This is a genomic window from Endozoicomonas sp. PH6C, from assembly GCF_059322965.1.
This window is the reverse complement of record NZ_CP185342.1, coordinates 1-115,343: the sequence shown is the minus strand read 5'-3', so window position 1 is coordinate 115,343 and position 115,343 is coordinate 1. Positions and strand designations below refer to the sequence as shown.

83 protein-coding genes, 3 tRNA genes, 3 rRNA genes and 1 pseudogene (1 of these 90 running past the window's edge) are annotated in these 115,343 nt (G+C 49.2%); 38 read left to right on the top strand and 52 right to left on the bottom strand.

Annotated features, from left to right (window positions below; translation table 11 throughout):
* The 16 genes from ACOMG9_RS00450 to ACOMG9_RS00375 all read right to left on the bottom strand — a co-directional run.
* Positions 1-807: the 5' portion of a C2H2-type zinc finger protein gene (locus tag ACOMG9_RS00450; protein WP_448215343.1), read on the bottom strand. It extends 573 nt beyond the left edge of the window; only the first 807 of its 1,380 coding nucleotides appear in the window; its start codon is at positions 805-807; the stop codon falls past the left edge of the window.
* A gap of 391 nt (positions 808-1,198) precedes the next feature.
* Positions 1,199-2,650: a C2H2-type zinc finger protein gene (locus tag ACOMG9_RS00445; RefSeq protein WP_448215342.1), complete on the bottom strand. Its 1,452-nt coding sequence runs from the start codon at positions 2,648-2,650 to the stop codon at positions 1,199-1,201.
* Between the two features lie 392 nt (positions 2,651-3,042).
* The gene (locus ACOMG9_RS00440) at positions 3,043-4,581 is read right to left on the bottom strand and encodes a C2H2-type zinc finger protein (protein WP_448215341.1); all 1,539 of its coding nucleotides are present in this window, start codon (positions 4,579-4,581) and stop codon (positions 3,043-3,045) included.
* Between the two features lie 389 nt (positions 4,582-4,970).
* Positions 4,971-6,590 carry a C2H2-type zinc finger protein gene (locus tag ACOMG9_RS00435; RefSeq protein ID WP_448215340.1) on the bottom strand — a complete coding sequence of 540 codons (1,620 nt, stop codon included), beginning with the start codon at positions 6,588-6,590 and terminating at the stop codon, positions 4,971-4,973.
* 751 nt (positions 6,591-7,341) lie between these two features.
* A complete protein-coding gene (locus ACOMG9_RS00430) occupies positions 7,342-8,712 on the bottom strand; it encodes a C2H2-type zinc finger protein (RefSeq protein ID WP_448215339.1) in 1,371 nt (456 codons plus the stop codon).
* Positions 8,713-9,037: 325 nt separating this feature from the next.
* On the bottom strand, positions 9,038-10,333 hold the full coding sequence (locus ACOMG9_RS00425) for a C2H2-type zinc finger protein (RefSeq protein ID WP_448215338.1): 1,296 nt from the start codon (positions 10,331-10,333) through the stop codon (positions 9,038-9,040).
* A 289-nt stretch (positions 10,334-10,622) separates the two neighbouring features.
* Positions 10,623-12,407, bottom strand: coding sequence for a C2H2-type zinc finger protein (locus ACOMG9_RS00420; protein ID WP_448215337.1), 1,785 nt, complete (start codon positions 12,405-12,407; stop codon positions 10,623-10,625).
* A 324-nt stretch (positions 12,408-12,731) separates the two neighbouring features.
* On the bottom strand, positions 12,732-14,450 hold the full coding sequence (locus ACOMG9_RS00415; RefSeq protein ID WP_448215336.1) for a C2H2-type zinc finger protein: 1,719 nt from the start codon (positions 14,448-14,450) through the stop codon (positions 12,732-12,734).
* 281 nt (positions 14,451-14,731) lie between these two features.
* Positions 14,732-15,037, bottom strand: coding sequence for a C2H2-type zinc finger protein (locus tag ACOMG9_RS00410; RefSeq protein WP_494529626.1), 306 nt, complete (start codon positions 15,035-15,037; stop codon positions 14,732-14,734).
* Positions 14,998-15,567: a hypothetical protein gene (locus tag ACOMG9_RS00405; RefSeq protein WP_494529625.1), complete on the bottom strand. Its 570-nt coding sequence runs from the start codon at positions 15,565-15,567 to the stop codon at positions 14,998-15,000. The genes ACOMG9_RS00410 and ACOMG9_RS00405 overlap by 40 nt, the downstream gene beginning before the upstream one ends.
* Before the next feature lie 286 nt (positions 15,568-15,853).
* Positions 15,854-16,108, bottom strand: a complete 255-nt coding sequence (locus ACOMG9_RS00400) for a hypothetical protein (RefSeq protein ID WP_494529624.1) — start codon at positions 16,106-16,108, stop codon at positions 15,854-15,856.
* Between the two features lie 299 nt (positions 16,109-16,407).
* Positions 16,408-18,270 (bottom strand): C2H2-type zinc finger protein, encoded by a 1,863-nt coding sequence (locus ACOMG9_RS00395; RefSeq protein WP_494529623.1) that lies wholly within the window; start codon positions 18,268-18,270, stop codon positions 16,408-16,410.
* A gap of 299 nt (positions 18,271-18,569) precedes the next feature.
* Complete coding sequence (locus ACOMG9_RS00390; protein ID WP_494529622.1) at positions 18,570-20,837, bottom strand: C2H2-type zinc finger protein; 2,268 nt, start codon at positions 20,835-20,837, stop codon at positions 18,570-18,572.
* A gap of 299 nt (positions 20,838-21,136) precedes the next feature.
* A complete protein-coding gene (locus tag ACOMG9_RS00385) occupies positions 21,137-22,999 on the bottom strand; it encodes a C2H2-type zinc finger protein (RefSeq protein WP_494529621.1) in 1,863 nt (620 codons plus the stop codon).
* 299 nt (positions 23,000-23,298) lie between these two features.
* Positions 23,299-24,999, bottom strand: coding sequence for a C2H2-type zinc finger protein (locus tag ACOMG9_RS00380; RefSeq protein ID WP_494529620.1), 1,701 nt, complete (start codon positions 24,997-24,999; stop codon positions 23,299-23,301).
* A 451-nt stretch (positions 25,000-25,450) separates the two neighbouring features.
* Positions 25,451-26,797, bottom strand: a complete 1,347-nt coding sequence (locus tag ACOMG9_RS00375) for an NCS2 family permease (protein ID WP_448215333.1) — start codon at positions 26,795-26,797, stop codon at positions 25,451-25,453.
* Positions 26,798-27,150: 353 nt separating this feature from the next.
* On the opposite strand from ACOMG9_RS00375, the gene xdhA reads away from it, so the two are divergent.
* From xdhA to xdhC, 3 genes are read left to right on the top strand one after another with little or no spacing between them, the layout of a single operon-like run.
* Positions 27,151-28,581, top strand: coding sequence for a xanthine dehydrogenase small subunit (xdhA, locus tag ACOMG9_RS00370; protein ID WP_494529619.1), 1,431 nt, complete (start codon positions 27,151-27,153; stop codon positions 28,579-28,581).
* A complete protein-coding gene (gene xdhB / locus ACOMG9_RS00365) occupies positions 28,574-30,934 on the top strand; it encodes a xanthine dehydrogenase molybdopterin binding subunit (protein ID WP_448215331.1) in 2,361 nt (786 codons plus the stop codon). The genes xdhA and xdhB overlap by 8 nt, the downstream gene beginning before the upstream one ends.
* Positions 30,921-31,763, top strand: coding sequence for a xanthine dehydrogenase accessory protein XdhC (xdhC, locus tag ACOMG9_RS00360; RefSeq protein ID WP_448215330.1), 843 nt, complete (start codon positions 30,921-30,923; stop codon positions 31,761-31,763). Before xdhB ends, xdhC begins: the two co-directional genes overlap by 14 nt.
* Positions 31,764-31,779: 16 nt before the next feature.
* Here the strand turns inward: xdhC and ACOMG9_RS00355 are convergent, their stop codons facing one another.
* The 5 genes from ACOMG9_RS00355 to ACOMG9_RS00335 all read right to left on the bottom strand — a co-directional run bounded on the left by ACOMG9_RS00355 (position 31,780) and on the right by ACOMG9_RS00335 (position 35,546).
* Positions 31,780-32,823 (bottom strand): hypothetical protein, encoded by a 1,044-nt coding sequence (locus ACOMG9_RS00355; protein WP_494529618.1) that lies wholly within the window; start codon positions 32,821-32,823, stop codon positions 31,780-31,782.
* 6 nt (positions 32,824-32,829) lie between these two features.
* Complete coding sequence (gene tnpC, locus ACOMG9_RS00350; protein ID WP_494530382.1) at positions 32,830-34,461, bottom strand: IS66 family transposase; 1,632 nt, start codon at positions 34,459-34,461, stop codon at positions 32,830-32,832.
* Between the two features lie 120 nt (positions 34,462-34,581).
* Positions 34,582-34,950, bottom strand: a complete 369-nt coding sequence (tnpB, locus tag ACOMG9_RS00345) for an IS66 family insertion sequence element accessory protein TnpB (RefSeq protein ID WP_448215654.1) — start codon at positions 34,948-34,950, stop codon at positions 34,582-34,584.
* Entirely contained in the window at positions 34,947-35,273 is a 327-nt protein-coding gene (gene tnpA, locus ACOMG9_RS00340; protein WP_448215653.1) for an IS66 family insertion sequence element accessory protein TnpA, read from the bottom strand. The genes tnpB (ACOMG9_RS00345) and tnpA (ACOMG9_RS00340) overlap by 4 nt, the downstream gene beginning before the upstream one ends.
* 27 nt (positions 35,274-35,300) lie before the next feature.
* On the bottom strand, positions 35,301-35,546 hold the full coding sequence (locus tag ACOMG9_RS00335) for a hypothetical protein (RefSeq protein WP_494529617.1): 246 nt from the start codon (positions 35,544-35,546) through the stop codon (positions 35,301-35,303).
* A 348-nt stretch (positions 35,547-35,894) separates the two neighbouring features.
* Between ACOMG9_RS00335 and ACOMG9_RS00330 the strand changes: the two genes are divergently transcribed.
* From ACOMG9_RS00330 to ACOMG9_RS00320, 3 genes are all read left to right on the top strand, one after another.
* On the top strand, positions 35,895-36,662 hold the full coding sequence (locus tag ACOMG9_RS00330; RefSeq protein ID WP_494529616.1) for a TlyA family RNA methyltransferase: 768 nt from the start codon (positions 35,895-35,897) through the stop codon (positions 36,660-36,662).
* A 389-nt stretch (positions 36,663-37,051) separates the two neighbouring features.
* Positions 37,052-37,903, top strand: a complete 852-nt coding sequence (locus ACOMG9_RS00325) for a hypothetical protein (protein ID WP_448215327.1) — start codon at positions 37,052-37,054, stop codon at positions 37,901-37,903.
* A 128-nt stretch (positions 37,904-38,031) separates the two neighbouring features.
* Positions 38,032-38,202, top strand: coding sequence for a hypothetical protein (locus ACOMG9_RS00320; protein WP_448215326.1), 171 nt, complete (start codon positions 38,032-38,034; stop codon positions 38,200-38,202).
* Positions 38,203-38,206: 4 nt separating this feature from the next.
* On the opposite strand, the gene ACOMG9_RS00315 is transcribed toward ACOMG9_RS00320, so the two are convergent.
* The 3 genes from ACOMG9_RS00315 to ACOMG9_RS00305 all read right to left on the bottom strand — a co-directional run bounded on the left by ACOMG9_RS00315 (position 38,207) and on the right by ACOMG9_RS00305 (position 41,640).
* On the bottom strand, positions 38,207-38,857 hold the full coding sequence (locus ACOMG9_RS00315; protein ID WP_448215325.1) for a class I SAM-dependent methyltransferase: 651 nt from the start codon (positions 38,855-38,857) through the stop codon (positions 38,207-38,209).
* 239 nt (positions 38,858-39,096) lie between these two features.
* Positions 39,097-39,933, bottom strand: coding sequence for a hypothetical protein (locus tag ACOMG9_RS00310; protein ID WP_448215324.1), 837 nt, complete (start codon positions 39,931-39,933; stop codon positions 39,097-39,099).
* 243 nt (positions 39,934-40,176) lie between these two features.
* Complete coding sequence (locus tag ACOMG9_RS00305) at positions 40,177-41,640, bottom strand: hypothetical protein (RefSeq protein ID WP_448215323.1); 1,464 nt, start codon at positions 41,638-41,640, stop codon at positions 40,177-40,179.
* Between the two features lie 288 nt (positions 41,641-41,928).
* On the opposite strand from ACOMG9_RS00305, the gene ACOMG9_RS00300 reads away from it, so the two are divergent.
* Both ACOMG9_RS00300 and ACOMG9_RS00295 read left to right on the top strand, forming a co-directional pair.
* Complete coding sequence (locus ACOMG9_RS00300; RefSeq protein WP_448215322.1) at positions 41,929-42,192, top strand: hypothetical protein; 264 nt, start codon at positions 41,929-41,931, stop codon at positions 42,190-42,192.
* Positions 42,189-42,722, top strand: coding sequence for a helix-turn-helix transcriptional regulator (locus ACOMG9_RS00295; protein WP_422410844.1), 534 nt, complete (start codon positions 42,189-42,191; stop codon positions 42,720-42,722). Before ACOMG9_RS00300 ends, ACOMG9_RS00295 begins: the two co-directional genes overlap by 4 nt.
* A gap of 116 nt (positions 42,723-42,838) precedes the next feature.
* Here ACOMG9_RS00295 and puuE read toward each other — a convergent pair whose 3' ends face one another.
* Complete coding sequence (gene puuE, locus ACOMG9_RS00290; protein ID WP_448215321.1) at positions 42,839-43,771, bottom strand: allantoinase PuuE; 933 nt, start codon at positions 43,769-43,771, stop codon at positions 42,839-42,841.
* Positions 43,772-43,977: 206 nt separating this feature from the next.
* Between puuE and alc the strand changes: the two genes are divergently transcribed.
* The 8 genes from alc (at position 43,978) to ACOMG9_RS00250 (ending at position 49,766) form a co-directional block, all read left to right on the top strand.
* Positions 43,978-45,006: an allantoicase gene (alc, locus tag ACOMG9_RS00285; RefSeq protein ID WP_494529615.1), complete on the top strand. Its 1,029-nt coding sequence runs from the start codon at positions 43,978-43,980 to the stop codon at positions 45,004-45,006.
* Positions 45,003-45,536 (top strand): 2-oxo-4-hydroxy-4-carboxy-5-ureidoimidazoline decarboxylase, encoded by a 534-nt coding sequence (uraD, locus tag ACOMG9_RS00280; protein ID WP_448215319.1) that lies wholly within the window; start codon positions 45,003-45,005, stop codon positions 45,534-45,536. The genes alc and uraD overlap by 4 nt, the downstream gene beginning before the upstream one ends.
* Entirely contained in the window at positions 45,536-45,874 is a 339-nt protein-coding gene (uraH, locus tag ACOMG9_RS00275) for a hydroxyisourate hydrolase (protein ID WP_422139551.1), read from the top strand. The genes uraD and uraH overlap by 1 nt, the downstream gene beginning before the upstream one ends.
* A 119-nt stretch (positions 45,875-45,993) precedes the next feature.
* Positions 45,994-46,512 (top strand): ureidoglycolate lyase, encoded by a 519-nt coding sequence (locus tag ACOMG9_RS00270; RefSeq protein ID WP_422136350.1) that lies wholly within the window; start codon positions 45,994-45,996, stop codon positions 46,510-46,512.
* A complete protein-coding gene (guaD, locus tag ACOMG9_RS00265) occupies positions 46,509-47,819 on the top strand; it encodes a guanine deaminase (protein ID WP_422136349.1) in 1,311 nt (436 codons plus the stop codon). The genes ACOMG9_RS00270 and guaD overlap by 4 nt, the downstream gene beginning before the upstream one ends.
* Positions 47,820-47,821: 2 nt before the next feature.
* Positions 47,822-49,018, top strand: coding sequence for a urate hydroxylase PuuD (locus tag ACOMG9_RS00260; RefSeq protein ID WP_448215318.1), 1,197 nt, complete (start codon positions 47,822-47,824; stop codon positions 49,016-49,018).
* A 173-nt stretch (positions 49,019-49,191) separates the two neighbouring features.
* On the top strand, positions 49,192-49,359 hold the full coding sequence (locus ACOMG9_RS00255; RefSeq protein ID WP_422136347.1) for a rubredoxin: 168 nt from the start codon (positions 49,192-49,194) through the stop codon (positions 49,357-49,359).
* A 131-nt stretch (positions 49,360-49,490) separates the two neighbouring features.
* Complete coding sequence (locus ACOMG9_RS00250) at positions 49,491-49,766, top strand: HU family DNA-binding protein (protein WP_422136346.1); 276 nt, start codon at positions 49,491-49,493, stop codon at positions 49,764-49,766.
* Positions 49,767-49,803: 37 nt separating this feature from the next.
* On the opposite strand, the gene ACOMG9_RS00245 is transcribed toward ACOMG9_RS00250, so the two are convergent.
* Positions 49,804-50,865 (bottom strand): hypothetical protein, encoded by a 1,062-nt coding sequence (locus tag ACOMG9_RS00245; RefSeq protein WP_448215317.1) that lies wholly within the window; start codon positions 50,863-50,865, stop codon positions 49,804-49,806.
* Positions 50,866-51,149: 284 nt separating this feature from the next.
* Between ACOMG9_RS00245 and ACOMG9_RS00240 the strand changes: the two genes are divergently transcribed.
* Both ACOMG9_RS00240 and ACOMG9_RS00235 read left to right on the top strand, forming a co-directional pair.
* Positions 51,150-51,236, top strand: a tRNA-Leu gene (locus ACOMG9_RS00240).
* Positions 51,237-51,288: 52 nt separating this feature from the next.
* Positions 51,289-51,375: transfer RNA gene (locus tag ACOMG9_RS00235), tRNA-Leu, on the top strand.
* 299 nt (positions 51,376-51,674) lie between these two features.
* On the opposite strand, the gene ACOMG9_RS00230 is transcribed toward ACOMG9_RS00235, so the two are convergent.
* From ACOMG9_RS00230 to ACOMG9_RS00220, 3 genes are read right to left on the bottom strand one after another with little or no spacing between them, the layout of a single operon-like run.
* Positions 51,675-52,136 (bottom strand): hypothetical protein, encoded by a 462-nt coding sequence (locus ACOMG9_RS00230; RefSeq protein ID WP_448215316.1) that lies wholly within the window; start codon positions 52,134-52,136, stop codon positions 51,675-51,677.
* Positions 52,133-52,804: a class I SAM-dependent methyltransferase gene (locus tag ACOMG9_RS00225; protein ID WP_448215315.1), complete on the bottom strand. Its 672-nt coding sequence runs from the start codon at positions 52,802-52,804 to the stop codon at positions 52,133-52,135. Before ACOMG9_RS00225 ends, ACOMG9_RS00230 begins: the two co-directional genes overlap by 4 nt.
* 9 nt (positions 52,805-52,813) lie before the next feature.
* Positions 52,814-53,386 carry a hypothetical protein gene (locus ACOMG9_RS00220; protein ID WP_448215314.1) on the bottom strand — a complete coding sequence of 191 codons (573 nt, stop codon included), beginning with the start codon at positions 53,384-53,386 and terminating at the stop codon, positions 52,814-52,816.
* 197 nt (positions 53,387-53,583) lie between these two features.
* Here ACOMG9_RS00220 and rhtB point away from each other — a divergent pair, with 197 nt between their 5' ends.
* The 6 genes and pseudogenes from rhtB to ACOMG9_RS00190 all read left to right on the top strand — a co-directional run bounded on the left by rhtB (position 53,584) and on the right by ACOMG9_RS00190 (position 59,364).
* Positions 53,584-54,195, top strand: a complete 612-nt coding sequence (gene rhtB / locus ACOMG9_RS00215) for a homoserine/homoserine lactone efflux protein (protein ID WP_422136325.1) — start codon at positions 53,584-53,586, stop codon at positions 54,193-54,195.
* A 415-nt stretch (positions 54,196-54,610) separates the two neighbouring features.
* A tRNA-Thr gene (locus tag ACOMG9_RS00210) sits at positions 54,611-54,686 on the top strand.
* A gap of 524 nt (positions 54,687-55,210) precedes the next feature.
* A pseudogene (gene hsdR / locus ACOMG9_RS00205) lies at positions 55,211-57,424 on the top strand (EcoAI/FtnUII family type I restriction enzme subunit R); the annotation flags it as partial.
* A 4-nt stretch (positions 57,425-57,428) separates the two neighbouring features.
* Entirely contained in the window at positions 57,429-58,106 is a 678-nt protein-coding gene (locus ACOMG9_RS00200) for a restriction endonuclease subunit S (protein ID WP_448215271.1), read from the top strand.
* A gap of 2 nt (positions 58,107-58,108) precedes the next feature.
* Complete coding sequence (locus ACOMG9_RS00195) at positions 58,109-58,288, top strand: hypothetical protein (protein ID WP_448215270.1); 180 nt, start codon at positions 58,109-58,111, stop codon at positions 58,286-58,288.
* Between the two features lie 131 nt (positions 58,289-58,419).
* Positions 58,420-59,364: an Abi family protein gene (locus ACOMG9_RS00190; protein WP_494529614.1), complete on the top strand. Its 945-nt coding sequence runs from the start codon at positions 58,420-58,422 to the stop codon at positions 59,362-59,364.
* Between the two features lie 521 nt (positions 59,365-59,885).
* On the opposite strand, the gene ACOMG9_RS00185 is transcribed toward ACOMG9_RS00190, so the two are convergent.
* Together ACOMG9_RS00185 and ACOMG9_RS00180 are read right to left on the bottom strand one after the other, a co-directional pair.
* Positions 59,886-61,166 carry an HlyD family type I secretion periplasmic adaptor subunit gene (locus ACOMG9_RS00185; RefSeq protein ID WP_422136313.1) on the bottom strand — a complete coding sequence of 427 codons (1,281 nt, stop codon included), beginning with the start codon at positions 61,164-61,166 and terminating at the stop codon, positions 59,886-59,888.
* Complete coding sequence (locus tag ACOMG9_RS00180; RefSeq protein ID WP_448215268.1) at positions 61,166-61,771, bottom strand: hypothetical protein; 606 nt, start codon at positions 61,769-61,771, stop codon at positions 61,166-61,168. Before ACOMG9_RS00180 ends, ACOMG9_RS00185 begins: the two co-directional genes overlap by 1 nt.
* Positions 61,772-61,988: 217 nt before the next feature.
* Here ACOMG9_RS00180 and ACOMG9_RS00175 point away from each other — a divergent pair, with 217 nt between their 5' ends.
* From ACOMG9_RS00175 to ACOMG9_RS00165, 3 genes are read left to right on the top strand one after another with little or no spacing between them, the layout of a single operon-like run.
* Complete coding sequence (locus ACOMG9_RS00175; protein WP_448215267.1) at positions 61,989-63,260, top strand: TolC family protein; 1,272 nt, start codon at positions 61,989-61,991, stop codon at positions 63,258-63,260.
* A gap of 60 nt (positions 63,261-63,320) precedes the next feature.
* Positions 63,321-64,772 (top strand): hypothetical protein, encoded by a 1,452-nt coding sequence (locus ACOMG9_RS00170; protein WP_448215266.1) that lies wholly within the window; start codon positions 63,321-63,323, stop codon positions 64,770-64,772.
* Positions 64,773-64,775: 3 nt separating this feature from the next.
* Positions 64,776-65,786 (top strand): M23 family metallopeptidase, encoded by a 1,011-nt coding sequence (locus ACOMG9_RS00165; protein WP_448215265.1) that lies wholly within the window; start codon positions 64,776-64,778, stop codon positions 65,784-65,786.
* Here the strand turns inward: ACOMG9_RS00165 and ACOMG9_RS00160 are convergent.
* The 3 genes from ACOMG9_RS00160 to ACOMG9_RS00150 form a co-directional block, all read right to left on the bottom strand.
* Positions 65,750-67,855: a peptidase domain-containing ABC transporter gene (locus tag ACOMG9_RS00160; RefSeq protein ID WP_448215264.1), complete on the bottom strand. Its 2,106-nt coding sequence runs from the start codon at positions 67,853-67,855 to the stop codon at positions 65,750-65,752. The genes ACOMG9_RS00165 and ACOMG9_RS00160 overlap by 37 nt on opposite strands.
* Positions 67,856-67,910: 55 nt before the next feature.
* Positions 67,911-86,963, bottom strand: coding sequence for a hypothetical protein (locus tag ACOMG9_RS00155; RefSeq protein ID WP_494529613.1), 19,053 nt, complete (start codon positions 86,961-86,963; stop codon positions 67,911-67,913).
* Positions 86,964-87,481: 518 nt separating this feature from the next.
* Positions 87,482-88,690: a hypothetical protein gene (locus ACOMG9_RS00150; RefSeq protein WP_448215262.1), complete on the bottom strand. Its 1,209-nt coding sequence runs from the start codon at positions 88,688-88,690 to the stop codon at positions 87,482-87,484.
* A gap of 386 nt (positions 88,691-89,076) precedes the next feature.
* On the opposite strand from ACOMG9_RS00150, the gene ACOMG9_RS00145 reads away from it, so the two are divergent.
* Positions 89,077-90,186, top strand: a complete 1,110-nt coding sequence (locus ACOMG9_RS00145; RefSeq protein WP_448215261.1) for a 2OG-Fe(II) oxygenase family protein — start codon at positions 89,077-89,079, stop codon at positions 90,184-90,186.
* A gap of 108 nt (positions 90,187-90,294) precedes the next feature.
* On the opposite strand, the gene ACOMG9_RS00140 is transcribed toward ACOMG9_RS00145, so the two are convergent.
* Positions 90,295-90,633: a hypothetical protein gene (locus ACOMG9_RS00140; protein WP_494529612.1), complete on the bottom strand. Its 339-nt coding sequence runs from the start codon at positions 90,631-90,633 to the stop codon at positions 90,295-90,297.
* Between the two features lie 326 nt (positions 90,634-90,959).
* On the opposite strand from ACOMG9_RS00140, the gene ACOMG9_RS00135 reads away from it, so the two are divergent.
* From ACOMG9_RS00135 to ACOMG9_RS00120, 4 genes are all read left to right on the top strand, one after another.
* The gene (locus ACOMG9_RS00135; RefSeq protein ID WP_317144082.1) at positions 90,960-91,181 is read left to right on the top strand and encodes a type II toxin-antitoxin system CcdA family antitoxin; all 222 of its coding nucleotides are present in this window, start codon (positions 90,960-90,962) and stop codon (positions 91,179-91,181) included.
* Positions 91,182-91,493, top strand: coding sequence for a CcdB family protein (locus tag ACOMG9_RS00130; RefSeq protein ID WP_317144083.1), 312 nt, complete (start codon positions 91,182-91,184; stop codon positions 91,491-91,493).
* Positions 91,494-91,705: 212 nt separating this feature from the next.
* The gene (locus ACOMG9_RS00125; RefSeq protein WP_422136303.1) at positions 91,706-91,945 is read left to right on the top strand and encodes an AbrB/MazE/SpoVT family DNA-binding domain-containing protein; all 240 of its coding nucleotides are present in this window, start codon (positions 91,706-91,708) and stop codon (positions 91,943-91,945) included.
* Between the two features lies 1 nt (position 91,946).
* A complete protein-coding gene (locus ACOMG9_RS00120) occupies positions 91,947-92,342 on the top strand; it encodes a type II toxin-antitoxin system VapC family toxin (protein WP_494529611.1) in 396 nt (131 codons plus the stop codon).
* Between the two features lie 24 nt (positions 92,343-92,366).
* Here the strand turns inward: ACOMG9_RS00120 and ACOMG9_RS00115 are convergent, their stop codons facing one another.
* Positions 92,367-93,392, bottom strand: a complete 1,026-nt coding sequence (locus ACOMG9_RS00115; protein WP_494529610.1) for a S66 family peptidase — start codon at positions 93,390-93,392, stop codon at positions 92,367-92,369.
* Positions 93,393-93,495: 103 nt separating this feature from the next.
* Here ACOMG9_RS00115 and ACOMG9_RS00110 point away from each other — a divergent pair, with 103 nt between their 5' ends.
* Positions 93,496-93,957 (top strand): MEKHLA domain-containing protein, encoded by a 462-nt coding sequence (locus ACOMG9_RS00110; RefSeq protein WP_494529609.1) that lies wholly within the window; start codon positions 93,496-93,498, stop codon positions 93,955-93,957.
* An 87-nt stretch (positions 93,958-94,044) separates the two neighbouring features.
* Entirely contained in the window at positions 94,045-94,416 is a 372-nt protein-coding gene (locus ACOMG9_RS00105) for a NirD/YgiW/YdeI family stress tolerance protein (protein WP_448215258.1), read from the top strand.
* 189 nt (positions 94,417-94,605) lie between these two features.
* On the opposite strand, the gene ACOMG9_RS00100 is transcribed toward ACOMG9_RS00105, so the two are convergent.
* The 3 genes from ACOMG9_RS00100 to nudE form a co-directional block, all read right to left on the bottom strand.
* The gene (locus tag ACOMG9_RS00100; protein ID WP_448215257.1) at positions 94,606-95,709 is read right to left on the bottom strand and encodes a Fic family protein; all 1,104 of its coding nucleotides are present in this window, start codon (positions 95,707-95,709) and stop codon (positions 94,606-94,608) included.
* Positions 95,710-96,059: 350 nt separating this feature from the next.
* Positions 96,060-96,908 carry a 3'(2'),5'-bisphosphate nucleotidase CysQ gene (gene cysQ / locus ACOMG9_RS00095; RefSeq protein WP_448215256.1) on the bottom strand — a complete coding sequence of 283 codons (849 nt, stop codon included), beginning with the start codon at positions 96,906-96,908 and terminating at the stop codon, positions 96,060-96,062.
* Entirely contained in the window at positions 96,901-97,473 is a 573-nt protein-coding gene (nudE, locus tag ACOMG9_RS00090) for an ADP compounds hydrolase NudE (protein WP_448215255.1), read from the bottom strand. The genes cysQ and nudE overlap by 8 nt, the downstream gene beginning before the upstream one ends.
* A gap of 162 nt (positions 97,474-97,635) precedes the next feature.
* Between nudE and yrfG the strand changes: the two genes are divergently transcribed.
* Both yrfG and hslR read left to right on the top strand, forming a co-directional pair.
* On the top strand, positions 97,636-98,289 hold the full coding sequence (gene yrfG / locus ACOMG9_RS00085; RefSeq protein ID WP_448215254.1) for a GMP/IMP nucleotidase: 654 nt from the start codon (positions 97,636-97,638) through the stop codon (positions 98,287-98,289).
* 42 nt (positions 98,290-98,331) lie between these two features.
* Positions 98,332-98,754 (top strand): ribosome-associated heat shock protein Hsp15, encoded by a 423-nt coding sequence (hslR, locus tag ACOMG9_RS00080; protein ID WP_448215253.1) that lies wholly within the window; start codon positions 98,332-98,334, stop codon positions 98,752-98,754.
* A 2-nt stretch (positions 98,755-98,756) separates the two neighbouring features.
* On the opposite strand, the gene ACOMG9_RS00075 is transcribed toward hslR, so the two are convergent.
* The 3 genes from ACOMG9_RS00075 to ACOMG9_RS00065 all read right to left on the bottom strand — a co-directional run bounded on the left by ACOMG9_RS00075 (position 98,757) and on the right by ACOMG9_RS00065 (position 101,304).
* Complete coding sequence (locus tag ACOMG9_RS00075) at positions 98,757-99,071, bottom strand: Rieske (2Fe-2S) protein (RefSeq protein WP_448215252.1); 315 nt, start codon at positions 99,069-99,071, stop codon at positions 98,757-98,759.
* 141 nt (positions 99,072-99,212) lie between these two features.
* Positions 99,213-100,226 carry an autotransporter outer membrane beta-barrel domain-containing protein gene (locus ACOMG9_RS00070; RefSeq protein ID WP_448215251.1) on the bottom strand — a complete coding sequence of 338 codons (1,014 nt, stop codon included), beginning with the start codon at positions 100,224-100,226 and terminating at the stop codon, positions 99,213-99,215.
* Between the two features lie 166 nt (positions 100,227-100,392).
* Complete coding sequence (locus ACOMG9_RS00065; RefSeq protein WP_494529608.1) at positions 100,393-101,304, bottom strand: proline iminopeptidase-family hydrolase; 912 nt, start codon at positions 101,302-101,304, stop codon at positions 100,393-100,395.
* An 839-nt stretch (positions 101,305-102,143) separates the two neighbouring features.
* Here ACOMG9_RS00065 and ACOMG9_RS00060 point away from each other — a divergent pair.
* Positions 102,144-102,956 (top strand): hypothetical protein, encoded by an 813-nt coding sequence (locus ACOMG9_RS00060; protein WP_448215249.1) that lies wholly within the window; start codon positions 102,144-102,146, stop codon positions 102,954-102,956.
* Here the strand turns inward: ACOMG9_RS00060 and ACOMG9_RS00055 are convergent.
* Together ACOMG9_RS00055 and ACOMG9_RS00050 are read right to left on the bottom strand one after the other, a co-directional pair.
* Positions 102,953-103,429: a DUF29 domain-containing protein gene (locus ACOMG9_RS00055; protein ID WP_448215248.1), complete on the bottom strand. Its 477-nt coding sequence runs from the start codon at positions 103,427-103,429 to the stop codon at positions 102,953-102,955. The genes ACOMG9_RS00060 and ACOMG9_RS00055 overlap by 4 nt on opposite strands.
* A 39-nt stretch (positions 103,430-103,468) precedes the next feature.
* Positions 103,469-103,648 carry a type II toxin-antitoxin system RelB/DinJ family antitoxin gene (locus ACOMG9_RS00050; protein ID WP_422136286.1) on the bottom strand — a complete coding sequence of 60 codons (180 nt, stop codon included), beginning with the start codon at positions 103,646-103,648 and terminating at the stop codon, positions 103,469-103,471.
* A gap of 233 nt (positions 103,649-103,881) precedes the next feature.
* Between ACOMG9_RS00050 and ispG the strand changes: the two genes are divergently transcribed.
* Entirely contained in the window at positions 103,882-105,117 is a 1,236-nt protein-coding gene (ispG, locus tag ACOMG9_RS00045; protein ID WP_448215247.1) for a flavodoxin-dependent (E)-4-hydroxy-3-methylbut-2-enyl-diphosphate synthase, read from the top strand.
* Between the two features lie 60 nt (positions 105,118-105,177).
* On the opposite strand, the gene ylqF is transcribed toward ispG, so the two are convergent.
* The 8 genes from ylqF to ACOMG9_RS00005 all read right to left on the bottom strand — a co-directional run bounded on the left by ylqF (position 105,178) and on the right by ACOMG9_RS00005 (position 115,343).
* Positions 105,178-106,041 (bottom strand): ribosome biogenesis GTPase YlqF, encoded by an 864-nt coding sequence (ylqF, locus tag ACOMG9_RS00040; protein ID WP_448215246.1) that lies wholly within the window; start codon positions 106,039-106,041, stop codon positions 105,178-105,180.
* A gap of 51 nt (positions 106,042-106,092) precedes the next feature.
* Complete coding sequence (locus tag ACOMG9_RS00035; RefSeq protein ID WP_422473279.1) at positions 106,093-107,019, bottom strand: 2-hydroxyacid dehydrogenase; 927 nt, start codon at positions 107,017-107,019, stop codon at positions 106,093-106,095.
* 441 nt (positions 107,020-107,460) lie between these two features.
* Entirely contained in the window at positions 107,461-109,176 is a 1,716-nt protein-coding gene (tnpC, locus tag ACOMG9_RS00030) for an IS66 family transposase (RefSeq protein WP_448215655.1), read from the bottom strand.
* Between the two features lie 36 nt (positions 109,177-109,212).
* Positions 109,213-109,581, bottom strand: a complete 369-nt coding sequence (gene tnpB, locus ACOMG9_RS00025; protein WP_448215654.1) for an IS66 family insertion sequence element accessory protein TnpB — start codon at positions 109,579-109,581, stop codon at positions 109,213-109,215.
* Positions 109,578-109,904, bottom strand: a complete 327-nt coding sequence (gene tnpA, locus ACOMG9_RS00020; protein WP_448215653.1) for an IS66 family insertion sequence element accessory protein TnpA — start codon at positions 109,902-109,904, stop codon at positions 109,578-109,580. The genes tnpB (ACOMG9_RS00025) and tnpA (ACOMG9_RS00020) overlap by 4 nt, the downstream gene beginning before the upstream one ends.
* A 563-nt stretch (positions 109,905-110,467) precedes the next feature.
* Positions 110,468-110,583 (bottom strand): 5S ribosomal RNA (gene rrf, locus ACOMG9_RS00015).
* Between the two features lie 210 nt (positions 110,584-110,793).
* Positions 110,794-113,886 (bottom strand): 23S ribosomal RNA (locus tag ACOMG9_RS00010).
* Positions 113,887-114,260: 374 nt separating this feature from the next.
* Positions 114,261-115,343: ribosomal RNA gene (locus ACOMG9_RS00005) — 16S ribosomal RNA — on the bottom strand.
* Together the 16S, 23S and 5S rRNA genes form the textbook arrangement of a ribosomal RNA operon.

Genomic DNA, 115,343 nt, shown 5'->3' with positions numbered 1-115,343 from the left:
CTGGCACTCAGGGCAGGTTTGTTCTCCGGTGTGTTCTTTTCTTTTGTGAGTTGACAGAGCTTGAGCGCTTGGCAGGGTCTTCTGGCATTCAGGGCAGGTTTTCTCTCCGGTGTGATATTGACTCATGTGAGCCGACAGGGCTTGAGCGTTTGGCAGGGGCTTCTGGCACTCAGGGCAGGTTTGCTCTCCGCTGTGATCTTTTCTTTTGTGAACCGTCAGGGCATAAGCGTTTGGCAGGGGCTTCTGGCAATCAGGGCAGGTTCGTTCTCCGGTGTGATATTGACTTTTGTGATTGTTCAACGAGGCTTGAGAGCTAAATGATTTTTCACAGCCGGGGTGATCACATCGGTATTGTTTGAAGCCTGCCTTCTTTTGTTTTTTCGCAGGTGGTGGTTTTAATTTTAATGACGCACCGGTTGTGCTGTCAGCTCCTGAGACAACTATCGGTGCTTCAGCAGGATGGCTTACCGGGCCAGATTCCTGATCGCCTGTTTGCAAATAGACACCGCAAGCGAAAGAGTCATCTGAGGTTGAACGACACCGGGTACTTTTGGAAGGAGCATAGATACAGACTCTCTGTTGATTACAACAGGGCTGTTCATGGCAATTCTTGTCAAAGCTATGTCGGGAGTCAGTGGGCCGACCCGAATTTTCATCATTATTGTCGTTGTCGTATAAATAGTGTGATTTTTCTGAATGTCTATTGAATGACTGACCATGATCCTCTGACTCTGTTGTCCGGGAGTAGTTACCCCCGCCCGTTCCTTTCATCAAAGTGATGATCATGTGTGATGGTTCGTTTTGCATCAGCCTCTCATCAGCCATTGGCATTGCAGTGAATAGGCCTGGCTCAGTTTTTATAGAAAAACTCTGGCTTGTCGAAGCCTGATTCTGATCAACCTCAACGATAAAACGATAAGTCTGTGGCACAACCGGGCAGACGAAAGGCAAAAAGACCAATACGTGCGAGAGTAGACTGTTAATGGTTCTATCCTTTTTTTTCCGGGGATAGGAGCAGTGAGGATAGACGATAGAAGTTTGGGAGCTTTTCAATGTTGGCAAGCTCTAGTGCCTTCCATGTCTTTTTGTCGTTGGTTAACCACCGCTGGTGATAGACAGGTAGACCTGCGCATTGCACTTCAGATCATACCCAAACGTGTGCAGTGCCCTTCCCTCCTGAGACTGTGACAAGCAGAAATCAATCACTTGACTTTGCTCCATCAAGCTTTCGTTTCCGGTGTTGCCTTTTGTGATTCGACAGGGCTAGAGCGTTTGGCAGGGTCTTCTGGCACTCAGGGCAGGTTTGCTCTCCAGTGTGATCTTTTCTCCTGTGACCCGAAAGGGCTTTCGCGTTTGGCAGAGTCTTCTGACACTCAAGGCAGGTTTGTTCTCCGGTGTGATATTGACTTTTGTGAACCGACAGGGAATTGGCATTTGACAGGGTCTTCTGGCACTCAGGGCAAGTTTGCTCTCCGGTGTGTTCTTTTCTTTTGTGCTCCGACAGAGCTTGAGGGTCTGGCAGGAGCCTCTGGCACTCAGGGCAAGTTTGCCCTCCGATGTGTTCTTTTCTTTTGTGAGCCGACAGAACTTTCGCGTTTGGCAGGGTCTTCTGGCAGTCAAGGCAGGTTTGTTCTCCGGTGTGATATAGACTTCTGTGAACCGATAGGGCTTGAGCGTTTGGCAGGGTCTTCTGGCACCCAGGGCAGGTTTGCTTTCCGGTGTGATCTTTTCTTTTGTGAACCCACAGGGCTTGAGCGTTTGGCAGAGTCTCCAGGCATTCAGGGCAGGTTTGCTTTCCGGTGTGATCTTTTTTTTTGTGAACCCACAGGGCTTGAGCGTTTGGCAGAGGCCTCTGGCATTCAGTGCAGGTTTTCTCTCCGGTGTGATATTGACTTTTGTGATTCGACAGGGCTTGAGCGTTTGGCAGGGTCTTCTGGCACTCAGGGCAGGTTTGCTCTCCGGTGTGATCTTTTCTTTTGTGAGCCCTCAGGGCATAAGCGTTTGGCAGGGGCTTCTGGCACTCAGGACAGGTTCGTTCTCCGGTGTGATATTGACTTTTGTGATTGTACAATGAGGTTTGAGAGCCAAGTGATTTTTCACAGCCGGGGCGCTCACATCGGTATTTTTTGGAGTCTGCCTCCCTTTGTTTTTTCGCAGGTGGTGGATTTAATTTTAATGACGCACCGGTGGTGCTGTCAGCTCCTGAGACAACTGTCGGACCTTCAGCAAGATGGCTGACCGGACCGGATTCCTGATCGCCTTTTTGCAAATAGACATCGCAAGCGAAAGAGTCATCTGAGGTTGAACGACACCGGGTAATCGTGGAAGGAGCGAAGATACAGACTCCTTGTTGATTACAACAGGGCTGTTCATGACAATTTTTGTCAAAGCTATGTCGGGAGTCAGTGGGCTGACCCGAATTTTCATCATTATGGTCGTTGTCGTATAAATAATGTAATTTTTCTGAATGTCTATTGAATGACTGACCATGATCCTCTGACCCTGTTGTCCCGGAATAGTTACCGCTGCCCGTTCCGTACATCAAAGTGATGATCTGAAGTTTATTTCGCCTGGAAGGCTTGTCATCGGGTAGCATGCCTAACCCCGAATATCCGTTTGTGCTGATCATGTGTGATGGTTCGTTTTGCATCAGCCTTCCATCAGTTATTGGCATTGCAGTTAATAGGCCCGGCTCAGTTTTTATAGAAAAACTCTGGCTTGTCAAAGCCTCATTCTGATCAACCTCAACGATAAAGCGATAAGTCTGTGGCTCACCCGGGCAGACGAAAGGCAAAAAGACCAATACATGCGAGAGGAGACTTTTAATGGTTCTATCCTTTTTTTACCGGGGATAGGAGCAGTGAGGATAGACGATAGGAAGTTTGGGAGTTTTTCAATGTTGGCAAGCTCTATTGCCTTTCATGTCTTTATGTCGTCGGTTAACCGCCGCTGCTGATAGACAGATAGACCTGAGCATTGTACTTCAGATCATGCCCAAACGTGTGCAGTGCTCTTCCCTCCTGAGACTGTGACAAGCAGAAATCAATCACTTGACTCTGTACCATCAAGCTTTCGTTTCCGGTGTAGCCTTCTGTGATTCAATAGGGCTTGAGCGTGTGGCAGGGTCTTCAGGCACTCAGGGCAGGTTTTCTCTCCGGTGTGATATTGACTTTTGTGAACCGACAGGGCATGAGCGTGTGCCAGGGTCGTCTGGCACTCAGGGCAGGTTTGCCCCCCGCTGTGATCTTTTCTTTTGTGAGCCGACAGGGCTTGAGCGTGTGGCAGGGTCTTCAGGCACTCAGGGCAGGTTTTCTCTCCGGTGTGATATTGACTTTTGTGAACCGACAGGGCATGAGCGTGTGCCAGGGTCATCTGGCACTCAGGGCAGGTTTGCCCCCCGCTGTGATCTTTTCTTTTGTGAGCCGACAGGGCTTGAGCGTGTGCCAGGGTCGTCTGGCACTCAGGGCAGGTTTTCTCTCCTGTGTGATATTGACTTTTGTGAACCGACAGAGCATGAGCGTGTGCCAGGGTCGCCTGGCACTCAGGGCAGGTTTGTTCTCCGGTGTGATATCGACTTTTGTGATCCGACAGGGCTTGAGCGTGTAGCAGGCTCGTCTGGCACTCAGGGCAGGTTTGCTCGCCAGTGTGATATCGACTTTTGTGAGCCGACAGGGCATTCGCATTTGGCAGGGTCTTCTGGCACACAGGGCAGGTTTTCTCTCCGGTGTGATCTTTTCTTTTGTGAAACGCCAGCGCTTGAGCGTTTCGCTGGGGCTTCTGGCACTCAGGACAGGTTTTCTCTCCGGTGTGATATTGACTTTTGTGAGTCAACAGGGATTGAATGTTTGCAAAGGTCTTCTGGCACTCAGGGCAGGTTTGCTCTCCGGTGTGATCTTTTCTTTTGTGGACCACCAGGGCTTGAGCGTTTGGCAGGGGTTTCTGGCACTCTGGACAGGTTCGTTTTCCGGTGTGATATTGACTTTTGTGATTGTACAACGAGGTTCGAGAGCCAAGTGATTTTTCACAGCCGGGGTAATCACATCGGTATTTTTTGGAGCCTGCCTTCCTTTGTTTTTTCGCAGGTGGTGGATTTAATTTTAATAATGAACCGGTTATGCTGTCAGCTCCTGAGACAACTGTCAGACCTTCAGCAGGATGGCTTACCGGGCCAGATTCCTGATCGCCTGTTCGCAAATAGACATCTGTTGTGCAAGTGAAAGAGTCATCTGAGGCTGAACGACATCGGGTAATTGTGGAAGGAGCGAAGATACAGACTCCTTGTTGATTACAACAGGGCTGTTCATGGCAATTTTTGTCAAGGCTATGCCGGGAGTCGGTGGGCCGACCCGAATTTTCATCATTATGGTCGTTGTCGTATAGATAATGCGGTTTTTCTGAATGTCTATTGGATGACTGACCATGATCCTCTGGCCCCGTTTTCCGGGAATAGTTACCGCCGCCCGTTCCGTACATCAAAGTGATGATCTGAAGTTTGTTTCGCCGACAGGGTTTGTCATCGGGTAGCATACCTGACCCCGAATATCCGTTTGTGCTGATCATGAGTGATGGTTCGTTTTGCATCAGCCTCCCATCAGTCATTGGCATTGCAGTTAATAGGCCCGGCTCAGTTTCTATAGAAAAACTCTGGCTTGTCGAAGCCTCATTCTGATCAACCTCAACGATAAAACCATAAGTCTGTGGATCAACCGGGCAGACGAAAGGCAAAAAGACCAATACGTATGAGAGTAGACTTTTAATGTTTCTATCCTTTTTTTCCGGGGATAGGAGCAGTGAGGATAGACGATAGGAAGTTTGGAAGCTTTTCAATGTTGGCAAGCTCTATTGCCTTCCTGTCTTTTTGTCATCGGTTAACCGCCGCTGGTGATAGACGATAGACGTGAGTATTGCACTTCAAATCATGCCCAAACGTTTGCAGTGCCTTTACCTCCTGACCCTGAAACAAGCAGAAATCAATCACTTGGCTTTGCATCATCAAGCTTTCGTTTCCGGTGTTGCCTTCTGTGATTCGATAGGGCTTGAGCGTGTGGCACTGTCGTCTGGCACTCTGGGCAGGTTTTCTCTCCGGTGTGATATTGGCTCTTGTGAACCGACAGGGCTTGAACGTGTGGCAGGGTCTTCTGGCACTCAGGGCAGGTTTTCTCTCCGGTGTGATATTGACTTTTGTGAACCGACAGGGCTTGAGCATATGGCAGGGTCGTCTGGCACTCAGGGCAGGTTTTCTCTCCGGTGTGATATTGGCTTTTGTGAACCGACAGGGCTTGAACGTGTGGCAGGGTTTTCTGGCACTCAGGGCAGGTTTGCTTTCCGGTGTGATCTTTTCTTTTGTGAACCCACAGGGCTTGAACGTTTGCCAAGGTCTTCTGGCACTCAGGGCAGGTTTGCTTTCCGGTGTGAGCATTTCTTTTGTGAATCACAAGGGCTTGAGCGTTTGGCAGAGTCTCCAGGCACTCAGGGCAGGTTTGCTTTCCGGTGTGATCTTTTCTTTTGTGATTCGCCAGGGCTTGAGGGTTTGGCAGGGGCTTCTGGCACTCAGGGCAGGTTTGCTCTCCGGTGTGATCTTTTCTTCTGTGAGCCGAAAGGGCTTTTGCGTTTGGCAAGGTCTTCTGGCACTCAGAGCAGGTTTGCTCTCCGGTGTGATATTGACTTTTGTGAACCGACAGGGCATTCGCATTTGACAGGGTCTTCTGGCACTCACGGCAGGTTTGCTCTCCGGCGTGATCTTTTCTTTTGTGAACCGCCAGGGCATGAGCGTTTGGCAGGGGTTTTTGGCACTCAGGACAGGTTTTCTCTCCGGTGTGATACAGACTTTTGTGAACAGACAGGGTTTGAGCGTTTGGCAAGGTCTTATGGCACTCTGGACAGATTTGCACTCCGGTGTGATCTTTTCTTTTGTGAGCCGACAGGGCTTGTGCGCTTGGTAGAGACTTCTGGCACGAAGGGCAGCTTTGCTTTCCAGTGTGATATTGCCTTTTGTGAGTGTTCAATGAGGCTTGAGAACCAAGTGATTTTTCACAGCCGGGTTGATCACATAGGTATTTTTTGGCACCCGCCTTCCTTTGTTTCTTCGCAGATGGTGGATTAAATTTTAATGATGAATCGATTGTGCTTTCAGCTCCTGAGACAACTGTCGGACCTTCAGCAGGATGGCTCACCGGGCCAGATTCCTGATCGCCTGTTTGCAAATAGACATCTGTTGTGCAAGCGAAAGAGTCATCTGAGTTTAAACGACATCGGGTACTTGTTGAAGGAGCGAAGATACAGACTCTTTGTTGATTACAACAAGGCTGCTCATGGCAATTTTTGTCAAAGCTATGTCGGGAGTCTGTGGGTCGGCCCGAACTTTCATCATTATGGTTGTTATCGTATAGATAGTGCGATTTTTCTGAATGTCTATTGACTGACTGACCATGATCCTCTGACCCCGTTTTCCGCGAATAGTTACCGCCGCCTGTTCCGTACATCAAAGTGATGATCTGAAGTTTGTTTCGCCTTGAGGGTTTGTCATCCGGTAGCATGCCCGGCCCCGAATATCCGTTTGTACTGATCATGTGTGATGGTTCGTTTTGCATCAGCCTCCCATCAATCATTGGCATTGCAGTTAATAGGCCCGGCTCAGTTTTTATAGAAAAACTCTGGCCTGTCGAAGCCCCATTCTGATTAACCTCAACGACTAAACGGTAAGTCTGCGACTCAAACAGGCAGACGAAAGGTACAAAGAGCAATACGGGCGAGAGTAGACTTTTAATGGTTCTATCCTCTGATTTCTATGGATAGGAGCAGTGAGGATAGACGAGAAGAAGTTTGGCAGTTTTTCAGTGCTTGCAAGCTCTATAGGAGTTACAAAGCGTAGATAGATAACCAACTGGCTTATCGAATTAGCTTAAAACCCCGTACTTTGAGGACGGGGATGTAAGCTCGGCTTGCAAAGCAAGCCCCTTGTGCTACTTTGCTATCCGTCAGGTGTTTTTTGCGGTTACGCTACCTGACAGGAAAAGTAAAATACCTTCCGCTTTCTGCCCGTGTTTGTTAACGGGGTCGCCTAGACAATCCGAAAGGTAGAGCAGATTATCGAATAAGGTGTATGCCGCTACTGGGTAAGGTATACACTGCGGTCGGGCATGACCGTCTAGCAGTAGGAATCCCCGTCGTTCACGGCGGGGAGGATGTCAAAAAATAAGGTTTAAGTACTGCTTGGTGAAGAAAATTTCTTCCCATGTCTTTTTGTTATCAGTCAACCCGCGATGGACGTGAACATTGCACTTAAGATCATGCTCAAACGTGCTCAGTGCCCTTGCGTCCTGAGCCTGTGACAAGTCGAAATCATTCACTTGACTTTGCATCATCAAGTTTTCGTTTTCGGTGTTGTCTTTTGTGATTCGACAGGGCTTGGACGTTTGGCAGGTGCTTCTGGCACTCAGGGCAGGTTTGCTCTCCGGTGTGTTCTTTCCTTTTGTGAACCGACAGCGCTTTCGCATTTCGCAGGATGTTCTGGCACTCAGGGCAGGTTCGCTCTCCGGTGTGATATTGACTTTTGTGAGCTGACAGGGCTTGAGCGTTTGGCAGGGGCTTCTGGCACTCAGAGCAGGTTTGCTCTCCGGTGTGATCTTTTCTTTTGTGAACTGACAGGGCCTGAAGGTTTGCAAAGGTCTTCTGGCACTCAGGACAGGTTTGCTCTCCCGTGTGATATCGACTTTTGTGAACTGACAGGGCTTTTGCGTTTGGCAAGGTCTTCTGGCACTCAGGGCAGGTTTTCTCTCCGCTGTGATCTTTTCTTTTGTGATCCGAAAGGGCTGGACCGTTTGGCAGGGTCTTATGGCACTCAGGGCAAGTTTGCTCTCCGGTGTGTTCTTTTCTTTTGTGAGCCGACAGGGCTTGAGCGCTTGGCAGGGTCTTCTGACACTCAGGGCAGGTTCGCTCTACCGTGTGATAATTTCTTTTATGATCCGACAGGGCTTGAGCGTTTGGCAGGGTCTTCTGGCACTCAGGGCAGTTTTGCTCTCCAGTATGTTCTTTTCTTTTGTGAACCGACAGCACTTTCGCGTTTCGCAGGATTTTCTGGCACCGAGGGCAGCTTTGCTTTCCAGTGTGATATTGCCTTTTGTGAGTGTTCAATGAGGCTTGAGAGCCAAGTGATTTTTCACAGCCGGGTTGATCACATAGGTATTTTTTGAAGCCTGCCTTCTTTTGTTTTTTCGCAGGTGGTGGATTTAGTTTTAATGACGCACCGGTTGTGCTGTCAGCTCCTGAGACAACTATAGAACCTTCAGCAGGATGGCTTATCGGGCCAGATTCCTGATCGCCTGTTTGCAAATAGACATCGCAAGCGAAAGAGTCATCTGAGGTTGAACGACACCGGGTACTTTTGGAAGGAGCGTAGATACAGACTCTCTGTTGATTACAACAGGGCTGTTCATGGCAATTCTTGTCAAAGCTATGTCGTGAGTCAGTGGGCCGACCCGAATTTTCATCATTATGGTCGTTGTCGTATAAATAATGTGATTTTTCTCTATGTCTATTGAATGACTGACCATGATCCTCTGACTCTGTTGTCCGGGAATAGTTACCGCCGCCCGTTCCGTATATCAAAGTGATGATCTGAAGTTTGTTTCTCCTGGAGGGTTTGTCATCGGGTAGCATGCTTGACCCTGAATATCCTTTTGTGCTGACCATATGTGATGGTTCGTTTTGCATCAGCCTCCCATCAGTCATTGGCGTTGCAGTTAATAGGCCCGGCTCAGTTTTTATAGAAAAACTCTGGCCTGTCAAAGCCCCATTCTGATCAACCTCTACGATAAAACCACAAGTCTGCGGCTCAACCGGGCAGACGAAAGGCAAAAAGACCAATACATGCGATAGTAGACTTTTAATGACTCTATCCTTTGTTTTCCGGGGATAGGAGCAGTGAGGATAGACGATACCCCCGCAGGTGATAGACAGATAGACGTGAGCATTGCACTTCAGATCATACCTCAAACTGTGCAGTGCCTTTCCCTCCTCGGCCTGTGACAAGCAGAAATCAATCACTTGACTTTGCATCATCAAGCTTTCGTTTACGGTGTTGCCTTTTGTGATTCGACAGGGCTTGGGCGTTTAGAAAGGTCTTTTGGCACTCAGGACAGGTTCTTTCTCCGGTGTGATATTGACTTTTGTGAACAGAGAGCGTTTGAGCGTTTGGTAGGGTCTTCTGGCACTCAGGGCAGGTTTGCTCTCCGGTGTGTTCTTTTCTTTTGTGAATCCACAGGGCTTGAGCGTTTGACAGGGTCTTCTGGCACTTAGGGCAGGTTTGCTCTCCGCTGTGATATTGACTTTTGTGAGCCGACAGGGCTTGAAGGTTTGCAAAGGTCCTCTGGCACTCAAGACAGGTTTGCTCTCCGGTGTGATCTTTTCTTTTGTGAGTCGACAGGGCTTGTGCGTCCGGCAGGATCTTCTGGCACTCAGGGCAGGTTTGTTCTCCGGTGTGATATTTTCTTTTGTGATCCCACAGGACTTGCGCGTTTGGCACGGTCTTCTCGCAATCAGGGCAGGTTTTCTCTCCGGTGTGATATTGAGTTTTGTGAGTCGACAGGGCCTTTTTGTTTGGCAAAGTTTTCTGGCACTCGGGGCAGGTTTGCGCTCCGGAGTGATCTTTTCTTTTGTGAACTGCCAGAGCATGAGCGTTTGGCAGGGGCTTCTGGCACTTGAGACAGGTTCGTTCTCCGGTGTGATATTGACTTTTGTGATTGTAAAACGAGGTTTGAGAGCTAAGTGATTTTTCACAGCCGAGGTGATCACATCGGTATTTTTTGGTGCCTGCCTTCTTTTGTTTTTTCACAGGAGGTGGATTTAATTTTAATGATGAACCGGTTGTGCTTTCAGCTTCTGAGATAACTGTCGAACTTTCAGCAGGATGGTGTACCGGGCCAGATTCCTGACCGCCTGTTTGCAAATAGACATCTGTTGTGTAAGCGAAAGAGTCATCTGAGGCTGAAGGACACCGGGTACTTGTGGAAGGAGCGAAGATACAGACTCTTTGTTGATTACAACAGGGCTGTTCATGGCAATTTTTGTCAAGGCTATGTCGGGAGTCAGTGGGTCGGCCCGAACTTTCATCATTATGGTCGTTGTCGTAGAGATAATGCGATTTTTCTGAATGTCTATTGAATGACTGACCATGATCCTCTGACGCTGTTGTCTGGGAATAGTTACCGCCGCCCGTTCCATACATCAAAGTGATGATCTGAAGTTTGTTTCGCCGACAGGATTTGCCATCGGGTAGCATGCCTGACCCTGAATATCCGTTTGTGCTGGTCATGTGTGATGCTTCGTTTTGCATCAGCCTCCAGTCGGTCATTGGCATTACAGTTAATATGCCCGGCTCAGTTTTTATAGAAAAACTCTGGCTTATCGAAGCTCCATTCTGATTAACCTCAACGATAAAACGGCAAGTCTGAGGCTCAAACGGGCAGACGAAAGGCACAAAGAGCAATATGTGCGAGAGTAGACTTTTAATGGTTCTATCCTTTGTTTTCCAGAGATAGGAGCAGTGAGGATAGACGATAGAAAGTTTGGAAGGTTTTCAATATTGGCAAGCTCTAAAGACTTAAATCTTCAGCGCAATAAAATCAATCACTTGACTTTGCTTCACCAAGCTTTCGTTTCCGGTGTTTCCTTTTGTGATTCGACAGGGCTAGGGCGTTTGGCAGGGGCTTCTGGCACTCAGGGCAGGTTTGCTCACCGGTGTGATATTGCCTTTTGTGATTCGAAAGGGCTAGAGCGTTTGGCAGGGGCTTCTGGCAGTTGAGACAGGTTCGTTCTCCGGTGTGATATTGGCTTTTGTGAGCCGACAGGGCCTGACTGTTTGCCAAGGTCTTCTGGCACTCAGGGCAGGTTTGCTCTCCGGTGTGTTCTTTTCTTTTGTGATTCCACAGGGCTAAAGCGTTTGACAGGGTCTTCTGGCACTCAGGGCAGGTTTGCTCTCCGCTGTGTTCTTTTCTTTTGTGATTCCACAGGGCTAGAGCGTTTGACAGGGTCTTCTGGCACTCAGGGCAGGTTTGCTCTCCGCTGTGATATTTACTTTTGTGATTCGACAGGTCTTGAGCGCTTGGTAGGATCTTCTGGCACTCAGGGCAGGTTTGCTCTCCGGTGTGTTCTTTTCTTTTGTGATTCGACAGGGCATGAATGTTTCGCAGGGTTTTCTGGCACTCAGGGCAGGTTTGCTCTCCTCTGTGATAATGACTTTTGTGATCCGACAGGGCGTGAGCGTTTGGCAGGGTCGTCTGGCACTCAGGGCAGTGTTGCTCTCCAGTGTGTTCTTTTCTTTTGTGAGTCCACAGGGCTTGAGCGTTTGACAGGGTCTTCTGGCACTCAGGGCAGGTTTGCTCTCCACTGTGATATTGACTTTTGTGAGCCGACAGGGCTTGCGCGTTTGGCAGGGGTTTCTGGCACTCAGGGCAGGTTTGTTCTCCGGTGTGACATTTTCTTTTGTGATCCGACAGGGCTTGCGCGTGTGGCAGTGTCGTCTGGCACTCAGGGCAGGTTTTTTCTCCGGTGTGACATTTTCTTTTGTGATCCGACAGGGCTTGCGCGTGTGGCAGTGTCGTCTGGCACTCAGGGCAGGTTTGCTCTCCGGTGTGATATCGACTTTTGTGAACCGACAGGGCTTGCGCGTTTGGCACGGACTTCTGGCAGTCAGGGCAGGTTTGCTCTCCGGTATGGCATTTTCTTTTGTGATCCGACAGGGCTCGAGCGTTTGCCAGGCTCTTCCGGCACTCGGGGCAGGTTTGCTCTCCGGTGTGATATTTTCTTTTGTGAACCGACAGGGCATAAGCGTTTGGCAGGGGCTTCTGGCACTCAGGACAGGTTCGTTCTCCGGTGTGATATTGACTTTTGTGATTGTACAATGAGTTTTGAGAGCTAAGTAATTTTTCACAGCCGGGGTGATGACATCGGTATTTGTTGGAGCCTGCCTTCCTTTGTTTTTTCGCAGGTGGTGGATTTAATTTTAATGATGCACCGGTTGTGCTGTCATCTTCTGAGACAACTTTTGTACCTTCAGCAGGATGGCTTACCGGGCCAGATTCCCGGTCGCCTGTTTGCCAATAGACATCGCAAGCGAAAGAGTCATCTGAGGTTGAACGACACCGGGTACTTGTGGAAGGAGCGAGGATACAGACTCCTTGTTGATTACAACAGGGCTGTTCATGGCAATTTTTGTCAAGGCTATGTCGGGAGTCGGTGGGCTGACCCGAATTTTCATCATTGTTGTCGTTGTCGTATAAATAATGTGATTTTTCTGAATGTCTATTGAGCGACTGACCATGATCCTCTGACTCTGTTATCCGTGAATAGTTACCACCGCCCGTTCCGTACATCAAAGTGATGATCATGTGTGATGGTTCGTTTTGCATCAGCCTCCAATCAGTCATTGGCATTGCAGTTAATAGGCCCGGCTCAGTTTTTATAGACAAACTCTGGCTTGTCGAAGCCCCATTCTGACCAACCTCAACGATAAAACCATAAGTCTGCGGCTCAACCGGGCAGACGAAAGGCAAAAAGACCAATACGTGCGAGAGTAGACTGTTAATGGCTCTATCCTTTGTTTTCCCGGGATAGGAGCAGTGAGGATAGACGATACCCCCGCAGGTGATAGACAGATGGAAGTGAGCATTGCACTTCAGATCATGCGCAAACGTGTGCAGTGCTTTCCCTCCTGAGCCTGTAACAAGCAGAAGTCAATCACTTGACTTTACATCACCAAGCTTTCGTTTTCGGTGTTGCCTTCTGTGATCCGACAGGGCTTTCGTGTTTGACAGGGTCTTCTGGCACTCAGGGCAAGTTTGCTCTCCGCTGTGATGTCGAGTTTTGTGAGCCGACAGAGCCTGAGCATTTGGCAGGGTCGTCTGGCACTCTGGGCAGGTTTGCTCTCCTGTGTGATATTTTCTTTTGTGAGCCCACAGGGCTTGGTTGTTCGGCAGGGTCTTCTGGCACTCAGGGCAGGTTTGCTCTCCTGTGTGATATTTTCTTTTGTGATTCAACAGGGCTTGAGCGCTTGGCAGAGTCTGCTGGCATTCAGGGCAGGCTTGCTCTCCGGAGTGATATTGACTTTTGTGAGCCGACAGGGACTGAGCGTTTGCCAGGGTTCTCTGGCACTCAGGGCAGGTTTGCTTTCCCGTGTGATATTTTCTTTTATGATACGACAGGTCTATCGCGTTCGGCAGGGTCGTCTGGCAATCAGGGCAGTTTTGCTCTTCGCTGTGATCTTTTCTTTTGTGAGCCCACAGGGCTAAAGTGTTCGGCAGGTTCTTCTGGCACTCAGGGCAGGTTTGCTCTCCCGTGTGATGTTTTCTTTTATGATACGACAGGGCTTTCGCGTTCGGCAGGGGCTTCTGGCACTCAGGGCAGGTATGCTCTCCCGTGTGATAGTTTCTTTTGTGGTCTGACAGGGCTTGAGCGTTTGACAGGGACTTCTGGCACTCAGGGCAGGTTTGCTCTCCGCTGTGTTTTTTTCTTTTGTGATCCGACAGGGCTTGAGCGTTTGGCACGATCTTCTTGCACTCAGGGCAGGTTTGCTTTCCTGTGTGATCTTTTCTTTTGTGTGCCGACAGGCATTGAGCGCTTGGTAGGGGCTTCTGGCACTCAGGGCAGGTTTGCTCTCCCGTGTGATATTTTCTTTTATGATCCGACAGGGCTTTCGCATTTGGCACGCTCTTCTGGCAATCAGGGCAAGTTTGCTCTCCGGTGTGATCTTTTCTTTTGTGAACCGTCAGGGCATAAGCGTTTGGCAAGGGCTTCCGGCACTCGAGGCAGGTTCGTTCTCCGGTGTGATATTGACTTTTGTGATTGTACATTGAGGCTTGAGAGCTAAATGATTTTTCACAGCCGGGGTGATCACATCGGTATTTTTTGGAGTCCGCCTTCTTTTGTTTTTTCGCAGTAGGTGGATTTAGTTTTAATGATGAACCGGTCGTGCTGTCAGCTCCTGAGACAACTCTCGGTGCTTTGGCAGGATAGCTTACCGGGCCAGATTCCTGATCGCCTGTCTGCAGATAGACATCTGTTATGCAAGCGAAAGAGTCATCTGAAGTTGAACGACACTGGGTACTTGTGGAAGGAGCGAAGATACAAACCCCTTGTTGATTGCAACAGGGCTGTTCATGGCAATTTTTGTCAAGGCTATGTCGGGAGTCAGTGGGCCGACCCGAATTTTCATCATTATGGTCTTTGTCGTAGAGATAATGCGATTTTTCTGAATGTCTATTGAATGACCGACCATGATCCTCTGGCCCCGTTGTCCGGGAATAGTTACCGCCGCCCGTTCCGTACATCAAAGTGATGATCTGAAGTTTGTTTCGCCGACAGGGTTTGTCATCGATTGGTATGCCTGACCGGGAATATTCGTTTGTGCTGCTAATCTGTGGTGGTTCGTTTTGCCTCGGCCTCCAATCGGTCATTAGCATTGCAGGTAATATGCCCGGCTCAGTTTTTATAGAAAAACTCTGGCTTGTCGAGGCCCTATTCTGATCAACCTCAACGATAGAACCATAAGTCTGCGGCTCAACCGGGCAAACGAAAGGCAAAAAGACCAATACGTGCGAGAGTAGACTTTTAATAATTCTATCCTTTGTTTTCTTGGGATAGGAGCAGTGAGGATAGACGATAGTGAGCATTGCACTTCAGATCATGCCCAAACGTGTGCAGTGCCTTTCCCTCCTGGGCCTGTGACAAGCAGAAATCAATGACTTGACTCTACATCATCGAGCTTTCGTTTCCGGTGTTTTCTTCTGTGATTCGACAGGACTTTCGCGTTTGGCAGGGTCTTCCGGCACTCTGGGCAGGTTTGCTCTCCGCTGTGTTCTTTTCTTTTGTGATCCCACAGGGCTTGAGCCTTTGGCAGGGTCTTCTGGCACTCTGGGCAGGTTCGCTCTCCGGTGTGATATCGTTTTTTGTGATCTGACAGGGCTTGATTGTGTGACAGGGTCGTCTGGCATTCAGGGCAGGTTAGCTCTCCGCTGTGATATCGACTTTTGTGAGCCGACAAGGCATTCGCATTTGGCAGGATCTTCTGGCACTCAGGGCAGGTTTGCTCTCCGCTGTGTTCTTTTCTTTTGTGAACCGCCAGGGCTCGTGCGTTTGGCAGGGTCTTCTGGCACTCAGGGCAGGTTTGCTCTCCGCTGTGATATTGACTTTTGTGAACCGAAAGGACGTGCGCGTTTGACAGGGTCTTCTGGCACTCAGGGCAGCTTTGCTCTCCGGTGTGATATCGACTTTTGTGAGCCGACAGGGCATTCGCATTTGGCAGGGTCTTCTGGCACTCAGGGCAGCTTTGCTCTCCAGTGTGTTCTTTTCTTTTGTGAAACGCCAGGGCTTGAGCGTTTGGCAGGAGCTTCTGGCACTCGAGACAGGTTCGTTCTCCTGTGTGATATTGACTTTTGTGAACCGCCAGGGCTTTCGCGTTTGGCAGGGGCTTCTGGCACTCAGGGCAAGTTCGTTCTCCGGTGTGATATAGACTTTTGTGAGTGTGTAACGAGGTTTGAGAGCTAAGTGATTTTTCACAGCCGGGGTGATCACATCGGTACTTTTTGGAGCCTGCTTTCCTTTGTTTTTTCGCAGGAGGTGGATTTAATTTTAATGATGGATCGGTTGTACTTCCAGCTTCTGAGACAACTGTAGGACCTTCAGCAGGATGACTTACCGGGCCAGATTCCTGATCGCCTATTTGCCGATAGACATCTGTTGTGCAAAAGGAACTGTCATCTGAGGTTGAACGACACCGGGTACTTGCCGAAGGAGCGAGAATACATACTCCTTGTTGATTACAACAGGGCTGTTCATGACAATTTTTGTCAAGGCTATGTTAGGAGTCGGTGGGTCGGCCCGAATTTTCATCATTATGGTCGTTGTCGTATAAATAATGCGATTTTTCTGAATGTCTATTGAATGACTGATCATGATCCTCTGACCCTGTTGTCCCGGCATCGTTACCGCCGCCCGTTCCGTACATCAAAGTGATGATCTGAAGTTTATTTCGCCTGGAGGGTTTGTGATCGGGTAGCATGCCTGACCCTGAATATCCGTTTGTGCTGATCGTGTGTGATGGTTCGTTTTGCATTAGCCTCCAATCGGTCATTGGCATTGCAGTTAATACATCCGGCTCAGTTTTTATAGAAAAACTCTGGCTTGTCGAAGCCTCATTCTGATTAACCTCGACGATAAAACGATAAGTCTGCGGCTCAACCGGGCAAACGAAAGGCAAAAAGACCAATACGTGCGAGAGTAGACTTTTAATAATTCTACCCTTTGTTTTCTTGGGATAGGAGCAGTGAGGATAGACGATAGTGAGCATTGCACTTCAGATCATGCCCAAACGTGTGCAGTGCCTTTCCCTCCTGGGCCTGTGACAAGCAGAAATCAATGACTTGACTCTACATCATCGAGCTTTCGTTTCCGGTGTTTTCTTCTGTGATTCGACAGGACTTTCGCGTTTGGCAGGGTCTTCCGGCACTCTGGGCAGGTTTGCTCTCCGCTGTGTTCTTTTCTTCTGTGAGCCCAGAGGGCTGGAGGGTTTGGCAGGGTCTTCTGGCACTCAGGGCAGGTTTGCTCTCCGCAGTGATAACGAATTTTGTGAGCCGATAGGGCTTGAGTGCTTGGTAGGGCCTTCTGACACTCAGGGCAGGTTTGTTCTCCGGTGTGATATTTTTTTTTGTGAGTCGACAGGGCTTGAGCGTTTCGCAGGGGCTCCTTGCAATCAGGGCAGACTTGCTCTCCGGTGTGCTCTTTTCTTTTGTGATACGCCAGGGTTTGATAGTTCGGCAGGGTTTTCTGGCACTCTGGGCAGGTTTGTTCTCCGGTGTGATATTTTTTTTTGTGAGCCCACAGGGCTTTCGCGTTTGGCAGGGGCTTCTGGCACTCTGGGCAGGTTTTCTCTCTAGCGTGATATCGACTTTTATGAACCGACAGGGCTTGAGCGTTTGGCAAGGTCTTCAGGCACTCTGGGCAGGTTCGCTCTCCGGTGTGATATCGTTTTTTGTGATCTGACAGGGCTTGATTGTGTGACAGGGTCGTCTGGCACTCAGGACAGGTTTGCTCTCCTCTGTGATATCGACTTTTGTGAGCCGACAAGGCATTCGCATTTGGCAGGATCTTCTGGCACTCAGGGCAGGTTTGCTCTCCGGTGTGATATCGACTTTTGTGAGCCGACAAGGCATTCGCATTTGGCAGGATCTTCTGGCACTCAGGGCAGGTTTTCTCTCCGGTGTGATATCGACTTTTGTGAACCGACAGGGCTTCAGCGTTTGGCAAGGGCTTCTGGCACTCAGGGCAGGTTTTCTCTCCGGTGTGATATCGACTTTTGTGATCTGACAGGGCTTGAGCGCTTGCCAGGGTCTTCTGGCACTCAGGGCAGGTTTGCTCTCCGGTGTGATATCGACTTTTGTGAGCCGACAGGGCATTCGCATTTGGCAGGGTCTTCTGGCACTCAGGGCAGCTTTGCTCTCCAGTGTGTTCTTTTCTTTTGTGAAACGCCAGGGCTTGAGCGTTTGGCAGGAGCTTCTGGCACTCGAGACAGGTTCGTTCTCCTGTGTGATATTGACTTTTGTGAACCGCCAGGGCTTTCGCGTTTGGCAGGGGCTTCTGGCACTCAGGGCAAGTTCGTTCTCCGGTGTGATATAGACTTTTGTGAGTGTGTAACGAGGTTTGAGAGCTAAGTGATTTTTCACAGCCGGGGTGATCACATCGGTACTTTTTGGAGCCTGCTTTCCTTTGTTTTTTCGCAGGAGGTGGATTTAATTTTAATGATGGATCGGTTGTACTTCCAGCTTCTGAGACAACTGTAGGACCTTCAGCAGGATGACTTACCGGGCCAGATTCCTGATCGCCTATTTGCCAATAGACATCTGTTGTGCAAAAGGAACTGTCATCTGAGGTTGAACGACACCGGGTACTTGCCGAAGGAGCGAGAATACATACTCCTTGTTGATTACAACAGGGCTGTTCATGACAATTTTTGTCAAGGCTATGTTGGGAGTCGGTGGGTCGGCCCGAATTTTCATCATTATGGTCGTTGTCGTATAAATAATGCGATTTTTCTGAATGTCTATTGAATGACTGATCATGATCCTCTGACCCTGTTGTCCCGGCATCGTTACCGCCGCCCGTTCCGTACATCAAAGTGATGATCTGAAGTTTATTTCGCCTGGAGGGTTTGTGATCGGGTAGCATGCCTGACCCTGAATATCCGTTTGTGCTGATCGTGTGTGATGGTTCGTTTTGCATTAGCCTCCAATCGGTCATTGGCATTGCAGTTAATACATCCGGCTCAGTTTTTATAGAAAAACTCTGGCTTGTCGAAGCCTCATTCTGATTAACCTCGACGATAAAACGATAAGTCTGCGGCTCAACCGGGCAAACGAAAGGCAAAAAGACCAATACGTGCGAGAGTAGACTTTTAATAATTCTACCCTTTGTTTTCTTGGGATAGGAGCAGTGAGGATAGACGATAGTGAGCATTGCACTTCAGATCATGCCCAAACGTGTGCAGTGCCTTTCCCTCCTGGGCCTGTGACAAGCAGAAATCAATGACTTGACTCTACATCATCGAGCTTTCGTTTCCGGTGTTTTCTTCTGTGATTCGACAGGGCTTTCGCGTTTGGCAGGGTCTTCCGGCACTCTGGGCAGGTTTGCTCTCCGCTGTGTTCTTTTCTTTTGTGATCCCACAGGGCTTGAGCGTTTGGCAGGGTCTTCTGGCACTCTGGGCAGGTTTGCTCTCCGGTGTGATATTGACTTTTGTGAGTCGACAGGGCTTTCGCGTTTGGAAGGGCCTTCTGGCAATCAGGGCAGGTTTGCTCTCCGCTGTGTTCTTTTCTTCTGTGAGCCCACAGGGCTGGAGGGTTTGGCAGGGTCTTCTGGCACTCAGGGCAGGTTTGCTCTCCGCAGTGATAACGAATTTTGTGAGCCGATAGGGCTTGAGTGCTTGGTAGGGCCTTCTGGCACTCAGGGCAGGTTTGTTCTCCGGTGTGATATTTTCTTCTGTGATTCGACAGGGCTTTCGCGTTTGGCAGGGTCTTCCGGCACTCTGGGCAGGTTTGCTCTCCGCTGTGTTCTTTTCTTTTGTGATCCCACAGGGCTTGAGCGTTTGGCAGGGTCTTCTGGCACTCTGGGCAGGTTTGCTCTCCGGTGTGATATTGACTTTTGTGAGTCGACAGGGCTTTCGCGTTTGGAAGGGCCTTCTGGCAATCAGGGCAGGTTTGCTCTCCGCTGTGTTCTTTTCTTCTGTGAGCCCAGAGGGCTGGAGGGTTTGGCAGGGTCTTCTGGCACTCAGGGCAGGTTTGCTCTCCGCAGTGATAACGAATTTTGTGAGCCGATAGGGCTTGAGTGCTTGGTAGGGCCTTCTGACACTCAGGGCAGGTTTGTTCTCCGGTGTGATATTTTTTTTTGTGAGTCGACAGGGCTTGAGCGTTTCGCAGGGGCTCCTTGCAATCAGGGCAGACTTGCTCTCCGGTGTGCTCTTTTCTTTTGTGATACGCCATGGTTTGATAGTTCGGCAGGGTTTTCTGGCACTCTGGGCAGGTTTGTTCTCCGGTGTGATATTTTTTTTTGTGAGCCCACAGGGCTTTCGCGTTTGGCAGGGGCTTCTGGCACTCTGGGCAGGTTTTCTCTCTAGCGTGATATCGACTTTTATGAACCGACAGGGCTTGAGCGTTTGGCAAGGTCTTCAGGCACTCTGGGCAGGTTCGCTCTCCGGTGTGATATCGTTTTTTGTGATCTGACAGGGCTTGATTGTGTGACAGGGTCGTCTGGCACTCAGGACAGGTTTGCTCTCCTCTGTGATATCGACTTTTGTGAGCCGACAAGGCATTCGCATTTGGCAGGATCTTCTGGCACTCAGGGCAGGTTTGCTCTCCGGTGTGTTCTTTTCTTTTGTGAGTCCACAGGGCTTCAGCGTTTGGCAGGGTCTTCTGGCACTCAGGGCAGGTTTGCTCTCCGGTGTGATATCGATTTTTGTGATCTGACAGGGCTTGAGTGTGTGACAGGGTCGTCTGGCACTCAGGGCAGGTTTGCTCTCCGGTGTGATATCGACTTTTGTGAGCCGACAGGGCATTCGCATTTGGCAGGGTCTTCTGGCACTCAGGGCAGGTTTGCTTTCCGGTGTGAGCATTTCTTTTGTGAAACGCCAGGGCTTGAGCGTTTGGCAGGGGCTTCTGGCACTCAGGGCAAGTTCGTTCTCCGGTGTGATATAGACTTTTGTGAGTGTGTAACGAGGTTTGAGAGCTAAGTGATTTTTCACAGTCGGGGTGATCACATCGGTACTTTTTGGAGCCTGCTTTCCTTTGTTTTTTCGCAGGAGGTGGATTTAATTTTAATGATGGATCGGTTGTACTTCCAGCTTCTGAGACAACTGTAGGACCTTCAGCAGGATGACTTACCGGGCCAGATTCCTGATCGCCTATTTGCCAATAGACATCTGTTGTGCAAAAGGAACTGTCATCTGAGGTTGAACGACATTGGGTACTTGCCGAAGGAGCGAGGATACATACTCCTTGTTGATTACAACAGGGCTGTTCATGACAATTTTTGTCAAGGCTATGTTGGGAGTCGGTGGGTCGGCCCGAATTTTCATCATTATGGTCGTTGTCGTATAAATAATGCGATTTTTCTGAATGTCTATTGAATGACTGATCATGATCCTCTGACCCTGTTGTCCCGGCATCGTTACCGCCGCCCTTTCCGTACATCAAAGTGATGATCTGAAGTTTATTTCGCCTGGAGGGTTTGTGATCGGGTAGCATGCCTGACCCTGAATATCCGTTTGTGCTGATCGTGTGTGATGGTTCGTTTTGCATTAGCCTCCAATCGGTCATTGGCATTGCAGTTAATACATCCGGCTCAGTTTTTATAGAAAAACTCTGGCTTGTCGAAGCCTCATTCTGATTAACCTCGACGATAAAACGATAAGTCTGCGGCTCAACCGGGCAGACGAAAGACACAAAGACCAATACGTGCGAGAGTAGACTTTTAATAATTCTACCCTTTGTTTTCTTGGGATAGGAGCAGTGAGGATAGACGATAGTGAGCATTGCACTTCAGATCATGCCCAAACGTGTGCAGTGCCTTTCCCTCCTGGGCCTGTGACAAGCAGAAATCAATGACTTGACTCTACATCATCGAGCTTTCGTTTCCGGTGTTTTCTTCTGTGATTCGACAGGACTTTCGCGTTTGGCAGGGTCTTCCGGCACTCTGGGCAGGTTTGCTCTCCGCTGTGTTCTTTTCTTCTGTGAGCCCAGAGGGCTGGAGGGTTTGGCAGGGTCTTCTGGCACTCAGGGCAGGTTTGCTCTCCGCAGTGATAACGAATTTTGTGAGCCGATAGGGCTTGAGTGCTTGGTAGGGCCTTCTGACACTCAGGGCAGGTTTGTTCTCCGGTGTGATATTTTTTTTTGTGAGTCGACAGGGCTTGAGCGTTTCGCAGGGGCTCCTTGCAATCAGGGCAGACTTGCTCTCCGGTGTGCTCTTTTCTTTTGTGATACGCCATGGTTTGATAGTTCGGCAGGGTTTTCTGGCACTCTGGGCAGGTTTGTTCTCCGGTGTGATATTTTTTTTTGTGAGCCCACAGGGCTTTCGCGTTTGGCAGGGGCTTCTGGCACTCTGGGCAGGTTTTCTCTCTAGCGTGATATCGACTTTTATGAACCGACAGGGCTTGAGCGTTTGGCAAGGTCTTCAGGCACTCTGGGCAGGTTCGCTCTCCGGTGTGATATCGTTTTTTGTGATCTGACAGGGCTTGATTGTGTGACAGGGTCGTCTGGCACTCAGGACAGGTTTGCTCTCCTCTGTGATATCGACTTTTGTGAGCCGACAAGGCATTCGCATTTGGCAGGATCTTCTGGCACTCAGGGCAGGTTTGCTCTCCGGTGTGATATCGACTTTTGTGAGCCGACAAGGCATTCGCATTTGGCAGGATCTTCTGGCACTCAGGGCAGGTTTTCTCTCCGGTGTGATATCGACTTTTGTGAACCGACAGGGCTTCAGCGTTTGGCAAGGGCTTCTGGCACTCAGGGCAGGTTTTCTCTCCGGTGTGATATCGACTTTTGTGATCTGACAGGGCTTGAGCGCTTGCCAGGGTCTTCTGGCACTCAGGGCAGGTTTGCTCTCCGGTGTGATATCGACTTTTGTGAGCCGACAGGGCATTCGCATTTGGCAGGGTCTTCTGGCACTCAGGGCAGCTTTGCTCTCCAGTGTGTTCTTTTCTTTTGTGAAACGCCAGGGCTTGAGCGTTTGGCAGGAGCTTCTGGCACTCGAGACAGGTTCGTTCTCCTGTGTGATATTGACTTTTGTGAACCGCCAGGGCTTTCGCGTTTGGCAGGGGCTTCTGGCACTCAGGGCAAGTTCGTTCTCCGGTGTGATATAGACTTTTGTGAGTGTGTAACGAGGTTTGAGAGCTAAGTGATTTTTCACAGCCGGGGTGATCACATCGGTACTTTTTGGAGCCTGCTTTCCTTTGTTTTTTCGCAGGAGGTGGATTTAATTTTAATGATGGATCGGTTGTACTTCCAGCTTCTGAGACAACTGTAGGACCTTCAGCAGGATGACTTACCGGGCCAGATTCCTGATCGCCTATTTGCCGATAGACATCTGTTGTGCAAAAGGAACTGTCATCTGAGGTTGAACGACACCGGGTACTTGCCGAAGGAGCGAGAATACATACTCCTTGTTGATTACAACAGGGCTGTTCATGACAATTTTTGTCAAGGCTATGTTGGGAGTCGGTGGGTCGGCCCGAATTTTCATCATTATGGTCGTTGTCGTATAAATAATGCGATTTTTCTGAATGTCTATTGAATGACTGATCATGATCCTCTGACCCTGTTGTCCCGGCATCGTTACCGCCGCCCGTTCCGTACATCAAAGTGATGATCTGAAGTTTATTTCGCCTGGAGGGTTTGTGATCGGGTAGCATGCCTGACCCTGAATATCCGTTTGTGCTGATCGTGTGTGATGGTTCGTTTTGCATTAGCCTCCAATCGGTCATTGGCATTGCAGTTAATACATCCGGCTCAGTTTTTATAGAAAAACTCTGGCTTGTCGAAGCCTCATTCTGATTAACCTCGACGATAAAACGATAAGTCTGCGGCTCAACCGGGCAAACGAAAGACACAAAGACCAATACGTACGAGAGTAGACTTTTAATAATTCTATCCTTTGTTTTCTTGGGATAGGAGCAGTGAGGATAGACGATAGTGAGCATTGCACTTCAGATCATGCCCAAACGTGTGCAGTGCCTTTCCCTCCCGGGCCTGTGACAAGCAGAAATCAATGACTTGACTCTACATCATCGAGCTTTCGTTTCCGGTGTTTTCTTCTGTGATTCGACAGGACTTTCGCGTTTGGCAGGGTCTTCCGGCACTCTGGGCAGGTTTTCTCTCCAGTGTGATATCGACTTTTATGAACCGACAGGGCTTTAGCGTTTGGCAGGGTCTTCAGGCACTCTGGGCAGGTTTGCTCTCCGCTGTGATAGTGTCTTTTGTGATCCGACAGGGCTTGAGCGTTTGACAGGATCTTCTGGCACTCAGGGCAGGTTTGCTCTCCGCTGTGATATCGACTTTTGTGAGCCGACAAGGCATTCGCATTTGGCAGGATCTTCTGGCACTCAGGGCAGGTTTTCTCTCCGGTATGATATCGAGTTTTGTGAGCCGACAGAGCTTGAGCATTTGGTAGGGTCTGCTGGCACTCAGGGCAGCTTTGCTCTCCGGTGTGATCTTTTCTTCTATGAGTCGACAGGGCTTGAGCGTTTGGCAAGGTCTGCTGGCACTCAGGGCAGGTTTGTTCTCCGGTGTGATCTTTTCTTCTGTGAGTCGACAGGGCTTGAGCGTTTGGCAGGGTCTGCTGGCATTCTGGGCAGGTTTGCTCTCCGCTGTGATATCGACTTTTGTGAGCCGACAGGGACTGAGCGTTTGCCAAGGTTCTCTGGCACTCAGTGCAGGTTTGCTTTCCGCTGTGAACTTTTCTTTTGTGAGCCAACAGGGCTTGAGCGTTTGGCATGGTCGTCCGGCACTCAAGGCAGGTTTGCTTTCCTCTGTGATATAAACTTTTATGAACCGACAGGACTTGAGCGTTTGGCATGGGCTTCTGGCACTCAGAGCAGGTTTGCTCTCCCGTGTGATATTTTCTTTTGTGATCCGACAGGACTTTCGTGTTTGGCAGGGTCTTCTGGCACTCAGGGCAGGTTTGCTCTCCGCTGTGATATTTACTTTTGTGATTCGACAGGTCTTGAGCGCTTGGTAGGATCTTCTGGCACTCAGGGCAGGTTTGCTCTCCGCTGTGATCTTTTCTTATGTGAGTCGAAAGGGTTTGAGCGTTTGGCAGGGTCTTCTGGCACTCAGGGCAGGTCCGTTCTCCGGAATGATATTGACTTTTGTGATTGCGCAATGAGGCTTGTGAGCCAAGTAATTTGTCACAGCCGGGGTGATCACATCGGTATTTTTTGGAGTCCGTCTTCTTTTGTTTTTTCGCAGGAGGTGGATTTAGTTTTAATGATGAACCGGTCGTGCTGTCAGCTCCTGAGACAACTCTCGGTGCTTTGGCAGGATGGCTTACCGGGTCAGATTCCTGATCTCCTGTCTGCAAATAGACATCTGTTGTGCTAGCGAAAGAGTCATCTGAGGTTGAACGACAGTGGGTACTTTTGTAAGGAGCGAAGATACAGACTCCTTGTTGATTACAACAGGGCTGTTCATGGCAATTTTTGTCAAGGCTATGTCGGGAGTCGGTGGGCTGACCCGAATTTTCATCATTGTTGTCGTTGTCGTATAAATAATGTGATTTTTCTGAATGTCTACTGAATGACTGTCCATGATCCTCTGACCCCGTTGTCCGGGAATAGTTACCGCCGCCCGTTCCGTACATCAAGGTGATGATCTGAAGTTGGTTTCGCCGACTGGGTTTGTCATCGGGTAGCATGCCTGACCCTGAATATCCGTCTGTGCTGGTCATGTGTGATGGTTCGTTTTGCATTAGCCTCCAATCGGTCATTGGCATTGCAGTTAATAGGTCCGGCTCAGTTTTTATAGAAAAACTCTGGCTTGTCGAAGCCTCATTCTGATCAACCTCAACGATAAAACAATAAGTCTGTGGCTCAACCGGGCAGACGAAAGGCAAAAAGACCAATATGTGGGAGAGTAGGCTGTTAATGGTTCTATCCTTTGTTTTCCAGGGATAGGAGCGGTGAGGATAGACGAGAAGATGAGGGGCACGAAACTAAAACATAGTGGTTCCTGGATTCTCTCACCCATGACAAAGGTTATGGAATTTTACTGAAACGCCGATGTTTTATATCTGATGACTGTCGTAAAGCCCGGTTTGATAAAAGCAATGAACTCAGCGACGATCACAGAGCTGAAGCCATAATCTACACAGATTGAAAGTGAACAGGCTTGCTCACCAGAAATGAGCAAGCCAGAGAAGCTTAAACGCCAAAGAACACAAACTTGAGGACAAAGAGCACAGCCAATACCCAGACACTGATACTGACATCGCTGGAACGTCCGGCCAGAACTTTAATCACCGGATAAGCGATGAATCCCAGAGCAATACCATTAGCAATAGAGAAGCTCAGTGGCATCATGATAGCGGTCATCATGACCGGTCCGGCTTCAGTCAGATCGTTCCAGTCGATATTAGCAAGGCTGCCCACCATCAGAACGGCAACATAAATCAGCGCTCCCGCAGTTGCATAAGCAGGTACCATCCCGGCCAGGGGAGAGAAGAAAGCACAGAGCAAAAACAGCAAACCAATGGTAACCGCTGTCAGACCGGTGCGACCTCCTGCGGCCACACCTGAAGCACTTTCAACGTAGGAAGTGACCGTCGGTGTACCCACCAGTGCACCCGCCCATGAAGCTGTACCGTCAGTGATCATGGCTCTGTTCATGTTGTGCATTTTGCCGTCTTTGTCAGCCAGACCGGCCTTGTCGCCCACAGCAATCAGGGTACCTGTCGTATCAAACAGATTGACGAACATGAAGGCAATAATGACACCCAGCATTTCAGGGTTGAGAGCGCCCATAATGTCCAGTCCACCAACGATAGGCATCATGCTGGGTGGTGCTGAAGCCACACCACTAAAGGTAACGTCACCGGCCAACAGGGCAATAGAGGTAACAACGGCAATAGCGATCAGCACAGCGGCTTTAAGGCCACGGAATGCCAGACCCAGAATAAGAAACAAACTGAGACAGGCCATCATGGGGCCAAACTGGGTGATGTCCCCCAACGTCACTATGGTGCCCGGGCTGGCCACCACAATGCCGGCATTTTTGAGACCAATCAGTGCCAGGAAGAGGCCAATACCGCTGGTGATTCCGACTCTGAGACCCACAGGAATGCTGTCTACAATCCATGCCCTGACTTTGAACAGGCTCAACAACATAAAGCCTACGCCGCCCCAAAATACAGCACCCATGGCTTCTTGCCAGGTGTAACCCATGCCCAGCACCACCGCGTAGGCAAAGAAGGCGTTCAACCCCATACCCGGAGCCAGTCCCACAGGCCAATTAGCGAAAAGACCTATAGCAATGGTACTGAGACCCGCAACCAGGCAGGTGGCAGTGAACAGGGCTCCTTTATCCATCCCGGCATCACCGAGCATGCCCGGAATGACAAACACCACATAACACATGGTAATAAAGGTCGTCAGACCTGCCATCACTTCAGTTTTTACTGTCGTGTTTTTGGCACTGAGTTTGAAGAGACGATCGAGCAGTGGTGCACTCTTATCCCCACCCATAACGGGTGACATTTCAGCGTTATCCATTCCAGACTCCATATAATTGTTGTTCTTATCGATGCAATGATCCAAGCAACTGATCAAAACTGATAATACTGAATTTACCCCGGGTCAATAAAAAACGATCCAAAGGTATACGAGGCTTTTTTGATGGCATTATTCGTTCCAGGACAGCTGAGTCTGCTGCCTGCCTCTTTAATACCAGCCTGTTTTTAATACCAGCATTTTGCTGATTTCGCTTGCTATTTTCCCGACCAAATAGTCAAATTACAAGTCGCAGATATGAGCTAAGAAAAATATTCTACGTAAATCAAAAACAAAAAAACGACCATGCAGAATATTTTTCCCTATAGAGAATTAGAATAAAGGAGTCAGTCGTCGTGATTCGATTTCTGCTCAACGAGACTCTGGTTGAACTTAGAGACACTCCCTCCGATACCACCGTACTGGACTACCTCCGGGGTAATCACAGCCACAATCCGGATAGAAAAACCGGCACCAAGGAGGGCTGTTGTTCAGGCGACTGCGGTGCCTGCACTGTGGTGGTTGCGGAGCCGGAGAACGACCGTCTGAACTATCAGACCATCAACGCCTGTATTGCTTTGCTACCGGCACTTAACGGCAAGCAACTGATCACCGTTGAAGATCTTGCTGAAGATGAAAAACTGCACCCTGTTCAACAGGCCATGGTGGATCACCATGGCTCTCAGTGCGGTTTCTGTACGCCCGGCATTATCATGTCCCTGTTTGCCTTCCATCATGAAGCCCCCGCTAACAGACCTGACATTACTGAAGCTCTGGGTGGCAACCTTTGCCGTTGTACCGGCTACCAATCTATCGTTGATGCTGCTGATGAAATCGCCAGCTTGACACCTTCTGACCGCTTCAAGCATCAGGAACAGGAGACCATTGAGAAACTCAACGCACTGCAAGCCCGGCTCGATAACACCGCCAATGGTGTGTTCATGCCCGATTCCGAGCAGGCGCTGGCTGATTATCTGTTGCAACATCCACAAGCCAGATTACTGGCCGGTGGCACCGACCTTGGGCTGGAAGTGACTCAACAGATGAAGGATTTACCGTCGCTGGTCACTCTGACCTCAGTCAATGAGTTAAAAGAGATCAGCTGTAGCGACCGGGAAATGATCATTGGCTCTGCGGCCAGCTTCCGTCAGCTGGAACCTCTGCTGGCCAGACACTTTCCTGAGTTTGCAGAAATGCTTTCACGTCTGGGCTCACAACAGATTCGAAATGTGGGCACTCTGGGCGGCAATATCGGTAATGCCTCGCCCATAGGCGACACGCCTCCTGTGTTACTGGCACTGGATGCAAAGGTTGAGCTGCGTAAAGGCAACACCATCAGATCCCTGCCTCTGGAAGATTTTTTCCTGGGCTACAAAAAGACCCTGCTCGAAGAAAGTGAATTTATTGCCCGCATTCGCATTCCGCTCAAGCCGCATCAACTCAGGGTTTACAAGCTGAGCAAACGTTATGGTGATGATATATCTGCCGTTCTGGCCGCCATCAATCTGGAATTGAACGACAACGGAATCATTACCCGTGCCAGAGTCGCATTTGGAGGTATGGCAGCTATACCCAAACGGGCTTTGGCCTGCGAAAAAGCCCTGACAGGAAAAGAGGCCAGCGCCACTACTCTGCAAGAGGCGCAGAAAGCCATTCGTTCAGAATTCACACCACTGTCCGATGTCAGGGGCAGCAGCGACTATCGATTGCAGGCAGCCTGCAACCTGCTGGAAAGATACTTTCTGGAAATGTCCGGACAAACTGCGAGGATCATTGCTCATGCGTAAGTTACCGGATATCAGCAAAACCCGGTCTTCCCCGAAGACAGCCAAACACGACAGTGCCCATCTGCATGTCAGCGGCAAAGCCACTTATATCGATGATCGACCCGAAATGGCCGGTCAGTTACACGCCGGATTTGGCCTGTCTACCCAGGCCCATGCTGAAATCATCAGCATGGATCTTGAGGCAGTCAAAAACAGTCCCGGTGTGGTCATGGTCGTCACCGCTGACGACATTCCCGGACACAAAGACATTGGCCCGGTTTACCCTGGTGATATGTTGCTGGCTGATGGCAAGGTCGACTATATCGGTCAGCCGGTCTTTGCGGTAGCGGCCAGGTCTCATCTGGCTGCCAAAAAAGCGGCCAGAAAAGCAAACATTGAATATAAGGCGTTAGAGCCTGTGCTGGGCATTGATCAGGCCATGCAGGAAGAATCCTTTCTCAGACCTGAACATGTGATGCATAAAGGCGACGCCCATCGTGCCATTGCCGAAGCACCCAGACGACTCGAAGGTGCCATGAGCAACGGTGCCCAGGAACACTTTTATCTGGAAGGACAGATTGCCAGCGTCGTCCCTCTGGAAGATAACCAATACCATATTTACACCTCCAGCCAGCACCCTTCTGAAGTGCAGAAGCTGGTTGCAGAAGTTCTGGGCATTCCTTTGCACAAAGTCGTGGCGGACGTTCGACGCATGGGGGGAGGCTTTGGCGGTAAAGAAACCCAGGCTGCTGGTCCGGCCTGTATTGCAGCACTTCTGGCCAGTAAAACCGGACAACCCGTAAAATTTCGGGTCGACCGCTCACAGGACATGATGTCCACCGGCAAGCGCCACCCTTTCAGACACCGTTATCGGGCAGGCTTTGACAGTAAAGGAGTTATCAAGGGGATAGATATAGAGGTCGCAGGTGATGGCGGTTATTCCCCCGACCTGACAGACGCTATTGTCGACAGGGCCATGTTTCATTCCGACAATGCTTACTATCTCGATAATGCCATAGTCACTGGTCACCGCTGCAAAACCAACATTGCTTCCAACACCGCATTCAGAGGCTTTGGCGGGCCTCAGGGCATGTTGATAATAGAGCGGGCAATGGACGACATTGCTCGTGCTACCGGTCTTGACCCACTGGATGTTCGCCTGAATAACCTGTACGGCATTGGCGAACGAAATGTCACTCATTACCACCAGACCTTTGAACACAATGTTCTGCCGGAGCTGATGGCAAAACTGGAAGAGAGTTCTGAATACCGAAAGCGCAGGCAGGAGATTACAGCGTTCAACCGGAACAGCCCGGTATTAAAGAAAGGCTTGTCCATGACCCCGCTGAAGTTTGGTATCTCTTTCACGGCCAAACATCTCAATCAGGCTGGCGCTCTGGTCCATGTCTACACAGACGGCAGTATTCAGGTAAATCATGGCGGTACCGAGATGGGACAGGGGCTTTACGTTAAAGTGGCCCAGGTGGTTGCTCATGAATTTGGGGTTGGCCTGGATCAGGTACAAGTGACCTCCACCCGAACCGACAAGGTACCCAACACCTCTCCGACGGCGGCTTCCAGCGGCAGTGACCTGAACGGCAAGGCCGCACAGGATGCCTGTCAAAAAATTCGTGATCGCCTGATAACATTCGCTGCCGAACATTATCAGGAACAACCTGAAGATATTCAGTTCGCTGATGGTCATGTCCACATGAAAGAGCGGACCATTCCTTTTGTTGAACTGATTCAGGCCGCTTACTTCAATCGGGTTTCACTCTCCAGCTCAGGCTTTTACAGCACTCCCGAGATTCACTATGACCGGGAAACAGCCAGTGGCCGCCCTTTTTATTATTTCGCCTGCGGTGCTTCGGTATCCGAAGTGGTGGTGGATACCCTGACCGGTGAATACCGGGTGGAGCGGGTTGATATATTGCACGACGTTGGCAGATCACTGAACCCCGCCATTGACCGTGGCCAAATTGAAGGAGGGTTTATCCAGGGTATGGGCTGGATGACCACTGAAGAAGTGGTCTGGGATGAGCAGGGAAGATTGCTTAGTAACAACCCGGCGACTTACAAGATTCCTACGATTGAAGATCTACCGGCTATCTTTAACGTTGAGTTGTTCGAGCAGGATAATCCGGAGCATACGATTTATCATTCCAAAGCCACCGGCGAACCTCCCCTGATGCTCAGCATCTCGGTGTGGTCGGCAATACGTGATGCCGTTTCGAGCCTTTCAGACTACACCGTCAGCCCGGACATTGATGTTCCCGCGACTCCGGAAAGAGTGCTGAAAGCCATCTCGAAAATTAAAGAGCGGCCCCACACAGAACCTCTAAAAAAAGAGGAGGCCGCCTATGGAGTGGATTGACGCACTGTCAAAGCTCAAGCGTTCTGGTCTGCCTGGCGTTCTGGTGACCATCTTGGGATCAGCCGGTTCTGCGCCCAGAAAATCAGGCAGTAAAATGCTGGTCACAGAAGAAAAAAGCTTTGACACTGTGGGTGGCGGGCATCTTGAGTTTCTCCTGATTGAGAGAGCCAGGGAGCTGATGGCTTCAGATCAGCATGAGCCTGTTATGGAGCACTTCCCACTGGGTCCCCGGTTAGGTCAGTGCTGCGGTGGCAGTGTCAGCGTGATGCTGGAGCCCATTGCAGGCTGTCACTTCCATATCGCTCTGTTTGGGGCCGGGCATATTGGCAAAGCGCTTATTCATGTTCTTACGCCTCTGAATTGCCGTATTACCTGGATTGATAATCGGGCAGAACTTTTCCCCCGGAATACCCCTGAAAATGTCACCTGTATTCTCAGTGAACAGCCTGATGAAGAAGTGGCAGATCTGCCCGAAAACGCCTTTATTCTGGTGGTCACCCACAATCACCAGCTGGATTATGCGATTGCTGAACAGGCATTAAAACGATCAGACACTGGCTGGTTGGGCGTCATAGGCTCCGAGACTAAAGCCAGCAGATTCCATAAGCGTCTTGAGCATAAGGGCTTCAACCCGAAACGGATTGAGCAGATGAGATGTCCGGTCGGACTCAATGAAGTGGGAGGCAGAGAGCCCGCAGAGATCGCCATTGCCATTGCTGCAGAGATACTGGCTGTCAGAAATGGCTCTCGTGACAGCCTTGTCCGAAAAAGGGAGGGTATTCCCTGGCAGACACTCAAGAAATTAATAAACGACCACCACCAAGCCTGAAGGCTTGGAAGTGGGTTTATACCGCGCTTGAACCAGCCGCCCCAGAGGTCTGAGATTGGCTATCTGCACTAGCGGAAACACCTGCACGAGATGCCTCTCTATCTTCCTTTTTCGTCGTCATGCCCTCGCCCCGAGCCATAAAAATCCGTTGCTTGCTGACAAGAGCTTTAATAAGTTCCACCTGTTTTTCTATAAAGTCATGCTGCAATTTACTGAAATTGCTATTAGCTGCGAGATATTTTTTTTGAGCTTCAAATGTCATCTGAAGCTTGGAATTCTCAGACAAACTATTTGCTAACTCATCCAACTGCCGGGCATGCCCAGCTAAATCCTGAACTACCGGGTTGGCCTTTGCGCTGTCCAGTAATGCCTGTACGCGATCGAACGCCGCCTCTTCGGCGTCCAGAACAAGAGCTGTTCGCAGAAATTTCAGCTTAACATCCCTACCTTCGGTCATTTTCTCTTCTAAACTGTGAAGCTTTACTTTAAGAGCCTGAATGTCTGAGGCCTGTTTTTGCAGTACCTTCTCATAAAACTGGATATCCGTCGGCATCGTCAATTCAACACATTCATTCAATGTACGTTCGAAAAAATTACGCACACTTGCATCATTTATAAAAATCTTCAAAGGTGCCAGTCGACGACAATTATTCAACGCATTCAACCGCTCAAGCCGTGCTTCCAGCATTTGCTCCTTTAACTCGGAACACTCCTTCTCGAGGCGTGTTATTGTTTCTGTCAGATTATCTTCAGGTGTCTTCTGGTAGATTTCAGAAGCAGCCTTAAGCCTGCCGTAAAAGCCTCCGGCTGCGCCAATAGCAATATAGAGTGCCAAGGTTTTTTTCAGGCCCAGGTATTTGAAAGAAAGCAAAGGAAGAACAGGAAGACGCCGTGAGGTAAAGGGTATTGGGTTCAAAATCGCCTTACTCAGAGCGGATACACAACCATCCATGGTGCCAACAATAGAGGCCAGAGGGTGATGCATTGCATCTGCGGCGGTTACGCTGTGCTCTTCCAACGTAAGCGCCAAATAAACCAGCGTACTGGCTGCCGCCCCCAAGATTTCTTATTCTTTGCCTGTCTTAACATTCCAGGGGAGAAGCTGTTCCAGTTTCTCAACGGTATCGGCGTAAGGCAGCTCTTTTAAAATATGGTTCAGGTAATTGAAAGGCTCCAGACCATTCACCTTTGCGCTTTCAATCAGGCTGTATAAAAGGGCACTGGCTTGCGCCCCTTTTGGCGTGTCTGCAAACATCCAGTTCTTGCGGCCAATAGCGAAGGGGCGGATGGTGTTTTCCGCTGCGGCATTACTGATATCCAGGTGGCCGTTGTCACAGTAAACGACCAGTTTTGGCCATTGGTTCAATGCATAGCTCATGGCTTGGTGCGACAGGCTGCCCGGGTCTAGCCTGGTTATGTTTTTCTCCAGCCATACATGAAAGTCGTCCAGTAGTGGCTTACTCTTTTGCTGACGCAGGATGGCTTTTTCTGATGGAGGAAGATCTCCTATTTCTTTCTCAATGGCGTAAAGCTTACCGATTTTGCCTAAAGCGACATTCGCCTTGCTAACGCGGGTGTTTTTCACCTTTTTGCCCGGTTTGGCTTCGCCCTTCCTGGCATCCAGAAATTTCCTGCGAACGTGGTCGAAGCAACCCGCCTGGGTGATGCCTTCTTGTTTGCATACAGCGTCGTAACTGGCATACCCGTCAGTTTGCAGGTAACCGCTGAACCCTTCGAACAGACGCAGGGGAACCTCCTTGCCTCTTGAGGGATCGTATTCAAACACCACCGATGTTTGTCCGGGTGGCCCACCAAGGCTGACCCACATATATTTGTCAGAGTTGATGGACTTGCTGGTTTCCTTGATCACCTGAATTCGGGTTTCGTCAGCATGGATCACCGAACCGGTCTTTTGATGATCTCTCATCAAATTGATGAGTGGCCGCAGTTCTGTAGACAGCCGAATCAAAGAGTTGGCCATCGTCGTCCGGGTGACAGAGCCACCGTATCGCTTGAGGATATTCTCTTGCCTGTACAAAGGCAGTGCGTCGCAGTACTTGGAGACAATGATCCAGGCCAGTGTGCAAACAGAGAGTGAAGATTTGGGCAGTGGGTGTTTTGGCAGCTCTGCAACTTTAATGACCCGCTTCTCCTGTCCATGCTCATCGACTTCTGGAAAGACTGCTTTCTCTTGCAGAATTTCTTTCACCTGAACCTTGGTCGGAACGATATCAAGCTCTTCACGGACTTTGACAAAGAAGGTATCAATGGCTCCGGCTTTTTCTTCTTCACTGAGTTCAGAGCGTTCCTGCACTCTGGGCAGAGACTCTGAAAATGACTTGCGCCCTGTTTTCTTTTTGCGTGGTTTTGGAGGCTCTTGCTCTGGCTGACCTTCAGCTTCGTCTTGCTCTCCGGTGCAGCCTTCCAGCTCCACCTCGTTGAAAATGTCGACCTGGCTGTTGTTTTTTTCAGTGCTTCTTCCGTACAGGCGGGATCGGGAGAGCCTCAGGTACTCTTCCAGTTGCGCAATGCGTTTTTTTTGAGAATCGATGACCTCTGACTTCTTTTGAATAATGTCGTCTTTTTCAAGAAGGGCATTTTCTTTTTCAAGAAGGGCATTTTCTTTTTCAAGAAGGGCATTTTCTTTTTCAAGAATGACACTTTCCTGCGAATGGATCGCCTCAAACAAGGCGACCATTTCAGGGTTAGTCTCAGCCTGATGAAAGGGCAAATCCAGTGCGGATTTCGGCTGAAAAATCAGAGTGTCGGCGGTCGATTTCATGGTCGCTATTTTACCATAAAACCCTGAAAAACAGGACTAAAAACAGCTCTCATAATGCCTTTTTTTATGGGGTTGCATGGCATTGAGATTGTAGCCGTCCAGCAGCCAGTTTAATTGTTTCCCGGTTAATGTAACCAGCTCTTCGTCCGGTTTGGGCCAGTGGAATTTGTCCTCAGACAGGCTCTTGTAATAAAGCACAAAACCATTATCTTCCCAGAACAGGCACTTGATTTTATTACGCTGCCGGTTGGTAAACGCATATAAATAGCCGTCAAAGGGGTTGTGCCCCAGCTCTTGTTCAACCAACACAGCAAGCCCACGAAATGACTTGCGAAAGTCAATCGGCTCCCGGTAGAGAAACACCTTTGGTAATACCTCTGACGGTCGCATAACCGGGGTGTTCATAGCATATCCCTCACCAGTTGCTCACAAAGCGACAGGTTACTTTCATCAATACCGGACACTGTTACACCACTGGGTAGGGTGATGGAGAGTGGTGTTATCCGAGAAGGCGCACCAGGTTCTGGTTGGGGTGTTACCTGGACAAAGCCAGAGTTGTTCGGGGTCGGTTTTACGCTGGGGGTTGTGTCGAGTTTACGCTTCCAGTATCCGAATTTGGATACCCTTATACCATGCTGTTGGCACCACGCACTCTGAGTCAAACCTGAATCCCGCCACGACTGAACACGCTCTAGCCATTCACTGTCTGCGGGTAATTTCTTTGACATATTGGCCTCCTTATATCGGGAGGCTAATCATTTCAAATGGGGTTTTGATTCTGAAGGGCGTGGGTTTATTTGGCGTTTACCTTCCAACGCTTTTTTAAACTGACTCAGGTTACCTTCCGTTAAAGGAATCTGCTTGGCAACTTCAGGTGTAGCGAGAGTTGCAATCTGTTTAGACAGATCATCCTGCTTTTGAGCAGGATCATTCGCTGAAGCCTCAATGTTAGCGAAATCAGTGAAACTCGGCGGCGGTGAGGGGATGGGCTTTATATTCATAAGAAACTCCTGTTCATTGATTGACTGACTTCCGTTGTCAGATGGTTGCCTTCTCTTAATTTGGACATTCAACTCAGGAAATGGTTCCCCTGACCCTTTAAAAGGTCAGCACAGAATGAGTAAGAAAATATGATTTTGTACGAACAGGTACTTATACTTTATGCCAGTCTTGCTTTCTAACTCCAGTGATGAAGCGTGTCGCAAAACTCTGGTTCCCATGCTTTCAGGCTCTTTGGGTCCCAGCGTGGGAACGAGTTGTTGGAGTTTTGCGACACCCTCAAATCTTCAGCGCAACAAGGAGTTAGAAAGTTCGATTGGTATAATCTGTTTCCCAATACGGTTATTAGAATGGAAAGAGTGGATCGTCTGCTGGTAGACAACGGCCTTGCTGCCTCCCGCACCCAGGCACAGAAGTTTATTGCTGAAGGAAAGGTGCAAGTGTTGCATTCCTGCAAATGGCAAACCGTAAAAAAGCCCAGCGAGAAACTGACCGGAGAGGCAGAGCTGAAAGTCACTCTGGATGAGTCGGATAGATTTGTTTCCCGTGGCGGACTCAAGCTGGCAAGTGCTCTGGAGAAAGCCGGCCTGGATATTACGGGAATGACCGTGATTGATGTGGGTCAGTCAACGGGCGGTTTTACTGACTGTGCCCTGCAGTCAGGCGCGACGAAAGTAGTCGGTATTGAAGTAGGGCATGAGCAACTGGTAGAGAAACTGCGGCAAGATCAGCGGGTAGTTTGTCTGGAAGGTATTAATGCACGTGAGCTTGGCCCGGAGCTGTTAGAGCATACTGAAAACGGAGCCGGGTTTGATCTGGCGGTGATGGATGTTTCTTTTATTTCCCAGACCAAAATTATACCTTCGCTGGCACCGCTGATTAAAAAGGGAGGTTTTCTGGTCAGCCTGGTCAAACCGCAATTTGAAGTGGGAAAAGCAGGTCTGGGCAAAGGAGGTATTGTTCGGGATGAGGGTCTCTATCCTGAAGTAGAATCATCCATTCGAAGCTGTCTCGAAGAGCAGGGTCTGAAAACCACCGATTATTTTGACAGTCCGATCAAAGGGGGTGATGGAAACCGGGAGTTTCTCATTATTGCCAGAAAGGCGTCATCACCCTGAGAATTTACCACTGAGCCGTCCCGGAGACTTCAGACCTGACAGGGACCCGCCAAGGTTAGAATTCCTGACCAGAACGTCAGTGTTTCTGCCTGTCATGTTTACAAAAAATGCCCTAAATTTATTACGTCCAGACTTTACAGGATACCAACACTGAGTCAGCTTCCAGCAAAGTAAAAAGCAGGTATGGGCGATAAAGCAAATTTCTGAGGGATTACCCTGTAATCTCTTGTCAGTAAGGCAACCATCTCATGTTTCATCATCGGGGATGGTTGAAATTACCAGTTTATACGCTTTTTTTGCTGAACTATTCTGCTTTGGACACTCCAGAATCGTTGAATGATGTTTGGTTAGTCCTGTAATTGAATAATTAATAGATCAAAGGAGTGATAATGATGTTGTCTAATAATATTTCTTCCCGCCCAACGATGCAGGTTTTTTCAGATGCCACCTCGGCATATTCTGTTGAAACGCAGGCCAAAGGCATAAAATTTGGCGATACATTCAGAAGAGTCTCCTCAGTGTTTTCTGAAAGTGTTTTAAAAGAGGCCAATCGCAAAATAGATGACGACAAAAGTTATTTCAATTCGGCTTTTGTCAAACATCTGCTGAATGAAAGAATGGTAGGAAAAGTTATAGAATCAAGCACAATATTTGACGATCTGAAATTTGGGTTAAATCATGAAAATCCCGTTTTCATGGCCGAATTATGCTATGAAGAGCGAATTCAGTTTGATAAAAATGGTCATTTGATTAAAGAGTCTTTCCGAAAGGACTGCTTGGCTACTTCATCGGATGAAATCCGGGCTCTATGCTCAGAGGCATTGGAAAAAATGGCCGATGAATTTCAATGGCGGGATCGTTCGGTAGAAGTTTCTAATCTTGTCCTGATTCGTTACCCATTAATTCCCTCAAGGGGAATTAAAGATTTGCCCTGGCATAAGGATCCCGGCAAAAAAAGCATGGTCGTCCAATTGAATGACAATACCAACGCAACTGGAACGGGTGTAAAGTATTCAGGAGGCGGGCTTGATATTGGCAAAAATTCATCGCGTATTAATTCAGCAGAAATATTCCTTGATAAAGGCACTGAGGAGTCATTTTCATATGATGGCCAAAATAACGGGCTTATATTTTCCAATGAACATTCCCTGATTCATCGGGCTGGGAATATCGTATACCTCAGCGAAAATGATGATGATCTGGAAGAAAAACGCATCATAGTGGTAGTAGTTGATGATTAATACCCATCGTGTTTTCTAACTCCCATGGTGAGCATACAGAATGGAAAGAGCGGATCGTCTGCTGGTAGACAACGGCCTTGCTGCCTCAGGCACCCAGACACAGAAGTATTGCTAAAGGAAAGGTGCAAGTGTTGCATTCCTGCAACTGGCAGACTATCTATCCTGAAGTAGAATCATCCATTCGAAGCTGTCTCGAAGAGCAGGGTCTGAAAACCAACGATTGTTTTGACAGTCCGATCAAAGGGGGTGATGGAAACCGGGAGTTTCTCATTATTGCCAGAAAGGCGTCATCACCCTGAACGGCTAGCGCTTGCGAGCGATCATCAATCCGTCGCTTACCGGCAGTAATACCATATCAACCCTGTCATCCTGTTGAATAAAGCGGTTGCATTCGTCAATGGCTCTGGTTTCTGCATCCTGAGGATTCACCACCGAGCCACCCCAGAGACTGTTGTCCACTAACACCAGTCCGCCGGGCTTCACTAACTCAACACCGCGCCGGTAGTAATTCAGATAATTCTCTTTATCGGCATCGATGAACACCCAGTCGAACAAACCCTCCTGACCTTGCATTTGAGCCAGGCTGTCCAGAGCAGGCTGAATTTTCAGGGTTATTTTCTCCGACACCCCCGCTTTCTGCCAGTGCTCTATGGCAATGTTCGTCCATTCCTCGGAAACATCCAGGCAAGTCAGGTGTCCATCTTCTGGCATGGCCAATACGGTTGCCAAAGCACTGTAGCCAGTGAATGTGCCGATCTCTATTCCCTTTCTTGCACCACTCATCTTCACCAGCATTTGCATGAAAGCCCCCTGCTCCGGCGAAACCTGCATGTAGCCCTCAGGAAAGTCTGCCATCCGGGCTCGCAGCTCACTCAATACAGGATGATCGCGCATGCCTGCATGAGTGAGATAAGTGGCAATTGTAGGTGTTATGGTCAGAGTTGTTCTGGACATGACATTGCTCTTCTATTCAATCAGTTAGCAGGTATGGAAAGGGGTCGCCTGTAATCATGGATGAAGAATGCAAAAATTTAAATGATAGAAATGAATTTTACCCACTATGAATGATCAGAAATCAACCAAAAAGTAGCACCCACAAATGCGTGGGCTGAATTTTAATCAAAAAATTTTGACTGTTGCCTGCTGAACCGGATTATTTATGGGTTTTCGGGCAGGCTCTATTTACCATACGGCTACTGTAAAGTTTTTATATTTGCAATCGCTAAACTCAAAGGAGTTTCATAATACTCCTGGTAATGACTTAATATATCTTCAACAGTATGAAAATAAATACCACTACCTCCCATTTTACCTACACAAACATTATCTCCAATATGAATGAATGTATGAACAAGTTTGTTATTGTTTAAAATTGCAAGAGCAATGAAATGATCCTCTATGTCTGAGTTTTCTAAAGCTGTAAGTTGAAGGTAAAGTTCGTCATGGTATGATTGTGAATTAACCTCCATTAAGTTCACAAACTGAAAGCAGGTTGTTGGCGTTTTTCCACCTTTATAAAAATCGCTAAAAGTTTTATTTCCTGGTAAACGATTTCCAAACTCTGGGGGGAAATCATCAAAAATATTTTGTAAGCCTTGATTTATACATTTTATGAATCGTTCCTGCCATGAATTTGAAGGCTTGTAGTTGCGATTGCCATCATCTGTTTTAATGTTAAAAGATATAACCTTTCCCGGCGTATTGTCACCAATTTTCTGTGCTAAATCATTATCCCTTTCATTCCCGTTGATGCAGTTAAAAAGTTCATATTCTATTTCAAATGGAAGGTACTTTAATACTGTTCTCTTCTCCAAACCGTCTTGAAGCAAACCAGTAAAAGTCTCGTCTCTTTTTTTAGATCTATCAATATTTATACATACTAACGCCTCTTCAGTTTCGACGGACATCTGATGACACCTTGCCTCAGTTTTTTGTAAAGCTGAAGCGTTTTGTTCAAGACAGCCATCGGGTTGAGCAAAAATTTTAGAGGTAACCGCCAGAAGTAATAGAGCTGCAAGTTTAGTAATCATTTCAATATTCAGTTTTAAATGCTATGTGCTGGATCGATAGTATAGGAGGGTGTCGCAAAACTCCAACAACTCGTTCCCACGCTGGAGAGAGTTTTGCAACACGCTCTTAATGGCCTGGAAGAGGCAATGGGCCATCTTGCAGGATAACGAAGCACCTTACGAAATGAAAAGACATTGGCCCTCACAGCAGGAGGGTAATCTTTTTAGGTGATTATCTCCAAACAGTAACGCCTCACTGAATGTTTATTTATCGTAGAGCCTGTTTAATTCTTTCATTAGTTCGTCAGAACTTTGCTGCTTATCAGGGTGAATCATTCTCGCCATATTTCTATAGTCTTTAGCCCGATCTGTTGTCAGCTTGTAACCAATTTTTTCAGCAAAACTTTCAATTGTGTGCATTCCGTATTCTTTTTCAAAAACAAATGCACCATAAAGTGCTTTTATCTTTTGTGCCTGTTCAGTCTCTTCCCTGAGTATACATATTCTCAGTGCTGTGTTGACCAGGGCCGAGTTGATAATTTCATGGCGGAAAACAATATGTGTAAAGGCCATGATATCGCGGTATACGGGATCGGACATATTCTCAAACTCAGTCAGCGCGTTTTGCAGCAGCCCCGTCAGCATATCAAGGACAATAGTTTGAGCAGCTTCGTCAGGCATTACCAGACTCAATAGGATATCGATCCGGTTAGTATCCGATTTCAAATCCATCTGCTGCAGAACTTTCTGGAAAGTAGTAACCCCTAGTTGTGCCCTGTGCTCAGTTTTGAATTTTAGTGCAGACTCAAGTTCACCTCTGAGAACACAGATCTCCAGGGCCATATTCGCCAGCTCAATATTACCCAAGTGATGACTAAGAATAAGATCGGTAAATTCCTTGATTCCGCTGTACTTGAGCCAGCTCATATTAACGGCTTGCGGCAGCGCGTTTTGCAGAAAATGCGTCAGGATATCCTGGGCAATGGTTTGAGTGGCTGCATCAGGCGTTACCAGATCCAATAGAATATCGGTTTTTCCTTTTTGTAGACAAATCCCCTCTTCCAATTCTTGGACTATTTGCCTCAGAACTGTCTGGAAATGGGTAGCCTCAAGTTGTGCCCGGTACTTTGTTTTGAATTCTTGTGCAGACTCAAGATCATCTTTGAGAACACAGATATACAGGGCAATATTCGCCAGCTCATTGTTAACGATGTCATGGTTGAAAAAAAGCCGGGTAAATTCCACGGTATTGCGGTGCATGTGAAGACTTGTAGTAGCCTTGGCGCTTGCTAGAGCTTTTTGCAGTACACCATCCAATACCGTTCGGGCAACCGCCTGAGTGGCCGGTTCGGACGATGAAAGTTCAAATAAGCTCCTGGCCTGTTGGACATTGAGGGTTTTTGCGGCACTTTCCAGGCCCACTTTCAGAATATCTGCGGTCAGAATAGCGCCATGGTCATTGACCAGCCGATGTGCCAGAGAGAAGTCCCCGTCGCGAATTGCTGCCTCCAGTGTCACCTGGGTGGCAGAGGTAATTTTCCGAACTCCAATGCACTTATCACATTGACGCTGATCAGAATTAAATGCATACCCGTAGCTATCTACAACGATTTTCTTATCGAATTCCACCTGACAGATGACACATACGCTTTTATCGTCATTGCTTATGTCGGCCGTGTCAGACGATGAAGTCGTAGCCTTCCATGATGTACCGCTGATAGCCTGCATAATAATTCTCCTTAAATATTTACACTTTGCAAGTTTGACAACAATGGGAGCGAAAAGTTTCAGAAACTGCCTGTTAAAGTGTCGTTACAGACTTTTTTGACGTGAAAGCAGGTGTTGAGCCTGTAGAAAAAACTCAAAGCAATGACAGAGCAGATAAATAACATTCACTCCCTTGAATGGCGAAAGTGAGATTTTATACCAGACTGTTCGGTTTGCCTCTGAACAAATACTTTCAGGTTGTCAATTGACAACCTGAAGAATCATCGCTAAGTTTATCAGGATCAAACCATGCCAAGAAAAAAGCATCCGAACAAAGAAATTGAAGCAGCATTGAAATATGCAGAAAGCAAAGGCTGGCGTATTGAAGTTGGTTGCTCGCATGCTTGGGGCAGGCTCTACTGTCCGTTTAATAATGCCGAGTGTCGGCTTGGTGAATTCTGCATTTCCAGTATTTACAGTACACCCAGAGATACGACGAAACATGCGCGCCAAATTCGCAGGATCGTAGATCACTGCATTCTGACCATACCAATGCACCAGGAGCGATTATGAAATCCTATGAATTTATCCTTCGTTTCAGCATCAAAGAGTGCGCTCAGGACGTTGATGATATTATCGAAGCGCTGGGCGAGGCGGGTTGCAATGACATGTTGATTGGTATTGGTCAGGCAGGGCGAATGGCCATGATGTTCGACCGGGATGGCACCAGTGCTGCTGATGCCGTTGGCAGCGCAATACGGGACGTGAAAGCAGTGATTCCTGATATCAGGCTTCTTGAAGCTTCACCGGACCTCGTTGGGCTGACGGACACAGCGGAGCTACTGGGTTTCTCAAGACAGAATATGCGAAAACTGATGACCAGTAATCCAGAGAGTTTTCCCGCCCCGGTTCACGAGGGCAAACAGGCACTCTGGCCTCTTGAAACCTTGCTGACCTGGCTGAGAGAAAATAAACAGTACGAGATTGATGATTCGTTGCTGGAGTTGGCAAAGGCCAATCGGCATCTTAACCTGGCCTCAGCCACCAGAAGTTCAGACCCTGATCAGCTGAAAGCTTTTGGCCGCTTGCTGGCAGGTGATTGACAGGCTTCCCAAACGAGAGGCGCCGCCATAGACAGTTCAACGAATCTATGATTTCCACAATGGCCACCATCTGCGCTGACCATTGATACGGTTCAAACGGGCTCAGCGAGATTAATCTATCGGGCACCCGTCTCGTTGCAGGGATGATGCTCATGCCAGTGGCGGGCGATTTGCTCACGGGTGCATAGCCATACTTTTTCCTTCGACTGCACATAATCCAGAAAACGCATCAGCGCAGCGGCACGGCCCGGCCTGCCTACCAAACGACAATGCAACCCTACTGACATCATCTTTGGCTGATCAGCACCCTCATCATAGAGCACATCAAACGCATCTTTCAGATAACTGAAAAACTGATCGCCAGAATTAAAACCCTGAGCGGTTGCAAAACGCATATCATTGCAGTCCAGCGTATAAGGCACGACTAACTGCGGCTGATCAAATCGGGTATCCCAATAAGGCAGATCGTCTGCATAACTGTCTGCGTGGTAGAGGAAACTTCCCTCTTCTGCCACCAGCTGCTCTGTTTGGGGGCTGCAGCGACCTGTATACCAACCCGAAGGTTTCTGGCCGGTCATTTCTGTGTGAATTTGAATGGCCTTTTGCATATGCTCACGCTCTTCATCAGGATCGTGAAACTGGTAATCAATCCAGCGATAGCCGTGGCTGGCTATCTCCCAGTCAGCCTTCAGCATGGCCTCAACCGCCTGAGGGTTCCGCTGCATGGCCATGGCTACGGCATACACCGTCACAGGAATGTTTCTCTGGGTGAAGATACGGTGCAGCCGCCAGAAACCAGCCCTGGCCCCATAATCGTAGATAGATTCCATACTGATATGGCGCATCCCCTCATACGACTGGGCACCAATAATTTCGGAAAGGAAAGCTTCTGAACCCCTGTCACCATGAAGTACAGAGTTTTCACCACCTTCCTCGTAATTTATGACAAACTGAACGGCAATCCGCGACTGCCCCGGCCATTGCGGATGAGGTGGGGTATTTCCATACCCTGTTAAGTCTCTGGGGTAGTGGTTATCACTGAGATTCATGGCAAACTCCGACTTATTTTTTTTGTTTAAATCAATATATTGATTGACCTGTAGTATCTATGGCATAAACTCCCAAAGTCTGACCATTTGGTCAACATTTTGCTTATAATTTACAACATCCATTTTGCCAGAACACAGAAAAATATGCCCTTTTAGCTGGGGACAATAATACTCCAATAAAAAACCAACAAAAATCAGGATATGCGATGAATACAATGACTGATGGCTCAACAACCACTGACGGCTCTGACGAAGCCCTGCTATGGCGACAGACAAAAGTCGATCTGGCCGCCCGTGCCCTGGGTGGAGATGTACTGTCTGCAAGCGATGACTTCTTTGCTGAAAAAGACAACCTTTTGCTGGACTCCGAGCCGGTTTTTCTTCCGGAAAAATACACGGCTTACGGCAAATGGATGGACGGCTGGGAGTCCCGCCGACGCCGCAGCGGCGATCATGACTGGGTCATCGTCAGACTTGCGACCCCGGGAATGGTGGAAGGGGTAGAAGTCGATACCCGCCACTTCAAAGGTAATGCACCGGGCGCCGTTCAGCTGGAATACATCGCCAGCGAATCTGACCCCAGTGAACAAAGCCAATGGCAGCCTATGATTGCAAGAATGGCGGTTGATGCCGACTACCGAAATCTGATCTGTCTGGACCAACCTGTCGAAGCCACTCATATTCGTCTGACCATTTTCCCCGATGGTGGTGTTGCCCGCCTGAGAGTTTATGGAAAAATCCTCTTTAACACTCAACACCTTCTTCCCAACGAACCCGTTGATCTATCGGCTCTGATGAATGGAGCCCGCCCTGTCAGCTGTTCAGACGCTTTCTTCAGTCCGATGCAAAACCTGCTTCGTCCGGGTCGCGGTGCCGATATGCATGATGGCTGGGAAACCCGCAGAAGACGCAATGGCGGTCACGACTGGATGATCATCAGGCTGGCGACACCTGGTAAAATTGGTCGGGTTGAGATTGATACCCTGCACTTCAAAGGAAACTATCCTGACAGAGGAAGCCTGGAAGGCTGTTATTTTGAGGGAGAAGTGCCTGATGACACGGCACAATGGCGCCCGATCCTGAGCGAACAGAAACTTCATGCTCACCGTAATCACTCTTTTGTAGAGAATCTGGAAAATACTCAGGAAATATACACCCATGTTCGCCTGAATATTTTCCCCGATGGTGGCGTATCAAGATTGAGAGTTGTCGGTCAGCCGGAGCCCACAAAATGACATTGAACGAACTGAATACCCTGAGCGAAGAGCAGGCATCAGAAACTTTTCGTCAGTGTTGTGCCAGCGGTCAGTGGGTTGAGTCCATGGTAGTAGCAAGACCCTTTGCTAATATTGAAAGCCTGCTGATTGCTGCTAATGCCGTTTGGTCTCACTGCCAGAAGCCCGACTACCTGGAAGCGTTTGATGCCCACCCGAAAATCGGTGACATCAACAGCCTGAAAGAAAAATACAGGAATACTCAAACCATGGCAGGCCATGAGCAGTCCGGCGTCGATGAGGCCAATGAAAAAACCCTCCAGGCACTGGCTGAAGGCAACGAACAGTACGAACGGCAGTTTGGCTATATCTTCATTGTCTGCGCTACCGGCAAAAGTGCCAGCGAGATGCTGACGCTGCTGGAGGAACGTTTGAGTAACGAGCCAGAGGAAGAACTCTCCATTGCAGCGGCTGAACAGCATAAAATAACCAGTATTCGCCTGTGCAAAATGCTCAAGAACACCTCTTTGGCCAAAGAAGGAGTAATTTAATGACCGGGATCAGTACTCATATCCTCGACACAGCTCGTGGCCATCCTGCCGACCAGGTTCCTGTCACTCTATACAAACAGGCTGAAGACAGCTGGGTAGAGGTTGGACGGGGCATAACAAACGCCGACGGAAGAGTAAACAGTCTGACTACGGACGAAGTAAACCTTCCGGAAGGCATTTATAAGCTGGACTTTGCGATTCAGGATTACTTTAACCGGCTGGAACAAAAATGCTTTTATCCGGAAGTCCCGGTCATTTTTGAAGTCAGCGACGATCGCCACCACCATGTGCCATTGCTGATATCTCCCTTTGGGTATTCGACTTACAGAGGTAGCTGATTTCCATTGTTCATAAGGTCTGTAAGTCAAACATGAACAGCGTTGCAAAGCGCTTAGCGAAAAGCCCTTAGCCCCAAAAAGCCCTGAGCTAACAGAAAATAAATATAAAGAGGCATTCCATGCCAACCACGTTAACCACCCGGGCTCTCCCTGTAGAGCCCTTGTCTGCCGAAGCTTTCAAACCCTTCGGCGATGTGATCGAAGCCTGTGGTGACGCCATGATCATCAATCAGGGCCGCTGTCGTAAGTTTAACGATCTCACCCGAATTCAAACCGATGCCGTGGGGGAAGTGGCTATTCATATTTACCACACTCAAGCCATCAAACAGCCCTACCAACTGGATTTGCTGGAACGCCACCCTCTGGGCAGCCAGACCTTTATGCCTCTGGAGCAGCAGCCGTTTTTGATTGTTGTTGCTCCTGATAACCACTCGGAGCCGGACTTTAATCATATTCGCTGTTTCATCACTGATGGTTCCCAGGGCATTAATTACCATCCGGGCACCTGGCATCATCCGCTACTCTCTGCCGGTGACGGAATCTCCTATCTGGTGATTGACCGGGCCGGGCCAGGACACAACTGTGACGAAGTTTTAATCCCTGCCCACCTTTCCCTGACCGTGGGAGCACCCTTATGACGAGCACTGCAACTACCCCTGTTTTCTGGCGTGCTTCTGTACTCCACTTTCTGGACGATCCCGATAAGGGAGAACAAAGCTGGGAATACTTTGACGACGGTGGACTATTGGTTGAGTCGGGTTGTATCAAAGCCTGCGGCCCTGCCAAGAACTTATTGCAAGAACTGCCGGAAGACTGTGAAATCAGAGACCTTTCAGGCAGGCTGATCATACCGGGATTTATCGATACTCATGTGCACTATCCCCAGCTGGAAGTCATGGCAGGTTGCGGAGTGCAACTGCTGGACTGGCTGGAACAGTATACTTTTCCTGCTGAAGCCCGCTTTTCAGATCCTGAATATGCCCGGGACATTGCAGAGTTGTTTCTGGATCAGTGCCTGAACAGTGGAACGACTACCGCACTGGTTTTTGGCACAGTCTCTCCCCAATCAGTTGATGCTTTCTTTGAAGCTGCGCAAAAGCGCAAGATGCGTATGATTGCCGGCAAGGTCATGATGGATCGCAATGCGCCAGACTACCTGCTCGACACCCCGGAAAGCAGCTATGAAGAGTCAAAGCAACTGATTGATCGCTGGCACAACAAGGGTCGATTGTCTTATGCCGTCACTCCCCGCTTTGCTCCAACCTCTTCTTCCGAGCAGCTCACCCTGGCTGGAAGACTGCTCAGAGAACATAACGGTCTCTACCTGCATACCCACCTGTCTGAAAACCCCAAAGAAATAGAGTGGGTTCAGGAACTGTTTCCTGACAGTAAAAATTATCTGGATGTTTATGACCAGCATGGTCTGCTGGGTCCCCGCTCGATCTTTGCCCACTCCATCCATCTGTGCGACGAGAGTTGGGAGCGAATGGCTGAAAGTGATTCATCCATTGCCTGCTGTCCGGGTTCCAACCTGTTCCTGGGCAGCGGTTTATTCCGTTTTTCTAATGCTAAAAACAAAAATATTCGTGTCGGGCTGGGCACAGACGTGGGTGGTGGCACCAGTCTTTGTCTGTTGAACACGATGAAAGACGCTTATCAGGTATCTCAGTTGGGTGAGAATACGATATCTCCTCTTCAAGCTTTCTACCTGGCCACTCTGGGTGGGGCCAGAGCCCTGCATCTCGATGACCGCATTGGCAGTTTCCGGGTCGGTAACGAGGCAGACTTTCTGGTGCTTAATCCCGAAGCCACACCTTTGTTGAAATTCAGAACAGAGAAAACACAAACACTTGAAGAGTTGCTGGGTGTACTGATGGTAATGGGTGACGACCGGGTCATTGAAAAAGCCATTATCATGGGCCAGGAAACTCGAGGAAGAAGCTGAGTATGGAATCCTATATACAAGACTGGTTGAACCTGATTTTTCGATGGTTGCACGTCACAGCAGGTATTGCCTGGATTGGTGCCTCCTTTTACTTCAACTGGCTGGAAGGCCGGTTGGAAAAAGCTCCTCAGGCAAAACAGAAAAAAGGTATTAAAGGGGAATTATGGGCTGTGCACGGTGGTGGCTTCTATGAAGTAAACAAATACCATCTGGCACCGGAGAAAATGCCGGAAACCCTGCACTGGTTCAAATGGGAAGCTTATGTTACCTGGCTCAGTGGCTTTGGCCTGCTGGCCATCATCTACTACTGGGGAGCAGAAAGTTATCTGCTGTCGTCAGACTCTTCACTGTCCCCGGCCTCAGCTATTGCGGTCAGCCTATTCAGCCTGTTCGTGAGCTGGCTGGCTTATGACTTTCTTTGCCGAACGCCATTGTTTAAAAATGAAAGACTGTTCAGCGCGGTACTCTTTGGGCTGATTGTTTTTGCCGCCTGGGGATATGCGCAACTATTCAGCGACAGAGCAGCTTATATCCACGTTGGTGCCCTGATCGGAACCCTGATGGTGGGTAATGTCTTCCGGATTATCATCCCGTCCCAGAGGAAGCTGGTTGACGCAGCACAAAGAGGTGATACCAGCTTTGATCCGGCCATTGCCCAACATGCACTGCTTCGCTCCAGGCACAACAACTACTTCACCTTGCCGCTGTTGTTTATCATGATCAGCGGCCATTACCCAATGACTTATGGTCATGACTGGAACTGGGCGATTCTTGCTGCCCTGTCGCTGGCTGCGATTCTGATCCGACACTTCTTTAACCGTCGTAACCAGGGTGCTGTATTAACCTGGCTCTGGCCTGCCGCTGCCGTTGTCATGTTGAGTCTGGCGTTTGTTATACGACCACAAATGGCCCCAATATCCGAGGTTGCAAAAGCACCCGCTTTTGACAAACAGGAAATTGTCGAGATTGTCACCAGCCGCTGTTCTACCTGTCATGGGGCCAAGCCAACTGACCCTCTCTTCCAGACAGCGCCAGGTGGCCTGATCTTTGACGATTATGAATCCATCGCCAGCAAAGCGGACAAAATCTACAGTCAGTCCGTTCAGACACAGATCATGCCACTGGCAAACCGTACAGAGATGACGGAAGAAGAACGCCAGCTTCTGGGGCGGTGGTATCAGCAGCTGAAATCTGAATAGGAGAACAAGGTCACAGTTTTCATCACCCCGGGCTCTGTCAAAAACAGAGCCCGGGGTGTTATTGTTATTCCAATGCTTTTTCCTTGCCCTTTTTTTCACCCCCGAGCAGCTTTCATTGTATAAGATTGAGACAGTCGTCACTGACTTTTAAACGGCTATTAATGGAGACAGACATGAAGAAATGGCAGTGTGTTGTTTGCGGTTTTATCTATGACGAAGAACAGGGCTGGCCTGATGAGGGGGTTGAGCCGGGTACTCGCTGGGAGGATGTTCCTGAAGACTGGCACTGTCCTGACTGTGGTGTCGGCAAAGAAGACTTTGAAATGGTCAAAATTGGCTAATTTGGTCGAAATAATCCGATTCCCGTGTTTTTCACGAGAAAGCCTATTGCTCTAACCATTACAGTGTTTTAGTCTGTTCATGACTGCTTATCCATCGGAAGAAAGAAAAACAAGAAGGAGTGCATGAAACCATGCGTAAACCAGAACTCGTTAACGCCATTGCCGATCAGGCAGATCTGACAAAAGAACAAGCCAATCAGGCACTCAACGCCATGATTGAAGTCATAACCTCCGCTCTGAAACAAGAAGACACTGTCAGCCTTGTAGGCTTTGGTACATTCCTGCAACGCAGCAGAGCCGCACGCACAGGTAAAAACCCGCAAACAGGAGAGCCGATTCAGATTGCTGCCAGCAATACGGTCGCCTTCAAACCAGGTAAATCATTGAAAGACGCAGTTAACGGCTGATACCGGCTGAGCCCAATAATACCCGAGGTTGCTCTGCTTACAGAACAACCTCATTTATTGAAACCTTTCTTTTTCCAGACAGCCAGAGCCTCTCTGAGTATCTTCCCAGCAGCCAGAAACTGAGCGCCAGCAATGCAAAAAACAGTGCTGTATTTATCTCTTCCCAAGCGTACTCAAAGAACCGGGTATACAGATTCAGCAACAAAAAGGAGATTCCGCTGATTCTCAGAATAGAGTCATCTCTGCAAAAACCGATAAACATCGCCAAACCTGACGCTGCCGCCATGGCCAGTCGCCATAACCAAAGCTGCATTTCTGATGCCTCAAGGGCTTTAAGCCCGTAGTTGTAATTACTCGTCATGGACAAAATCCACAAGCACACGAAAAGCATCATTAAGGAAATAAACTGAGTCATATCAAAAAAGGCTCTGGTTCGTTTAAAAAAGGGCAGGCCATAGCCCAACAGAAGAACCACCAAACTGAAGAAAAGAAATCGCAAGGGATAGCTCATCCCGAAAAACGGCTGATAGTAACCACCAGCCCAGTAAGTCGTTTCAGCAAAAAACCAGAAAGCCAATGCTCCTAGACACAAAACCCAGAGCAACAGAGATTCCAGCAGTAATGCCAGCACCAGATAGATCACGGCACCAAGAAGTAATAGCAGCGAATAGTGGCCACTTCCTGTATAAACGGCCCGACCCAGGTAGTAAATGGAAGCCGCTGTGGATGCAGCGCCCAGAAAAAAAACAAGCTCCTGACTAAAGACACGGCCTGTCTGACGGGACTTGAACCAACCGCCAAACAGATAAAAACCAACTGACAACGCAGCAAAAAACAAACTTCGGGTGCCGTCCTGAAGAGTCAATAAACGCTCCAGCCATGCCATCAGAGCCTCATCCATAACCACTGCTAACAGGGATAGCACCATGGAAGACAATGCAGCCCAAAAAGCGTATTGAGCCAACATTCGCCACTGAAAGGAGTGCACGTCCAGAGAGTCCAGCAGGGCTTCCTTTTTAACTTCATCCAGAAGACCATCCCGGGACCAGTTATCCAGTGTTGCTTGCAGAAATCGGTGCTGTTTTTCATTCACTTTCATGATGTCCTCCTAAGGTGTCTTCAGGAACCAGAGCCTGTCTTTTCACAGATCATAGTGAGAAGCCTCTATCAGCCCCTTGCATCAAAAGCCCGCCAGACCTTCATCATCGTTCAATGAGTCCGGACAACCTGGCAAACATCCGCCGGAATCCGGGTAAGCCTTTCATTTTCAAATGCTTATAGCGTACATTCCGAACCCCTATTTTTCGAGCGGGGTGTTGACACTTTCGCCTTAAATCCCTAATATTCGCCGCACTTGTTGAGCAGCCTATTGCTGATCACAGGGCCCAGGTGGCGGAATTGGTAGACGCGCTAGCTTCAGGTGCTAGTGTCCGAAAGGGCGTGGAAGTTCGAGTCTTCTCCTGGGCACCAATCATTAACAATGATTGGGCAGGACGCAAAGTCCATACAATTTAAGTGACAGGCCCAGGTGGCGGAATTGGTAGACGCGCTAGCTTCAGGTGCTAGTGTCCGAAAGGGCGTGGAAGTTCGAGTCTTCTCCTGGGCACCAATCCTCAAGATCTTGTCGTGTGATTCATGGCAAGAAAACCGGTAAATTCCCGGCTCTCTCATCTCTCTTCCTTTTTATTCTCTCTCATCTTTTATTTACTGTTTTTTCCGGATATGAGTCTCATTCACTTCCAGTATTTTGTGGCCGGATACCAATCCTTCATTGTCAGACACGCATTTGGCTTTCAGATCGTGGAAGTGCCACCTTTCTACAAACAGTTCTGATATATACCTGCTCTACCCCAGCAAATCAGCGGCTGTCGTAGACAAGCCGCTGGATTTTGCTATTAAATGACGTGGTTATTTTTTGAGATGATTCACGATGATGGCGAGTGTTTCTTCAATCTTGTCAAAGCGCTTATCGTGCTCGTCGAAGCGTTCATCAATCCTGTCAAAGCGCCTATCATGTTCGTCAAAGCGCTTATCGTGTGCGTCGAGTCGTTTATCAATCTTGTCAAAACGCTTATCGTGTTCGTCAAAACGCTTATCGTGTTCGTCAAAACGCTTATCTTGTTCGTCAAAACGTTCATCAACTCTCTTAAAGCCTGCAAGTGTTGCTTGTGTCAGTGCCGAAAGATCAGATTTAACCCTGATAACCTCAGATTTGACCCCTGCAATATCCAACTTTAAGTCTGCAATGTCATGCTGGTTAGTCATAGCAATGCTCTGTGTGTCTGCGCAAACCTTCACCAGACTGTGCATGTTAGCGTCCATCTGTCTATGTTGCTCCTCAAGTCTTTCAACTCTTGCCTCAAGGCTCATACATTTACCTTTACAGTTTGTTGTGTGAGCGATGAGCTTAGTAGACAATCGAGAGTGTCACAAAGGCACTTGGCAAAATTATTGACCGCCTGTTCACAGGCATCGGTTGATGCCCAGAGCAGGGTGGCATTCATTGCTGTTGTGCTGATGGCGGCCCTCCGGAATAGACGTCCATCCAGTAGTTCGTAGCCTTTTTCTTTGATCAGGGTTTCCCAGCTGTTACGGAACCCAATGATGCGTGTGTTTTCATACAGCCCTGCCGCTTCGCCTTCCCGGGTAATCTCACAAAAGTCCGCGTGGTTAGGGTCTGAGGGGAGGATCATGTGCTCTTTGCGATGGAGGATTGGCGGGTTGGTGAAGCTGGTAAAGTCAGTGGCTTTTATTTTCTCGCTGGCGAAGTCTAAGCCATAACTGAAGTGCAGTGATGGATAGGCTTCGTCGTAGAAATCCAGATAGTAGAGCAGGGTGACTTTGAAAGAGTCTTTATGGAGGCGAAGGATATCCCAGTGTTGTTCCGGTATGCCTGAATTCGTTGCTTTCTGATAAATCCAAGAGAAAAAATCCGGTGCGGTTTCACTCAGTGCCGAACGGTGGAGATAGAGTGCTCTAGGCAGTTTTTTGCCGAGCTCCAGTTGTGCAACGGTTTCATACCATTCTTGTTCATTCATGGCCTTTATTTATAGCTGAAATTCTTCAAGAAAGCGCTCTGGGGAGAGATTCCGGGGAATATAACCCTGACCATTGGTTTTTGGTGTCATTATACATACGGCTGCATTTCGGGAGTCGCTGTTGTAACTAACGTGAATGGGCTTGTCATGCCCATAAAAGTAGAGCCTGTCAAAGGGGAGCTGTTTAACGATCCATGTGGTTATCTCCAATGATGAGGTGTCCGGCACATGAAAATCGCAGGCAGCTCCTCCCCGGGAGCAGATGATGTCTCCCTTCCTATTTTTTTCAAAGCAGCTGTGCTGATCCAGTGTGGGGTAGATAGAAGGCAGCACGCCCTGTTCTTTGGCCAGCTTTTTTCTTGCCGTCGCCAATGGGGGGGAGCAAAAGCCGTAGGTGATTTCCAAGGCACCAAACTGCTCATAAACCGGATCGAGTATATAGATCGCCAAATCAGCAAGAGCCTGCCAGCTTTGGTCATTTAGCGGCAGGTTATCAATAGACGACGATTGCCAGGTTTCACCGCACTCAACCAGCTGCCGGTAGGTGAAGTGTTTGCTGCAAGGTTGGTTCAGCTGGGGCATGGTGAAACCTGCTATTGTTTCTTCTCTTGGGCACCATATCACAGACTTTAAAAAGCAGATCTTTGATCGGCTTTTTTAGTATTCAGATCTCGATTTTTTTCTCTTCTTTTAATTTGTGTTGCGCACACTCGATTCATCGATTAAAAAACAGTCTGATCTACAGTTAAAAGACTTGTTTTTTCTGACCTGGAACCTCAATGGAACTTAATACCTGGCTGACTTTTCTGGCCGCAACCATCATTATCAGCTTAACGCCGGGAGCCGGTGCGGTTAATACCATGGCCAACGCCATTCGCTCAGGGCTGATCCGGACCCTGCCATCCATCATGGGACTCCAGGTCGCTCTGATTATATTTCTGATTGTCGTCGCTGCAGGTCTTGGGGCCATCCTTGCAGCCTCAGAGACACTGTTTACCCTGATCAAGTGGACAGGTGCTCTTTACCTGATTTTCCTGGGCATCATGAAATGGCGTGAAGCACCCAATGAGTTTTCGGTCGAAAGCCAAATCCGCACCAGCAAGAAAAAATCCTTTGCCAGTGCCATTCTGGTGAATCTGACTAACCCCAAGGCCATTGTTTTTCAGGCGGCTTTCCTGCCGCAGTTTATTGATCCTGCGCTGACACTCTGGCCCCAATACCTGATTATGGGAATCACTATGATCCTGGTTGATAGCCTGGTCATGCTGGGTTACGCCAGCTTCGCCCTAAAGCTGATGCCATTTCTGAAAAAATACGGGAAGCTGCAAAACCGATTGTTTGGCTCAATGTTTATAACCTGCGGCGGGCTTCTGGCTGCCAGTCAGCGATAACTGTTCCAACGCACTATGGTCAATGTCTCACAAAAGGAAGAGGAAACCTCTGGTTTCGGAAAATACCTAGCCATGGATAATAGGAATCGTCAGCAGGGAACAGGACGTTCGTAAAGTCAGGAAGACTTTAGCTGACAAGGATTATTTCAGGCAGGACGCCTCGGGATACTCAGGAAGACTTGAATACCGCAGGAAGCGGACAAAGCAGGAAGCTTTGAAGTCAGCATTCAGATGGGAAGTAAATTGAGGCAGGACGCCTGAAGTGGTCAGGAAAGACCAGGATAGCAGGATGCTCGTTTCAGAGCAGGAAGAGGTTTCACAAGGATCGTACAAAAAGCAGACCGCAGGGTCTGTTTTTTGTACCCGGTGTTATTGACAAAGAACCTGCTCATACATATTATGCACCTCGTTCTTTGCCGGTATAGCTCAGTTGGTAGAGCAACTGACTTGTAATCAGTGGGTCCCGAGTTCGACTCTTGGTGCCGGCACCATATATAGCAAAGCCCGTAGCGTTAGTGAACACTACGGGCTTTTTGCTTTCTGAGCTTTTGCGCCTGCTAATGCGCCCTCTTTCCGTCGGAATAGGTCAACACTAGATTAGGGGAAGGTTATCCAGTGCCTTCTATCACATATACCCAACCCACTCTATACGTCTTAAAATGCCTTAACTGCTCAAACACACCCTGATACACTTCATTAAAAACAACCGGAGGATAGCTATTTTTTTGAAGCAGCATGATCAGCTGAACCCCCAGAACTGATTTGAGATTATTCAGGTTGCTCCAGTCTGGAAAGCGAACCTGCATCCAGCCCGATCTCAACACTAGATGCCAGCACCAAACACCAAGAAGTCGACGTACATACAGTTCATTTTTTATCAAACTTTGCCACTCCCATTCTCTTTATTATCACTTGTACAATGATCCCACTATTCAAGCTTTTCGCTCATATTCAGGCTTATTTTCGTGGCGATTCATTGCAGTTTGGGAGGTCTTGACGTGACAGGATCTGAGAGATGAACAAAAAAGAACTATCCGAACGTGATATATGTACCAAATACATCACCCCAGCCATCGAAAAGGCCGGATGGGATATCCAAACTCAAGTAAGAGAGGAAGTAACCTTTACCGCAGGCCGCATCATCGTTCGCGGTAAGCTCCATGCCCGAGGTAAAAAACGTCGGGCAGACTACATCCTCTATCATCAGAAAAACCAACCCATAGCGGTCATCGAGGCCTAAGATAACAAGCACAGCATGGGCTCCGGAATGCAGCAAGCCCTGAGCTATGCAGAAGCACTTGATATTCCCTTTGTGTTCTCCAGTAATGGAGATGGCTTCAAATTTTACGACCGCACGGGTAATGCAGATCAAACCCAAACAGAGTTGTCCCTTAATGAATTCCCTTCGCCTGGTGAGCTATGGAGTCGCTACTGCCAGGCAAAAGAATTAGACGAGCCAGCTCAAAAAACCGTCAATTACCCTTATTTCGATGATGGTTCCGGGCGCACTCCGCGCTACTACCAGGCAAACGCTATTAACCGCACTATTGAAGCCATTGCCAAAGGCCAGAATCGAGTTCTACTGGTCATGGCAACTGGAACCGGGAAGACCTATACCGCTTTCCAGATCATCTGGCGGCTCTGGAAATCTGAAAAGAAGAAGCGCATTCTGTTTCTTGCCGACCGCAATATTCTTGTGGACCAAACCAAGTCCAACGACTTCAAACCCTTTGGCCCAGCGATGACCAAAATTGAAAAGCGCCAGGTCAACAAAGCGTTTGAGATATATCTGTCGCTCTATCAGGCCGTTTCAGGCAATGAAGAAGAAAAAAACATCTATAAACAGTTTGATCCTGATTTCTTTGACCTGATTGTCATAGACGAATGCCATCGTGGTAGCGCCCGTGAAGACTCTGCATGGCGAGAAATTCTGGAATACTTTTCCTCTGCAACACACGTTGGTTTAACCGCCACCCCAAAAGAGACGAAGGAAGTCTCCAATATCCATTACTTTGGTGAACCTGTTTATACCTATTCTCTAAAACAAGGGATTGAAGATGGCTTCCTGGCACCATACAAAGTCATCCGATTTGATTTCGATATTGATCTTGAAGGCTGGCGACCACAAAAAGGACAGATCGATAAGTATGGCAACCTGATTGAAGACCGCATATTCAACCAGCGGGATATGGACAGAAACATTGTCTTTGACGAGCGAACCCAACTGGTAGCGCTGAAGGTTACTGAGTATTTGCAGAAAACCGATGAGTTTCAGAAGACCATCGTTTTCTGTGACGACATCGATCATGCTGAACGCATGCGGGAAGCACTGGTGAATTTGAACCCGGATCGGGTGAAAGAGAACCGCAAGTATGTGATGCGGATTACCGGTGATAACGAAGAAGGCAAGGATGAGCTGGATAACTTCATTGACCCCGAATCCACTTATCCGGTCATCACCACGACAAGCAAGTTGATGACGACCGGTGTGGATGCCAAAACATGCAAGCTGATTGTTCTCGATCAGAGCATCCAATCCATGACTGAATTCAAGCAAATCATTGGTCGTGGCACCCGTATTGATGAAGATCACGGCAAACACTGGTTCACTATCATGGACTTTAAAAAAGCCACTGAACGTTTTGCCGACAAAGACTTCGATGGCGAGCCGGTACAGATATTCAAGCCTAAGCCAGGTGAGCCCATTATCCCGCCAGAGGATGAACCTGAAAATCCCGAAGGAGAAGGTGGCGGAGGAGGAATAGAGGAAGATCCGCCGATCATCACTGATCCACCCAGCGAAATAACACCGGAACCTGAGCCAGAACCCATACCACCCGGAGGGAGCGATGAAGGCGACCCTGAACCACCGCCGGAGCCACCCCGCATCAAGTACCATGTCAAAGGGCAGGCGTTTAAAGTCACCAAATATCGAGTTCAGCATCTGGATGCCAGCGGCAAACTGGTCACCGAATCCATGCACGATTACACCAAACAGTGTGTCGTAAAGCAGTATGCCAGCATGGATGATTTCCTCCGCAAGTGGTCCGCTGCCGACAAGAAAAAAGCCATAATTGATGAACTGACAGAACTGGGTGTTTTCTGGCAGGAGTTACAAGATAATGTCGGCGAGAAACTGGGAACAGAATTGGACCCGTTTGACTTGATCTGTCACATTGCATTTGACCGGCCAGCCCTCACTCGACGGGAGCGTGCCAATAATGTGAAGGTTAGTGAAAGACAAGAAGATTAAGAAGCAGAAACCGTTGCCAGTGATTACCGATGAAGAAAAGCCCTTTAATCTGCCCGCTGGTTGGGTGTTTGCTCAGCTTGAGGATATCGTGGATATTCAAAGTGGTATCACCAAGGGTCGCAAGCTAGCTGGAAGAAGCCTGATTTCTGTTCCGTATTTGCGAGTTGCTAATGTGCAGCGTAGTGCGCTTGATCTAACTGTGATAAAGGAAGTTGAAATTCCAATCGAGGAAAAGGAAAAATACGAAGTTATCCCCAGAGACTTGCTCATTACTGAAGGTGGTGATTGGGACAAAGTAGGTCGTACATCGGTTTGGTCTGGAGAGCTACCTTATGTCGCTCATCAGAACCATGTCTTCAAAGCCCGAATCTTCCTCAAGGAACAGAGCGAAGACTGGATTGAAATGTATCTTAATGCTCCGTTCGCAAGGGCTTATTTTGCAGGTTCCAGTAAACAAACTACCAACCTAGCATCCATCAACAAAACACAACTCAGAGGGTGTTTAGTTGCAATACCACCTGCGAAAGAGAAAAGTCGCATCGTTTCAAAAGTTAATGAGTTGATGGGGTTTCGCAACACCCTAAAATCCCAAATCCACCAAACTCAAACCACCCAGTTACAACTGGCCAATGCAATGGTCGAACAAGCAGTCGCCTGACAGTGAGGCAAGGAACTCAGTATGGCAATACAACAAGGCATCTGGAAAATGGGCAAAACCTGCCCACTGCCCCATTGGATAACGAAAACCAGCTTGAAGAGCAGGTATTTCAAGATATATCCATTCTGAACCCCGACTGCTTGCTGATCGTTCTTCAGGGCTCAAACGGGTTTGGGATGTAAGGGATTAAAGTCACTCGATATTGATATTTTTATGTTGGTGCAGGATCTAGCAGGTCACTATAGTATCCTGTTAGTGAATAACACGCTGGCAGGTTGCCAAATAAAAAATCAGGCATAAATACTGAGGTTCAATGGTTTACGAACGTCCCTGGAAAACTTTCCAGCAACAACTGGATTTGTTGGTCTCCCGTAATCTGGTGGTTTCAGACAAAGCTGCTGCGCTTAATCATCTCCAACGCATTGGTTATTATCGTCTGAGTGCCTACCTCTATCCTTTCCGGGTCTTTCGCATTCAGCCAAATTTCCAAGTGGTTAAAGAAAACGAGTTTGTTGCAAACACACACTTTTCTGATGCCGTTAATCTCTATATTTTTGATAAGAACTTACGGCAATTAATGCTGGATGCGCTTGAACGGGTTGAAGTGGCTTTGAGGGTCGATATCGCTTATTTGCTTGGTGAGCGAGATACCTTCGCTTACAAGAATATTGACCAGTTCCATCCCACGTTTGCTGTAAAAAAAGGAAGACATGCCGAATGGCTGGCAAAATATGAAAATCTGCTGAAACGATCAAAGGAAGATTTCGTTAAGCATTATCGTCACACTCATGGAGCAGACCTACCCATTTGGGTTGCTATAGAGGTCTGGGACTTCGGGGCCATGTCGCAACTGTTTTCGATGATGAAAGTGCCTGATCAAAGGAAAATTTCCTCAAAATATGGGGTGACAGACTTCAAGGTATTTTCCAGTTGGTTACGCTCGTTGAACTACCTTCGTAATCTCTGCGCTCACCACAGCCGCCTTTGGAACCGCAATGTGATTGATCAGCCGAAATTACCCGCTCCGGGTGAGATTAGCTGGTGTGACCATTACCTTGGAAAGAATGATCTGATATCCAAACCCTTTCTGCTGATCAACATTGTTGCTCACCTGATGAGTATTATTTGCCCTGCCACGAAATGGCACGACCGACTTATACAGCAGTTGGATGAATTCCCTGAAATCAAGTCCGACAGGAAGGTGTCAATAAACGATATCGGGCTACAGTATGGGTGGAAAGCACTTATAGGAAGGTAAAAACAAGAACCCCCGCGTAGGTTGCAAGCAACGAAGAGGCGGAGGCCGTGTTACCCGAAATACTAGCTCATCAGGTGGGTAAGTCAAATTAAAATCATTCAAAATGTTAAATTTCTTTCAATACTCATTCAAAAATACCAGATGTTGTACATCAGCCCAATTACCACCAAAAGCAAGAGTTTTATTGGGTTGAAGGTGTGAAGCTCTGCCGGTATTTCTGATGCTAATTGCCCCGTCACACCTCCGTTGGGACGTTGTAGCATTATAGCCTGCAACAGAGCGTGCAAATATTATAGACAAAGGATGGTTGAACCGGCTTGTGTCAAGTTAAGTGTACTTTCCGGACAGACCACAGCACGACGCTAAGTCACTGATCTATCGTGTCCAATTAACTTATTTCTGCTCAATTGGACTTAGTGTAAAACAAAGCCTAGCCTTTACTTTACTCAGAATAAGAAGTAGAGGAGTGAAGTGGTCTAATGATATCCTGATGACAGCCACGAGTATTTACACAATTTGAATTACAATGTCGCAGTAAATTCAATGGATTCAGACAAGGGCCCCAGTAAATAACCGAGCAGCGTGCGTTTGCCTGCCAGAATATTTAGTTCAACGGTCATGCCGGGAATCAACTGATTATTTTCACCAAACCCTGAGCTTTCCGTCTCAATCATCGCTTTATAGTAATGCTTGGCCGTGACACTATCTAAATAGGTGTCAGCACTCACCTCCAGAACCTTGCCCTTTAGAGAACCATAAGTCGTGTAATCGTAAGCAGAAACCCGAACATTTACCGACTGACCGGGCCAGACTCTGGCTCTGTCATGTGGGGCCACCATGGCTTCGACCATCAGGGGAACGCCATCCGGGACTATCTCCGCCAATATCGAACCCGGTGAGACGACCTCGCCGATAGTATTGACATGCAGGGTATGCAAGGTACCCGTAACCGGTGCTGCCACTTTTTTACGGATCTCCCGTTCACTGGAAGAACGAATCTGTGCCTGAATCTGGGTAATTTCTAATCGGACCTTGTTGTAATTGTGCTGTGCCTCTTCACGAAAATCCGTCATCAGCTTGGTTTTCTTTAAGCGCAGCTCAGACAGGTTGGCATTAATGACCGGAATCTGCTTCGTTGACTGGTTGATTCTGGTCTCGATTTTCAGCAACACCATCTTTTTTTCCAGTTGATTATGAATCGAACCAGCCCCCTCTCTGAGAAGCGTCGTCAATATATCTAACTGCTTCTGAGCGACTGCCCGCTCGTTTTTCATATCCTTGATGACCTGGTCAAGCTCAGATAGCTGGGCTTCCTCTTTGCTAATCTGTTGCCGAACAATGGAGATTTGTTCGCTGAGCTTTCTGGCACGTTTTTTATACAACTCGTGTTCGTTAAGGTAGTGCTCGTTATTTCGAGCCGTTTTTTTACTGGCAGTGATCAGTTCTTTACCCGTCATTTCCGCATACAATCGTTGCGCTTTTGCGGTCAGCCCTATGAGTCTCTGGTTCAAAATGCTGATATTTTCGGTCAGAGAAGGATTCATCACCGAAAACAACACCATGTCTTTATGAATCCGTTGCCCTTCTGTCACGTGCAATTCGGTGAGAATACCGCCTTCGAGATGCTCAACTACACGGTTATTGCTGAAAGTAGTCACCCGACCATGACTTTTGACAACCACGTCTATTTCGACAATAGCTGACCAAACCAGAAAACACAGGACAATAAAAGTGATGGTGAAAATAACGGAATAGCGGGAAATCGAACGAAACCGCATTCGGGTTAACAGCGGCTTCATCATTATTCGCTCTCCAACACCCTGATAACCACCTGGTTTCTTTGCTCTGTACCGGATTCGTCAAGTCTGATCTTGATAAATTCAGCGGACATACCTGCATCAAGAAGAATTTTTCGAACTTGAGAGATTCGATTGAAGGCAATTTCGTAAGAAACCGTTTTTGCCAGACTTCTGCTATTGAGCAAACTGATAACATGGATCGTTTTACCCTGAAAATCATCCATGTTTGCCTGAACCCAGTCTTGCAGCTCTTTGTTTGCGGCTTCAGAAAGCCGTGAATTGAAATCCTCGTACTTTATACGAATGAGTTTATTTTTTATCTCTGTGGATACCTGGCTCTCCAAATTAACACTCAGGGCTTCAGAAACGATTTCTTTCTCAATATCCGCTTCCACCGAAGCCTGCTGACCCGCTTCCTGCCCTTCGGTTGAACCGGCTGCCGCGTGTTCAGCTTCAATTGATGATTGCGCAATATCAAACCCCACCTGAACACTCAGCGCAGAAACGACCATAACCAACACAACAACCAGGAAAACAAAGACCAGCAGAGTGGTCGACAGAGCATCCACAAATCCGGGCCATGGGTTGCTTTCAACTTTTTTAGCCATGGTGCTCCAGTAGCAGGTGTGCGGGAAGGATATTGTCTGATTATCTATCGCCTGTCTGATCTGTTTCTTAATAACCGTCAACCCAGAGCTGAATGCTAAAAGGAACCATCCTTTGCAGTTTTCGTCTTGTGAGCCGAATAAGACTCTGAGACGTGTAGAGTCATTTTGAAAACGCGGGTAAGCAGCAAAAAAAACAGGACAGGCAGGATCAAATTTTATGACACTAAAAAGTCTGCTTGGGGTGAGTTCATTACTGTTTCTCTCCCCGGTGAGTGCTTTATCGTTACCTGAAGCGGTTAACAAAGCACTGGCGATTAACCCGACCCTGAAGTCTCTGGAGTCTACGGTTGAGGTTGGAAAGGCGCAACTGGACAAGAGTTATGCCGACTACCACCCGAAGATTACCCTTCAGTTAGAAAGTGGCAAGAGCAACAATTCAGACAGTAACTGGCAGCAAAAACGCAAATCATCCGTAACACTTAATCAGGTTGTATACGACTTTGGCCGGATTTCCAACCAGATCAGCGCCAGAAAATACAAGCTGAATTCCTACCAACAGGATCTTGATAACGGGCGTGAGCAGCTCGTCCTGCTCACCTCAAACACCTTTCTGGAGATACTGAAACTCGAGGAGGTGATCGGCTATATCAAAGAGAATATTGCCTTTTACGACCGTTTTCTCGGCATCCTTGAAACTCGAAATCAGACAGGCGCGTCCAGCAAATCTGATGTTCAGCGTCTGACCAGTCTGAGCCAGAATGCCCAGCTTGAGTTGATCCAGTATCAGACGGACCTGACGTTTGCCCGTAAAACCTTTAAAAGCCTGACGAACATTGAGCCAGAAAACCTGACAATTCCTTCACTGGATGGACTGGTTATCAAGCAAACCCCGAAGGAACTGGTCGAATTTGCAACAACCCGGAGTTATCAGATCCAGTCTCTCAAAAAAAACATTGAGTTCGCCAAAGAAAATCGAGACAAAGCCCGTTCCGATCTTTATCCCAAATTTAACCTGAAAATTGAAACCAACAGGGAAAATTCTCTGGATACCAACGGGAAATGGTCAACCACACAGGCTGCCGGTATCACAATGAGTTATGACATCTGGGACGGCTTCAAGGCCCGAAGCAATGTTGATGAAAACAATGCCAAAGTGATGCGGGCTAATCATCAGTTACGAGAGGCTACACTGGCACTGGAAAAAGAGGCAGAGGAAGCTTACAGCGCGATGTTGAAGTTAAAAGATGAGAAGGCCGTCAATAAAGAAGCACTGGAAACCAACCGTGAAATTGTCGATCTCTATTACAAAGAATTTGAATTGGGTGAAAAGACCCTGCTGGACATCACCACAGCCCAGGGGGATTACCACAACAGCAGAGTCCAGAGTGCCGTGTTCCGGTTTGAGTATTACAAAAGCACGCTGAGAATCCGTTATTACCTGAACGATGTCATCAATACTGTACGAAGTCTGGCAGACGAATCGGAATGATGCTTCAGAAGAAAAGCGAGAAAACAACGGGCAACACGGACAAAACAGGATAATAAGGACATGTCTGAGCTGCATATTGCCGACCCGAAAAGAATAGTGAGCTTCATAAGGCGAATGCAGTTTGTCGTCGTAGCCAGTCTGATTCTGGTGTATTTTTCCAGGGATTTTTTTATCACGGCACTTATGTCGAACCTGCCCCTGAACGGTACGATTTTATCGGTGTTCATAATCGGTTCGGTGCTCTGTTTCCTTTATGTGTTTCAACTCAAAGATGATGTTCTGGTGGTTGCCAAACTGGATGAGATCCTGTTTCAAAGCAAAGACGATCTGGACAATAAGAACGACCAAAGAGATAACAACAAGCAAGAGCAGAATGAACCCGTACCCTTGAAGATGCACCTGATGGGGCCAACCGTCACCCTGCTCAAAAACAACGTGGCATCTCTGGGTGTTATCCGACTCTCGGCCCCTGCAACACGGGCCCTGATAGACTCCCTGCAAGACAGTATGAGTGAAAAGTCCGCCTTCATTCGCTACTTCACCGATCTTCTGGTTTTTATCGGGCTACTTGGAACTTTCCTCGGTCTGACCATCACCATTGGCTCCATCGGGGGCATCCTGTCTGATCTGGCGGGTGGGCTAGATGGCGGAGATATTATGGAAACCCTGATCAAGCTGATCAGGGGTCTGGAAGGACCTCTTGGCGGAATGAGCACCGCCTTCGGTTCTTCCCTTATGGGACTGAGCACTTCGTTGGTACTGGGTATTTTTCTGCTCAGTCTCGACAAGGCTGGCCATTACTTCACTTCTGCCATGGAAAACTGGCTGGCCGAGCACACAGTTGAGAGAAATTCTAGTACTGGAGCGGCTGCGACAACCGCCACTCCAGCCCCGGGCAACGGGCAACTTGAGCAGATTACCACCCAACTCGGCACCATCGCCAATACTCTGAAGAAAATCAGCATTCAGTCTGCAAATGACAGACAGTGGCAAAGCCTGATCGCTTTACTCAAAAATAACCACCTTGAGCTGAAGACTGAGACCTCTCAGCTGTCTGAATCCTTACTGCGAGCAGAACAACATATTGAAACTTCTGCCGAGCTTCAATCGAATCAGTTAGCCCAGACGCAATTGCAACTACAGGAATCAGAAAAACTACGACAGTTGTTCACGACTCAGACCGATGCCAGCACAGAAGCACTGGGGGCCGTCCAGGAGAGCAAGCATCGGCTGGTTCAGATTGTCAACGCCCTGCTGGATGAGCAGAGAGCGCTGGGGCGCAGTCATGTGAAAACCACTGAGCAGGTCTCCGAGCTAAAAGCGTTCATCTCGCAGAAAACAGACGCCTCTGCTACCGAACTTAAAGGCGTCTCTCAGCAGTTACAGGCACTTTCCGATAAGGTTCAGGAAGATAATCAGGACAGCCAAATCAGACAATCACGAATGGAAAAGATGTTCATCTCCATGTCCAGAGCAATTAAGGATGTAAGAGCCAGAATTAAAGGCAAATGAGCAATGAGAGCTCATCGGCATATCATTGCTCTGGTCTGGAGTCTGGCCGCTTCGGCTGACGAGAGTCCGGATTTTATTTTCCCGGTGGCTTGTCGATATGGTGTTGATTGCTTTATCCAGAACTATGTTGATCATGACCCCACTGCTGGCTTCAGCGACTATCATTGCCGTCAGCAAACCTATGACGGCCACTCTGGTACCGACATCAGGCTGGTCAACCTGCCTCAAATGGATAAGGGCGTTCCTGTGCTGGCAGCAGCCAATGGCAAGGTTGTCGCGACACGAGATGGCATTACAGATACTTATCTGGACCCGGCAAGACGTGAGGAAATAAAACAGATCGGTCTGGGTAATGCCGTTGTTATCCAGCATCGGGACGGCTGGCGCACAATTTATGGCCACCTGAAAAAAGACAGTCTGACCATCAAAAAAGGTGACCGGGTTATCCAGGGACAGCCACTGGGTGAAATCGGCCTGTCCGGATTAACCGAATTTCCCCATGTTCATTTTCAGGTGACACTTCACAATAAGACGATCGACCCGTTCGTAGGAAAACCGGACAGAGGCAAATGTGGGGATACCCTCAACAGTCAGTGGCTCGGGATCGCAGGCAACAAGATAGCCTACTTCCCGGGTTGGCTGTTGGATCATGGTTTCAGTGATACCCCCCCGGACAGCTACCAGGCGATTGAAACCGGAAATTTTAATAACGGTTCGGGTGACAAAAACCCGCGCCTGTTTTTTTGGGTTCGATTCATCGGGCTGTCAATGGGTGATCAGGTAACATTGAGTTTCGTTGCACCTAATGGCGAACTGACCAGGCAGCATACCTTCCCGAAGCTGAAATCAGACAAGGCACAGCAATTTTATTACATCGGCATTAATAATCCGGCTATTCAACCAGGTCAAGCGGGTCGCTGGCAGGGAAAAGTCAGACTGAAACGCACCTCGCTCCCTCCCATTAAAAGGGCTTTTGATTATGCAGTCGGTGTTGATGATGTTGCTGACCGCTGATAATTCAGCTCTTTCAGCACTCGACTGCGACTGTCGTCACCGATAATACGACCTTCGGATATCACAATAATCCGGTCCACCAATTGCAGCAGGTTTTGCCGGTGCGTGATAAGAATCAGTGTCTGGTCGTCCTTCAGGATGCCCGGAAGACGCTGACAGAATAGTGTTTCGTTATAATTGTCATAGGCACTGGTTGGTTCATCAAGGATCAGTAAACGACTCTGACGCACTAGCGCACGAGCCAGGCAAAGCGCCTGTCGTTGACCACCGGAGAGATTCTCGCCCCGTTCCATGATTTCATGGGCGTAGCCCCGGGAGCACTTCTGAACAAATCCATCCAGGCAAGCCCCATGACAGGCTTCGTCCAGCTTTTTAGTAGATGCTGCACGCTGTCCGAGCATCAGGTTACTTTTCAGTGTTCCGGCGAACACACTAGGCTTCTGCGGTGCCACAGCATAATGGCTGCGGTAATGATCCAGGTTAAGATGCTGCAGATTGCGACCGTCAATCATAACATTGCCTTCAGTCGGCTCCACCAGTCCCTGAATCATGCGGATGAGCGTACTCTTCCCTGAGCCGGAAGCCCCCAGTATCGCGACTCGTTCCCCCGGCTCGATCTTCAGACTGATATTTTTCAAAATCTCTGGTTCTGTGGCTTTATATCGATAGGACACTTTATCGAATTCAATCCGTCCTTTCAGGGTTGGAACATTGAGTTTATCGTTGAGGTCATCCTCTCCTGCCAGACCTAACAGTTCGTTAATCTCTTTTAGCGCCTTGATGGAGAAGCTCAGGCGATTCACTGCCATGGCCAGACTCATCAATGGCGCAACAGCCCTGCTTCCAAGAATAATGCAGGCAAACAGGGAGCCAGAAGAAAGGTTACCACTGTGTATCTGGAATACACCCACAATAAGCATACCGATGACCACACTCTGGCTGGCACTTGCCACCAGCGTGTTTAGCAAAACATTAGACTGTTTACTGGCCTGCGATGCCCAGGCAGAAAGGGTTACCAGACTTCGCCAGCGCGCCTGAGTCTTGCGTGTTGCACCGAGTGTTTTAATCGCTTCCAGCTCTGAGCTGACTTCATAGAGAAAAGCACTTTTGGCATTATTGGCCCGGGTCAGCTGACTGGCACGATGTCGTGTACTTCGATAACTGTATATCGCAATCGGTATCAGACAGGCCGCAATGCCAAGAGGAATGAGTGCCATGACGCCACTGATCAATCCTATTACCAGTGTAAACAGAATAAAAAATGGCGCATCCAGTAGTGATAACATTATCGTTCCGGACAGAAATTCCTTAACCCGGGCAAAATTTTCCACGGCATGGGTAATGCGACCCGCAGAGTCCGGCAGTTCACTTTGTTTCAACTGAAGAAGACGCCCCATGATGAACTGTTCGCTGCGTTTTTCAATAATCCGGCAGGCGTCATCGACAAAATAAGTGCGAAGCCAGCGCAAGACAAAATCAAAGATAACCACTACCAGCATACCCATCCCCAGAACCAGGAGCGTATCTGTAGCAAAGGTTGGGATGAGTTTATCGAACACCATGTTGGTGAATAACGGTAGCGCCAGAGTCAGCAGATTGACCATCACGGTCGCCAGCAATACCTGGGCGTAGTGAGGTCGGAGTTCGTTCATCTGTGTGCGAAACCAGGAAGGCATCAATAGCTTGCTGGCAGTGGCTTTTTCCTTGTGTTCACTGAAACAGAAAATCGTGCCGGTATAAACCGATGACAATCGCGACAAAGACAGCCATAACCCCAGAGGGTACTTTCGTGACGCCACAAAATACTCACCGTTGCGAATTTCGGTGATAGTCATGAATTTTTTTTTCTTTAACTGAATAATGCAGGGTAAGTCATCTTCTGTAATATCAATGAGTTCGCTGTGTTTTTTCCTCATGTCCAGGCCACAGTAGGCGGCGGCCTGTTTAAGACGCCAATGATCAAACTCCTGACCTTCCCGTGTGAGCGCCTCTAAATCCTCACTGACAACATCGGCACCCATATAATGGCAAACGCTGAGGAAACAATCTTTGAGGTGAAATTTAAGCATACGAGGCGCTCTTTTATTTATCCTGGCGCCCTCTGAACCTACTGGCCTGAATCCATCAGAGGAAGTTGACTGTTATGGTATTGCCACTGTTGTCATGGTAAATGTGCTGACTGGCATCACTGGTATCACTGCTGGTCGAATCATTCACAGTAATACCATCACTGCTATCAACATCAATGGTCAGGCTGTTACTTCCGGAAAGTGCACCGACATCATCCATTGAGATAGTGATGGTATCGGCACTTCCTCCGTTGAAATCAATTTTTTCAACATTATCGATAAGGCTGGTGTAATTACCCAGGTCCCAACTGCCACCGTTATTAAGACTGAGCGTGTCGCTGTCAGCTCCACCATCTACCTGTGTGGCGCTGTTTTGCAGGGCTGCCAGATCAATATTGAGAGTGTCGTCACCGGCTCCGCCAATAAGCTGATCAGCAGCAAAGCCCGTTAGGGTGTCGTTACCGGCATTACCTTCCAGTACGTTAGCTATGGTGCTGGAGGCGGTGAGATTATCCCCACTGCTGGAGCCCAGCACCTTCTCGATACTGGTCAGGGTGTCGTTACTGCCGCCACCGTCGGTGGCCAGGCCAGTGTCCAGGTTAACCGTGACGCCGCTGGATTCACTGCTGTAATCAACAGTATCCTCATCGTCCCCGCCGTTCAGTATGTCGGCCCCGGCACCACCCTCCAGAATATCGTTGCCGGAACCGGCAATGAGAGTATCGCTTCCGTTTCCACCCCGGAGTGTGTCATTACCGCTACCACTGTTCAGAATATTGTTGGCGCTGTCACCAATCAGGGTATCGTTGCCGTGGTCGGTAGTGACATTCTCAAAACCCTTGACCTTGTCATTACCGGTAGAGGCTCCGCCACCATAACTTTTGTTGACTGTGATGTAACCATCAGCATCTGCAGTGGCAGAGAGGTCGACGGTAATATCATCCGGTGTGTCACCAGGTCCGGTGACGTTACCCACCATATCCAGCGTATCGCCCGCCGCAGTATTAGCTCCGCCATCTAATTTATCGTTTCCGAAGCCACCGTGGATGATGTCATCGCCAGCGCCACCCGTAATGGTATCATCGTCCTGATTACCGTTAATGTTGTCGTCGCCGTCTCCCCCGTTAATGGTGTCAGCACCCGCACCACCGAAAATAGTATCTCCTCCATCTCCCCCGTTGATGGTGTTGGCTGACGCATCACCATACAGCTGGTCGCCTAATGCATTGTCGGAGCCAGTAATGTTTTCGATATCTGTCAACGTATCGATGCCACCGCTACCATCTGTGGCATTTCCTCCTGTTAAATTAACAAAAACTGCTCCTGAATCCTGACTGTAATCAACAGTATCAATGTCATCACCGCCATCAAGCATATCAGCACCAGCACCACCGCGAAGCGTGTCATCACCGGCACCACCATCAAGGTCGTTGCTGGCAGTGTTACCGATGAGCAAATCGTCCCCGCTACCGCCAATAATATTTTCGATCTCGCGAAGGGTGTCCGTGCCCGCAGAAGTGGTGGCTGTACCGTCGTTGCCGGTTTCGGCCAGAGTGACAGTGACAGTGGCAGTGTACGCAGAGTAATCCACAGTGTCGGTATCTGTCCCGCCATCCAGAATATCGTTGCCACCGCTGCCATGGAATGTGTCGTTGCCACCCGCACCAATGAGACTATTGCTGTTGCTGTCACCGGTCATGGTATCGATAAAAGCAGTACCAACGACATTTTCCACATTACGGACAGTATCGGTATTACCACCCTTGGCTACTGAGCCATCAGATGCGCCAGCCAGAGTGACGGTCACACCACTGCTGTTAGTACTGTAGTTGATAGTATCCGTGCCGCTGCCACCATCCAGAATGTCGGTACCATTACTTGAGTGGATCGTGTCATTCTGATCACCGGCGTTAATGGTATTGTCCTCATCATCACCCGTGATGGTATCGGCGCCATCTGTGGCAATAATATTTTCGATGTTGCGAAGAGTGTCTGTATCAGTGCCATCATTGACGGTACCGTTAGCGCTGCCATTGAGCACAACCGTGATACCGGAATTAGCATGGCCACTGTAATCCGCAGTATCAGAACCTGTGCCACCATCGAGAGTGTCTGTCCCGGTGCCTGCTTCCAGAATATCGTCGCCAGCCATACCATTGAGGGTATTATTGCCACTGTCTCCGATCAGGGTATCGGCGTTACCGGAGCCAGTGGCATTCTCAATATTTTTGAGCGTGTCAGTATCACTACCATGAACAGCAGTGCCGTTGGCAGAACCGTTGAGGGTGATGGTTAAACCACTACCAGAGTTGTTGAAATGGGATGTGTTGTAATCCACCGTGTCACTGTCGCCACCACCATCAAGAGTATCGTTACCATCACCGCCATAAATGGTGTCTGCGCCGGTACCCGCATTGATCGAATTGCTGACACTGCTGCCGGTCAGTGCGTCGTTTTGACTACTGCCAATAATATTTTCAATATTCTTCAAGGTATCGGTGCCCTGATCAACGCTACTGCCTGTCTCACTGGTCAGATTAGCGGTCACGCCGCTGGTAGCGCCACTGTAATCAACCGTATCACCCAGACTGCTGTGAGTTCCTCCCTCCAGCACATCATTACCAGCACCACCGATCAGTATGTCGTCTCCCGAGCTGCCATCGAGGGTATTATCGCCACTGTCACCTGTCAGCGTATCGTCGGAGAAACTGCCGGTAATATTTTCGATCTCGTAAAGATTATCGGTGCCATTGCCGGTGGCTATGCCAGTGCTCAGATTGACATTAACCGCACCACCGTCAGCGTAGCTGACCGTATCATTACCGGTACCCCCATATATGTCATCGTCACCGGCGTTGCCTTGCAGCGTGTCTGCACCACTGTCACCATAGAGAGTATCGTTGCCAAAACCACCTTTCAGAAGATCAGCATCCCCCCCTCCACGCAGAATATTGGCCAAAGCATTACCGGTAATATCATCGGCCTGACCACCTCCGGTAACGTCTTCAATCCCGGTGATACTACTATCGGATGAGCCATAACCATCCTGAGTGGCGCTTCCATTACCTAGGTTAAGGCTAATGGTGTGGGTTGCCATGCTCAGGTCAAGCAGGTCATTATTACCACTGCCACCGTCAATAGTGTCATCGCCCAGACCACCATTGATGGTGTCATTATCAGCACCACCTTGCAGCGTATCATCACCGGCACCACCCTCAATCGTGTCCTGACCCGCATTGCCTTGCAATACATTGGTGTCGCCGTTACCGGTGAGAATGTCGTCACCACTGCCTCCGACCACACTTTCAATACCGGACAGGGTGTCTGTCACCGCGCTGACGGTTGCCGTCTGTAAAACACTGGACAGATCTACGGTGACTGCCGAGCTTTCACTGGCATAGTCAACGGTATCATTGTCTCCGACCTCTTCACCGCCATCCAGCGTATCGGCACCGGCACCGCCCGTCAGATAATCATTGCCGTCACCGCCTTCCAGATGATCCGCACCATCACCACCGGACAAGGTATCATTATCGCCATTACCCACCAGGTGATTGGCGTTGGCGTCCCCTGTCAGGTCGTCAGAATGGGCACCACCACGGATATTTTCAATATTTACGAGAGTATCGCTGAAACCCTGGCCATCTTCGGCATTGGTGCCAACCAGGTCGCTGAGATCAGCGGTAACATCACCGATAGCGTCGCTGTAATCGGCCCAGTCCGCTGTGCCGACACCACCGTCGAGACTGTCATTACCAGCTCCGCCAACCAGGGTGTCATCACCGGAATCCCCGTTCAGCGTGTCGCCTCCCGCTCCTCCTCGCAGGGTATCGTCATTATCACCGCCGTTAAGGGTATCAATGCCATCCCCTCCTTCAAGCACATCATCACCAGCGTCACCGTTGAGCTGATCGGCACCGGCCTCTCCACGCAGCGTGTCATTGTTGTCACCACCGTGGAGGGTATCGTCATCGGCGCCACCTTCGAGGGTATCGTCGTCATTCCCCCCCTCCAGGGTATCATTGCCGACACCGCCAAAGAGCTGATCCTGACCGGCATCGCCACGCAACGTATCATTGTCTGCCTCGCCATAGAGGGTGTCATTTTCCGTACCCCCTTCAAGGGTATCTGCTCCGGCACCACCATACAGCGTGTCCTGACCGGCATCCCCGTACAGCAGGTCATCGTTGTCATGGCCCTCCAGCCTGTCATTGCCGCTACCGCCATGAAACTGATCGACTCCAGTGCTTCCGGTCAGCACATTATCATCGGCACTACCCGTGACGACGCCACCGTTAGCGCCAAGCGTAACATTCTCAATATTGGTAATACTGGAGTCGCTGGTACCATAGCCATCGTTGGTTGCCGTACCGGCCTGAAGATCAATATTGACCGCTTGTGTTGCCCCGGTTAATAACAGGGTATCGGTTCCTGCCCCACCGTTGATGGAGTCATCACCGCCGCCCCCATCAAGAGTGTCATCACCGTCTTCACCCCAGAGCGTGTCATTCTCGGTTCCACCTGAAAGAGTATCCTGACCTGTGCCACCCTTGAGGAAATCTTCACCCTGACCCCCTGTCAGGATGTCGTTATCGGCATTACCCTCGATATCATCGTTATCCGCATCACCGTCAATGGTATCGTTGCCATCACCGCCAACCAGCTCATCATCGCCACCGCCACCTGAGAGGCTGTCATCGCCGCTGCCCCCTTCAAACCGGTGGCTGTCAGCATTGCCGGTCATGCTGTCGTTGTTGGAAGTACCGATAATAGTTTCAATATTAAGCAGCGTGTCCTGACCACCTTCACCGTCATTACTGACCTGGTTACTGCCCAGGTTCATATCAACAGTGATTGCCGACTTGCCGCTGTAATCGGCGGTATCACCATTGCTGGAATGACTGCCTCCATCCAAGGTATCGTCACCGGTTCCACCATAAAGAGTGTCATCCCCGGCATCGCCATTCAGAGTGTCATTGCCAGCATCGCCGAAGAGGGTATCGTTGTCATCGCCACCACTGACAGTGTCACCATCAGCGTCCCCATGAAGTGTGTCCGCACCGGCACCACCATCAATTATGTCCGCACCATCACCACCATTGACTGTATCTGCTGCACCACCGGCATTAATGGTATCAATACCAGCATTACCATTGAGGGTATTGGCATTGTTATCACCGGTCAGGGTATCGCCATAAGCACTACCGCTGATGTTCTCTATACCTTCCAGATTGTCGGTATCGGTACCATCGTTAGCTGTTCCGTTACCGTTGGCAGTCAGCGTAGCCATGACTGCGCTGCCATGGGTACTGTAATCAGCGGTATCACCGTTACTGCTGTGGTTTCCGCCCCTCAGGGTATCGGCACCGGCCTTGCCATAAAGAATGTCATCACCGTCCTGACCATCCAGAATATTGACTTCTGCGGTACCTGTCAGGATGTCATCACCGGAACCACCCAGCACAGATTCAAAATTGGCAATGGTGTCAGTATCGGCCCCGTCCACCACCGAAGACGAACCCAGGTCAACCGTCAGGCCTGTGGTATTGTCAGAATAATCCAGGGTATCGTTATCGCTGGCGCTTTCACCGCCATCGAGAGTGTCACTGCCACTGCCTCCGCTGATGGTGTCATCGCCTTCATCGCCGTTGAGGGTATCGTTTCCACCCCTGCCTTCCAGTTTGTCATTACCTATTCCACCGTCATAACGGTTGTCTCCACTATCACCAATGATATGGTCATCACCCGCACCCAGCACCAGGTCTTCAATGCTGGTCAGGGTATCAACATTGCCACCACCGAGATCGACCTGAAAACTATTTCCGCCTCCTGAGCGGTCAATAGTCAGTGCTCCGGCGAAGGCGCTGTAATCCACCCGGTCATTACCCAGCCCACCATCAAGTGTGTCAGCACCAAGGCCCCCTTCAAGAATGTCGTCACCGTCCTGACCCAGCAACACGTCATCGCCATCACCACCGGTCAGAGTATCGGCGCCATCGCCACCTTCCAGTTGGTTCGCCTGAGTATCACCCTCTATGGTGTCAGCGTTGGCAGAGCCAATAACATTCTCAATGCCTGTGAGTACGTCATTGGCACCATCACCATCGTCAGTAGCTACTCCATTAAGCAGGTTCACATTGACAGCACTACCGGCATCGCTGTAATCGGCAGTATCAGTGCCAGCGTCGCCGATAAACGTATCAACCCCTCCAGCACCATAAAACGTATCGTTGCCGTTACCGCCGGTGAGTTGGTTACTTTCAGCATCCCCCCGAATCGAATCATCATAAGCAGTGCCAACCACTCTTTCGATATCGATCACTGCATCACGGTTGCCGTAGCCATCATCGGTGGCTTCTTCATTGGCCAGGTCAATGGTCAGGGCTCCGGAGGCGCCGCTGTAATCGGCAGTATCATTCAGGCTGTTATCGGTTGTCTCATCGCCGCCACGCAGGGTATCTGCGCCGTCTCCACCGATCAGGGTATCCGCACCGTCACCGCCATGAAGAGTGTTGGCAAGGTCATTACCGGTTAACGTGTCATCATTACTGCTGCCGGTGAGGTTTTCGATACCCGCCAGAGTATCGATGTCACTGGTGGCGGCATCAGTGGCTGTACCGCTGCCGGCACCGCCACTGGTCAGTGTTACCGTGACAGCACTGCCATGCCCTGTGTAATCTGCCGTATCTCCGGCACCCTGACCACCATCAAGGGTGTCGTTGCCAGCACCGCCTCGCAGGGTATCATCACCCGCATCACCTATGAGCTGATCAGCACCGCCACTGCCACTGAGGGTATCGTTACCGGCATTGCCACGAATCGTATTGTCGGCATTATCGCCGGTCAGCGTGTCGTCGTTACTGCCGCCAGAAAGGTTTTCAATATCGGAGAGGGTATCCTGGCCACTTTGGCCATCGTTGTTTTGTGACTGATCGAGAAGGTTGATGGTGACAGACTGAGTCTGAGCACTGTAATCTGCGGTATCAGTCCCGGCATCACCCTGCAGATTGTCATTACCTGAACCACCGATCAGCGTATCGTCGCCATTACCGCCTCTGAGGGTGTCGTCAAGATCTCCCCCATCGAGGGTATCATTACCCTCCTGCCCTTCCAGAGTATCGGCGCCTCCCAGTCCATTCAGGGTGTCGTTATCATCTCCCCCCCAGAGAACATTACTGATGCTGTCGCCGGTCAGCGAATCGGCATGGTCACCGCCCATCAGGTTTTCAATGGACTGGAGAGTATCCTGACCACCCAGAGTATCATTGATCGGAGCGCCAGCAGAAAGATCAATCGTCAGGCTGGATACAGCGTCCTGATAATCCGCCGTGTCACTGCCAAGATTACCGGTAAGGGTGTCGTTGCCAGAGCCGCCAGACAGAGTATCATCGCCTGCCCCGCCATCAAGCGTATTGTTGGCAGAATCACCGGTCAGAGTGTCGTTACCGGAGCCACTGACAATATTCTCAACATCAACAAGACTGTCCCGATCACCATGACCATCATTATTATTGGTATCGTCTGCCAGATTAATCAGGACGTTATTGGTCTGGTAGCTGTAGTCGGCGGTATCCGCGCCACCACCGCCTCTGAGGTTATCATTGCCAGCTTCACCCACCAGCCAGTCATCACCATCGCCACCATCCAGTTCATTAACTTCGCTGCTTCCGGTAATGGTATCGTTATTGTCAGTTCCGACGATATTTTCAATATCAACCAGGGTATCAACATCTGAATTGCCGCCACTGAATACGGCAGACCCCGAACCTGAGCCACCATCAAGATCAACCGTCAGCTCAACACCTGATACCGAGCTGTAATCCACCGTATCAATACCCAAGCCACCATCGATGGTATCGCTGCCTGCACCTTCGTAGAAGGTATCTGCGCCGTCATCACCAAACAGCTGGTCATTACCGGCATTGCCGGTAATACTGTCATCACCCGCTCCACCTTCTATGCGGTTGACGTCGCCATCGCCGATAAGAGTGTCATTGTGATCACCGGACAAGATATTTTCGATATCATTAAACGTGTCTGTGAGGATACCCTGCTCTTTGGCTCGGTTTGCGGAGAGGTCCACTTCAACGGCTGCGGTGGCATCGGTGTAATCCACTGTGTCAGTACCCAAACCGCCATCCAGTAAGTCGGTTCCTGCACCACCCTGCAGGATGTCATCCTGATTACCACCGTAGAGCTGGTCATCACCATCGGCCCCACTGAGGGTATCGGTACCGTCATTGCCGTAAAATTCATTGTTATCACTATCGCCTGTAGCGAGATCATTCCCTGCACCAAGCTGGATAATCTCGATATTGCTCAGGGTATCACTGCCTCCCAGACCATCATCGTTAATAGCCTGGTTGGCCAGATCAATAACAACGGCCTGGGCATTGGTATTTGAGGAATAATCAACGGTGTCGGTATCATCACCGCCATCAAGTGTGTCATCGCCTGCAGCACCGGTCAGCGTATCGTTCCCCAAACCACCGGATAGCTGGTTATCTGCGCTACTCCCTGTCAGGGTATCCGCCGCGTCAGAACCAATGATGTTCTCAATATTACGAAGCGTATCGGTGTCAGATCCCGACACAGCCGAGCCGTCACCTCCCAGAACCAGTGTTGCCTGAACTGACTGTGAACCCAGCTGGCTGTAATCCACAGTATCAATATCATCGCCGCCATCGATAATGTCGCTGCCACCCCCCTCAATAAACACGTCATTGCCGGTTCCGCCTTCGAGAGAATCGGCACCATCGCCACCGGTCAAAGTATCATTGCCGACATTCCCCCTGAGGGTATTGGCATCCGCTGTCCCGGTCAGTGTATCGTCACCGCTGCCAGTAATGACCGCTTCAAAATTGCTGATGGTATCGGTATTGTTGGAGTCGGCGTTAACCGTGGAGTTGTTCAGGTCTACGATCAGGTTATTGGTGTGGTCAGTGTAATCCAGAGTGTCAAAATCATCGCCACCATCCAGATCATCGTTTCCGGCACCCCCGCTGATCGTGTCATTGTCATCCTCGCCACGAATGGTGTCGCTGCCGTCACCGCCGAAAATAGTGTCGTTCTGGTTACCACCATAGAGCGTATCGTCTGCACCTTCACCATAGAGGATGTCGATGCCGTCCAGCCCCTCTATCACATTGGCTGCACTGTCTCCGGTCAGAGTGTCATCGTGGTTGCTGCCCTTGATGTCCTCAATGCCATTCAGAGTGTCATTACCATTGGCGCCCGATGCAACGCCTGTGGTCAGGTTAACGGTGACACCAGCCGAGGCATCATCGTAATCCGCCCGGTCAGTCGTACCAGCATCGTCGCCACCAATCAATACATCATCACCAAGGCCGCCCTTGAGAACATCGCTTCCTTCACGACCTTCCAGCCGATTATTCTGGTTATCACCCGCCAGGGTATCGCCGAGCGTACCACCAATAAGGTTCTCAATACTGTCCAGAGTATCCTGACCACCATCGCCATCGCCGGAGACCTGCTTATTTAACAGACTGGCAGTGACGCTGCCGGTGACTCCGCTGTAATCAGCGGTATCGCTCCCGTTGCCCCCTTTCAGCGCGTCGTTACCGCTATCACCACGCAGGGTATCGTCGTTATCGCCGCCTTCGAGAGTATCCGCCCCGCCTCCGCCAGACAGGATGTCGCTGCCATCCAGCCCGCTCAGAGTATTATTCTGGTTATCTCCCGTCAGTGTGTCGTTATTCAGGCTGCCTGTAACATTCTCAATGCTGTCCAGGGTATCGCTGGAGGAATCACCGTCGTCAGAAGTCTGGTTCGAGGCTGCGGAAAGATCAACCGTCACTCCGGACTGGGCATCGCTGTAATCTGCCGTATCGGTACCTGTACCACCTATGAGATTGTCAGTGCCAGCCCCACCACTGAGGGTGTCGTTATCCGCCCCCCCTTCCAGAACATCGTTGCCACCCATGCCCTTCAGCGTGTCGTCACCGACACCCCCTTCAAGCTTGTTGGCCTCAGCGTCACCGGTCAGGGAGTCTCCGTTGGTAGTACCGATCAGGTTCTCAATATCAATCAAATCATCAGAACTGCCATCACCATCATCACTGGCTTGCGAGTTGGACAGGTCAGCTACCACGGCACCGGCAGCACCACTGTAATCCACCGTATCCACATCAGAACCGCCGCTGCCTACCAGCCGATCCTGACCGCCACCGCCTACCAGAATGTCATCGCCGCCGCCCCCGGTCAGCACATTGTCTGCGGCATCCCCCGTGAGCGTATCGTCGGCACTGCCACCGGTGACGTTCTCTATATCCACCAGAGTGTCCTGAGCACCACTACCGTCATCGTTCAGGGACTGGTTCTGAAGATTGATGGTCACCGCCGTATTTCGGGCGCTGTAATCTGCCGTATCCCCTGCCGATTCACCACCACTGCCACCATCGAGAGTATCCGCACCATCGCCACCGACCAAGGTGTCATCACCACTTTCACCATAGAGCCGATCAACGCCACCGTTGCCAGTCAGGGTATCGTTGTCCTGACCGCCATGAAGATCATTGGCGTTGTTATCGCCGGTTAAGGTATCGGCCTGATTACTGCCACGCAGATTTTCAATGCTGATCAGTGTGTCCGTGGCATCGCCACTCACCGACGCCTGAGGAGTGCCGGAAGACAGGTTGGCATTGACCGAACCAATAGCCGCGCTGTAGTCCACCGTGTCCGTTTCGGTGCCACCATCAAGGGTATCGCTGCCGAGGCCACCAATGAGAACGTCATTGCCACTGCCCCCCTGAAGGTGGTCATCACCGCTATTGCCGTCGATGGTATCGTTACCACCGCTGCCTGCTATGAGGTTGTCGTGAATATCGCCGGTCAGGGTATCACCCAGCCCGCTGCCTGTGATGTTTTCAATATCGACAAGGGTGTCAGTATCGGCAGTTCCATCGGTGGCAGTACCGCTGTCAAGATCAACCGTTACTGCACGACTATGACTGCTGTAGTCAACCGTATCACCGTTGGTTTCCCCGTTAGCACCGCCATTGAGAGTATCACTGCCACTGCCGCCTCGCAGGGTGTCATCACCCTCGTTACCGAATAGCTGGTCGGCACCGTCATTGCCGCTCAGGGTATCGTTACCATCATTGCCCTGCAGGATATTGACACCGCCGTCACCCGTCAGCGTATCGTGGTGATCACTGCCGTTAATATTCTCAATGCTGGTCAGGGTATCGGTGTCGCTGCCAATGGTGACCGTATCAACACTACCGGAAATATCCGCCACCACACTGGCGGACATCAGACTGTAATCAACAGTGTCATTACCACTACCGCCGTCGAGGCTGTCACTGCCGAGGCCGCCATCAAGGGTATCGTCGCCACCACCGCCTTCCAGAGTGTCATCGCCCGCATCACCATAGAGCGTGTCGGCATCATTTTCCCCCTGAAGGGTATCGTCGCCATCGCCACCACGCAGCGTATCGTCACCACTGCCCCCCTGAAGCAGGTTGACCTGGCTGTCACCGGTAATGCTGTCAGCACTGGCACTGCCGACAATATTCTCGATGCTGTCCAGGGTATCCGTAGCTCCTGAACCGTCGGTGGCATTGGGCGCGGCATCAGCAAGGTTCACAGTAATACCGCTGGCATCATTGCTGTATACGGCGGTATCAATGCCAGCGCCGCCTCGCAACTGGTCGGCACCTGTGCCGCCTTCAAGGCGGTCTGCATCGTCACCGCCTTCCAGGATATCGTCACCCTCACCACCGACCAGGGTATCCTCGCCCGCTTCTCCCCTGAGGGTGTCAGCATCCAATCCCCCGTCCAGTGTGTCGTTGTCGGCACCACCGGCCAGTATGTCCTCACCCTGCCCCCCCATCAGGGTGTCATCACCACCATTGCCCAGCAGGGTATTAGCATTGTTATCACCGGTCAGCGTGTCGGCAAACTGGCTGCCGGTGATATTTTCAATACTGATCAGGGTATCAGTGGCATCGCCATCAACAATGGCCGTATCGTTTGCGCCTGACAGGTCTGCTGTAACAACCCCCAATGCATCGGTGTAATCCGCTGTATCGCCGTCGCTACCCTCAGTTCCGCCATCCAGTGTATCTGCTCCGGCACCACCGGCCAGAGTATCATCGCCAAGGCCGCCAGCCAGGGTATTAGCATTGGCATCACCGGTCAGGGTGTCCTTAAAGTCACTGCCGGTGACATTTTCAATATTAGTGACGCTATCAGTAGCACCACTGCCATCGGTGGCTTGGTCAGCAGAGAGATCGACTACCACACCCATACCGTCGCTGTTGGTGTCCTGATCAGAAGCGTAACTGAGCGTGTCCACACCCGTGCCACCGTCGATGGTGTCAACTCCCTCTCCTCCTACCAGCGTATCGGAGCCGTCACCGCCCTCAAGGGAATCATCACCCTGTCCGCCTTTCAGACTGTCGTCACCGTCGCCACCCTGCAGCCTGTTGGCAGCCGTGTCACCTGTCAGCACATCATTACCGTCGCTGCCGGTAACATTCTCTATCCCGATCAGGTCATCCTGACCACCACCATCACCGTCATCCGTCGCCTTGCCGATAGACAAATCGACAGTGACTGCACTGGCCGCCAGAGAGTAGTCGGCGGTATCGCCCACCGCCGTGTTGTCCCCACCTTCCAGACGGTCATTGCCTGCCCGTCCTGTCAGGGTGTCATCCCCTGCTCCCCCATAAAGATCATTGACGTTAGCGTCGCCGATGATCACATCGTCGTGGCTGCTACCCCGAATATTATCGATATCGTGGAAGGTATCCTGGCCACCATCACCATCGTCTGTCGCTGTACCGTCCGTCAGGCTCGCGGTTACAGCGGCTGCCGCATCGGTATAATCAACAGTGTTCTCACTGGCACCATCACTGCCGCCACGGAAGATATCATTGCCGCCCCCACCCACGAGGCTGTCACTGCCCAGACCACCAGACAGCTCATTATCATCGTTATTTCCGGTCAGGCTATCGTCATGGTCGCTGCCAATAACTTTTTCAATGCCACTCAATGTATCCGAGGAACCAAAGCCATCAGACGCAGTGCCAAGGTTCAGGTTCACGGTGACAGCCTGATTACTGGTACCGTAGTCCACCGTGTCAATACCATCACCGCCGACCAGCTCATCGTCATCACGGCCACCCACCAGCAGGTCGTCACCGTCCCCGCCGGTCAAGACATTGGCATCATCATCACCTCTCAGGGTGTCATTGTTGGAGCCGCCGGTAACATTTTCGATGTCGTTCAGGATATCGGTAATGAACCCGCCTTCAGTCACCTTGTTACTCGCCTGTGACAGGTCAACCGTAACAATGCTGGTGTTGTCACTGTAATCCGCCGTGTCACTGCCCGCTCCGCCATTGAGGGTATCTGCACCGGCCCCACCCACCAGGATATCGTTGTCATTACCACCATTGAGGGTGTCATCACCGCCATTACCGAGCAATGTATCTGTACCGGCATTACCACTAAGCACGTTGTCTAATGCGTCACCGGTCAGACTGTCATCGCTGCTGGTACCGGTTAAATTTTCAATGTTCTGCAGAACGTCCTGGCCGCCCTCGCTATCAGTGGCCTGGCCATCAACCAGACTGGCCGTGACACCACTACTGCCATCACTGAAGACAACCGTGTCGCCGGCTACACCATGACTGCCACCATCCAGAATGTCGTTACCCGCACCGCCAGTCAGAGCGTCGTCACCGGCTCCGCCAGAGAGTTCGTTGCCCTGGGAGGAGCTGTCAGTTCCGGTCAGGGTATCGTCACTGCTGCCCCCGATCAGGTTCTCGATATTGCTGTAGGTTTCACTACCACCGCTACCGTCGTTACCGAGGCCAGTCCGAAGGTTAGCGGTGACGCCAACGGAGACTCCGGCATAAGTGACCGTATCCACGTCCGCACCACCATCGAAATTATCCGCCCCGATACCACCAGAAAGCGTGTCATTGCCGTCATCGCCCTTTAGCGTGTCGGCACCTGCACCGCCACTGAGAATGTCATCGCCACCATTGCCGGACAGAACATTGTCACTGCTGTTACCGGTCAGCGTATCGCCATAACTGCTGCTACCTGTTATGTTTTCGATGTTGCGGAGGGTATCGGTTTCCGTTCCACCGGCATCCGTTGCCTGGCCATCACCAGCATCTGCAAGCGTTGCGATAACCGAACGACCGTAGTCGTCATAGGTCACGGTATCAGCGCCGCTTTCTCCATCAAGAACGTCATTACCGGCACCACCGAAGAGCAGGTCGTCACCATCCCCCCCGCTCAGGGTATTGGCATCTGAAGAGCCCCGGATATCGTCATTGTGATCACTGCCAGTGACATTTTCGATGGCGATCAGGGTATCGGTACCGCTATCCCCATCATCCAGAGCCTGGCCAGCAGCCAGATCTACACTGATGCTATTGGCTGCATTGCTGTAATTCGCTTGGTCAGCCGTTCCACTGCCGCCATCAAGAACGTCATCACCGCCACCACCGGCAAGGATATCATCGCCTCCTTCACCTTTAAGCTCATTGTCCCCGGCATCACCACTGATATTATCCTGAGCATTACTGCCCGTTATATTCTCAATGCCATACAACTGATCGCTGCCACCGTCGCCATCATCGCTGGCTGAATTGGCAGCGAGATCAACACTGACCCCTGCCGCTGCCAGTGAATAGCTGACGGTATCTGTGTCCTGACTGCCAGGATTAACTCCCGCAGCTTCTGTCTCTCCATAGAAAGTGTCATTACCGGCACCACCACGGAGCAGGTCGTCACCGGCATTGCCGCTAAGCAGGTTGTTATCGCTACTGCCCACCAGCCTGTCGTTGTTGCTGCCGCCAGTAACATTCTCAATATCAATCAGGGTATCGGTGCCAGCATCAATGCCGTTGGTATTGGTTAATGAGCCATCCAGAGCAACAGTAACAATACCGGTGCTTGCAGAATAGTCAGCGGTATCACTCCCGGTGCCACCATCCAGTGTGTTGCTGCCTCCCCTGCCAGTGAGCACATCGTCCCCGGCACCGCCAGACAGCTGGTTATCGGAACTGTCCCCCAGCAGGCGGTCATCACCGCTGCCGCCAGTGATATTTTCAATACCAACCAATGTGTCACTACCACTGAGCGTGCTGCTGGCAATACCGGTATCCAGATCCGCATTCAGATCGGTTGAGTCAGCACTGTAATCGGCTGTATCACCATTGGCTGTCTGGATGCCACCATTGAGAGTGTCATTGCCACTGCCGCCGGTCAGCCGGTCGTCACCATCCCCTCCCAGCAGGGTGTCTTCGCCCCCGCCGCCATTGAGGACATCATCACCGGCATTGCCAGTCAGCGTATTAGTATCACTGTTGCCGGTTAGCTGGTCATCACCGGAACCACCTATGACATTTTCTATGCCTGAAATAGTGTCCTGGCTGCCAGTACCATCATCAGCCACGACCCCGCTGGCCAGATCAACCTGAAGGCCAATGGCAGCGGCACTGTAGTCAACCGTATCGCCATGGGTTTCATTGCCATCCCCACCGATCAGCTGATCTGCTCCGGAGCCACCAATCAGTCTGTCATCACCATCACCGCCGTCGAGTATATCTGTGCCTGCACCGCCAGAAAGTTGATCCTCGCCAGCATTGCCCCGGAGCACATTACTTTCATTACTCGTACCGGCGCTAATAACATCGTCACCAGAGCCTCCCAGCACATTCTCAATACTGGTCAGGGTATCAGTGTTATTGAAACCATCATTGCTGGCCGTATCATTTTCCAGGTCAACAACAATATTTCCGGTGACTGTCGTATAGTCAGCCGTATCGCTCTCCGAACCACTGCCACCATCGAAGATATCACTGCCATTTCCGCCCACGAAGGTATCGTTACCGTCGCCACCCTGAAGGTGGTTATTCAGCTCATCGCCGATCAGAACATCATTTCCTGCAGAGCCTGTGACATTTTCAATGTTTTTCAGGGCATCGGTTCCGCCGTCACCGTCGATAGCAGCATTGGCGCCAATGCCGTATGAAGCCGTGTGATCTGTGCCGGAAAGGTTCACTGTCACCGCTGACGAAGCTTCACTGTAATCGACCCAGTCACCCGTCTGGTCATTAAGACCACCATCCAGCGTATCATTACCACCCCGGCCCATCAGCGTATCGTCCCCACTGCCGCCACTGAGGGTATTTTCAGTTGAAGTTCCTTTCAAAAAATCGTTTCCGGAACCACCGGAAAGGTTCTCAATGGAAATCAACGTGTCCTGTCCCGACGCTGTTACAACGGGGTTCAGGGTGTCATCCAGGTCTACGGTAACGCCGCTGGTCTCGTTGCCATAACTGACAGTATCACTCCCGGCACCACCATCCAGCCTGTTGGTACCTCCACCACCTCCCAGGGTATCATCCCCGTCCAGACCGAATATTTCATTATCCCCGGTATCACCGAGCAGTGTGTCGCCCTGCCCCGTCAGATTGGTACCTTCAATATTTTCAATAGATTGAATGGTATCTGTGCCACCCAGGCCATCATCGGAAATGCGGCCATCGCCGAGGTCAACACTGACGGCACTGGAAAGAGCAGCAAAACTGACCGTATCAACGCCATCACCACCTCGAAGATCATCGTTTCCGGAACCACCATCCAGGACATCGTTCCCGTCACCGCCTTCAAGAATGTCATTACCGGCGCCCCCGATTAGCGTGTCATCATCAGCACCGCCCTGAAGGGTATCCCGACCATTCCCTCCATCAAGCCTGTCAATGCCGCGACCACTGCTCAGCACATTATCGAGATCATTCCCCGTGAGAGTGTCATTACCATGGTCCGTGGTGATGTTCTCAAACCCGGTGATGGTATCAACACCAGTGAACAGGCCACTCCCATAACTCTTGTTGACCGTAACGGAACCGGTTCCATCCGGTGAGGTACTCAGGTCAATCGTGATATCATCCGGTGTATCGAAAAGGCTGGTTACCGTCCCCACCATATCCAGCGTATCAATGCCTTCACCACCATTGAGGGTATCGTTACCAAAACCACCATGGATGGTGTCATCATTGGCACCGCCATCAATAAGGTCGTCACCCTGATTACCGTTTATGTAGTCGTTACCGCTACCGCCATTAATGGTGTCCATTCCGTCACCACCAGAGACAGTGTCGTTGCCATCCATTCCGTTGAGAACGTTTGCCCCAAAATCACCAAAAATCTGGTCATCCCCGGAACTACCGGTAATGTTCTCAATATTGGTCAGGGTGTCTGTATCACCATTGCCGTCGGTGGCGGTCGACCCTGCCAGATCAACCGTGACAGAACCGGTTTCATCACTGTAATCCACCGTATCCGAACCTGCGCCACCATCCAGGCTGTCTGCGCCGACGCCACCTTTCAGGATATCGGTACCCGCACCGCCCGATAGATTGTCATCATCAGCCCCACCGTCCAGTACGTCACTTCCGGCACCGCCGAAGAGAGTATCTGTGCCGACACCACCTATCAGAAAGTCATCGCCACTCAAACCGCTAATAACATCATCGCCGGCAAGGCCGCTAAGCGTATTATCACCATTGTTGTCGGCGTCAATGTATTCGCTACCGGTGATGGTATCGTCATGGATTGTGCCGATGGCATTCTCAAAATTACTAATGGCATCAGAAGTGCCATAGCCGTCATCAGTCACCGACCCGGAGCCCAGGTCTATTTTGACACCGCTTTCAGGCCCTATCGTATTGGCGCCATATTCATAGCTGAACTGAATAGTGTCAGAACCCGCCCCGCCATCGAGCTGATCATCACCCATACCGCCGGAAACAAAATCATCACCACCTGCCGCATCAACAATGTCATCACCAACGCCTGCGTGAATGATGTCGTCATTGTCGCCTGTTGTTATATTGTCGCTGGTTGGGCTGGTATCCAGTACCAGGGGGGAAAGTTCCGATGAGGAAAGAGTGAGTTCACCCGGATCGGAGGCATCTCGGCGGATAACAGGGATGACGTATTCATTTTCTGAACCGTCTTTGAGAACCAGTTTAAAGGAAAGATCCACCACCTGACTGTCAGTTTCAGTAGGGTAGGTCAGAATAAAATTGGTCAGACTCGGCAGCAGCCAGCTTCCGTCACCCTCAGTCGCGCCACCGGCAACTCCCCAGCCATCGGGCATATTTTCAACATAAATAGCTGCAATATCATTAATATTTGCATCATTCTGCAGAACCAGATTCTTACTGTTTAATGAGTCAGTAAAAAGTAAGGGATCTTCACCGTAAATTTCCAGGCCACTGTTGTAATTGAGCTGAACATCAGAGTCTCCGTCCAGGCTGCTACCAAAGCGCTCAACCTCAAGATGCTGCTCAGGATCGCTTTGGCTGGTCGAAGAGTTGTTGCCGCCACCACCAATAATGAGCTGACCTGCAGAACTTGAACCGACATTGGTCACCGAAACCGAGAATGTAAGATTACTGGTACCTTCCGTTGTTGAAGCAGTTTCTGTTGGAGTAACTTCTTCAACCGGAGGCGAAGAAGACGAACTGGTGCTGGTTGCCTGCGCCGTGTCGGTAAAATCATCATCCCGGGGTTCTACCTCTTCTACAGGTTTTTTCTTAAACGCCTCATCATTCTTTTTTATTTCCTTGCTGGCTTTTGATTGAGTCTTTGAATCAGTCGTTTCACTGTATGATGTTTCTTCCGTTTCCTTGCCTGATGGCGTTTCTTCCCCTTCAGATTCACTCTCCTGCCCCTTCAGAGTAGAAACAGGTACATCTTCCGATTCAACAAAACTGGATTTGGAAATGAATTCATCACCACTGATAACTGAGCCATCGGCGAATTTAAATTGAAGTGTTTGCTCTGTTGCAGCCATCACCCCCGCAAGTAACAAGGTGATTTCAACACCATCTGGGAAGACAAGGACAAAGTCAGGCCCCCTGACTTCCAGTTTTACGTCGTCGGAATTAAAGTCTAAGAGATACTGGGTATCAGCTGACACTGATTTGACGACTGATTTTGATGGTTTTTCAAATCGAACTTTTTCAAGATTTGTGCCGACGTCTGAATTTAATTCGGAATCACTAGAGGTCTGCGACTGCTGCTCACTACTGGCACTGCTATCATCAGCCATGATTGCACCCTTGTGTAATGATGTTAAAAATTATAAATCTTGATAAATATTTATCGTCACAAACAAACAAGCGATCTATCTAAAATACAACCCCTATTAAGTAGGTATAGATAGCTAACTTTATTAATTCAAAAAATAAAAGACAGTCTATTTAACCAATACTTTGAACAGTTTTTTTGACGACTTAAGTACCTGGCCAGTTGGTTTTGCATATTCTGGCGAGTGGGTTTTTTCATCCTTCAAGGTGCAACGACGGGTGCGTAGCCAGAGCTACGCAACCAGAGCTGGAACGCAGAAGGATGGAAAAAGCCGCCGTCCAGAATATGCGAAACCAACTGGTTAGGTACTTAACATTGATGTGCCGATGCTTGTGACAAGGGTTCGGATGTCATCGCAAATCTGCCGTCTCTCCGAGCTGCCTGAAAGCGCCCTGATCACCAATCCCCAGGCACCACTGAGTAAAAATCGTCCGAATCATTGACTCTCTGATGTTGCCATTTAAGAGCAGGTGCAGTGGCCTAAAAAAACGACATGGAAGAAGCTGCACTATTGTGCATGCAATTCTCTGATTTGAAGAATTCAGTATGATACTGTCGTTCCTTTTTATTAACCGAGGTGATAAAAGAGTTAAACAAAACGCCTATGGTCCAGTCAGATTTATAGCCAATACTGGAAGCCATTTTAATAGGGGTATTTCTGGTGTTTAACCTATACCCAAATGTTAACAAGTCCTTCTCATAGGCTGCATCGAAACAATAATGCCATAGGAAAGGATTGACCGGATAAGGAGTTTTTCCACTCTTCAGGTCATTCCAGGCACTATCGCAAAACGTCTTACCCTTCTCATCCAGACTGGCAATGGAAAAATCCTTACTAATACCTAACTCTTCTGCGGTATAGTAAAATCCTGCAGTAGCGAGAAAACTGTGCGTATTTCGGGGAGGGTGAAATCCAATATAGTTGTTGATTTCTTGTACTCTTGTAATCAACGGCTTAACTTTCGCAGTGCAGGTAATAAAATCACCAGTTCCGTTTCTGCCATCTGGCAAAGGATAGCCTATAGGGAAACATGACGCCCGGTTTAAATATTGGCTTATTGCCTGATCCAGCCCTAAACCCAAAAAACTTTCTGACTTAAGCTTGTAAGTATTGTCGTTTATCTTAACGGTGAAATCCTCATCCTTATCTACCTCATAAGCAATCTGTGTAGAAGCACCGCCCAGGTCAAGAACACCTACTGTGTCTCCCTGTAATTTTATGCGCGGGTTGTCATAATTCAGCGCCAGCCAGGCATAGAGCCCCTCTTTTCTGCCTGTTATTGTCGCCACTTCAATAGTGGCTGAAAGAAAGTTTTCTTTTAACCATTTTTCAATTTTATCATTCAGAGCTGCTCTTTTCTGAGGTCTGATTACCCGCATTCCGGCGGTTGAATAAAAGTAAATACTATTAATATTTTCTTTGCTGACTGAAGCGAATAGCCGATCAAGATAGCCATTCACACTATCTACACTTTCCTCGTGAACGCCTCCTTTTATTTTGCTTGACGTTTTTTTCTTGATAACAGGAATTCCGTTGGCAGGGTCTGAGGAATGTTCATAGATATAGAGTCTTGAACCGGTACTGCCCGCATTGACTACTGCAGTTTTCTTTTCCGGATCAGAACCATAAACTGCCGTTACTACTGAGCACAAAATTGCGAAAATACTCGCTAACTTTCCTGACGACATTACAGTCACACCCTGTTTTTCGGGGTTGAAACACCCGCCACTGAAACCTGATAAAGCGCTCGTTTTTTTGATCAATATTGACCCAGTGATAGTAGCAGAAGTTTGGGAGGATGAAGGTTTTGTATTTTAATTTTTTGCCTCGTCAGCAACAATGCTTCGGACAGTTTTAACCCATTGATATCAATCGGTTGAGCTCTCATGGCAATTTAAGGCAACTCGCTGGGACACCAGAATTGCCATTAAATTCGAGCCCTTGTGGCACAAGCCCCAGTTCATCCATGTTAAGTCCTCAAAAAGCTGTGCAAAGTATTTTTTAACAGAAACTGGTCGATAATTAATGAGGTTTGAAATAAAAAAATTCTCAATAAATTAGAACGCATATATAAATGAACAATAAATCACCTTCATGGGGAGAACCTGCCCCCTGGTTCCACGCTCACACAACCAACAACCCTCAATTTGCTTTTTCCAGTCTCGGCGGACGTTTTGTCGGACTGGTCTTTCTCGGAGACTGCTCCGCAAAACCGGTCATCAAGTTTCTGGAAGCAGTCATTCAATCAAACTTAATGACTCGTGACGACAAAAGCGTCCGTTTCGCAGTCACCCTGAATCAAAGAGACCTGCACAACCCCCAGGCACTGAAAGCATTCCCAAATCAACGTATTTTTTACGATGAAGGAGGAACTGTTTGCAGGCAATATGGAGCCATGGACAAACGCTCAGAACAGCAAGAAATTTTCTATCCTTATTGGTTAATTCTGGACCCAACGCTTCGTGTCTATGCCAAAGGCAACCTTGAAGAGCCTGATATTTTTATAACAACTATGCAGAAGCTGCCTGACCCTGTGTATCACTCATCTCCAGATATAGAACCCTGGGCTCCGGTTTTGCTGGTGCCCAGGGTGCTGGAAAGCGACTTTTGCGAAACCCTTGTTCGTTATTATCAGAAAGGGCAGCCGGAGCCTTCGGGCTTTATGCGAACCGTTGGCGGCAAGACACTGGAACTTCAGGATAACCATGTCAAACGTCGAACCGACCTCAGTATTGACGATAAAAACTTGCAGGCGGCGTTAAAACATCGAATAAGAACCCGCCTCACTCCCGAAATAGCCAAAGCTTTTCAGTTTCAGGCCACACGCATTGAGCGCTATATTGTTGCCTGCTACGACAGCAGCAATGCGGGCTTCTTCAAAGAACACCGGGATAACACTACGAAGGGCACCGCACACCGGCGATTCGCTATCAGCATCAACCTGAATAGTGACGAATACGAAGGGGGAGAATTGTGGTTTCCAGAATACGGCAACCGTCGCTATAAGCCCCCCACAGGTGGCGCCATTGTCTTTTCCTGTTCTCTTATGCATGCAGCAACACCGGTAACCAGTGGCACCCGCTATGTCACCCTGCCATTTCTTTACGATGATGCGGCAGCCAGAATACGTGAAGAAAATAATCGCTACCTGGGCAACGGTGTTGAGCCTTATCAGTCAAACTAATCTCTGCCGGTGCTACCATGGTTTGGCAGCGAGCTTACCTGCTACGCCCCCAACTCGCTCAAACTGGCATATAACTCGCTGAACTTCATGCAAAAGTTCTCTACAGTCTCAATCTCTGGCAATCTTATCCGCGCCAATAACTTTCACTTCAATATCTTTCGCTTCGATATTTTGCACCTCAACATCTCGTTCATAAATGTTGAAGGATGTTAAGGAGTGTTTGAAAAGACAGCCAGCTATTAAGCCAAGAATGCAACCATCACAAGGGCGCCCCAAAAAGGCACCAACAGTGAAGCCAAAGGCTGCCATGTAACATTGCGGTTTTTTGCTTTCAAGTCGGTATATGTGTCTTACCGTTTGTTGTGAAGCCGGTTGACTCTGTTGAGTCGGTTGAGTCGATTTGATCTCGATTGGTGCCATAGTTATCTCCGAGTTTGAAGGGTTCATCAATACAACATATAGAGTCAGATGACATGTCCTCTTAAATGTTCCAGAAAAAAACTAACATGGAGGATAGTATTGCTAACATTTCAGACTATTCATGAACTCAACCCACCCAACACCTGGTTTCGTCCGGAAAAGAAACATCCTCTCGTGCTGAACGCAAGGTCATGGACAACCGCATTATGAGTGCTAAGGTGAAACGGCAAAAGATTGACCGGCTGAACCGGCAAATGAGTAAGCTGTCTGCTGAAGCGGTTGGGAAGTATGGGGAAACAGTTCTGATATATACCTGCTATACTAACCAAAACACTGAATAAGTAGGTATTAGTATGAGCAAAAGTAAAACCACAGTGACCATTGATGACGAGCTGTTGGAGCAGGCTCGTGAGTTGAAAATCAATATATCATCCGCAGCGGAGCAAGGCGTAATGGCAGAAGTCAAGAGTCTGGAAGAAGAGCGTTTGAAGAAGCTCTATAAGGAAGCTATGGAAGAAATTGAACAAGTCATTAAAGAAGATGGTTTGTTCAGTGATGGCATGAGGACTTTCTAAATGTCACAGTTCGATGTGTGTTTGAACACCGCCGATAATGCAGACAAGTACCCTTACATTGTAGTGCTTCAGTCGAGTTTAATTCAGTTCGACGACCAATCGGTTGTTGCCCCTCTAAGCCGCAGTAACCGTTACAAAAAAGCATTGCAGGTATGCCCCCAAACTGTTGTGGACGATGAAGAATGGATGCTGGTTATTCCGCAGCTGGCAGCTATTCCCAATCACTTCATCGGCAAAAAAGTGGCCAGTATGCAGGAACAGCGTAGTAATATTATTTCTGCCATAGACCGCCTGTTCACAGGCATCGGCTGACCTTTAAAATCACTGGTTGACGACGGACAATCCACTGCATTTTATTATTACGTAGAGTATTAGTTTCTGGGTAATCTGGACAGGATGATCTTTAAGGTGTCTTTGATTTCCACAATGTCCGCTTTCAAATCAGAGACATCGACTTTCAAAGACTGTCACACACTGTAAAAGTGATCTAATATATTTCAATAGATTCTAATAGGTACAAAATTATGAGGATCGTACGAACTAATCAGCATGGTCAGGTTACCATTCCCGCAGATATTCGAGCCAAGCTGGGCATTAATCAGGAAACTGAAATAAGCGTTAATCTCAATGATCATGGAGAAATCATTCTGACACCCGCCAAAAACCAGAAAGTGGATATTCGTAATTTACACAATAAATATTCAATGGATATGAGCCGGGAAGAATTCAATCAACTTATAGACGATAGCCGGTCGGATATCTGATATGTCGGTAGTCTATTTAGACTCATGCGTCGTTATAGATGTGCTTGATACAAAAGCACCTCACTACGAGTGGGCTGTATCAGCACTGGAACAATACGCGGAGCTATCTATATCCCCAATAGCCTTTTCTGAAATATGTGCGCCTTTACGTACAGTTGAAGAGGCTTTGTCTTTACTTAAGGATCTTAATCTTACTCTCAGGGCTCCATGCCATAGAACTTTATTTCTGGCATCAAAAAAGCACCTTGAATATCGTCGCAGGGGCGGTAAGAAAAATGGCGTATTGTCTGATTTTTTTATTGGTGCACAGGCAGCCGTTGAAAAAGGACGATTGATCACAAGAGATAAAGGGCGTTTCTCAACCTACTTCCCCACGTTGGATATTTTGTGCCCCTGAATTAATACAAAAAGCCTTTCTGCTTCAGACCAACTTCTGTTGAACCCTGCCTCTGCCATCAATAAGACTGACTTCTGCCAGGGCCCCATTAATCAGGGTCAGATTAGGTGGCAGATGCCCGATATCAACATCGTAGATAATAGGTATCTCAAGACCATCCAAGGCATAACTTAATGCCTGATGATAAGTCAGGGATTGACCACGCTGCTCATCAGATGGATTTCGACCCATCAACAGCCCATTCACAAGGTTAAAGATACCTCTGTACTTCAGACCCAACAACGCTCTGATCAGAGCAGTGGGAGAAAACTCTGCATTCTCCAGAAACAGTATAATTCCGTCCTCAGGGTATCTCTGCTGGAAAGCTTTTAAATCCAGATAGTTTGACCCTAAAAGATGACACAGGGTATCCAGACAGCCTCCCAACAAACGACCGGAAAACTCTACAACCTGCTGGTTCCTGCCCATAGATTTCCAGCACGTGGACTCAGTCAGGTTGAATAATGCATTGGGGTTTTCAGCGTAGGATGCTCCCCAGATTTGATACTTTTCTGATGAATATTGAGTGAATGCTTCAGTAGTTCCCAGATAAGCCAGAGTGTTGGTCGTTAAAGGCTCCTGCTGCGAACGATGGAGTTGCATCAGATTAGTACAATGAGCCGTCGCCCAACCGCATTGACTGGTGATTACAGACGTCAGCGTACTAATATCAGAGAAGCCCACCAGCCATTTGGGTTTTGCTTTGGCTATCTGGTCAAAGTCCAGCACTGAAAGCAGATCCATGGCAATCTCTCCTCCCCAGGGCGGCATAACTGCATCAATAGCGTCGTCCAGCAGAAAATCAGTTAGTTCCCTTGCCCTTTTCTTCAGTGGCGCACTGACATAATGCTGGTTCGACCTGAGACACTGACCTTCAACCACAATGAAGCCCTGAGCGCGCAGATCATCAAGGCATCGATCAAGACGAGGGTGACAGGGTTCTGAAACACCCGAAGAAAATGCTGTGATTGCGATTCGACTGCCGGGTCTCAAAGGTGCAGGGTACTTCATTATCCGATTTCATCTTTTATCAGTTCTTTACGACTAAGCCATGAGCGTTTAGGCTTTTTTTCATTTTACTTTCCTGCTATTCACTGTCGCAACAAGGCAAAACATGATATCACCGCACGATCCTTTTCTTCAGCAACAAGGCCTGCTGATGGCCAGCAGTTACTTTACCCTGACGGGTCAGTTGCTTTTCGGACTGCCTCTGAAAGACCCCGAACTGGGTTTAAAGCTGTATGAACACTCGTCAGTGTTGTTGTCTCATGGCACACAAAGTGATCCGATTTTCTGTTATGGCAACCTGAGTGCCCAGTCTCTCTTTGAAATGGACTGGAACATCCTGACTCAAATGCCCTCCAGGCACTCTGCAGGGCAGCCCAACAGGGAAGAGCGGGCCAGATTGCTCAAAGAAGTCAGTGAACGCGGCTACATCAAAAACTATTCAGGTATCCGGGTTTCCATTACCGGACGACGGTTTCTGATTGAGCAGGCGCTGGTCTGGAATCTCTACGATGAGGAAGGTGAATACCGGGGTCAGGCTGCTGCATTCAGTGACTGGACTTTTCTTTGAGATCTCCCCGTATCTTCAAGGGCGACAGGTATAGATAGCCATTCAACTGAGCTATTCTGAACAATAGACGATCAAAGGATAATTCTTATGAAAGGACTCATTTTCAGCGGCCTCTGCCTGTTGTCCTTGCCCGCCTTTTCAGAAAACGACTTGCCTCTGCCATCACCGTCCGCTACCGCAGAAGCTCATCATTATAAAAAGCAGAGCATCGATCAGGTGGTTGAGAGCGGCGATGATGAGGAACTGGTGAGACTTTCCGGCCAAATCATCAAGAAGCTAAAATGTTCGATTTACCTGTTTCGGGATAAAACCGGAGAAATACAGATTCATATCAAGAATGACGACATACCCAAAAAGGGTCTGCTCTTCGGCTCCCCTACCATTATCAAAGGTGAGATCACGAAAGACCCAAGCAAGCCCGTTGTGGTGGAAGCTGACAAGATTCTTTATGTGTTCTGAAGGCTAATCCGCCCCCATGTGTTCCAGATCACCGACCATTTCTGAGTGCGGTCACCGACCACCAGGAAGTCGGAGTTGAGCAGTAAATCTCCGACGCCCTCCAGCGTTATATTTTGGATAGACACAGCATGACCAATATTTATTTTTCAGGCATTTTTTCCGGGTAAATTTAGTTTTTTATGGCAGTATTTAGTTTTTACCCTCACAGATATGGAGCAGTTCCGGGAATGCATAAATTGCAGGTCGGCGGCCAGATCCTTCCCTGAGCGTCACAATGGGACCATCCGGCACATGCAACTGGCGCAAAAGACCGTGCAGAGTAGGCTTACTGATACCAGACCGTTTAGCAAAATCGTTCACTTGAAAGATAGGTCTGTCAAAGAGTGTATCTACCAGTTGCATAGTGAACTTTGAGCCTGTCGTTTGTTGAACACTGACTTTAGTCTTCTCATATAACGACATGATCGTTTTTACTTTCTGAACGTTCTCTTTAGCCTGAATCAGTATGGCTTTGAGAAAAAATTCAATCCATCCTGTCCAGTCGCCTTCCTGGTAAATCCTCTTCAGCCGTTCGTAATATTCATCCCGGTGTGCTTCCAGATAACCTGAAAGATAAAACATAGGACTGGAGAGTCTCTGTTTACTGAATAAAAACAGCGGTATAACCAAACGACCAATACGACCATTGCCATCCTTGAATGGGTGTATCAGTTCAAATTGAGCATGAACAATGGCGGTCTGAGCCAATACATCAAAATCACTCTCGCCCAGATAATGATTCCAGGCTTCAAGATGATCCATCAGCTTTATGGGGTCCGGGGGAACAAAGGTTGCGGTCTCCAGGGTACATCCAGCTCGACCAATCCAATTCTGATCCTTTCGAAAAGCACCCGGTGCTTTGCCTTGCCCTCTTACACTGTCCAGTAGTAGCTGATGTAACTGTAGCAAGAGGTTTAAAGAGATAGTTCGCCCTTCAGCCAGGTACTCCTGAGCCAGCATCAATGCTGTTCGATAGTTCAGTATTTCCTGAATGTCTGTATTTTTTCTCTCGTCAAATTGAGCACCTGCTTCATGCTCAAGCACCTCTTCAACCGTGGCCTGGGTCCCTTCAATCCTCGATGATAACACCGCTTCCTGATTCATCAGGGGCGATAGCATGACCGCAGGATTAATGATTCCCTGCAGCAAACCACTGTATTCAGCGAGTGCCGCATTAGCTTCACCAACCAGCGTGATGAGACGGCTGAAATCAAGACCTTGAAGGGGAAGCGTATCAGGTATATACGGGGTCATGCCAAAACCTTATGTATTAAAAAAAAGAATATTTAATATATAAATCCTTTTGTGTCCGTCGTATCCAACACAAAATTTTTTATTAAAAATTGCAATATTTAATACACAATAACGGTAGCGTACTGAACCTGATACACAAATCAGATTTTGTATTAAATTAATTGATTTTTAATACAAAAAATACAAATCACTCGGCCACTTTATCTTTCCTAACAGATTAAGAGCGTCAACCAGCAAAGTCCACGCAGTTTCCAGACGGGGCTTCCATTACATTATCCAAACCTGCCTTCCAGTAGCACGCTCCTCCTGGGAATATTGCTCTGGCAGGGAGGTTTGGCTTATTCAGACTCCTAAAGACCAATTAATAACCGTGCATTCCAGATCTTCGACCAGTCCTGAGTTCGATCTCCCACCACCAGAAAATCGGAATTCAACAGACTCTCTTTGAAGTTGTAGGAAAACCGCTTGCCGTGAGGGTCCAGCAGTAAGCCTCCGGCACCTTCCAGTATCGCCTGAGCTGCTGCGGTATCCCACTCGGATGTCGGCCCCAGCCTTGGGTAGACGTCTGCCAGCCCTTCTGCGACATGGCAACTCTTGAGGGCACTGCCGACAGGCCTTACCTCCAGATTGGGATAGAGCGCTCTGAGTTTTTCAATAAATACAGCAGCTCTTTCGGTGCCATAACTGCGACTGCCCAGTGCCACAGTTTCCTTTCCTGGCTGAAAACTTCTTGGAGTAATACTGACCGCAGGCTGGTCCTCAGTTTGCTTGAAAGCCCCCAGGTCACTGCCACCCCAATAAATAGTATTCTCATCAGGGACGTGAACCACACCCAATACCGGGTAGCTTCGACCATCTTCTGACTTTTCCATCAAGGCGATATTCACAGTGAACTGGCCATTTCCATTGATAAACTCCTGGGTGCCATCCAGGGGGTCCACCAGCCAATAGCGTTCCCACTGGCAGCGTTCGGTAAAAGCGGTATGCTCCGACTCTTCTGATAAAATCGGGTATTGAACGTCCAGAGCCTTCAGGCCCCGCTCAATCACTTCGTTGGCTTTGAGATCTGCCACAGTAACCGGCGTTTTGTCAGATTTATGCTGAACACCCAGATCTTGCTGATGGTAAAGGGTCAGGATGGCCTCTCCGGCCTCTCGGGCAATCTGCTTTACGGACTCAATCAGCTTGTTGTCAAACATCAGGATTCTCCAGCCATCCGGCCTGAATTTTCTCTCTGACCAGAAACAGGGCAGCCAACGCCCTTGCTTCGGAAAAGTCCGGCCTTTCGTTCAGTTCCAGCAAGCGGTCAAAGGACCACTCAACCACTTCCAGGGGCTCTGGCTCATCCCCTTCGAGCTTTTCTTCATAAAGATCCCAGGCCACCATTGAGTGTATTCTGCTTTTCATGTAGTTGGGTGACTGGGTAAATGAACTCAGGTACTTCCATTGCCGGGCTCCATAACCGACTTCTTCCTTTAGCTCGCGGTTACCGCCTTGTTGCAGACTTTCTTCCGGCTCAACCAACCCCTTGGGCAGAGTCAACTGATAGTCTTCGGTACCACCGGCATACTCGCGGATCATCAGAAAACGATGATTATCCAGCAGCGGCACCACCATGACCGCCTGATGCCCTGTTCCAAAAGAACCCAATCGTTCATAGGTTCTTTCAACACCATTGGAGAATTTGAGATCCAGTTCTTCTACTCTGAACAGACGAGTGCGTGCAATTTCACGACATGCTTTGATGACCGGTTTTTCTGACATGATTCCCTGCCTCTTGTTCAGCCGTTATTATATGTGTCTAAGCCATTGCTTACATACGTCGATGGACACTTAATTCACTTAGCCTTGCGCCAATAATACAGCAAGATTGCCGTTCAGGGTCTGGATACGCCATTATGACAACAGAAGAATATCGAGGTGATTATGATTAACTGGAATACCATAGATACGGTTCTCCTCGATATGGATGGCACACTGTTGGATCTCCATTTTGATAACTACTTCTGGATGGAATATGTGCCTCAGAAATATGCCGAAAAACACAGCATTACTCTGCAGCAGTCGAAAGAAGAGTTGCATCCGAGGGTAGCCCAGACTTACGGCAAGTTGGAATGGTACTGCCTGGATTACTGGGCCAGAGAGCTGGACCTGGATATCATCGCTCTGAAGCAGGAGCTGGTTCATTTGATCAGCTTTAGACCCGGTGCCGACCGTTTCCTGCAAAATATCCGCGACCGGGGCAAGAAAGTGATCATGATCACCAATGCTCATCGGGACAGCCTGTCGCTGAAGTTGGAAAGACTCTCCATGGCCCACTACTTTGACAGATTGATCAGCTCCCATGATTACGGCTACCCCAAGGAAACCCAGGCATTCTGGCACAACCTTGAAGCCGATATAGGAACGGACAAGGAACGAGCCCTGTTTATTGATGACAGCCTGCCGGTCCTGGATTCTGCCAAAACCTATGGCATCGCCCATTTACTGGCTATCCGTTACCCAGACAGCAAACAGGGTGCTAAAGATACTGGTGAATATCAGGTTGTTGAAGATTTTCACGAGCTTATTCATCTTTGATTAGGCTTTGAAAACCAGTTTAATGACTTTTGAGAGTAATGAATGGCCAAGCAAAGTAGTGTTCACAACAAACAGTCGGACAAAGTACGCCTGGACAAGTGGCTCTGGGCTGCCCGCTTTTACAAGACCCGAAATATCGCCAAAGAAGCCATTGAAGGTGGCAAGGTGCACCTGAATGGCCAGCGCTGCAAACCCGGTAAAGAGCCCAAAGTAGGTGACCAGCTGAAACTGCGTACCGGCTGGGATGAAAGAGTAGTGATTGTTCGGGAACTCTCTGACAAACGTCAGAAAGCCGAGTTGGCACAACAACTCTACGAAGAGACTGCAGCCAGCATCCAGTCTCGTGAGGTGGCAGCAGAACAACGCAAGGCAATGCGCGGTGCCATGGCTCCCCGACCGGATCGCCGTCCGGATAAAAAACAGAGAAGGGATATTCTCAGGCAGAAATCCAACCTGGCCGATTAATGTCAGATCAGATAAACAATACCTTTTTCCACCTTTGAGAGAACCAGGGTCAGTTTGTCACCAAGGCATGGGCCTGCCACACACTCTCCTGACTCAATGAGAAACAGAGCCCCATGAGTAGCGCACTGGATCAGTCGCTTTTCTCTGTCCAGAAAGCGGTCTTGCTGCCATTCCAGATTAATACCGAGGTGTGGGCAACTGTTTTCGTAGACGAAGACCTCTTCATCTCGACGGACAACGAAAATAGAGCCTTTTTCGGTTTCGAAACCTTTACTTCCCGGGTTTTCAAGATCATCAACAGCGCAGAGTTCCAACAAGTTTCCAGTTCCTGAGTTTGATGGCTGCTCAGAAAATAGATTCTTCAAACAGCCATGAGCCGACAATGGCGCTCACTGCGCATCATCAAGGGAGATACGAAGCCTGAAAGAGCAGTATCGACCCATAATAATCGAGCTGATTTAAAACTCATAGCGCACTCTGGCTGAAAAACTGTCGGTGGTGTAGTGCTGACTCCAGTTATGGTCATATCCTGCTCTGAGTGTCCAGTGATGACCACTTTTGACGGCAAAAGCAAGACCTGCAGTGAGACGATAGGGGTCCCTGTCCTGCCCAGTCACTTTGAGAGTTGAGCCGTCAGCCAGGTAGGTCGCTTTGACTTCGCTTCCGGATGAAATAAAGTCGTAAAAGCCCATCAGTGTCAGCTCAGGTTTAAAGACGGTCTGACGTCCCCAAATGGCTCCGTTAAACTTGAATCCAGCACCCAGCTCAGCTGTGAGGTAGTCATCATTTTCAATTTTTCGCTCGAGCCCGGAGTTTCCCTTTTCAGAATAATCCTGGATCCGAAGCTGACCATAACTGAACAAAGCCCGAGGCACCAGACTCCAGCTACCCAGCTGCCAGGCGGTGCTACCAGTGACTCTGAGGCCCCACTGGTCAGCCTTGAAGTCGCCTTTCACTCTTTGGCCATTAACTGTTTTTTTACTGTCGTTGGAACCACTTCCCACAGATGCCATGGCATTCATGGACAGTCTTCGGTAATTCCAGCTGCCATAGAGCGAGGTCAGATAACTTTGTTGACGGGTACTGGCGCCATCATCCATATCAATAGAGGCTTTGGATAAGGTCATGGCAAACCCGAATCTGATATTACCTTCCAGCTCACCGTCCACTCCCAGCGTCATGCCTCCCACCTGATTCTTGAAGCCCATTTCCTGAGCAACAACCTCCTGTTCACCCTCGGTATAAAGAAGCTGACCCCAGGCTGCACCATCGACAAACTGGTCGCCATAACTAAAACCACGACGAATGCCTTGATTACGACTGAAAATGATATTGTGAACGTTATTGGTCAGAGTCAGCCCTGTTTTTTGAACTGCGGCCGAAGCCTCCGGTTGAATTTCATTAGCCTGGGCAGAAGCCACTACCGTGGCTAAAGCCGCAACGGGTAAAAAATAATTGCGCGAAATTTTCACAATCCTTGTGCCTTCCCTGTTCTCAGTGCTGATTCAAGCCATTAATGTAGGCAGGAGGTTGCCTGTTCTCGGTCAACCTCCGGACTTTTTCTGATATCTGCTATTGTCATCGGATCATTCAGACAATGTCTTAGTAAGAATCACTGAAGCCCATTCCATGCAGTGGTTATATTCTTCCGCTTTCTACATCTTTCAAAAAATCCACGAGCGCTTGCCGGTAATTTTCCGGATCATCCCACATAGAGCAATGACTGCCGTTATCACAGAGCACCAGCCTGCTGTGAGGCAGAATGGAAGCCATCTGCTTCTGATCGTCCGGCGCCGTAGTGTCGTAGCGTCCAGCCAGTAGCAGTGTTGCAACACGGATCCCGGCCAGATCATTCCAACGATCCCAGCCCAGCAGATTGCCGGTAAAAACAAACTCATTATTACCCTGCATAGTGTTGTAAACACTCAGATTCCTGTGATCAAAGGCCCTGTTCAGGGCTTCAGGCCAGCTCGGCAATCTGCAAATGTACTTGCGATAGAGATGTTCCATCAAAAGAGAAGGGTGCTCTTTATTGTCCAGATCGTTCGCTGCTTCGAATGGTTGTATTTGATCGACCACTTCCGGTGGCAACTGCTCCCGAAGGTGCTTGGTATGAGCCATATAGGAATGAATACTGCCGGTGATGCTGCCGAGAATCAGTCCTTTCAGATATTTTTGGTACCTAAGTGCATATTCAATTGCCCACAAGCCACCACAGCCGTGGCCAAAGAGGTAAAAATCCTCCAGGCCCAACGCCGTCCGAACCTGTTCAATCTCATCAATGAATCGTTCCAATTGCCAAAGTGATCCATCTTCAGGCTGATCTGAGCACCATGAACCCAGTTGATCATAAAAAATGACCTCCACTCCTTGAGGAGCAAGAAAATCTTCCAGACATTCCAGGTACTCATGGGAACACCCCGGCCCACCGTGCAGTGTCAGTAACCTTAATGGCCCAGAGCCCACCCGCTGAGTCCAGACCCGATAACCGTTATCCAGTGTCACCCACTGAACTCCCGGTGCGTTGTGCTTCTCTTGTTTGGTCATCATGCCAGTACACTGTTTAGACTTCGCAACGGATTCAGTGTAGGCAGTTTCTGTGGAAAAAGAGGCAATGCACTCATTTACCTACTATTATTTCCGAGCCATCGTTTAGCTAAATTATTTATCTTTCAACGGTTTGTCGATTTTATTGAAGACTCATGCCCTGATCCTGGTTCTCACCTTGCTGGCTTGCTCAAACCGAACCAGTGCATCCACAGCCTGCCAGAAAACTTTTGGGCCTGCTGGAGGCAATATATTGCTATCAGGAATAAGTGTTTCATCGGGAGACAACCTGTAGATCACAATCCCTTACAGCAGCCATCGTATTACTTTGCTAAATGACTCACAGGGGGTCGGTCCCAAACCAACTCAGCAGAGTATCTGAAAGAGAAACGGCTCAGTCGCTTTTCCCGTTAAAGTTCCCAATAGGCAGAAAGAGTCTGACAAGAGGGAGACTCAACGGGGTTCTGTGGAAAACTCTCTATGGAAGCTGTGGATAAATACAGTTGTCAGCAGCGATCAGTTTAAATAGACAAATTCCATAGTCGTCCAGAGGCCTTTATTTATGTGATGTTTTTTTGTCGCTTTCTTTAAGCTCACGGGAAAAAACCTGTGCATAAAAAGTGTATAACAGATTGTGCACCCTTCTTGAGCAAGGTCATCTCTTTTGCTGACTCGAAAAAGGCTGGCCTTTTTTTCAGAGTTCCGAGACACTTGAGTGACGAGTTCTGTCTGCACCGGCGAACAGACATAGGCCATGGCAAACCCATTACCGCAGTAAGAAAGCATTAAATCCGACAGCCCCCAGACCCGGATGGAATCATGAACCCCGGAAAAATATTCAAATGATTATCGAGGCGTTCACATGGGCCTTCTCAAGGGCAGTAAAAGGCGCACGACAGGCAGGACTTGTGCAAGAGGTTGCTGCGATTGCAGGGAAGTACCAACGTAACAAAAAAGCCTGGCAACCCCATTTGGAGCAAACCCGCGCTGCCATTAATGCCGCCATAAAGGAAGCTGATCCTGCTGAACCCATTCTGATTCTGGGCTCAGGACTGGGTCTCGATCTTCCGCTGCAAGCACTCAACGATCATCCGACCGGTGCCCTTTTGTTCGACGCCGTAAAGCCGCCGCAGCTTGCTGCCAAGCTGAAACAGTATCCAAATATTAAATTTGAACTAAGGGATGTCACCGGCCTTCTCGAGGAACTTTGTAGCAACTTCAGCAGCAAGAAGATTAGCCTGCCCACTTCTGCACCGCTGCCGCTCAAGGGTTTCAGCCTGGCAATTAGTGTGAATATGCTTTCACAGATTCCGTTATCATTCTCCAACAGCCCACCGGAAGGCGACGCGGAAATACGCATGATGACGGCTATCCAGAAAGCCCACATCATGACCTTAAAGGCGATGGCCTTCAACGTTCTCTTAATTTCTGATCATGAGCGTCATGAGAATAAAGACGGTGGCATTGAGGTTACCACGACCGTTGCGCCGCCCCTTTGGCCCTGTAAACCTGTGCATGAATGGGACTGGCATATTACACCATCAGGCGAAAGCAGAAACGGTCAGACCACAATCCTTAAGGTGGGTGTCTGGAAAATCCCTTCTGGAAAATCCCTGGCAAAGTTGCCGATGGCCTTTAATGAATCAACGGCTTAGGGCAGCCAGTCTTCTTCCATAATCTGATCAAACGTCCATGGACAAATCTCAGGAAAGCTGTGTTCATCAAGCTGCTGATGAGGCTGAACGTAGTCATTCATTGCTTTGATAGCCAAGACCTTGCCATCAACATAAGCTTCATCGAAAAGGCTTTTCACCTCACTCTGAAGATGAGGCCGTCTCTTTATAAGCTTATTAATCGCTAGCCTTGTTCTATCAATCGTTCCTTTCCAGTCTCTACAGTTATAAGGCTCAGGCATTACAGGATTCAAAACTCGAATCTGATAATCATATTTCAGTAAGTGGAGCAGGAGTGTCGTCAAACGAGATTCCAGGGTATCCAACTCACTGCTCATATCATGGATTTCCCCAATCAGGTTATCTACATCAAGCTGGTCAAATTGACGATTGGTCAGATACTCTTTCTGCTGCTCAACCCAGCGATAAAAATCACTCTCATATAGGTTTTTCATGAGATTGTCTCCAATCCGGCTTAGGCCCGAGAGTATAGTTTACGTTTTCTTTTTGTCAGGAATCACCACATCAAACGGCAGCCCCTTTCTCAGGGCAATCTGGCTGAAATAGAGATTAATAGCCTGGGAGGTCGTTAGTCCCAGTTTACGCAGCACTTGTTCCGCTTCTTCCTTTAACGCTTCGTCGATACGCGCTCTGACGGTGGTTTCTTTAGCCATAGTGGTATCTCCCGTGACATATTTCTGACTGGAATTCATGATTTCCTGTATGGTACATGAAACAGACGACCAACGGATGCGTTGTTCCTGCTACGCTTTTCCCGATAAGTGTTAAACTATCTAGATTGTTTGGCTGCCTGCACATTCGTTGTGAGCACTTTTACCTCACCTAGGGCACTTGCCAGTTTTTTTGTCGAAGCAACTCGATAACCTATTCCGGAGGAATCAATTTAATGGGCCGACGCCATAAAACCCACGCTGTTCAGGTTGGACACATTACCATCGGTGGCGATGCGCCTGTGGTCGTCCAATCCATGACGGATACGGATACTGCTGATGTCGAGCGTACGGTTGAGCAAATAAAGCTTCTGGCGGACGCTGGCTCTGAGATTGTCCGGGTGACGGTCAATACCGAAGAAGCGGCTGCTGCAGTTCCGGCCATCTATGAGAAGCTGAACCAGCAGGGCTATAACGTCCCTATTGTCGGCGACTTTCACTACAATGGTCATATTTTGCTGACCAAGTACGATGATACCGCCCGCCTGCTGCACAAATATCGCATTAATCCGGGCAATGTTGGCTTTGGCAACAAGAAAGACGATCGCTTCAACGCCATGATTGACGTAGCCATAAAGTACGACAAACCGATTCGTATCGGGGTGAACTGGGGCAGTCTGGATAAAGAGCTGTCGACTCGTTTAATGGATGAAAACGCACGTTCTGAAAACCCTAAATCCTCTCAGGAAGTTCTGCACGAAGCTCTGGTACTCTCTGCGTTGACCAGTGCCGATGCAGCCGTAGCAAGAGGGCTGGGGGCCAACAAAATTGTTATCTCCTGCAAGGTCTCCCGGGTACAGGACCTGATCAGTGTCTACGAAATGCTCTCAGAGCGTTGTGAATATGCACTCCACCTGGGTCTGACCGAAGCGGGTATGGGCAGCAAGGGGATTGTTTCGTCCAGTGTTGCCATGGGCGTATTGCTTCAGCAGGGCATTGGCAACACCATTCGTACCTCCCTGACTCCAGAGCCCAATGGCAGCCGTGATCGAGAGGTGATTGTTTCCCAACAGATATTACAGGCACTGGATGTCCGTAGCTTTTCTCCTGAGGTGACCGCCTGCCCCGGCTGCGGTCGAACCACCAGTACTTTCTTCAGGGTTCTGACGGATGAAGTCGACGCCTTTCTGCGTACCAAAATGGTGACCTGGCGTCACAAATTTGTGGGTGTGGAAGAAATGAAAGTAGCGGTTATGGGTTGTGTTGTTAACGGTCCCGGTGAGAGTAAACATGCCAACATCGGCATCAGTCTGCCCGGAACCGGTGAAGCACCTTCGGCACCTGTGTTTATCGACGGTCAAAAAGTAACTACGCTCAAGGGTGACAATATCACTGAAGAGTACAAGGAAATGATTGAAGAGTACGTCCACAAAACTTACTCACCCAGGGAATCACTAATTGCCACCCAGTAATCGCTCAATCAAATTCCTTAGAAGCCCGCTCAGCGGGCTTTTTTATGCTCCGGTACTTGATTACTCTGCTTCTTTTGGCTCAGGTTTTTCCTGATCAACCATCTCCGGTGTTTCCAGACTGATCCGTCCCAGGCCACCGCTGCGGAATTCATTCAGGAGAATCTCAGAGACCTTATGAAGATCAGCTATACCGCCTCTTCTCATGCAGTTTCTGCGGGCAGCAATCACATCCATCAGTTCGATATCACTGGAAGGCAACTCATTGATCTGAAAACGCTGCCTGAGAGCTTCCGGGTATGCTTTCAGAAAATATTCAGCGGCAAACAGGGCGATGTCTTCGTATTCCAGAACCGCATCTTTAATCGCTCCGGAAATGGCCAGTCGATATCCACAGGCTTCCGGCTCCAGCTTGGGCCAGAGGAATCCGGGCGTATCCAAAAGCATCATGCCATTGGGCAACTTGATGCGCTGCTGCTGTTTGGTCACTGCGGGGACATTTCCGGTTTCGGCAATAATACGGTTGGCAAGCGTGTTGATCATGGTGGATTTGCCGACATTGGGAATCCCCAGGATCATGGCTCTCATGCCTTTGATGTCGAGTTTGCGTTCTACCATGCTCTCGGCCAGCCTCAGAACACCGCGCACTTTTTCCGGCTGACTTTGGGTCAGGGCAATGGCCTTAACCCCTTCTTCTTTTTCCATCTCCCTGATCCACCGCTCAGTGACAGCAGGATCAGCCAGATCACTCTTGTTCAAGACCTTAATGTAGGGCGTTTTACCACGCAGGGAAGGCACCAGAGGGTTTCCGCTACTAAAAGGAATACGGGCATCCAGAACTTCGATGATCAGATCGACTTCCGGAACCACTTTCTTGATCTCCTTTCGAGCCTTGTGCATATGCCCGGGAAACCAGTTAATTGCCATAACAACACCTTTGTATACTGAAGGCCGGTATTCTATATGCTCCGGAGCAATCTAGTAACCCAGGCTTTTATCTATTGCTGGCGGCATTTCTCCCTGCTCAATAAGCGCTACGTCTGCAACAATCTGTTCCATCGCCCGCTCAATCGGAGTAGGAGCTGCAACATGAGGCGTAACAATAACCCGTCTGTTCTGCCAAAGGGGATGCTTGTTGTCCAGTGGCTCAACTTCAAACACATCCAGCACGGCGCCCCTCATGCGGCCTGTTTCCAGAAGATTTTGCAAAGCCTCTATCTCGATAACATCGCCCCGTCCTCCATTAATAAGAACACTGTCTTCAGGCAGCTTTTCCAAAGCCTTCTGATTCAACAACTTTTGGGTAGAAGGTGTTGAGGGCAAGAGATTGACCAGCACTCTGGAGTGTTTCAGAAGGTAGTCCAATCCTGCATCGCCTGATACAGCATTAACACCGTCGACCTGCTTTTCAGTTCGACTCCAGCCAATGACCGGGAATCCTGAATCGCTGACTGCCTTTGCCACTGCTTTACCAATAACACCAAGACCGAGAATGCCTACCGTCCATTCTGACTTTTTGCTTATTTTATGGGGCTGCCAATGACTATCTGGCTGTTGCTGCCTGTAATAATCAAAATCTCGATAGAAATGCAGCAGACCATATATCACATAATCCGACATGTATTCCTCCATGCCGACTCCTCTTAACTTGAAGACTGGAAGATCAGCAGGAAGGCTCTCAAGATTTACCAGTCCATCAACACCGACACCTTGGTTAAATACTGCTTTTAATTGGGTCTGTTGTTGAAAGAATTCGGCCGGAGGTTGCCAGATCACTGCATAATCCGCCAGCCAGTCGTGACACGCTTCTTCAACCCAATGACGTACGTCTGCATCAGGAAAAGCGTTCCTGACGGCTGAAGTCCAAAGTTCACTATTTTTCTTGTTATACACAATGATTTTCATCAACCTTAACTCCTTGGTAGATCATGAACTAATAATTAAAAATAACGCCCTGAGTCGCGACCAGAAAAAGCCTGACCACTGGGATGGATAATGCGGCCTTATTAACAGATATTGATTAAGAACAGTTAATGTCCTGCACTGCAATAATTTGAATACAGCTTTTCTATCATTGTGATAGTCATTGCCAATTTCCAATTTCATCTGCTTGCCTCTAACTTTTATTTTATACAACAAGAGGACAATTCCATGAATGTATCCAAACAGTTAGAAAATAAACAAGATAGTTTCGATGTTTCAGTTAAGCAATCCAAAAAGCAAAACGATTGCAATTTCAACGATGACTATTACGGAGACAGAGTCTGTCTTGCACCTTCTAACCAAAAGAAATAACAATGTAAGCGCCAAATAAACCAGCGTACTGGCTGCCGCCCCCAAGATTTCTTATTCTTTGCCTGTCTTAACATTCCAGGGGAGAAGCTGTTCCAGTTTCTCAACGGTATCGGCGTAAGGCAGCTCTTTTAAAATATGGTTCAGGTAATTGAAAGGCTCCAGACCATTCACCTTTGCGCTTTCAATCAGGCTGTATAAAAGGGCACTGGCTTGCGCCCCTTTTGGCGTGTCTGCAAACATCCAGTTCTTGCGGCCAATAGCGAAGGGGCGGATGGTGTTTTCCGCTGCGGCATTACTGATATCCAGGTGGCCGTTGTCACAGTAAACGACCAGTTTTGGCCATTGGTTCAATGCATAGCTCATGGCTTGGTGCGACAGGCTGCCCGGGTCTAGCCTGGTTATGTTTTTCTCCAGCCATACATGAAAGTCGTCCAGTAGTGGCTTACTCTTTTGCTGACGCAGGATGGCTTTTTCTGATGGAGGAAGATCTCCTATTTCTTTCTCAATGGCGTAAAGCTTACCGATTTTGCCTAAAGCGACATTCGCCTTGCTAACGCGGGTGTTTTTCACCTTTTTGCCCGGTTTGGCTTCGCCCTTCCTGGCATCCAGAAATTTCCTGCGAACGTGGTCGAAGCAACCCGCCTGGGTGATGCCTTCTTGTTTGCATACAGCGTCGTAACTGGCATACCCGTCAGTTTGCAGGTAACCGCTGAACCCTTCGAACAGACGCAGGGGAACCTCCTTGCCTCTTGAGGGATCGTATTCAAACACCACCGATGTTTGTCCGGGTGGCCCACCAAGGCTGACCCACATATATTTGTCAGAGTTGATGGACTTGCTGGTTTCCTTGATCACCTGAATTCGGGTTTCGTCAGCATGGATCACCGAACCGGTCTTTTGATGATCTCTCATCAAATTGATGAGTGGCCGCAGTTCTGTAGACAGCCGAATCAAAGAGTTGGCCATCGTCGTCCGGGTGACAGAGCCACCGTATCGCTTGAGGATATTCTCTTGCCTGTACAAAGGCAGTGCGTCGCAGTACTTGGAGACAATGATCCAGGCCAGTGTGCAAACAGAGAGTGAAGATTTGGGCAGTGGGTGTTTTGGCAGCTCTGCAACTTTAATGACCCGCTTCTCCTGTCCATGCTCATCGACTTCTGGAAAGACTGCTTTCTCTTGCAGAATTTCTTTCACCTGAACCTTGGTCGGAACGATATCAAGCTCTTCACGGACTTTGACAAAGAAGGTATCAATGGCTCCGGCTTTTTCTTCTTCACTGAGTTCAGAGCGTTCCTGCACTCTGGGCAGAGACTCTGAAAATGACTTGCGCCCTGTTTTCTTTTTGCGTGGTTTTGGAGGCTCTTGCTCTGGCTGACCTTCAGCTTCGTCTTGCTCTCCGGTGCAGCCTTCCAGCTCCACCTCGTTGAAAATGTCGACCTGGCTGTTGTTTTTTTCAGTGCTTCTTCCGTACAGGCGGGATCGGGAGAGCCTCAGGTACTCTTCCAGTTGCGCAATGCGTTTTTTTTGAGAATCGATGACCTCTGACTTCTTTTGAATAATGTCGTCTTTTTCAAGAAGGGCATTTTCTTTTTCAAGAAGGGCATTTTCTTTTTCAAGAAGGGCATTTTCTTTTTCAAGAATGACACTTTCCTGCGAATGGATCGCCTCAAACAAGGCGACCATTTCAGGGTTAGTCTCAGCCTGATGAAAGGGCAAATCCAGTGCGGATTTCGGCTGAAAAATCAGAGTGTCGGCGGTCGATTTCATGGTCGCTATTTTACCATAAAACCCTGAAAAACAGGACTAAAAACAGCTCTCATAATGCCTTTTTTTATGGGGTTGCATGGCATTGAGATTGTAGCCGTCCAGCAGCCAGTTTAATTGTTTCCCGGTTAATGTAACCAGCTCTTCGTCCGGTTTGGGCCAGTGGAATTTGTCCTCAGACAGGCTCTTGTAATAAAGCACAAAACCATTATCTTCCCAGAACAGGCACTTGATTTTATTACGCTGCCGGTTGGTAAACGCATATAAATAGCCGTCAAAGGGGTTGTGCCCCAGCTCTTGTTCAACCAACACAGCAAGCCCACGAAATGACTTGCGAAAGTCAATCGGCTCCCGGTAGAGAAACACCTTTGGTAATACCTCTGACGGTCGCATAACCGGGGTGTTCATAGCATATCCCTCACCAGTTGCTCACAAAGCGACAGGTTACTTTCATCAATACCGGACACTGTTACACCACTGGGTAGGGTGATGGAGAGTGGTGTTATCCGAGAAGGCGCACCAGGTTCTGGTTGGGGTGTTACCTGGACAAAGCCAGAGTTGTTCGGGGTCGGTTTTACGCTGGGGGTTGTGTCGAGTTTACGCTTCCAGTATCCGAATTTGGATACCCTTATACCATGCTGTTGGCACCACGCACTCTGAGTCAAACCTGAATCCCGCCACGACTGAACACGCTCTAGCCATTCACTGTCTGCGGGTAATTTCTTTGACATATTGGCCTCCTTATATCGGGAGGCTAATCATTTCAAATGGGGTTTTGATTCTGAAGGGCGTGGGTTTATTTGGCGTTTACATAACAATTTGCAGATTCGAGCATTAATAAATTCTTGATAGAATGCTGCAACTCTACAAAGTCGTTCTGGATGATCCTGTCAATTGCGAGTTCGGTTACCAAAATACAAAAACCCCAGCTGATCTCTCAACTGGGGTTTTGCTTTATTCAATGCCTGGCGATAATCAACTCTCACATGTGGAAGCCCCACACTACCAGAGGCTGTCGCAAAACTCTAACAACTCGTTCCCACGCTCTGCGTGGGAATGCATACCTCCCCTGAAAAGCGGACTCTGCAGCGCGAGATGGGTATGGGTTCTCACGCTGGAGCATGGGAACCAGAGTTTTGCGACAGCCTCACCATCGGTGGGGGCCGCCTAGGTGGGGGCCGCCCAGGTGGGGCCGCCCAGGCATGTTTCGTTTCACTTCTGTTCTGCCACATTCCTTTGCCCACAAAACAAAAACCCCGGTCAATCTCTCAACCGGGGTTCTGCTTTATTCAATGCCTGGCGATGACCTACTCTCACATGGGGAAGCCCCACACTACCATCGGCGATGTGTCGTTTCACTTCCGAGTTCGGGATGGGATCGGGTGGTTCCAACACTCTATGGTCACCAGGCAAAACTGGTCGAGCCGGTGGCTCTCGAGCTGGAAGCTTTAAGCTGAAGGCTTGAAGCTGTTTCTCGAAAACTAAGGCTCTGGAATCCAAATCTCTTTTAAGCTGTGTCGTCTATTCTTGCTCAACACTCTCGTTCACTGTGTACGGCTTCAAGCTTCCAGCTTCCAGCTTTTGCTGGCAGCTTCGCTGCGCAAATCGCTTTGGCGTTATATGGTCAAGCCTCTCGAGTCATTAGTACGGGTTAGCTCAACGCCTCACAACGCTTACACATCCCGCCTATCAACGTCGTAGTCTTCAACGTCTCTTATGGGCCTTGCGGCCAGGGAAGTCTCATCTTGAAGGGGGCTTCCCGCTTAGATGCTTTCAGCGGTTATCCCGTCCGAACTTAGCTACCGGGCAATGCGTCTGGCGACACAACCCGAACACCAGTGGTTCGTCCACTCCGGTCCTCTCGTACTAGGAGCAGCTCTCCTCAAACTTCCAACGTCCACGGCAGATAGGGACCGAACTGTCTCACGACGTTCTAAACCCAGCTCGCGTACCACTTTAAATGGCGAACAGCCATACCCTTGGGACCGGCTTCAGCCCCAGGATGTGATGAGCCGACATCGAGGTGCCAAACACCGCCGTCGATGTGAACTCTTGGGCGGTATCAGCCTGTTATCCCCGGAGTACCTTTTATCCGTTGAGCGATGGCCCTTCCATTCAGAACCACCGGATCACTATGACCTACTTTCGTACCTGCTCGAGATGTTCCTCTCGCAGTCAAGCTGGCTTGTACCATTACACTAACCGCACGATGTCCGACCGTGCTTAGCCAACCTTCGTGCTCCTCCGTTACTCTTTGGGAGGAGACCGCCCCAGTCAAACTACCCACCACACAATGTCCCCGATCCTGCTAAAGGACCTGGGTTAGAACCTCAATATTGCCAGGGTGGTATTTCAAGGTTGGCTCCATGCAGACTGGCGTCCACACTTCAAAGCCTCCCACCTATCCTACACAAGCAACATCAAGATCCACTGTGAAGCTGTAGTAAAGGTTCACGGGGTCTTTCCGTCTAGCCGCGGATACACTGCATCTTAACAGCGATTTCAATTTCACTGAGTCCTGGGTGGAGACAGCGTGGCCATCGTTACGCCATTCGTGCAGGTCGGAACTTACCCGACAAGGAATTTCGCTACCTTAGGACCGTTATAGTTACGGCCGCCGTTTACCGGGGCTTCGATCAACCGCTTCTCTTGCGATAACAGCATCAATTAACCTTCCGGCACCGGGCAGGCGTCACACCGTATACGTCCACTTACGTGTTAGCACAGTGCTGTGTTTTTAATAAACAGTCGCAGCCACCTGGTATCTTCGACCACCGCCAGCTTACGGAGCAAGTCCGGTCACCGGCAGCGGCGCACCTTCTCCCGAAGTTACGGTGCCATTTTGCCTAGTTCCTTCACCCAGGTTCTCTCAAGCGCCTTGGTATTCTCTACCTGACCACCTGTGTCGGTTTCGGGTACGGTCCCTTTTGACCTGATGCTTAGAAGGTTTTCCTGGAAGCCTGGCATCAACCACTTCCCCACCTTGGTGGGTTCGTCATCAGTTCTCGGCTTTGTGGACCCGGATTTGCCTGAGTCCACAGCCTACGACCTTAAACCCGGATAACCATCACCGGGCTGGCCTAGCCTTCTCCGTCACTCCATCGCAGTCAAAAGGGGTACAGGAATATTAACCTGTTTCCCATCGATTACGTCTTTCGACCTCACCTTAGGGGCCGACTCACCCTGCGCCGATTAGCGTTGCGCAGGAACCCTTGGTCTTCCGGCGAGGGAGCCTCTCACTCCCTTTATCGTTACTCATGTCAGCATTCGCACTTCTGATACCTCCAGCCCACCTCCCGGTTGACCTTCAACGGCTTACAGAACGCTCCTCTACCGGTTGCAGTGGTCAGTTTTCAGTGGTCGGTCATCAGTCTTCTCATACTGACAACTGACCACTGAAAACTGACCACTGAACCCCGTAGCTTCGGTGAATAGTTTGAGCCCCGTTACATCTTCCGCGCGAGCCGACTCGACCAGTGAGCTATTACGCTTTCTTTAAAGGGTGGCTGCTTCTAAGCCAACCTCCTGGCTGTCTGGGCCTTCTCACATCGTTTCCCACTTAACTATTACTTTGGGACCTTAGCTGACGGTCTGGGTTGTTTCCCTTTCCACGACGGACGTTAGCACCCGCCGTGTGTCTCCCGTGATTGCACTCATCGGTATTCGGAGTTTGCATGGGGTTGGTAAGCCGGGATGGCCCCCTAGCCCAAACAGTGCTCTACCCCCGATGGTGAGACACGAGGCGCTACCTAAATAGCTTTCGAGGAGAACCAGCTATCTCCGGGCTTGATTAGCCTTTCACTCCTATCCACAAGTCATCCCCTGGCTTTTCAACGACAGTGGGTTCGGTCCTCCAATCAGTGTTACCTGATCTTCAACCTGCTCATGGATAGATCGCCCGGTTTCGGGTCTATTCACTGCGACTGGACGCCCTGTTAAGACTCGCTTTCGCTACGGCTTCCCTATACGGTTAACCTTGCCACAGAAAATAAGTCGCTGACCCATTATACAAAAGGTACGCAGTCATCAGTGGCCAGTTGTCAGTTGTCGGTGGTCAGTTTTGTTCAGCGTCAATTTCAACACCTCTGCAAATCTGCCCGTATTTTCCAACTTGACGACCTGGTAATCAGTCATCTGCTGTCGCTTGCCTACTGGCAACTGACAACTGACAACTGACCACTGACTCCCACTGCTTGTACGTACACGGTTTCAGGTTCTGTTTCACTCCCCTCAACGGGGTTCTTTTCGCCTTTCCCTCACGGTACTGGTTCACTATCGGTCAGTCAGGAGTATTTAGCCTTGGAGGATGGTCCCCCCATGTTCAGACAACATTTCACGTGTGCCGTCCTACTCGATTTCACAATCACTGGCTTTTCGCGTACGGGGCTATCACCCACTATGGCCACACTTTCCAGAGTGTTCCGCTAAACCAAAAATTGCTTAAGGGCTACTCCCCGTTCGCTCGCCGCTACTGGGGGAATCTCGGTTGATTTCTTTTCCTCCGGGTACTTAGATGTTTCAGTTCCCCGGGTTCGCCTCCTAAACCCTATGTATTCAGGTTAAGGATACTCACTTGTGTGAGTGGGTTTCCCCATTCGGACATTCCTGGATCAACGCCTGTTTATCGGCTCCCCAAGACTTTTCGCAGATTACCACGTCCTTCATCGCCTCTGACTGCCAAGGCATCCACCGTGTACGCTTAGTCACTTGACCATATAACCCAAAGCGATCTCTTCGAGATCTCAGTTGTCAGTTGTCGGTGACCAGTGGTCAGTCGATTCGTGGCAACTGATGGTTATAGGCAATAACTACCTTAACGATCTTCAGTTCATCACTGGCCACTGTTAACTGACCACTGACAACTGAACGCCATACACATTAGCTATTACCTTTCGGTAAATAACTTGAGAGTGTCTCAGCAAGAATTTCATTAAAAGACCAGCGTCTTTTAAATCAACTCAGCTTAATTTAAGTTTGGATTCCACATTGTTAAAGAACAAAACTAACAACTGACAACTGGTCACTGACCACTGTCAACTGATAATCAAACAATTCGTGTGAACGCTTATGGAAGGTCGGTCGTCGTTTAAGGAGGTGATCCAGCCCCAGGTTCCCCTAGGGCTACCTTGTTACGACTTCACCCCAGTCATGAATCACTCCGTGGTAACCGCTCTCCCGAAGGTTAAGCTAGCTACTTCTGGAGCAACCCACTCCCATGGTGTGACGGGCGGTGTGTACAAGGCCCGGGAACGTATTCACCGTGACATTCTGATTCACGATTACTAGCGATTCCGACTTCATGGAGTCGAGTTGCAGACTCCAATCCGGACTACGATGCACTTTCTCAGATTAGCTCCACCTCGCGGCTTGGCAACCGTCTGTATGCACCATTGTAGCACGTGTGTAGCCCTGGCCGTAAGGGCCATGATGACTTGACGTCGTCCCCACCTTCCTCCGGTTTGTCACCGGCAGTCTCCCCAGAGTGCCCACCCGAAGTGCTGGTAACTGAGGATAAGGGTTGCGCTCGTTGCGGGACTTAACCCAACATCTCACGACACGAGCTGACGACAGCCATGCAGCACCTGTCACTGCGTTCCCGAAGGCACCCCTCTATCTCTAAAAGGTTCGCAGGATGTCAAGGCCAGGTAAGGTTCTTCGCGTTGCTTCGAATTAAACCACATGCTCCACCGCTTGTGCGGGCCCCCGTCAATTCATTTGAGTTTTAACCTTGCGGCCGTACTCCCCAGGCGGTCTACTTATCGCGTTAGCTGCGTCACCAGAAATGCAAGATCCCCGACGACTAGTAGACATCGTTTACGGCGTGGACTACCAGGGTATCTAATCCTGTTTGCTCCCCACGCTTTCGTACCTCAGCGTCAGTGTCAGACCAGAGTGTCGCCTTCGCCACTGGTGTTCCTTCCTATATCTACGCATTTCACCGCTACACAGGAAATTCCACACTCCTCTTCCGCACTCTAGCTTGCCAGTTTTGGGTGCCGTTCCCAGGTTGAGCCCGGGGCTTTCACATCCAACTTAACAAGCCGCCTACGCACGCTTTACGCCCAGTAATTCCGATTAACGCTCGCACCCTCCGTATTACCGCGGCTGCTGGCACGGAGTTAGCCGGTGCTTCTTCTGCGAGTAACGTCACAGATGCAGGGTATTAACCT

Bases quoted from the DNA above. Each gene is read 5' to 3' on its own strand.
- ACOMG9_RS00425 (WP_448215338.1), bottom strand. From the start codon at position 10,333: ATGCAAAACGAAGCATCACACATGACCAGCACAAACGGATATTCAGGG.
- puuE (WP_448215321.1), bottom strand. From the start codon at position 43,771: ATGAATCTCAGTGATAACCACTACCCCAGAGACTTAACAGGGTATGGA.
- hslR (WP_448215253.1), top strand. From the start codon at position 98,332: ATGGCCAAGCAAAGTAGTGTTCACAACAAACAGTCGGACAAAGTACGC.
- ACOMG9_RS00035 (WP_422473279.1), bottom strand. From the start codon at position 107,019: ATGAAAATCATTGTGTATAACAAGAAAAATAGTGAACTTTGGACTTCA.
- ACOMG9_RS00125 (WP_422136303.1), top strand. From the start codon at position 91,706: ATGAGGATCGTACGAACTAATCAGCATGGTCAGGTTACCATTCCCGCA.
- ACOMG9_RS00150 (WP_448215262.1), bottom strand. From the start codon at position 88,690: ATGTCGTCAGGAAAGTTAGCGAGTATTTTCGCAATTTTGTGCTCAGTA.
- ACOMG9_RS00380 (WP_494529620.1), bottom strand. From the start codon at position 24,999: ATGCAAAACGAACCATCACACATGACCAGCACAGACGGATATTCAGGG.
- ACOMG9_RS00270 (WP_422136350.1), top strand. From the start codon at position 45,994: ATGCCAACCACGTTAACCACCCGGGCTCTCCCTGTAGAGCCCTTGTCT.
- ACOMG9_RS00440 (WP_448215341.1), bottom strand. From the start codon at position 4,581: ATGCAAAACGAACCATCACTCATGATCAGCACAAACGGATATTCGGGG.
- ACOMG9_RS00300 (WP_448215322.1), top strand. From the start codon at position 41,929: ATGCCAAGAAAAAAGCATCCGAACAAAGAAATTGAAGCAGCATTGAAA.
- ACOMG9_RS00155 (WP_494529613.1), bottom strand. From the start codon at position 86,963: ATGGCTGATGATAGCAGTGCCAGTAGTGAGCAGCAGTCGCAGACCTCT.
- ACOMG9_RS00165 (WP_448215265.1), top strand. From the start codon at position 64,776: ATGAGAGCTCATCGGCATATCATTGCTCTGGTCTGGAGTCTGGCCGCT.
- ACOMG9_RS00325 (WP_448215327.1), top strand. From the start codon at position 37,052: ATGATGTTGTCTAATAATATTTCTTCCCGCCCAACGATGCAGGTTTTT.
- ylqF (WP_448215246.1), bottom strand. From the start codon at position 106,041: ATGGCAATTAACTGGTTTCCCGGGCATATGCACAAGGCTCGAAAGGAG.
- cysQ (WP_448215256.1), bottom strand. From the start codon at position 96,908: ATGTTTGACAACAAGCTGATTGAGTCCGTAAAGCAGATTGCCCGAGAG.
- ACOMG9_RS00230 (WP_448215316.1), bottom strand. From the start codon at position 52,136: ATGAGCCTTGAGGCAAGAGTTGAAAGACTTGAGGAGCAACATAGACAG.
- ACOMG9_RS00055 (WP_448215248.1), bottom strand. From the start codon at position 103,429: ATGAAAAACCTATATGAGAGTGATTTTTATCGCTGGGTTGAGCAGCAG.
- xdhC (WP_448215330.1), top strand. From the start codon at position 30,921: ATGGAGTGGATTGACGCACTGTCAAAGCTCAAGCGTTCTGGTCTGCCT.
- ACOMG9_RS00255 (WP_422136347.1), top strand. From the start codon at position 49,192: ATGAAGAAATGGCAGTGTGTTGTTTGCGGTTTTATCTATGACGAAGAA.
- alc (WP_494529615.1), top strand. From the start codon at position 43,978: ATGAATACAATGACTGATGGCTCAACAACCACTGACGGCTCTGACGAA.
- ACOMG9_RS00105 (WP_448215258.1), top strand. From the start codon at position 94,045: ATGAAAGGACTCATTTTCAGCGGCCTCTGCCTGTTGTCCTTGCCCGCC.
- ispG (WP_448215247.1), top strand. From the start codon at position 103,882: ATGGGCCGACGCCATAAAACCCACGCTGTTCAGGTTGGACACATTACC.
- tnpA (WP_448215653.1), bottom strand. From the start codon at position 109,904: ATGTCAAAGAAATTACCCGCAGACAGTGAATGGCTAGAGCGTGTTCAG.
- ACOMG9_RS00330 (WP_494529616.1), top strand. From the start codon at position 35,895: ATGGAAAGAGTGGATCGTCTGCTGGTAGACAACGGCCTTGCTGCCTCC.
- guaD (WP_422136349.1), top strand. From the start codon at position 46,509: ATGACGAGCACTGCAACTACCCCTGTTTTCTGGCGTGCTTCTGTACTC.
- nudE (WP_448215255.1), bottom strand. From the start codon at position 97,473: ATGTCAGAAAAACCGGTCATCAAAGCATGTCGTGAAATTGCACGCACT.
- ACOMG9_RS00245 (WP_448215317.1), bottom strand. From the start codon at position 50,865: ATGAAAGTGAATGAAAAACAGCACCGATTTCTGCAAGCAACACTGGAT.
- ACOMG9_RS00435 (WP_448215340.1), bottom strand. From the start codon at position 6,590: ATGCAAAACGAACCATCACACATGATCAGTACAAACGGATATTCGGGG.
- ACOMG9_RS00250 (WP_422136346.1), top strand. From the start codon at position 49,491: ATGCGTAAACCAGAACTCGTTAACGCCATTGCCGATCAGGCAGATCTG.
- tnpA (WP_448215653.1), bottom strand. From the start codon at position 35,273: ATGTCAAAGAAATTACCCGCAGACAGTGAATGGCTAGAGCGTGTTCAG.
- ACOMG9_RS00065 (WP_494529608.1), bottom strand. From the start codon at position 101,304: ATGATGACCAAACAAGAGAAGCACAACGCACCGGGAGTTCAGTGGGTG.
- ACOMG9_RS00295 (WP_422410844.1), top strand. From the start codon at position 42,189: ATGAAATCCTATGAATTTATCCTTCGTTTCAGCATCAAAGAGTGCGCT.
- ACOMG9_RS00050 (WP_422136286.1), bottom strand. From the start codon at position 103,648: ATGGCTAAAGAAACCACCGTCAGAGCGCGTATCGACGAAGCGTTAAAG.
- ACOMG9_RS00220 (WP_448215314.1), bottom strand. From the start codon at position 53,386: ATGCCCCAGCTGAACCAACCTTGCAGCAAACACTTCACCTACCGGCAG.
- ACOMG9_RS00115 (WP_494529610.1), bottom strand. From the start codon at position 93,392: ATGAAGTACCCTGCACCTTTGAGACCCGGCAGTCGAATCGCAATCACA.
- ACOMG9_RS00100 (WP_448215257.1), bottom strand. From the start codon at position 95,709: ATGACCCCGTATATACCTGATACGCTTCCCCTTCAAGGTCTTGATTTC.
- ACOMG9_RS00145 (WP_448215261.1), top strand. From the start codon at position 89,077: ATGAACAATAAATCACCTTCATGGGGAGAACCTGCCCCCTGGTTCCAC.
- ACOMG9_RS00395 (WP_494529623.1), bottom strand. From the start codon at position 18,270: ATGCAAAACGAACCATCACACACGATCAGCACAAACGGATATTCAGGG.
- tnpC (WP_448215655.1), bottom strand. From the start codon at position 109,176: ATGAAATCGACCGCCGACACTCTGATTTTTCAGCCGAAATCCGCACTG.
- ACOMG9_RS00110 (WP_494529609.1), top strand. From the start codon at position 93,496: ATGATATCACCGCACGATCCTTTTCTTCAGCAACAAGGCCTGCTGATG.
- ACOMG9_RS00415 (WP_448215336.1), bottom strand. From the start codon at position 14,450: ATGACCGATTGGAGGCCGAGGCAAAACGAACCACCACAGATTAGCAGC.
- ACOMG9_RS00420 (WP_448215337.1), bottom strand. From the start codon at position 12,407: ATGCAAAACGAACCATCACACATGATCATCACTTTGATGTACGGAACG.
- xdhB (WP_448215331.1), top strand. From the start codon at position 28,574: ATGCGTAAGTTACCGGATATCAGCAAAACCCGGTCTTCCCCGAAGACA.
- ACOMG9_RS00175 (WP_448215267.1), top strand. From the start codon at position 61,989: ATGACACTAAAAAGTCTGCTTGGGGTGAGTTCATTACTGTTTCTCTCC.
- ACOMG9_RS00160 (WP_448215264.1), bottom strand. From the start codon at position 67,855: ATGCTTAAATTTCACCTCAAAGATTGTTTCCTCAGCGTTTGCCATTAT.
- ACOMG9_RS00310 (WP_448215324.1), bottom strand. From the start codon at position 39,933: ATGATTACTAAACTTGCAGCTCTATTACTTCTGGCGGTTACCTCTAAA.
- yrfG (WP_448215254.1), top strand. From the start codon at position 97,636: ATGATTAACTGGAATACCATAGATACGGTTCTCCTCGATATGGATGGC.
- ACOMG9_RS00120 (WP_494529611.1), top strand. From the start codon at position 91,947: ATGTCGGTAGTCTATTTAGACTCATGCGTCGTTATAGATGTGCTTGAT.
- ACOMG9_RS00060 (WP_448215249.1), top strand. From the start codon at position 102,144: ATGATTATCGAGGCGTTCACATGGGCCTTCTCAAGGGCAGTAAAAGGC.
- ACOMG9_RS00385 (WP_494529621.1), bottom strand. From the start codon at position 22,999: ATGCAAAACGAACCATCACACACGATCAGCACAAACGGATATTCAGGG.
- ACOMG9_RS00445 (WP_448215342.1), bottom strand. From the start codon at position 2,650: ATGCAAAACGAACCATCACACATGATCAGCACAAACGGATATTCGGGG.
- ACOMG9_RS00430 (WP_448215339.1), bottom strand. From the start codon at position 8,712: ATGCAAAACGAACCATCACATATGGTCAGCACAAAAGGATATTCAGGG.
- ACOMG9_RS00335 (WP_494529617.1), bottom strand. From the start codon at position 35,546: ATGAATATAAAGCCCATCCCCTCACCGCCGCCGAGTTTCACTGATTTC.
- ACOMG9_RS00130 (WP_317144083.1), top strand. From the start codon at position 91,182: ATGTCACAGTTCGATGTGTGTTTGAACACCGCCGATAATGCAGACAAG.
- ACOMG9_RS00140 (WP_494529612.1), bottom strand. From the start codon at position 90,633: ATGAACCCTTCAAACTCGGAGATAACTATGGCACCAATCGAGATCAAA.
- uraH (WP_422139551.1), top strand. From the start codon at position 45,536: ATGACCGGGATCAGTACTCATATCCTCGACACAGCTCGTGGCCATCCT.
- ACOMG9_RS00375 (WP_448215333.1), bottom strand. From the start codon at position 26,797: ATGGATAACGCTGAAATGTCACCCGTTATGGGTGGGGATAAGAGTGCA.
- tnpB (WP_448215654.1), bottom strand. From the start codon at position 34,950: ATGAACACCCCGGTTATGCGACCGTCAGAGGTATTACCAAAGGTGTTT.
- uraD (WP_448215319.1), top strand. From the start codon at position 45,003: ATGACATTGAACGAACTGAATACCCTGAGCGAAGAGCAGGCATCAGAA.
- tnpC (WP_494530382.1), bottom strand. From the start codon at position 34,461: ATGGTCGCCTTGTTTGAGGCGATCCATTCGCAGGAAAGTGTCATTCTT.
- ACOMG9_RS00190 (WP_494529614.1), top strand. From the start codon at position 58,420: ATGGTTTACGAACGTCCCTGGAAAACTTTCCAGCAACAACTGGATTTG.
- ACOMG9_RS00260 (WP_448215318.1), top strand. From the start codon at position 47,822: ATGGAATCCTATATACAAGACTGGTTGAACCTGATTTTTCGATGGTTG.
- ACOMG9_RS00400 (WP_494529624.1), bottom strand. From the start codon at position 16,108: ATGCAAAACGAACCATCACACACGATCAGCACAAACGGATATTCAGGG.
- rhtB (WP_422136325.1), top strand. From the start codon at position 53,584: ATGGAACTTAATACCTGGCTGACTTTTCTGGCCGCAACCATCATTATC.
- ACOMG9_RS00390 (WP_494529622.1), bottom strand. From the start codon at position 20,837: ATGCAAAACGAACCATCACACACGATCAGCACAAACGGATATTCAGGG.
- ACOMG9_RS00135 (WP_317144082.1), top strand. From the start codon at position 90,960: ATGAGCAAAAGTAAAACCACAGTGACCATTGATGACGAGCTGTTGGAG.
- ACOMG9_RS00315 (WP_448215325.1), bottom strand. From the start codon at position 38,857: ATGTCCAGAACAACTCTGACCATAACACCTACAATTGCCACTTATCTC.
- ACOMG9_RS00185 (WP_422136313.1), bottom strand. From the start codon at position 61,166: ATGATGAAGCCGCTGTTAACCCGAATGCGGTTTCGTTCGATTTCCCGC.
- tnpB (WP_448215654.1), bottom strand. From the start codon at position 109,581: ATGAACACCCCGGTTATGCGACCGTCAGAGGTATTACCAAAGGTGTTT.
- ACOMG9_RS00305 (WP_448215323.1), bottom strand. From the start codon at position 41,640: ATGCAGGCTATCAGCGGTACATCATGGAAGGCTACGACTTCATCGTCT.
- ACOMG9_RS00225 (WP_448215315.1), bottom strand. From the start codon at position 52,804: ATGAATGAACAAGAATGGTATGAAACCGTTGCACAACTGGAGCTCGGC.
- ACOMG9_RS00180 (WP_448215268.1), bottom strand. From the start codon at position 61,771: ATGGCTAAAAAAGTTGAAAGCAACCCATGGCCCGGATTTGTGGATGCT.
- ACOMG9_RS00170 (WP_448215266.1), top strand. From the start codon at position 63,321: ATGTCTGAGCTGCATATTGCCGACCCGAAAAGAATAGTGAGCTTCATA.